Here is a 112,214-nt window from a genome sequence, read left to right on the forward strand (position 1 = left end):
GATCGCGGCGCACCGGGGGCGGTGCATCGTTCGGTCAAGAGCTACAACAACCATACCGGCGTCCCGCTGAGCCTCGCGCGGATGCCGCGCGACGCGCGCTTCGGCGTCTTCGAGATGGGGATGAACCACGCGGGTGAACTGGCCGCGCTGACGCAGATCGTCCGTCCGCATATCGCCGTGGTGACCGCGATCGCGCCGGCGCATACCGAATTCTTCCGCGACGAAAGCGCGATCGCCGATGCCAAGGGCGAGATCTTCGCCGGGCTCGAGCCGGACGGCATCGCGATCATCCCCTTCGACAGCCCGCATCGCGACCGGCTGACCGCGGCGGCGGCGCCGCATGCGTCGCGGATCGTGACCTTCGGTATCGCGAAGGGTGCCGATGTCCGCGCGATCGAGACGGTCCGGCTGGCGACCGGCGCGACGTTCGTCACGGTCCAGCAGGACGGCCGTGAGCTGAGCTTCACGATGGCGCAGCCGGGGATGCACTGGGTTTCGAACGCGCTGGCGGTGATCGCGTGCGTCGAGGCGGCGGGCGCGGATCTCGGGCTGGCGGGACTGGCGCTCGCCGAACTCGGCGGGCTGCAGGGACGCGGTGCGCGGTTCATGACGACGCTCGCGGACGGGCAGGCGCTCGTGATCGACGAAAGCTACAATGCGAACCCCGCCTCGATGCGTGCGACGCTCGCCGTGCTGGCCAAGGAGCCCGGGCGGCATGTCGCGCTGCTCGGCGAGATGCGCGAGCTGGGCGAGGCGTCGGCGGACTATCATGCCGGGCTTGCCGAGCCGATCCTCGCGGCAAACGTCGAAATGGCGCTGCTGGTCGGTGAAGCGATGGCGCCGCTCGCGCAAGCGCTTGAGGGGAAAGTCGAAACCGTCCATGTGGGCGACGCTGCGGCCGCGCTGACGTCGCTACGGACGATCCTGGCGCCGGGCGATGCGGTTCTCATCAAGGGATCGAACGGTGTAGGGCTCGCGCGGGTCGTGACGAGCCTCGGGGGCGGGAAGACGTAAATGCTGTACTGGATCGCCGCACATCTGGGTTTCCCGGGGATATTGAACCTGCTCCGCTACCAGTCGACGCGGACGGGCGGGGCGGTCGCGACTGCGCTGATCATCGGCCTGATCATCGGGCCACGCTTCATCGGCTGGCTGCGCGTGCGTCAGGGCAAGGGCCAGCCGATCCGCGCCGACGGCCCGCAGACGCATCTCGCCAAGCGCGGCACGCCGACGATGGGCGGGCTGATGATCCTCACCAGCATGACGCTGGCGATCCTGCTCTGGATGGACCTGAGCAATCCCTATGTCTGGTCGTGCCTGTTCGTGACGCTGGGGTTCGGCACGATCGGGTTCATGGATGATTACGACAAGGTGCGGAAGGCGAGCACCGCGGGCATTTCGGGTCGCACGCGGCTGTTGCTCGAATTCGCGATCGCCGGGATCGCCGCAACGATCATCATGTCGCAGAACGGGCCGCATCTGTACCTGCCGTTCACGTCGCGCATGTATATCGATCTCGGCTGGTTCTTCCCCGTCTTCGCCGCCTTCACGATCGTGTCGTTCGGCAATGCCGTGAACCTGACCGACGGGCTCGACGGACTGGCGACGATGCCGGTGATCATCGCGAGCGTGGCGTTCATGGTCATCGTCTATCTCGCGGGCAATGTGAAGTTCGCCGACTATCTCGGCATCCCGCACGTTCCCGGCGCGGGCGAGCTGGCCATTTTCTGCGGTGCGGTCGTCGGGGGCGGTCTGGCGTTCCTGTGGTTCAATGCGCCGCCCGCCGCGGTGTTCATGGGTGACACCGGCAGCCTCGCGCTCGGTGGCGCGCTCGGCACCATCGCCGTCGTCGCGCATCACGAGATCGTGCTCGGGATCATCGGCGGGCTGTTCGTCGCCGAGGCGATGAGCGTGATCATCCAGGTGTTCTTCTACAAGCGGACCGGCAAGCGGGTGTTCCGGATGGCGCCGATCCACCATCATTTCGAACAGCTCGGCTGGAGCGAGCCGACCGTCGTGATCCGCTTCTGGATCATCGCGCTGGTCCTAGCGCTGGTCGGCCTGTCGACGTTGAAGCTGCGGTGATCGTCGCCAAGGCCTGGCGCGGAAAACGCTTTGCGGTGCTGGGGCTGGCGCGGTCGGGTGCGGCGACCGTCCAGGCGCTGGTGGCCGGCGGCGCGAGCGTGGTCGCGTGGGACTCCGACGAAACGAAGCGCGAGGCTCTCGCCGAGAGCATTCAAGACCTGTCGGTCACCCTTGATGACGTGGATCTCCAGTTTGATCCGTTGGACGACCTAGCGGCGTTCGACGCGCTCGTCGTTTCGCCGGGGGTGCCGCTCAACACGCATCCGCTCGCCGCGGCCGCGCGTGCGGCGGGCGTTCCCGTCATCGGCGACATCGAACTCTTTGCGCAGGCCCGCGCCGACCTGCCGCGCCACAAGGTCGTCGGGATCACGGGCACGAACGGCAAGTCGACCACCACCGCGCTCGTGCATCATATCCTGCGGACCGCAGGCGTGCCGACGCTGATGGGCGGCAATATCGGGCTGCCGATCCTCGGGCAGGATCCGCTGCCCGAGGGCGGCGTCTATGTGCTCGAGCTGTCGAGCTATCAGATCGACCTGACGCAGACGCTCGACTGCGACGTCGCGGTGCTGCTCAACATCACCCCCGACCATCTCGATCGTTACGACGGATTTGCCGGCTATGCGGCGTCGAAGGCGCGGCTGTTCGCAATGCAGACGGTGCCGCATCTCGCGGTCGTCGATCACGGCGCAGAGGCGGAGCATCGTCTTCTGGGTGATGCGCCCGCTGCCCTTCCGGTCGAGTTCATCGACCGTATCGACATCGGCGACCAGGCCGGCTGGTCGTCGCTGCAGGGGCCGCACAATGCGCTGAACGCGCGTGCCGCCGTGGGGGTCGCGCGCGCGCTGGGCGTGAGCGAGGTCGATATCGACCGCGGGCTGGTGAGCTTTACCGGCCTGCCGCACCGCATGCAGCAGATCGCCTCCTATGACGGCGTCGCCTATGTCGACGACAGCAAGGCGACCAATCCGGAGAGCGCGGCGCCCGCGCTGGCGGCATTCGAGCGGGTCCACTGGATCGTCGGCGGGCGCGCCAAGGGGGATGACCTCGATGCGTGCAGGCCCGGCTTCGGCCATGTCGTTCACGCCTATACGATCGGCGAGGCCGGGCCGCGGTTCGCCGAGATCCTGGCCGGGTCGATGCCGGTCGATCATGTCGGCACGCTCGACGCGGCCGTCCGCAGCGCGGCGGCCAATGCCCGGCCCGGCGACACGATCCTGTTGTCCCCGGCCTGTGCGAGCTTCGACCAGTTCGCCGATTACGAAGCGCGCGGCGCGGCCTTCCGCTCGGCGGTCGAGTCGCTGGCATGAGCGATATGCGGACACCGATGATGAGCGCAGGGCAGAAGACCGGGATCGTCGCGAAGATGAAGCGGCGCGGCGGGCGTGGCGATCAATCGCCGCTCGGCACGTGGTTCTGGGATATCGACCGGATGCTGCTGTTGCTGACGCTGTTCCTGATCGCGATCGGGCTGATCGCGGTGGCCGCGGCGTCGCCCGCGACCGCAGTCCGCTATTCGGGCGAGCATCACAAGCTGACGCCGCTCTATTATTTCTGGCGCCAGCTGATGTGGGTCGGCGTCTCGATGCCGGTGCTGTTCGGGGTGTCGATGATGCCCGTCGCAATGGCGCGGCGCATGGCGCTGACCGCGGCGGCGGTGCTGCTGCTGATCCTCGCGGTGACGCCGTTCGTCGGATCCGAGGTCAACGGTGCGCGCCGCTGGATCGGCTATGGCTTCGCGCAGTTCCAGCCCTCCGAGTTCTTGAAGCCGGTCTTCATCGTCACCGTCGCCTGGCTCCTGTCGCTGCGCGCGAAGGATCCCGAACTGCCGACCGTGCTGATCACGGGCGGGCTGACCGGCACGATCGCGGTGATGCTGATGCTGCAGCCCGATTTCGGCCAGACGATCATCTACTGCACCGTGTGGATGGCGTTGCTGATGATCGCGGGAACGCCGATGCGCGTGATGGCGGGCTTGGTCGGCTGTGTGCCGGTCGGGCTGGTGGCCGCCTATATGTTCTACGGCACGGCGCGGTCGCGGATCGACGCGTTCCTGTTCCCGGGTATCGAGGGCGAGGGCGCGTCGGATCATTTCCAGACCAATGCCGCGCACAACACGCTGACCGCGGGCGGCTGGACCGGCACGGGGCCCGGCGGCGGCATCGCCAAGTTCGGACTGCCCGAGGCGCATACCGATTACATCTTCTCGGTGATCGGCGAGGAGTTCGGGCTGATCGCCTGTTCGGTGATCGCGGTGATCTTCCTTGCGATCGTCGTGCGCGTGTTCGTCAAGCTGCTGGACGAGCAGGATGAATTCAAGCTTCTCGCCTCGGCGGGGCTGGCGACGCAGTTCGGTGCGCAGGCGCTGGTCAGCATGGCGGTGAACACCGGGCTCGCACCGTCCAAGGGCATGACGCTGCCGTTCATCAGCTATGGCGGATCGTCGATGATCGCCTTGTCGGTCGGCATGGGGTTGCTGCTGGCGTTTACCCGGCGCAATCCGTTTCTCACGCGGAGCCCCTATGTCGTCCGCTGGAGTGGTGAATGACTGTGAATCAACGTCCCCGGCATTTCGTGCTCGCGGCAGGCGGGACCGGCGGTCACATGGTGCCGGCGGCGGCGCTGGCCGCTGAGCTGACGAGGCGTGGCCACCGCGTCGCGCTGGTCAGTGACGAGCGCGGCGTGCGCTTCCCCGGATTGTTCGAGGGAATCCAGACGCATGTCCTTCCCGCCGGGCGCTTTACCGGCGGACCGCTGGGCTGGGCCAAGGCGACGCGATCGATGTGGCGCGGGCGGATGATGGCACGTGAACTCTATCGCACGTTCAAGCCGGCGGCGGTGATCGGCTTTGGTGGCTATCCCGCGCTGCCCGCGCTGCTGGCGGCGTTTGCGAATCGGATCCCGACCGCGGTGCACGAGCAGAATGCGGTGCTGGGGCGGGTGAACCGGCTTGTGGCACGACGCGTCGACGCGATCGCGACCTCGTCCGAGCCGACCGAACGGCTCGCGTCCGGGCTCCTCGCCAAGACGCATCTCGTCGGCAATCCGGTGCGCGAGGCGGTGCTCGCATTGCGCGCCAGGCCCTATCCGCTGCTCGAGGAGGATGGCATCTTCCGTGTGCTGGTGACCGGCGGTAGCCAGGGCGCGAGCATCCTGTCTCAGGTCGTTCCGGATGGGCTCGCGATGCTGCCGGTGACGTTCCGGCGGCGTCTGCAGGTCACGCATCAGGCGCGGATCGAGGATATTGACGCCGTGCGCGCGCAATATGCCGAGCATCACATCCCGGCCGAACTCGCCACCTATCTGCCCGACATGCCCGAACAGCTCGCCTGGGCGCATCTGGTGATCGCGCGCGCGGGTGCCTCGACGATCGCGGAGCTGACCGCGGCGGGGCGGCCGGCGATCCTGGTGCCGCTGCCGGGCGCGACCGACGATCACCAGACGGTCAACGCCCGCGAGATCACCCGCGCCGGCGGCGCACGGACGATCCGGCAGGGCGACTTCACTGCGGTCGAACTCGCCAAGCAGATGCAGAAGCTCGGGCTCGATCCCGCCGCGCTGCAGAACGCCGCGGGACGCGCGCGCAGTTGCGGCCGCCCCAATGCCGCGAGCGATCTGGCCGATCTGGTCGAAAGCCTCGATGCGCCGGTGTCGCGACTGCCGGTCGGGCGCCCATCCAAGCCAAAGGTACAATTTGCATGAAGGGTGTAGCGACCGATATCGGCACGATCCATTTCGTCGGCATCGGCGGGATCGGCATGTCGGGCATCGCCGAGGTGATGAAGAATCTCGGCTACCGCGTGCAGGGGTCTGACGTGGCCGAGGGCTATGTCGTGCAGGGCCTGCGCGACAAGGGCATTCCGGTCGCGATCGGCCATGCCGCGGAGAATATCGGTGACGCGGCGGTCGTGGTCGTCTCGACCGCGATCGTCCGCTCGAATCCCGAGGTCGAGGCGGCGCTCAACGCGCGCGTTCCCGTGGTGCGGCGTGCGGAGATGCTCGCCGAACTAATGCGGCTGAAGTCGACCGTCGCGGTTGCAGGCACCCACGGCAAGACGACGACGACGTCGATGGTCGCCGCGCTGCTTGATGCGGGCGGGGTCGATCCGACCGTGATCAATGGCGGGATCATCAACAGCTACGGATCGAATGCGCGGCTGGGCGCGAGCGACTGGATGGTGGTCGAGGCGGACGAGAGCGACGGCAGCTTCCTGCGGCTCGACGGGACGATCGCGGTCGTCACCAACATCGATCCCGAGCATCTCGATCATTACGGATCGTTCGACGCGGTGAAGGATGCGTTCGTCGAGTTCGTCGAGAACGTGCCCTTTTACGGTGCGGCGCTGCTGTGCCTCGATCATCCCGAGGTGCAGGGGATCCTGCCGCGCGTGCGCGACCGGCGGATCGTGACCTATGGCTTCTCGGCGCAGGCGGATGTCCGCGGTGTCGAGGTGACGCCGATCCCGGGCGGCAACCGCTTCGACTGCGTGGTGCGGACGCGCGACGGCGCGACGCGGACGATTGCGGGGATCGAGATGCCGATGCCGGGCCGGCACAACGTCCAGAACGCGCTGGCCGCGATCGGCGTCGCGCTCGAGCTGGGCATCGAGGATGCGACGATCCAGCAGGGCTTTGCCAAGTTCGGCGGCGTGAAGCGGCGCTTCACCAAGGTGGGCGAGGTTCCGGTCGAGGGTGGCGGTGTCGCGATCATCGACGATTACGGGCATCACCCGGTCGAGATCCGCGCGGTGCTGGCCGCTGCGCGCGAGGGCGCGAAGGGGCGCGTGATCGCGGTCGTGCAGCCGCATCGCTATTCACGGCTCGGCAATCTGATGGAGGATTTCCAGACCGCGTTCAACGACGCGGACCGGGTGCTGGTGACGCCGGTCTATGCGGCGGGCGAGACGCCGGTCGAGGGCGTCGACGCGGCGGCTCTGGTCGAGGGGCTGAAGCGGCGCGGCCACCGGTTTGCGGGCGTGGTCGCGGATGCGAATGCACTGGCGGCCGAGCTGGCGGCGACGATCGAGGCGGATGACATGGTCGTCTGCCTCGGCGCGGGCGACATCACGAAATGGGCGGCCGGGCTGGCCGATGCGATCGCGGTCGAGCGTTCGAAGGTGCCGGCGTGAACGCTGCGACACCTTGCGTCCCCGCGAATGCGGCGACCCAGACTGGGTTCCCGCCTTCGCGGGAGACCATCAGGGGGAGCGTCGAGGCCGGTGGGTCGCTTGCGGACTTCATCTGGTTTCGGACCGGCGGGCCTGCCGAATGGCTTGTGCGGCCGGCGGATGTCGAGGATCTGGCCGGGTTGTTGAAGACCCTCGATCCGTCGACGCCGGTCCTGCCGGTGGGCGTCGGTTCCAACCTGATCGTCCGCGACGGGGGTGTGCCGGGGGTCGTGGTGCGGCTGCCCAAGGCAATGGCGAAGGTGTCGGTTGAGGACGGTCGCGTTCGCGCAGGGGCGGGGGCTATGGGGATTACCGTCGCCAGCGCGGCACGCGATGCGGGGATCGCCGGGCTTGAGTTTCTGCGCGGGATCCCGGGGACGGTGGGCGGCGCGGTGCGGATGAACGCGGGTGCCTATGGGCGCGACGTCAGCGATATCCTGATCGAGGCGACCGTCGTCACGCGCGACGGCGCGGTCGAGACATGGCCCGCGGCGCGGTTCGGTTATGTGTACCGGCATTCGGACCTGCCCGCGGGCGCGGTCGTGGTCGAGGCGGTGTTTTCGGGCACGCCCGGCGAACCGGCTGTCATCGGGGCTGAGATGGACCGGATCGCCGCGGAGCGCGAGGCGTCGCAGCCGTTGCGGTCGCGCACCGGCGGATCGACGTTCAAGAATCCCGAGGGGCACAAGGCCTGGGCGCTGATCGACGCGGCCGGGTGCCGAGGGCTGACGCGCGGCGACGCGCAGGTCAGCGAGAAGCATTGCAATTTCCTGCTGAACCTCGGGTCCGCGTCGAGCGCGGAGATCGAGGCGCTGGGCGAAGAGGTACGGACCAAGGTGAAGGCGCATTCTGGAGTGACGTTGGAATGGGAAATCCAGCGGGTCGGGGTGGCGAAATGAGCGGCGCTCTTCACATCGCCGTGCTGATGGGCGGCTGGTCGGCGGAGCGTGAGGTCTCGCTGATGTCGGGTAATGGCTGCGCCGATGCGCTCGAATCGCTTGGTCACCGCGTCACGCGGATCGACATGGGGCGCGACGTCGCCGCCCGGCTGGCCGACGCCAGCCCCGATCTCGTGTTCAACGCGCTGCACGGGACGCCCGGCGAGGATGGCTCGGTGCAGGGGCTGCTCGACCTGATGGGGTTGCGCTATACGCATTCGGGGCTTGCGACCTCGGTGATCGCGATCGACAAGGTGCTGACCAAGCTGCTGCTCGTCCCGGCGGGTGTGCCGATGCCGGGCGGACGGATCGTCCGGTCGGTCGACCTGTTCGAGGGGGATCCGATGGCACGCCCCTATGTGCTCAAGCCCGTCAACGAGGGGTCGTCGGTCGGCGTGGCGATCGTCACCGACAGCGGCAATTACGGCAATCCGATCGCGCGCGACGCGGTCGGGCCATGGATCGACTTCGACGAGCTGCTCGCCGAGCCCTATATCCGCGGGCGCGAGCTGACGACCGCGGTGCTGGGCGGTCGCGCGCTCGGCGTCACCGAACTCAAGCCCAAGAGCGGCTGGTATGATTACGACGCGAAATATACCGACGGGATGACCGAGCATGTCTGCCCGGCGGACATTCCCGACGAGATCGCCGACGCCTGCAAGAGCCTCGCGCTCGAGGCGCACCGGCTGCTCGGCTGCAACGGCGCATCGCGCTCCGATTTTCGATGGGACGACGAGCGCGGGGTGGACGGGTTGTTCCTGCTCGAGGTCAACACGCAGCCGGGCATGACCCCGCTCAGCCTCGTTCCCGAACAGGCGCGGCATATCGGCATGAGCTATGCCGAGCTCGTCCAGGCGATCGTCGACGAGGCGCTGTCGGATCACCCGCTGGCGCCGGGCGGGGCGCCATGAGCCGGACGATCAAGCGCGGCCCGCCCCCCAAGCGGCCCGCCCCGCGGCGCAAGGTCGCGGTCAAGAAGGTGTCGGTGCTCGATCGGCTGGTCGGGATGCTCCCGGTCAGCGAGGAGACGCTGAAGAAGATCGCGACCTGGTCGATCCTCGGTGCGGGCGGCGCGGTCGTGATCGCGGCGGCGACTTGGATCGGCATCCCCGGCATGATCGGCGGCGCGATGGCCGAAGGCGCCGGGCGCGCGGGGTTCAAGGTCGACCAGATCGAGGTCACCGGGCTGAAGCGGATGGACCGCATGTCGGTCTATGCGATCGCGCTCGACCAGCAGAGCCGCGCGATGCCGCTCGTCGATCTCGAAGCGGTGCGCCAGAAATTGCTGCGCTATGGCTGGATCGCGGACGCGCATGTGTCGCGGCGGCTGCCCGACACGTTGCTGGTCGACATCGTCGAGCGGACCCCCGCGGCGGTGTGGCAGGACAATGGCAATCTGACGCTGATCGATGCGTCGGGCGTGCTGCTCGAACCGGTGCAGCCCGATGCGATCCCGAACCTGCCGCTGGTGATCGGACCCGGCGCGGACCGGCAGGAGGCGTCCTATCAGGCGCTGCTCGCCGCCGCCCCTGCGCTCAAGCCGCGCGTGAAGGCGGCGACCTGGGTCGGCAACCGGCGCTGGGACCTGACCTTCGAGAGCGGCGAGACGCTGGCATTGCCCGAGGACGGGGCGCCGCGTGCGCTGGTGAAGTTTGCCGAGCTCGATGGCGCACGGCCGCTGCTCGGGCGTGGCTGGATCCGCTTCGACATGCGCGACCCGACCAAGCTGGTCGCGCGCAAGCCGGGGGCGAGCCTGGCGCACAGCGTCGACGTGCCCGCGCCGGTATCCAGCGAGCCACAGACGACTATACCGTCGCAGACGGCGGACGCGAATGTAACGGGCGGGGAGGGATGACATGGCGAAGGTGGCACCGGAAGGGCTGATCACGGCGCTCGATATCGGGTCGTCGAAGGTTTCGGCGATGATCGCGCAAAAGGGGGATGGCGGCGAGCTGATCGTGCTCGGCACCGGCCAGCGCGAGAGCCGTGGCGTCAAGCGCGGCTATATCGCCGACATGGCGACGACCGAGGCGGCGGTGCGCGAAGCGGTCGAGCAGGCCGAGCGGATCGCCGGGATCAACATCGAGAATGTCTGGGTCGGCTTCTCGGCCGGCGGGCTCGTGTCCGACGTCGCCGAGGTCGAGTTCGAACTAGGCGGCCACCGCGTCGAGCAGCAGGATATCGATGCGTTGCTCGCGGCGGGGCGCAACTCGATCGATCCGCAGGGGCGGATGGTGCTGCACGCGCAGCCTGCGCTCTACACGCTCGACGGGCTGACGGGGGTCAAGACGCCGCTCGGGCTGCATGCCGACCGGCTTGGCGTGCATATCCATGTCGTCGCGGCGGACGGATCGCCGGTCCGCAATCTCGATCTGTGCGTGCGTTCGGCGCATCTCGAGGTGAAGTCGATCATCGCCTCGCCGGTCGCGACTGGGCTGGCGTGTCTCAGCGACGAGGAGCGTGAGCTGGGCGTGGCGCTGGTCGAGATGGGGGCGGGGATCACCAATGTCTCGCTGTTCGCGGGCGGCATGCTCGTCGGACTGACCTCGATTCCGATCGGTGCGCAGGACATCACCGACGACATCGCCAGTGCGTTCGGCACGCGGCGGCAGAATGCCGAGCGGATGAAGTGCTTCCATGGTTCGGCCAATGCCTCCCCCCGCGACAATCACGACATGATCCCGGTCATGCCGATCTCAGCCGAGGACGGCGCGGGCGAGGGCGCGCAGATTACCAAGGCGCAGCTGATCAGCGTGATCCGCCAGCGCCTCGAACATCAGATGGGCGAGGTGCGCAATGCGCTGAGCACGCTCAAGTTCGAGGGCCCGGTGGGGCGCCAGGTCGTGCTGACCGGTGGCGGTGCGGAGCTGAAGGGCATTGCCGATTATGCGCAACAGGCGCTGGGGCGGTCGGTCCGGATCGGCCGACCGCGCGGATTGACCGCTCTGCCCGAGGCGCATGGCGGACCGGCCTTTGCGACGCTAGCGGGGTTGGCCTTCTATGCGGCGACCGATCCGATCGACCTGCGCGGTATTGCACCGCAGCGGACGATCGTTCACCGGCCGAAGGGAATCGGCATGGTCCGCAAGTTGATTCAGGCGGCACGCGCGAATTATTGAGAGTTTCGAAACGGCTGACGCTATTTCGGCTGGAACAGCCGGTAGCGTTGGTGCACACAGGTTAATCAGGGGCCCGGCCGTAGCGTATCACCGGGATGGGCGGAGAAGCAGGCGATGAGCATCGAATTTCTGAGTCCCGAAGTGGACGAGCTGGCCCCCCGCATCGCGGTGATCGGGGTCGGTGGCGCGGGCGGTAACGCGATCGCGAACATGATGAGGGCCGACGTCCAGGGCGTCGACTTCCTCGTCGCCAATACCGACGCGCAGGCGCTCAAGCAGTCGACCGCGCCGCAGCGGATTCAGCTGGGCACCAAGATCACGCAGGGCCTCGGTGCCGGCAGCCGTCCCGAGATCGGCCGCGCGGCCGCCGAGGAGACGATCGACCAGCTCGCCAAGATGCTCGAAGGCGCGCACATGTGCTTCATCACCGCTGGCATGGGCGGCGGCACCGGCACGGGTGCTGCCCCGGTCATCGCCAAGGCGGCGCGCGACATGGGCATCCTGACCGTCGGCGTGGTTACCAAGCCGTTCGCGTTCGAGGGCAATCGTCGCGCCAAGTCGGCCGATGGCGGCATCGAGGAACTGCAGAAGTACGTCGACACGCTGATCGTCATTCCGAACCAGAATCTGTTCCTGATCGCCAATGCGAACACGACCTTCAAGGAAGCGTTCTCGATGGCGGACGAGGTCCTCCAGCAGGGCGTCCGCAGCATCACCGACCTGATGGTCATGCCTGGCCTCATCAACCTCGATTTCGCCGACGTCCGTTCGGTGATGCAGGAAATGGGCAAGGCGATGATGGGCACCGGCGAGGCGAGCGGCGACAACCGCGCGCTCGAGGCTGCGCAGAAGGCGATCTCGAACCCGCTGCTCGACGGCGTCAGCATGCAGGGTGCCAAGGGCGTGATCATCTCGATCACCGGTGGCGACGACATGCGCCTGCTCGAGGTCGACGAAGCCGCGAATCACATCCGCGACCTGGTCGATCCCGATGCCAACATCATCTGGGGTTCGGCGTTCAACCAGGAGCTCGAGGGCAAGATCCGCGTCTCGGTCGTCGCGACCGGGATCGATGCGGACGCCAAGCCCGCCGTCGCGCCCGAGCCGACGCGCTCGTTCAGCTTCGGCATGGGCCGCAAGAACGACGAATCGACGTCGTTCCGTCCGAGCGAGCCCGCGGCACCGACCGGCACGACTGGCACGGGCGACGAGCCGCTCGACCTGTCGAGCGCGGACGCGGTACAGTCCGGCACCACCGACGAGGAACTCGTCCTGGGCCAGGACAAGATGGTCCCCGCCGCACCGGCCGCACCGCAGTCCTATGCCCCTGCGCCGACCCAGGCGGCGCCCGCACCCGCCCCGGTGCAGCCGCCGGTCCAGGCTCAGCCGGCACCGCAGCCGACCGCGCGCACGCCCCAGGCGCCTGCCTATCAGGCTCCGCCGCGCTCCTACGCGGACGATCGTTATGCCGCTCCCACGCCCGCGGCCCCGGCGCCGATGCCGGCTGCGGACGAGGGTGGTGCACGCCGTCGCTGGCTCGCTCCGGGTGCGGAAGCTGCGCCCGAAGCCGCCACGCCGGCGACGCCGCGCGTCAAGCTCGGTGGTACGCTGTTCGAGCGCATGTCGAATGCGGCGCGCGGCGCGGCCAAGGAAGACGGCGAGGCGGCTCCAACCGATCCGCTCGACATTCCGCGCTTCCTGCACCGCCAGAACAACCAGTAACGGCCTGCACAAAGGGGCGCGCCGGTTCGTCGCCGGCGCGCCCCGTCCTGGCGCGTAGCGTGCTGCGGCATGTTGCCCGTTCCCGCGCGCTCGGGTCTAGCTACGGGCACCCATGATCTTCCCGACCCATCATCTCCTGACCGCCGCGCTCGCGCTGGTTCTGGTCACCGCCCCGAGCGGCGCGCGGGCGCAGGAAGTCGTCCAGCCCCTGCCCGGAACGACCGACGCGGATCGTCTCGGCGATACGATGCGGCAACTTGCGTCAAACCCCCGCAACGTCGATGCACTGGTCCGCGCGGGGGATCTGTCCATCGGGCTCGGTGATCTGAGCGGTGCCGCGGCGCTGTTCGCGCGCGCCGAGAAGGTCGATCCGCGCAACGGCCGGGTGAAGGCCGGCATGGCCTCTATCCTGGTCCGCTCCGAGCGACCGGGCGAGGCGCTCCGCTATTTCGCGCAGGCCGAGGCGTTCGGGCTCCAGCCGCGCTATTATGCCGCGGATCGCGGGCTGGCCTATGACCTGATCGGCGAACAGGACCGGGCGCAGCGCGACTATCGTGTCGCGTTGCGCGATGCCCCCGATGACGAAACCGTCCGGCGTTACGCCCTGTCGCTCGGCATATCCGGCAAGCGTGATCTGGCACTGCAGCAGCTCGACCCGCTGGTCCTCAAGAAGGACCGCGGGGCGTGGCGTGCGCGTGCGTTCATCCTGGCGATGAACAATGACGTGCGCGGCGCCGAGACGATCGTCACGACGATGATGCCCGGGGCTGCGGCCCGCGGTCTGCAGCCCTTTTTCCAGCGTCTGCCATTGCTTGCGCCTGCAGACCGCGCCTTTGCGGTGCATTTCGGCGAAGTGCATGCGACTCCGCAACGGATCGCCGATGCGCGGATGACGCCCGTCCTGCCGCAACTGGGTGCAGATCCGACCGCGCCGGTGATGCTCGCGGCGGCCGAGCCGCAGCCAGCACCTCAGCCGACGGGCCGTGCGAAGGCAGCCGCTGATCGATCGGCCGCCCGCCGCGACAAGACCGCACGGTCGGGCCGCGTCGAAGTCGCTGCTGTGACGCCCACGCCCACGCCCACGCCCACGCCCACGCCCACGCCCACGCCCACGCCCACGCCGACCCCGGCGCCAACGCCAACGCCCGTCCGGCCGACTGCAACCGTGCAGGCGTCCGCGCCGATGGTCATGGTCCAGCCGCTACCCAAGCCGCCGGTGGTGCTGGCATCGGCGCAGCCGGTCCAGCGGCCGACCGGTCCTGCGGCCGCGACGACGCCCGTACCGTCCCCGTCACTGTCCACGCCGACATCGACCTTCGTCCAGCCCTTGCCGGCCCGGACGACGTCGGCTGCGGCGGCGGACGCGAACCGGGTCTCGCAGGCGAGCGTGGCCGCGTCTTCGCCGGCCCGCGCGCCCGATACGCCCGGTGCGCTGCCCTCCGCGATCGTCGCGCAAATGGCGGCGCTGCCGACCGCTCCGGCGACGACGGCTGGAACGACGCCGCCGGTAATCCCGCGCACCACGACGGCCCCGGTGTCGTCGGCTGTCCCGACCACGCCAGCGGCGGCGGGTGTTGCCGCTACAACGGTTCCGGCGACGCCCGCCGCCGTCGCGCCCGGCATCGGGTCGACCCCAACGCAGGTCGCGGTCGCCGCCACGCCTGCTGCGACCGGGCGGACCATCCCCGTCAGCGAGGATTCGATCCTCGCACGGATCATTGCCGGGCTGTCGATCCCGGCATCCGAACTCGGTGTCGCGCCGATCGCTCGGGCTGCACCCGTGGTGCCGGCGAGTCCTTCCGGGGTCGGTGCGGGCGACGACGCCGGCGCACGCGCCCTCGCCGACGCCAAGGCCAAGGCGGAGCGCGATACCGCAGCCGAGGCGGAGGCGCTGGCTGCGACCCGGCTCGCGGATACGAAGGCGGCACGCGCGAAGCTGGCGGCGGACAAGAAGATCGCCGACCGCAAGGCGATCGCCGACAAGAAGCTCGCCGCCGAGAAGAAGGCCGCCGCCGAGAAGAAGGCGATCGCCGACAAGGCAGCGGCAGAAGAGAAGCGGATCGCGCGCGCCAACCCCGAGCGCATCTGGGTCCAGGTGTCGACCGGCGCGACCGAGGGTGACCTGCCCAAGGCTTGGAAGGGCGTGAAGGCGAAGGCACCGACCGTTGTCGGAACGCGCGGCGGCTGGACGGCGCCGTGGGGCGCGACGAACCGCGTGCTGGCGGGGCCGTTCAAGACCGCCGCGGAGGCGCGGACCTTCGTCAATGCGCTCGCCAAGGAGGGGGTCTCGACCTTCTCCTTCACCAGTGATGCCGGTCAGGTCGTCACGAAGTTGCCCGCCAAGTGAGCGCGCGTGCGCCCTGGGCTTCGGACCCAGCGCGGAGCAAGGGTCGGCTTTACGAGGAACAGAACGGGACCGTCCGCGGCCCGCGTGACGCGTTCCAGCGTGATCGCGACCGGATCATCCACTCGATCAGCTTCCGCCGCCTGCGCCACAAGACGCAGGTCTTCATGGCGCCCGACGGCGATCATTTCCGCGTCAGGCTGACCCATAGTCTCGAGGTCGCGCAGATCGGCCGTGCGGTCGCCCGCACGCTCGCGCTCAACGAGGATCTGACCGAGGCGCTGTGCCTGGCGCATGACATTGGCCACCCGCCATTCGGACATGCCGGCGAGGATGCGCTGAAGATCGCGCTGACCGGGCAGGGCGGGTTCGACCATAATGGCCACACGCTGCGCACGCTTACAGAGATCGAGCGCCCCTATCCGCGATGGAACGGGCTGAACCTGACCTGGGAAACGCTCGAAGGGCTGGCCAAGCATAACGGCCCGGTCCGCCACCCCGGCTGGGCGCTGCGCGTGGCGGATTCGGCGTTCGATCTTGCGCTCACGAGCTTCTCGTCGCTCGAGGCACAGGTCGCGGCGATCGCCGACGACATCGCCTATGACAATCACGACATTGACGACGGGCTGCGCGCAGGATTGCTGACGCTCGATCAGTTGATGGCGGTCCCGCTGATCGCGCGCGGCTGGGACGATACCTGCGCGCGCTTCCCCGATGTCGAGCCGAAGCGACTGATGGGTGAACTGGTGCGCTCGCAGATCGGCACGATGGCCAACGACCTGATCGCCGAAACGCGTCGCCGGATCGCGGCGAGCGGCGTCACCAGCGTCGAGGACGTGCGCGACGCGGGCGAATGCCTTGTCGGATTTTCCGATGCGATGCGCGAGGAAGAGCGCGATCTGAAGCGGTTCATGTACGCGAACCTGTATCATCATCCGCGCCAGATCGCCGCGGCGGATGCCGCACACGGGATCGTGACCGGGCTGTTCGCGATCTATCGCGACGATCCCGGCACGATCCCCGAAGAATGGCGCGACCGCCTGCCCGAGGCGGATCCGGATCGCAGCCGGCACATCGCCGACTTCATCGCCGGCATGACCGATCGCTATGCCATCTCGCGCTACCGCGAACTGGTCGGGCCGATCGATCTGCCCGAGGGGTTCTGAAGCCCGGCCGATTTCGCGGGATCAATGTCCGCGCGAAATCGGCTGAGCCGCCAGTGTCTTAGCGTGCGACGGCGGCGATACCGCCAGCCGCGCCCGATGCTTCGGTCGTCGCGAAGGCGACCGGCACGCCGCCCGCCGTACCCGACACGCGGTCGCCGCGCACGATCAGGTGAAACGCCTGGCCCGACGGGAATCGGCGGCCGTTGATGACCTGGCGGCCGTTCTCGACGCTGCTGGTGTAGACATAGGTGCTGCCTTCATACTCGAAGGACTGCTTGGCTTCCTTGGCCATGCCGATCGTCGAGGTGAGGGCGGCCGCCGCGGCGGCGAGGATGTATACGGTCTTGCGCATGATATGTGCTCCGCAGTGAAAGATCGTACCGGGCGCAATCGGGTGGTCACCCAGCTTTGATGCCCTGAAGATATTGCGGTGCAGCATAAGCAGCAATTGCAAAGGAGTCCGTCGCACTTGCACGGCGTGCACGGAAACCGTCGGCGCCGCGATTGGCATAATCCTGCGACACTCCCGGCCTAGGACCAGACCGCAGGAGATGACGGATGACGCAGGCGAGCATCGCATTGAACCGGTTCGGAATTGGTGCGCGACCCGACGACGTGGTCGGTCACGGCAGGGACTGGCTATCGGCGCAGATGCCGGCGTTTGCGATCCGCCCGCCGGCGATTGCCGCCGCCCCTGACAGCGCGCGCGTTGCAACCGATCTCGCCAGTTATCAGCAAGCACAGCGGGCAGCTCGCGCGGCCGCACCGCCACCGGATGCCATCCGCACCGCGCCGGCGACACCGCCGGTGCGGAGCGACGCGGTGCGGGCCGCACGACAGGCGATGGGGAAGCAGGCGCGAGAGGATTACGGTGCTGCGGTCGCCGCCCGCGCGATCGCCGCGCTCACCACGCAGACCCCGTTCGTCGAGCGGCTCGTGCATTTCTGGGCGAATCACTTTGCGGTGTCGGCCGACCGGCTGACGGTGGTCGGGCTGGCGGGGACGCTCGAGTTCGAGGCAATCCGGCCGCACGTGCTGGGCCGGTTCGGTGACATGCTGGCGGCGGTCGAACGGCACCCGGCGATGCTGCTCTATCTCGACCAGGCGGTATCGGTCGGCCCGAGCAGCGCACTCGGCATGCGGGTCGCGGCGCGGGGCGGGCGCAAGGTCGGGCTGAACGAAAACCTCGCCCGCGAAATCCTCGAGCTGCACACACTGGGGGTGCGCACCGGCTATGGCCAGGGCGACGTCACCGAACTCGCTCGAGCGATGACGGGGTGGACGGTGGCGGGCCTGGGACGTGGCGGCGGGCGGGATCAGGGCCCGGCGGGGCGGTTCCGGTTCGCGGCGGCGGTCCACGAACCCGGCGTGCGAACCGTGCTCGGCAAACGTTATGCGGAGGATGGCGAGGATCAGGCGCGAGCGGTACTCCGCGACCTCGCGGTGAACCCGGCGACCGCGACGCATGTCGCGACCAAGCTCGCCCGGCATTTCGCCGGTGACGTGCCGCCGCCCGCAATGGTCGCGCGTTTGCGGGCGGTGTTCCTGGAGACCGGCGGCGACCTGCCAAGCGTGTACCGCGCGCTGATCGCATCGCCCGAGGCCTGGATCGAGACGCCGGTGAAATTCAAGACGCCCTGGGAATGGTCGATCGCGGCGATGCGCGCGCTGGGCATGACGACCGTCCAGCCGGGCGCGATCGCCGGTCTGCTGACGCAGCTTGGCCAGCCGGTGTGGAAGCCCGGACAGCCGGCCGGCTATGACGATATCGCCGCGAGCTGGGCGGGGCCGGATGCGGTGATGCGCCGGGTCGAGGCGGCGGAGCGGTTCGCGTCGCGCGCGGGCGGGGCGATCGATGCCCGCAGACTGGCGGCGACGCTGTTCCCCGGATCAGTGAGCGCCGCCACGACCGAGGCGCTGGCGCGCGCCGAAAGCCCCGGGCAGGCGCTCGCGCTGCTGCTCGTCGCACCCGAATCGATGCGGAGATAAGCCATGCTCGACCGTCGTCACTTCATCACCTCCGCCATGCTCGGCGGCGTCGCCGGCGCCTTTGCGCCGCGCATGGCCTTTGCCCGCGCCGCCACCGCGAAGCGGTTCGTCTTCATCATCCAGCGTGGCGCGGCCGACGGGCTGGGGACGATCGGTGCGATCGGCGACCCGGCCTTCGCGGGCGTCCGCGGCGATCTCGCGGTCGACTTCGCGTCCGGCACCAGGCTCGACGGCCTGTTCGCGTTGCATCCCGCGCTTGCGACGACCGCTGGCCTCTATGCGCGCAAGGAGGCGGTGTTCGCGCATGCGATCGCGTCCCCCTATCGCGACCGATCGCATTTCGATGGTCAGAATGTCCTCGAGACGGGCGGCGCCACCGCCTATCAGGTCAAGGACGGCTGGCTCAATCGCCTGCTCGACCTGCTGCCCGCCGATTCGGCGCGCGGCATCGCGGTCGCCGCGACCGTGCCGATGGCGCTGCGCGGCCGGCGGGAGGTCGCCTCCTATGCGCCGTCGAACCTGCCCGATGCGTCCGACGACCTGCTCCAGCGCGTCGCGATGCTGTATCAGGGCGACGCGCAGCTCCACGGCCTGTGGAGCGAGGCGATGGCGACGCGGAGCCTGACCAACGATCTCGCGCAGGCGAACGGCCAGAACGCGGCAGCGACGGGCACGCTCGCCGCGCGCTTGATCGCGCCGGCGAACGGCGCCCGCATCGCGATGATTGAGACCGGAGGCTGGGACACGCATGCCGGCCAGCGCGGGCGCCTCGCCGCACAGCTCAAGGGCCTCGATGCGATGATCGGCGCGTTGCAGACGGGGCTCGGGCCGCTGTGGGCGGAGACGATGGTGCTGGTCGCGACCGAGTTCGGGCGGACCGTCGCGGTCAACGGGACCGGCGGCACCGATCACGGGACGGGCGCGTCGGCGATGGTGCTGGGCGGCGGGGTCGCGGGCGGACGCGTGATCGCCGACTGGCCGGGGCTGGGGGCAGGGGCGCTCTACGACGGGCGCGACCTCAGACCGACCATGGCGCTCGACGCGTTCATCGGCGGTGCGGTCGCGGCGCATTTCGGCGTCGAGCCCGGGCTCGCGATGGCGACGCTGTTTCCGGCCAGCGCCCGGACCCTGGCGATCGAGGGGCTGGTCCGCACCTGACCGGGCCGGTGCGGGATGAATTGAGCCCGGCCCTGCTTTGGGCTAGAGCCCCCGCTTCCTTACGATACCGGAATTGTCATGACGCTCTATACCCGCTTCGCCGCGCATATCGATGCGGCGCTCGACACGCTGACCGAGGCGGGATTGTTGCCGGCCGGGCTCGACCGCAAGAACGTGACCGTCGAGCCGCCGCGCGATGCAAGCCACGGCGATCTCGCGACCAACGCGGCGATGGTGCTGGCCAAGCCCGCCAAGACCAACCCGCGCGTGCTGGCGGATGCGCTGGTCGTCGAACTCGGCAAGATCGAGTCCGTCGACAGCGCGAGCGTGGCGGGACCGGGCTTCATCAACATGAAGCTGACCGACGATGCCTGGCGCGGCGAGCTGGCCGCGGTGCCGGTCGCAGGCGCCAATTACGGGCGCTCGACGCTGGGCGACGGGATCACCGTCAACATCGAATATGTGTCGGCGAACCCGACCGGACCGATGCACATGGGGCATTGCCGGGGCGCAGTGGTCGGCGACGCGCTGGCCAGCCTGCTCGAATTTGCCGGGCACCGGGTGATCCGCGAATATTATGTCAATGATGCCGGCGGCCAGGTCGATGTGCTCGCGCGCTCGGTTCACCTGCGGTACCGCGAGGCGCTGGGCGAGACGGTGACGATCCCCGAGGGCCTGTATCCCGGCGATTACCTGGTGCCGATCGGGCAGGCGCTGGCGAGCGAATATGGCGATCGGTTCGTGGATGCGCCCGAAAGCGACTGGCTGGCGACGTTCCGGACGCGCGCGGTCGCGGCGATGATGGTGATGATCCGCGCCGATCTCGCGCTGCTCGGGATCGAGCATGAGGTGTTCTCCTCCGAGGCGGAACTGCAGGCGCTCGGCAAGCCCGAGGCCGCGGAGGCCGAGTTGCGGTCGCGCGATCTGGTCTATGACGGCGTGCTCGAGGCGCCCAAGGGCGAGATGGCGGACGACTGGGAGCCGGTCGAACTGCCGCTGTTCCGCTCGACGCAGTTCGGCGACGACCAGGATCGGCCGATCAAGAAGTCGAACGGGTCCTGGACCTATTTCGGTGCCGACCTCGCCTATCATTTCCAGAAGAGCCAGACCGCCGACCAGCTGATCGACATCTGGGGCGCGGATCACGGTGGCACGGTCAAGCGGATCGTCGCGGGTGTGGCCGCGCTGACCGGCGGCAAGACGCGGTTCGACGTGAAGCTGGTCCAGATGGTCCGGCTGCTGCGCAATGGCGAGCCGGTGAAGATGTCGAAGCGGTCGGGCAATTTCGTCACGCTGGCCGATGTCGTGAACGAGGTCGGCAAGGATGTCGTGCGCTTCACGATGCTGACGCGGCGGTCGGACGCGCAGATGGACTTCGACTTCGCCAAGGTGGTCGAGGCGTCGAAGGACAATCCGGTCTTCTACGTCCAATATGCGCATGCACGGATCGCGTCGCTGCACCGGCGCGCGGACGAGGCGGGAATCGCCGCGATCGAGGCGGACCTGTCCCGGCTTGATACGGACGAGCTCGCGCTGATGAAGCTCGCCAGCCAGTTCCCGCGGATCGTCGAAACCGCCGCTACGGCGCGCGAGCCGCACCGGATCGCGTTCTATCTCTACGACTTGGCCGCAGCGTTCCATGCGCTGTGGAATGTCGGCAACGATCGGCCCGAGCGGCGCTTCCTGGTGGTCGAGGATCCCGGCGCCACCGCTGCACGGCTTTTCTTGGCGGACGCAATCGGGCAGATCATCCGCAACGGCCTTGCCATCATGGGCGTCGAGGCGGTTTCGGAGTTGAACTGATGGCCGACGAGATGAACCTGCGCGAGGAAGATCGACTGCCCTGGCTGGAGACGATCGAGTCGGACGATCGTGACGGCCCGCCGATCGCGCGTGTCGTCGCGCTGGTCGTGCTGGGGCTGGGTCTGCTCGCGGCGATCATCTTCGGGGTCTACACGCTGCAGAACCGCGTGCCGTCGGGCGACGGCCAGCTGATCGCCGCGCCGGCGACGCCGTACAAGGTCAAGCCCGATGCGGTCGGCGGTCTGAAGGTCAATGGCGAGGGCGACAGCGCGATCGCGACCAGCGCGGGCAAGGGCGCGGGCAATGGTGCGATCGACCTGACGGGCGTGCCCGAGGCGCCGGTCGCCGGACGCCGTGCGGTGGCGACGTCGACGGGGGCGGACGATCCCGCCGGCCGCAACGCGGTGGCGCAGGTGCCCGCATCGGGTGGCCGGCTGGTCGCGGCACCCCCGCTTCAAGCGCGGCCGGCAGCGGCGGGCCCCGTCGCGAGTGGATCGCTCGTCCAGCTCGGCGCGTTTCCGAGCGCGGCGGTGGCCAATTCGGCATGGACCAACTTCGCCAAGCGCTTCAGCTATCTCGCGCCGCTGAACAAGTTCGTCGAGCCGGTCGCACGCGGTGGCAACACGCTGTACCGGTTGCGCGTCGATGCGGGCAGCGCGAACCAGGCCGCCGATATCTGCGGACGGTTGCGCGTCGCCGGTGAAACCTGCTTCGTCGCCAGCTGATCGACGCGCTGCGACAGGTTGAACGTGACGACGCAGGGGCGGTTCGCTAGGCGAGGCGCATGAAGCCCGTCATCTTCGGCCTGTCCGGCCCCGTGCTCACCCCCCAGGAACGCGCATTCTTTGCCGAGTGCGTACCGGCCGGATATATCCTGTTCAAACGCAACGTCGTCGATCGTGCCCAGCTGCGCGCGCTGACGGAGTCGCTCCGTGCGCTGGCGGGGCGCGACGACCTGGCGATCCTGATCGATCAGGAGGGCGGGCGCGTCGCCCGGATGGGGCCGCCCGAATGGCCGAGCTTTCCCGCCGGACCGGTGTTTGACGCGGCCTATGACCGCGCGCCGATGACCGCGATCCAGGCGGCGCGGGCGAATGCCCAGGCGCTCGGGCTGATGCTGAGCGAAGTCGGGATCACGGTCGACTGCCTGCCGCTGCTCGACGTCGCACAACCCGACACGACCGAGGCGGTCGCCTCGCGCGCGTTCGGGTCTGATCCGATGCGCGTCGCAGCGCTCGGGCGTGCCACGCTGGAGGGGCTGGCCGCGGGCGGGGTCGTCGGTGTCGTCAAGCACATGCCCGGCCATGGCCGCGCGCGCGTCGATACGCATCATCACCTGCCCACCGTCACCGCCACCGATGCCGAGCTCGAGGTCGATCTCGAACCCTTCCGGACGCTCAACCAGGCGCCGATGGGCATGACGTCGCATATCGTCTTCGACGCGTGGGACGCGGATCGCCCGGCGACGCTGTCGCCAATCGTCATCGACCGGATCATCCGCGACCGCATCGGCTTCGACGGGCTGCTGATGACGGACGACATCGACATGAAGGCGCTGTCGGGCACCGCGGGCGACAAGGCAGCCGGCGCGATCGCGGCAGGATGTGATCTGGTCCTCGACTGCTGGGCGCGCATGGACGAGATGGTCGAGATTGCCGGCCGGTTGGGTCCGATCTCCGCGGTGGCGCGCGCCCGTCTCGATCGCGCGATGGCGTCGGTGGGCCCTGCACAGGGACGGTTCGACGATCTGATCGCGACCCGGGATGCGCTGCTGGACCGGGCCATGCACGACCCGGCCGGAGACTGATCGCCTCGCGCGACGGCACGAGCGGGCTGCGACGGATGCGCGGATGCTGTACGCAGCGCGGATGGACGATGCACAGCTGACGCTGGATCTGGATGGATGGGAGGGACCGCTCGACCTGCTGCTGTCGCTCGCGCGGGCGCAGCGGGTCGATCTGCGGACGATCTCGATCCTGTCGCTGGTCGAGCAATATCTCGCCTATGTCGATGATGCGCACACGCTCAAACTCGAACTCGCCGCGGATTATCTCGTGATGGCGGCGTGGCTGGCCTATCTGAAGTCGGCATTGCTGTTGCCCCGAGACCCGTCGGTCGAGCCCGATCCGGATGACCTAGCACGGCGTCTCCAGCACCGGCTCGAGCGGCTCGATGCGATGCGCGAAGCGGGGGCGCGGTTGATGGCGTGCGACAGGACGGGGCGCGACGTCTTCGTGCGCGGCGCACCCGAGGGGCTGCGGACCGTCCGCAAGGCGGTCTGGACGGCGGAGATCTTCGACCTGATCGCGGCCTATGGGCGTGTATCGGGGCGCACCCGGCCGGTGATGCACGTGGTGGTGGACCGCGCGGTCATGACGCTGGAGGCGGCGCTCGAGCGCGTGTCGATGATGGTCGGCGAGCGGCTCGACTGGAGCAGGGTCGAGGCGTTCCTGCCTGCGTCCGCGGTCGTGCCCGGCGCGGAGCGGTTTCGTCGGTCGGCCCTGGCGTCAAGTTTCGTCGCAGCGCTCGAACTGGCGCGGCAGGGGCGCGTCGAGCTGCGGCAGGCGGCGCCCTTTGCCCCGCTCTATCTGCGCGCCACGCCGGCATGACGCGGCCCGATGCGCTCGTCCGCGCGGTCGAGGCGGTGCTGTTCGCCGCCGACGCGCCGCTGACGCTCGATGCGATCCGCGCGCATGTCGGGGCGATCGCGACGGCGCGCGACGTCCGCGCCGCGATCGAGGTGCTGGTCGAGGACTATGTCGGCCGCGGCTTCGGGATCGTCCGTCGCGGTGATCGCTGGCAGTTCCAGACCGCGCCCGATCTTGCCCATGTGCTGCGTCGCGAATCCGAAGAGCCACGGCGGCTGAGCAGAGCGGGGATCGAGACGCTGGCGATCATCGCCTATCACGAGCCCGTCACCCGCGCCGAGATCGAGGCGATCCGCGGCGTGCAGATCTCCAAGGGCGTGCTCGACGTGCTGATGGAGGCGGACTGGGTCCGGCCCGCGGGGCGGCGCGAGGTCCCGGGGCGACCCTTGCTGTATGCCACGACCGCCGCGTTCCTGGTGCATTTCGGGCTGAAGACCCGGCGCGACCTGCCGGGGATCGACGATCTGCGTGCTGCGGGGCTGCTCGATCCGGTCGATGTCGACGTCGAGGACCGTACAGATCGCGGCAGCCACGAAAGCACTGTGGCAAAGCGTGACGATGACGCCTAGATAGAGGCAGGTTTTCAGGAGAATTGTCATGGGCGGATTCAGCCCGATCCATCTGCTCGTTCTTGCGGTCGTCGCGATCCTCCTTCTGGGCGGCGGTCGGTTTTCCAGCCTGATGGGCGACGTTGCCAAGGGCGTTAAGAACTTCAAGAAGGGCATGGCCGAGCCTGACGACGAGACGCCGGCCAAGCCATCCGCGCGTATCGAAGCTCAGAAGACCGCCGATCCGGCGTTCGATCGCGACGGCAATCGCGTCCGCGAAGACCGCTGAGCCGCGCTTGACGTTCCCAGACTCGACGGGTCCAGATAGGCGCGCCTGAATGTTCGATATCGCTCCGTCCGAATTCCTGCTCGTGGCGTTCGTCGCGCTCGTCGTGATCGGTCCAAAGGACCTCCCCAAGGCGATGCGCGTCGTCGGCTATTGGGTCGGCAAGGCGCGCGGCGTCGCGCGGCAATTCCGGTCGGGGTTCGACTCGATGGTCCGCGAGGCGGAGCTCGAGGAAATGGAAAAGCGCTGGGCGTCGGAGAATGAGCGGATCATGCGTGAGCACCCGCCGACCGACACCGCGCAGATCGTCCATTCGCCCGAACCCGACATCCATCACGATCTGCCGTCGTCCGAACCCGTGATGGTCGAGAAGCCCGTCGTGCTCCCGGCATCCGGGCCCTCGGGTGATAAGCCGGCGCCGGCCGGCCTCGATATCGAAGCGCCGGCTCCGGATCACCGGGCAGGCGTCGACGCCGCACCCGGGCTTGATCGGCATGAACACGCCATACCGGCTGCCACGCCGTCCGACGCGCGGACGGGCAAGTCCGACGTAGCGTCGTCGTGACCGACTTCCAGACTGCCGAGAGCATAGCGTCATGAGTGAGATCGACGAGAGCCGGGCCCCCTTGCTCGACCATCTGATCGAGTTGCGGCGGCGGCTGCTCTATTGCATCGCCGCGCTGGTCGTGACGTTCGCCGTGGCGATGTATTTTGCCGAGGATATCTTCGGCTTCCTCGTCCACCCGCTGCTCGCGGCGGGGCAGGATACAGTGATCTACACCGAAGTGTTCGAGGCGTTCTTCGTCCAGGTGAAGGTTGCGTTCTTCGCGGCGATGATGCTGTCCTTCCCGGTCATAGCGAACCAGCTCTGGCAGTTCGTTGCCCCCGGTCTGTACAAGAAGGAGAAGAACGCGCTCCTGCCGTTCATCCTCGCGACCCCCGTGCTGTTCCTCACGGGCGCGGCCATGGCCTATTATGTCGCGATCCCGATGGCGCTCCACTTCCTGCTGGGGTTCGACGGCGTGGTCGGCGGCGTGAAGCGTGAGGCGCTGCCGGCGATCGGCAATTACCTGTCGTTCACGATGCAGTTCCTGTTCGGCTTCGGGATCGCTTTCCTGCTGCCCGTGCTGCTGATGCTGCTCGAGCGCGCCGGGATCGTCACGCGCAAGCAGCTCGTCGGCGCGCGGCGCTACGCCATCGTTGCGGCGTTCGCGATTGCCGCGGTCCTGACGCCCCCGGATATCGGGTCGCAGCTGCTGCTCGCGATCCCGCTGACCATCCTGTATGAATTCGCGCTGATCGGCATCTGGTTCACCGAGCGCAGCCGGGCAAAGGCCAAGGCGCAGGATGAGACGTCGGACTCCACCGATATCGCCGAAACGCACTGAGCGATCGGCGCCAGACGTAAAAACGGGGCCCGGTGCAGCTGCACCGGGCCCCGTTTTCGTATCTCAAGCGCAACGGCTTACTTGGCGTCGCTCGCGGTCTTCGCCACGGTGCGGCCGGCCGAGCTCACGTCCTTGCCGGCGCCTTCGACAGTGTTGCATGCCGACACGATGAGCGCGCTGGCCACAACGGCCAATCCAACCAACTTACGCATAATACTTCCTCCTAGAAGGGCTTGAATGCCACCGAGGGGAGAAATGTACGGGCGCGGGTTTCGTTCCGTTGGTGCAACCAGGCACGCATCTGATTTGGAATGATAAAGGCCCGGAAGCGTCACCGGGGGGGGGAGGGTGATGCTTCCGGGCCTGTCACTTGGATAGCGAGAGCGGGGGGCATAAAGTCGCTATCCGAACTATAGAACGGCGCTCGGGAAAGGTGGTTCCTGCCGTTTTCAAGTTTTTTTCGACGAGGTGTTTTGTCGTGCTCAATCGCGCCCGATGACGGCAAAGGCGATCTCATACGCGCCGACCAGCGGGTCATGATGGAGCGCCGAGCGCAACTGGCGTGAAAGGCCTTCCATTACACGGCCATAGCGTGTTGCTGCCTCGCGCAGCGCGTCGCTCTCGATCAGCGCCCGCGAGACGACGCGGAGCACTGCGCGGTCGGGCGTGGCGCCGGGCTGGATCGATACGCGGATCTGTGCCGAAGGATCGCAGGTCATCGCCAGCTCGATCGTTTCGGTCGCAAGAAACGCCACCGCGACGGCGACGTCCTGATTGACGAGGAACGGAGCGACGTCGAGCGTGATGCCGAGACCGTGCGAGCGATCGGGGGCGGTGGCGCGGATGTTGGCGGACAACTCGCCGAGCATCGTGCGCATGTTGAGACCGCGATTTTCCTCGAGCTCGGCAAAGTGATTGCGGTGAACGACCGCCAGCGCGTCGACCCGGCGCTGGATCGACGAATAGGCCTCGGTCGCGTCGGCGCTGCGTGCGCTGCGCGCATGGAAGTTGATCAGGCTGGAGATCACCTGGAGATTGTTCTTCACCCGGTGGTGCACTTCGCGCGTCAGCTTGGTCTGTCGCACGAGCCCGGCCGCCAGGCCCGCTTCGTGCGCCGCCACGGTCCGGCTGATGACCTGGAAGGTGTCGCCGAGCTCGCGGATCTCCTGCGCAGGCATGGTGCGGACGGTGCCCGTATCAATGACCTCACCCGGCGTGAACGCGGCGACCGCGGCGCGCAATTGCCGCAAGGGACGGATCAGCAGGCGATCGACGACGAACCAGCCGATCCCCGCCGCCGCCGCCCACATCAGTAGCGGCAGCAACAGCGCGATGATCAGCGACGAGGTGATCGGTGCGCTGCGGATGCTTGTGCGTAGCGCGAGGCCCGCAACGCCGAGATCGGTGCGCATCGTTTCCAGCCGGTCGAGCGGTGCCTCGTCGTCGATCGATTCAAGGAGCAGCGCATCCTGTCCGAGCATCAGCGCGCTGTTGAATTCCAAGGTCTGGTTGGACGGCCGGCCGATCCGTTCGAGGAAGGGCTGCGGGAAATAGGCGCGTGCCGATGTCTCCCCGCCGGGACCGGTGATCGCGAGGACCAGTCCGCGGTTCGGGACGATCGCGGCAGCAACGGGATTGCTTGTCGAATCCAGCGCGACGGCTTCGGGCAGCGCGCGCCCGCACAGCACGCGGCCGGCGCGGTCGGTGATGACAAATCGCGTACCCGAGGAGGCCTGCTGCGCGAACACGCCCTGCGCGCGGGCGCAGCTCGGCGCATCGGCGGGGTCGAAGCCCAGCGCGTTCACCGCAACGCGCAACGCGGTCATGTCGCCGATCAGTTCGATGGCGATCGATCGTGCGCTTTCTGCCGCAGCGACCCGCAACCGTGCACGGGCTTCCGCATCGGCGACACGCGTCGTCTGCAAGGTGGCGAAGATCGCGATCAGCGCGAGCGGCAGAAGCGCTGCGCTGAGGATCAGGAAAAGCTTGGCCCCGGTGGGGAGACGCCCGATCGCGGTGGCGATCTGCGACAGTGGACGAGCCGCTGTCGCATCGGCGTCAACGGAGCTGGTGTCGGTCGGGGTCTCTGTGGAGCCCGGGACGGCAGGTGACGGGGTGCCGGATTTGCTCACGGAACCGGTTGGCGAGGCCATGCGGCCCGCCCTCAGTCCAACTTGCCGAGCAGCGCCAGAAACTCGTCAGGAACGGCTTCCTCGACGGTCTGCTGATAGACCGACCGCAATGCCGTTCCCATCTGCCGATCGCGGGCCGTGTCGCGCGGCTTGCCGGTGCCCTTGCCGGCGGGAGTGCCGGCGGGAGTTTCGTTCTGCGTGTCGTGGCCCAAACTCAAAATTTCCCCCTGCACGACGCACGTAAGATGATGTTTACCATAGGCCGCGGGCGGCACATGACACAGCTAGACCTGCGTCATACACTCGCGGTGATTGTCCGTGAAACCAAATAGCCTCTCGTTAGTTCCCTGTTCGAGCGAAAAATCGATATTGTCGTGGGCGTCGGGCCAAAAGGTTCCGAGGGTCTGGCAATCGGTCGGTCGCGTCATATTCTAGTATCGTCGTCCTCACCGGGCCGGCGTAACGATCAGGGAGTTACCAATACCCATGTCGCTTGGACAGCAACTCGCACCGCATCTTCCCTTTCTGCGGCGCTACGGCCGGGCCCTGACCGGCAGCCAGAGTCATGGCGACAAATATGTTCGCGCGACGCTCGAGGCGATCGTCGCGGCGCCAGATGAATTCCCGAAGGATGTCGATCCGCGTCTCGGTCTCTATCGGATGTTCCAGGCAATCTGGTCGTCGGCGAATTATGACGAGATGGGCGACGAGGGTGTGGGCGATACCGACGGCCACGCCGCAGTTGCTCGCGCACGTATGTCGCGGATGACTCCGCTGTCGCGTCAGGCGCTGTTGCTGACCGCGATGGAAGGTTTCACGCCCGAGGACGCGGCCTATCTGATCGACGTCGATGCGAACGAGGTCGAAGAGCTCGTCGCCGCAGCACTGGCGGAAATCGAAGGTCAGACACGCGCTCGCGTTCTCATCATCGAGGACGAGCCGATCATCGCGATGGATATCGAGACGATCGTGCGCGACCTGGGCCACGACGTGACCGGTGTCGCAGTGACCCGCGACGAGGCCGTGGCCCTTGCGATGGAAGAGCGTCCGGGTCTCGTGCTCGCCGATATTCAGCTGGCAGACGACAGCTCGGGTATCGACGCGGTCAAGGACATCCTTGCCGAATTCGAGGTTCCCGTGATCTTCATCACCGCGTTCCCCGAACGTCTCCTGACCGGTGAACGTCCCGAGCCCACCTTCCTGATCACCAAGCCGTTCCAGCGTTCGACAGTGAAGGCGGCAATCAGCCAGGCACTGTTCTTCGATCAGACGACCGTTCCGGGCGCCTGATGCGCCGCTAGACTTGGGCCGGGGTTGCCGTCGACGATATCGTCAGCAACGCCGGCATCAAGTTTTGATAGTTACGGACCCAAAACGGCGTTCGGGGGTTTCAGTCTCATGGTTGACCCAAAAGAGCAGATCCACGTCGCCGGCGAAGACGCCCGCGCCGGCGCAACACCGCATATGACCCGCTATATCCTTGTGATATCACTGGTCCTGGTTATCGCCATTTTTGCATTTCTCGTCATTCGATAGCATATGCGTGGCGTGGCGGACCGGTTGATGCCGGTCCGTATGCTCAAGATTGCCGTCCTCTGGGCGGCGGTCGTCATTCGGGAACGATCGGAATTTCATGGTACAGCCCGCCCAGCGTGACGACGAAGTCGACGGCGCCGAGCCTCAGGTCGCGCCCGTTGAGCACGTCTCGCTTTCCGATGCCGAGTTCAAGGTCCAGCTTGCCCAGGTGATTCCGCACCTTCGTGCGTTCGGGCGTTCGCTGTCGGGCAGCCGCGACCTTGCGGATGACCTGGTGCAGGAGACACTGCTGAAGGCGTGGGCCGCACGGCTGCGCTTCCAGGCTGGCACGAACATGCGTGCCTGGACGTTCATCATCCTGCGCAACCTCTATCTGTCACAGATGCGCCGCGCCCGTTTCAAGGGTGAATGGGACGATCTGGTGGCGGATCGTATCCTTGCAGCCCCCGCGAGCCAGGACCGGCATGTCGAGCTGGGCGATATGCAGCGCGCATTGATGCACCTGCCGCAGCCTCAGCGTGAGGCGTTGATCCTCGTCGGCGCGGGCGGGTTTGCGTATGAAGAGGCAGCGGAAATCTGCAACGTGGCGGTCGGCACGATCAAGAGCCGGGTTGCGCGTGGCCGTGTTGCGCTCGAAACCATTCTGACGGATGGATCGCTGCCGTCGCGTCGCGATCATGAAACCGACACGACGAAGACGGCACTCGACTCGATCATGGGCGACGTCGAGGAACTGAGCCGCGGGCGTTGATATAGACGCTCGCCGCGGCTGGCGTTTGAATCAGTGGCGTCGCGAGGATACAGTGTCGAGCTCACGCAGCAACGATATGAACTCGTCAGGCATTCCGGAATCACGATCGAATGCACCGCGCAGCGACTGCCCGATCGCATCCGTCTTGCGGGGCGCGCGAACGACCAGATGATCGGTCTGGTCACGGCGGATGGTCGGGTGCAGATGGGTCATGCAGGGTCAACGAGCTTCAAGGCTTTTTGTTGCTACCCTGGCTTGACTTTATAAAAGAATTGTGGGGTGTGGCTTGGATAACGCGCATCGGGCGTCGGACATCATCGCCGCGACGCAGCGCGCGCGACGCTGGTCCCCCTTCCTCGCCATGCTCCTCGACCGCGAGCCTGTCCTTGCCGCCGCGCTGGCGGAGGGGCGGCTGGATCCCATCCCGGCGCCGCTCGATCTCGACATGCCGGTCGCACGACGCCTACGCCTCGAACGGCGTGCGCTCGCGCTGAGGGTCGCGATCGGTGATCTGGCCGGCGTGTTCGACCTAAGCGCCGTGACGCAGCAGCTCACCGGGTTTGCCGACCACGCGCTCGACACCGCGATCCGCACCGCGATCGAAGAACGCACACCCGGCGCCGAACCGCGCGGGTTCGCCGCGATCGCGCTCGGTAAACAGGGCAGCGGCGAACTCAACTATTCGTCGGATATCGATCCGATCCTGATCTACGATCCGGACACGCTGCCGCTCCGCCCGCGCGAGGAACCCGAAGCCGCCGCCGTGCGGATCGGCAAGCGCGTCGTTGAACTGCTCCAGGCACGTGACGGCGACGGCTATGTGCTGCGCGTCGACCTCCGCCTGCGGCCGTCTCCCGAGATCACGCCGATCGCGCTGCCGATCGATGCGGCGATCAGCTATTACGAGGCGCAGGCGCTCCCCTGGGAGCGTGCCGCCTTCATCCGCGCGCGCGCCGCAGCGGGCGATATCGCGCTTGGCAGGCAGTTCCTCGACACGGTCCGCCCGTTCGTCTGGCGGCGCGCGCTCGATTTCGGCGCGATCGGCGAGATTCGCGGCATCTCGCGACGGATCCGCGATCATCATGCGCAGGGTCAGGCCTTCGGGCCGGGTTACGACCTGAAGCGCGGCCGCGGCGGGATCCGCGAAGCCGAATTCTTCGCGCAGATCCATCAGTTGATCCATGGCGGTCGCGATCCCGTACTCCGCGCGCCGGCCACCCGCGTCGCGCTTGCGCGGCTGGCGGAGGCGGGGTGGATCGGCGGAGATGAGGCGCGCGCGCTGATCGAAAGCTACACGCTGCTGCGGACGATCGAGCACCGGGTGCAGATGATCGACGACCGGCAGACGCATGCCTTGCCGACCGGCGATGCGCTCGAGCGGGTGGCGTGGCTGCACGGGCTCGACGGCAGCGCCGCGTTGTTGGCGCTGCTCGCCCCACACGTGGCGGCGACCGGGCGGATCTACGACGCGCTCGACGATGGCGCGGCATCCGGGCTTTCGCATGATCCGACGCGGCTCGACGCCGAGCTGGCAGAGGCGGGGTTTGCCGAACCCGAACCCGCGCGCCAGCGGATCGCCGCGTGGCGGGCAGGGGCCTATCCCGCGCTGCGTAGCAGTGCCGCGCAGGCGGCGCTCGAGGCGGTCCTGCCGACGCTGGTCCCGGCGCTCGCCGCCGCGCCCGAGCCGCAGGCCGCGATGCTGAGACTCGATTCGATGCTCGAGCGTCTGCCGAGCGCGATCAACGTATTCCGACTGCTCGAAGCACGACCGGCGCTCGCCACGCTCCTTGCGGCGATCCTGAGCCACGCGCCGACGCTGGCGGAGGAACTGGCGCGGCGCCCCGCGCTGCTCGACGGGTTGATCGATGCGACGGCGCTCGCCCCGGTCGCGGCGGTCGACGCGCTGATCGACCGGATGCGCGCGGGCGAGGCGGGGCTCGATTATCAGGGGCGGCTCGATCACGTCCGGCGCGTGGTCGGCGAACTGCGCTTTGCGCTGGGTGCGCAGATCGTTGCGGGGACGTCGGATCCGCTCGACGTCGCGGCGGGCTATGCGCGCGTGGCAGAGGCGGCGATCGCGGTACTGGCGGAGGCGACGATTCGCAGCTTTGCCGACGTCCATGGCCGGGTGCCGGGCAGCGAACTCGTGATCCTGGCGCTCGGCCGGATGGGCGGGGCGATGCTGACGCATGCGTCCGATCTCGACCTCGTCTACCTCTTCACCGGCGATTTCACTGCCGAGTCGGATGGCGCCAAACCGCTTGGCGCGACGCTCTACTACAACCGGCTGGCGCAGCGGGTGACTGCGGCCTTGTCGGTCGCGACCGCGGCCGGGCCGCTCTATCAGATTGATACGCGGCTGCGGCCATCGGGGGCGCAGGGGCCGCTGGTCGTGACGCTCGACAGCTTCGCACGCTATCAGCATGAGGAGGCCTGGACGTGGGAGCATATGGCGCTGACCAGGGCGCGGCCCGTCTTCGGATCCGCGCCCGCCCGGGCGGCGCTGTCGGCGGTGATCGCCGATGTCCTGACCGGTGCGCGGACCGAGCGCGACGTGGTCGGCGATGCGACGCGGATGCGCGCCGACATGGCCGCGCACAAGCCCGCCAAGGGGCCGCTCGACGCAAAGCTTCTGCCGGGTGGTCTGGTCGATCTCGAATTCGCGACGCATGTCGTACAACTCGTTGAGCGCAGCGGCTTCGATGCCAATCTGGGGCGTGCGATCGCGCAGCTCGTCGCCGAAGGGCGGATGCCCGCGACGATGCTCGCCGCGCATGATATCCTGACGCGGCTGCTCGTGACGCTGCGGCTCGTCGCGCCCGACGCGGCGCCGCCCGGCCCGCCGACGCAAGCGTTGATCGCGCGCGCGCTCGGGCTGCATGACTGGCCTGCGGTTCTTGCGGGCCTTGCCGAGGTCCGGCAACAGGTGACCGCGTTCTGGCACGAACTGACAGGAGAGCAGGATGAATGACGGTGCGATGATCCCGGACGTCGCGGTGACGATGCCCGATGGCACGGTCGTCGCGCTGACGACGCTGGCGCGGCCGCTGGTCGTCTATTTCTATCCCAAGGACGATACCGCCGGCTGCACCCGCGAGGCGCAGGACTTTTCCGCGCTCGAGTCGGCCTTCGCGGAGATCGGGGTCGGCGTGCTCGGCGTGTCGAAGGACGGACCCGCCGCGCATGCCAAGTTCAGCGCCAAGCACGGGCTGACGGTCTCACTGGCGACCGACGTCGATGGCACGGTCTGCGAGGGTTTCGGGGTCTGGGTCGAGAAGGCGATGTACGGCCGCAAATATATGGGAATCGAGCGCGCGACCTTCCTGTTCGACGCGGACGGCCGACTGGCGACATCGTGGCGCAAGGTCCGGGTCCCCGGCCATGCCGAAGCCGTTCTTGCTGCCGCCAAGGCGCTGATCCCGCGATAAAGACCCTTCCACGGGGCAGGGCGCGGCGTCGCCTGGCGGGGCGATTCCTTTTTACCGGTACCATTTGGTTTCAACGGCTCAACGCACGCGCGTCCCGGTCCACCCCAAGTTAGCGGCGCGGCTCTTGCCGAAGTGGGTCAAATCGGCACACATCCTGACTTGTCTGGGACGCGGAGGGGCTGCGGTTCAGGACAGAGTCTTGGCGCCGGGCCCGTTTGCGATCCGGCTCCTGTTTTTTGTCGGGGACCAATGGTCGATATCACCGTTTCCGCTGCAGCCTTAGCCAACCGCGCAGCCTTTCGTATCAAGACGCTCTTCGCCGCGCGGGACCTGACGGTTCACGACGGCCACTCGGTCCGCCGGGTTCGCCTGGGCAGCCGCAAGCAGGCCGCGATGGCGGCACTCAGCGCCGTAACGCTCGGCTTTTCCGGCTATGGTGCCGCGCAGGCAGCCTATGGCGCCGCAGCCGCGACCGGCGTCGTTGCCGCACCCAATTCCGAACTCCAGGTCGCGCAGATGGAGCGCCGCATCGGTCAGATGCAAGCGCGCGTCGCGACCATTCGCGAGACCGCCGCAGCACACGCCGCGCGGGTCGAACAGCGCCAGCAGCTGATCACCGCCGCCCTGACCGGCAAGGGCGACGCCAAGGCGATGGCGCTGGCCACGCTGGCGATCGACCCCGCGCCCGATGCGCTGGCCGCCGATGTCGTCAAGCCGCTGGTCAAGGTCGAAGGCCGCCAGCGCGTTCTCGCTGACGCTGCCCAGACCATCCTTGATCAGCGCTATGCCGACACCACCGACACCGTGCGCAAGCTCGGCCTGCGCCCCGAACGCGTCGCTGCCGCCGCCAAGCGCACCCAGGCGAGCAAGCAGGCCGCCATGGGCGGACCGCTGGTCGCTGCCGACAGCCCCGAGGCGCTGGCCGATGTCCGCGCCGACGCCCAGTTCCGCACGCTGTTCCAGACCTGGAAGAAGCTCGATACGCTGCAGCAGGGGGTGATCGCGATCCCTTCGGTCCAGCCGGTTCATCTGCTGTCGTTCACCAGCAATTTCGGCATACGTTCGGATCCGTTCCGCGGAACCGCTGCGATGCATGCCGGCGTCGACATTCCGGGTCCGGTCGGAACGCCGATCTACGCCACGGCTGACGGCATCGTCTCGCATGCCGGTCGTCAGGGCGGCTATGGCAATCTCGTCGAGCTCAATCACGGCAAGGGCATCGCGACCCGGTACGGCCATCTCTCGAAGATCCTCGTCGGCGACAATGCCCGCGTGACGCGCGGCCAGCTGATCGCGCTGATGGGCTCGACCGGTCGCTCGACCGGCCCGCATCTTCATTATGAAGTCCGGATCGACGGTCATGCCGTGAACCCCATTCCGTTCCTCACGAGCGCCGACTACCTTCTCGCCGCGCAGGATCGCTCGGTCGGTGCCATCCCGGTCTCGACCGACGGTCCTGCGGCGCAGGACTGAGCCGTACGGTTTTCTATCAAGCCCTGTCCGCGGTCCTCCGCGGCAGGGCGAGGTTGCCGCGGATAGCGGGACCGCCTATCTCGGGACCATGGTAACCCTGGCTCCCGACATCATCCTGACCCCCTCCGCTGCGGCGCGCGTCGCCGCCATTGCTGCCCGACAGGGCAAGCCGGCGATCCTGCGCCTTTCGGTCGATGGCGGTGGCTGTTCTGGTTTCCAGTACAAGTTCGGGTTCGCCGATGCGGCCGAGGCGGATGACGTGGTTGCCGAACGCGACGGCGTCCGGCTGGTCGTCGACAGCGTCAGCATCGACCTCGTCCGGGGTTGCGCTGTCGACTATGTCGAGTCGCTCGCCGGCGCGGCGTTCCGCGTGGAGAACCCCAATGCAGCCTCGGGCTGCGGTTGCGGCTCGAGCTTTTCGGTCTGACGCCCGGTGAAGATCGTCACGTACAACATCAACGGGATCAAGGCTCGTCTCCCGCGGCTGCTCGAATATCTTGCCGAAGAGCAGCCCGAAATCGTCTGTCTGCAGGAACTCAAGACCAGCGACGAAACCTTTCCGGCCGCGGAGATCGAGGCGGCGGGGTACGGTGTTGTCTGGCATGGGCAAAAGGCCTGGAACGGCGTGGCGATCCTTGCCAAGGGGCAGACCCCCAGGGTCCGGCAACGCGGCCTTGAAGGCGAGCCGGAAGACGAGCACAGCCGCTATATCGAGGCCGAGGTCGACGGGCTGACGATCGCCGCGCTGTATCTGCCCAACGGCAATCCGCAGCCCGGCCCGAAATTCGACTATAAGCTGCGCTGGATGACGCGGCTTGCGGCGCGCGCGCGCGTGCTGCTGGCCGAGGAGGTACCCGCCATCCTCGCGGGCGATTACAACGTGATCGCGAATGACGACGACACGTTTTCGGTGTCGCGGATGCAGGACGATGCGCTGATGCAGCCCGAAAGCCGCAGCGCCTATCGCGCGTTGCTCGGGCAGGGCTGGACCGATGCCCTTCGAACGCAGTTTCCCAAGGGGGGCGTGTGGACCTTCTGGGACTATCAGGCGGGCGCGTGGCAGCGCGACGCGGGCTTCCGCATCGATCATCTGCTGCTCAGCCCGCAGGCGGCCGACCGGATGATCGATGCCGGTGTCGACAAGGCCTATCGCGGCCGCGAGAAGGCGAGCGATCATGCCCCGACCTGGGTCCGCCTGCGATGAATGCACCGGCGGGGCGGCTTGCTGCGGGTGTGCTAGCGACGCTGCTATTGGCCTGTTCGAGCCAGGTTTGCGCGCAGGAGCGGGACTATTGCCCTGAACGCCCGGGGATCGATACGCCCGCCTGCACCATGGAAAAAGGCCGCGTCTCGGTCGAAACCGCGCTCGCCGACTGGACGCGCGACGACGGGGCGGGGTCGCGCGAGGACAATGTCCTGATCGCCGATACGCTGGTCCGGGTCGGGGTTAGCGACACGGTCGAGGCACGGGTGGGATGGACACCGTTCGGCCATGACCGGACGCGCGACGAAACGGGCATCGACGTCGCGGACCGCATCGGCGACCTGTCACTGAGCATGAAGGCCAGCCTGAGCCATCCCGACGGCAAGGGCCTGTCGATTGCCGTCCTGCCGTTCGTGACGCTGCCCGTCGGCCGTTCGCCGGTCGGTGATGGCGACTGGGGCAGCGGGTTGCTGCTGCCGGTGACATTCGAAATGTCCGACACGGTGTCGCTCGACCTGACACCCGAAGTCGATGCCGCGGTCGACGATGACGGGCATGGCCGGCACCTGGCCTATAGCAGCGCGGTCGGCCTCGCCTTCACGCTCGACAAGGCGGTGACGCTGAATGCCGAGTTGCAGGCACTGCGCGACGATGACCCGTCCGGCCGCAGCACCCAGGCACTGGCTGCGCTGTCGCTCGCCTGGATGGCCCGCGACGATCTTCAGTTTGACATTTTCGGGGCGGCAGGCTTGACCCATGATACCCCCGACGCGCGACTATATGCGGGGGTGGCGCGGAGGTTCTAGATGATCGCGGTGCTGATCGGACTGCAGGCCGTCGCCGGCCCCCCGCTGCCGCGCGAACTTCGCCCCCCGGTCGCTCGGGCGGCGACCCCCTGTCCCGTAACGCCGCCCGGTGGCGAGATCGTCGTCTGTGGCCGGCCGACCGACCAGCGTCTTGCACGGCTTCCCACGCCGCCGGTAAGCGCACCCGATGCACCGATGACGTTCCGGCTGCCGGGCGGCGGGACGGGCAAGGTCCACGCAGTCCAGAGCACGCTGCCGGGGGCGACCGGATCCGGGGCGGTGGTCACGCTGCGCATCCCGTTCGGTCCGGGTCGCCGAGCGGCCGACCCCGCCCGTTAGGCTCAGGCCGGGTCGCGGGGCCGGGTCCGGAGCGCATCGCTGAGCGAGGCGGTGCCGCTGCCGCGTCGTGCCGGCTTGGGCTGTGACGGGGCAGGCGACCAGCCGGTCAGGAAGATGATCTCGAAACGCTCAGCAGTCCGCCCGCCCGCGTCGGCGAGCTCGGCAAAGGCCTGTGCGAGCCTCGCCAGCGCCTGCCGGCCAAGCGCGCTGCGCCCCGCGAGCACGTTCGTCGCCGCCATCCCGCGAAGATCGCCGAGCAGTCGCCCGACATCGCGGTAGCCGACGTTCAGCGTCTCGATGTCCGCCACCGGCAGCGCAAAGCCCGCGCGCATCAGCAGATCGCCCGCCGAACGGACGTCGATCTGCGGATGCAGCCGCGCGGCGGGTCGCTCCGCCTCCGCCACCCGCAACGCCTGGCGGAGCGACGGCAGGCTCCCCGCCCCGACGAACGCGCCGAGGAACAGTCCATCCGGGCGCAGCACGCGGCGGATCAGCGACAGCGCGCCGGGCAGGTCGTTGACCTGGTCGAGCACGCCCGCGCTGACGACGAGGTCGAACGATGCGTCGGCAAAGGGCAGCCGGTCCTCGTCGGCCTGAACCCCGCCTGCGTGCGCGGCAAAGCCGTGGCCCGCATCGCAGCGTACGACCCGTGCTCCCGGGGGCGCGACGAACGCGCCGTCGAAACATCCAAGGTCGAGAATGTCGGCAAAGTCCCGCGTCACCGCATCGAGCCGCTCGGCGATCCCGTCGAGCATCGTCGCGCGCACGAAATCCGCGTCGGCATAGGCGGCACGCGCGCGGTCGCGGCGCTGGCGGCGGGCGACCCGGTCGAAGATTTCCGGGGCGCTGCCTTGGCTGGGGTCTGGGATCTGCACGCCGCGCTTGTGCCGTCTGCATGCTTTGACGACAAGGGCGGATGCGGTTGCTCGATCCGATTGGCGCGGTGATCCGGCTAGCGCTGCCGCCGCGCTGCCCCGGCTGCGGCAGTCCGGTGGCGGCGGACCATCGGTTCTGCGCAAGCTGCTGGAACGGCCTGCACTTTCTCGGTCCGCCCTGGTGTGCCGCGTGCAACCTGCCCTTTGCGCATGATCGCGGCGACGGCGCATTGTGCGCCGCGTGCCTCACCCAGCCGCCGCGTCACGCGGGCGTCCGCGCCGCGGTCGCCTATGGACCGGTTGCGCGCGGCCTGGCGCTGCGGCTGAAATATGGCGGCCGAACCGCGTTCGCCGCGACGATGGCGCGTTCCATGCACCGGCTGATGCCCGAGCATGCGGCGCTGATCGTGCCGGTACCGCTACACCGCTGGCGCCTCTGGTCGCGCGGGTTCAACCAGGCGGCGCTCATCGCGACGACGCTCGCGAGCCTGTCGACCGTGCCCGCCGACCTGAATGTCCTCGTCCGGACGCGGCAGACGACCGTGCTGCGCGGGCTCGGCAGGCGTCAGCGCGGCAAGGCGGTGGCGGGCGCCTTCGCCGTCGCGGCGGGCGGGCGCGACCGGCTGCGCGGCAGGGCGGTCGTGCTGATCGACGACATCTATGCGAGCGGGGCGACGAGCGCGGCGTGCACCGGCGCGCTGCTCGCGGCGGGGGCGGAATCGGTGACGATCCTGTGCTGGGCGCGTGTTCTGGACGACACCGATTATTGACAAGCGCGCGGTCAGACCACACCTGAAAATAATGGCTAAAGTTGAAATCTACATCAAACAATTCTGCCCCTATTGCACGCGGGCGATGAAGCTCCTTGCCGCCAAGGGCGTCGAACCGGAAACGTTCGACGTGACGATGGGCGGGCCGAAGAAGAAGGAGATGGTCGAGCGCTCGGGTGGTCGCATGACCATGCCGCAGGTGTTCATCGACGGGAAGCATATCGGCGGGTCGGACGACCTTGCCGCGCTCGATGCCCGGGGTGGGCTCGACCCGCTCCTGGCCTGATGCCCCGCATCGCGCTTTTGCAGATGACCAGCGGGATCGATCCCGCGGTCAATGCTGCAACGCTGATCGCTGCGATCCGGTCGGCGGCAGGGCAGGGCGCGGTGATGCTGTTCACCCCGGAAATGTCGGGTCTGATCGACCGCGATCGCGCGCGGGCCGCCGCGTCGATCGTGGCCGAGGCCGACGATCCTGTGCTCGCTCGCGTCTGCGCCGCTGCGGCCGAGGCGGCGATCTGGGTGCATCTTGGCTCGCTCGCCGTCCGCCGGGCAGACGGCCGGTTTGCCAATCGCGGGTTCGTGATCGATCCGGCGGGCAGTATCCGCGCGCGCTACGACAAGCTCCACCTCTTCGATGTCGATCTGCCGACGGGAGAAAGCTGGCGTGAATCCGCGGCCTATGCCGCGGGCGACGCGGCGATCGTCACGCAGACGCCGATCGGCATGCTGGGCGCATCGATCTGTTATGACCTGCGCTTTCCCGACCTGTACCGCGCAATGAGCGATGCCGGCGCGACGGTCCTCTCGGTCCCGGCGGCGTTCACCAGGCCGACGGGGGCCGCGCATTGGCATGTCCTGCTCCGCGCCCGGGCGATCGAATCGGCCTCCTACGTCGTCGCCGCGGCGCAGACCGGCGTCCACGCCGATGGTCGCGCGACCTATGGCCATTCGCTGGTCATCGATCCCTGGGGCACGGTCGTGCTCGACATGGGTGAGGCGGCGGGTCTCGGCTATGCCGAGATCAGCTCGGACAGTGTGACGGATGTCCGCGCGCGAATTCCGGCGCTCGAACATCGGCGGCCGATCCCCTCGGTGGCCGTGATCCGGTGATCGTCTTCGACCTGAAATGCGGCACTGGGCATGTGTTCGAGGCGTGGTTCGGCTCGAGCGCGGCCTATGAGGCGCAGCGCGCAGCGCGACAGGTCGAATGCCCGCTCTGCGGCGATGCAGAGGTGGCGAAGGCGGTGATGGCGCCGGCCGTCTCGGGCAAGGGCAACCGCGTGGCCGACGCCCCGACGCCTGCGCGGATGAAGGCGATGATGACGATGCTGGCATCGAAACAGGCCGAACTGCTCGCGTCATCGCGGTGGGTCGGCGGCGCCTTTGCGGATCGCGCACGCGCGATGCATCTCGGCGACGAGGCCCCCGAACCGATCCACGGCCAGGCCAGCCTCGCCGAGGCCAGGGCGCTGGTCGAGGACGGTGTCGCCGTGCTGCCGCTGCCGCTCCCGGTCACGCCACCCGATACGATCAACTAAAGATCGCGTCGCTGCGGCCCAGCCATCCACAGGCGTGAGGCAACGCCGCTGAGTCAGCGACGTGGATTCAAGACACTCCATCGGGGGCTGGTCTATTCCGCTTTGCTCTGTGACGCGGCTATGCGATCATGGTCACTCTGGACCGACGGGAATGGGGCTAGTATGGACGTCGCGTGCGTGGCCCCGTAGCTCAGCCGGATAGAGCACCAGATTCCTAATCTGGGGGCCAGTGGTTCAAATCCACTCGGGGTCACCACCACCGACATTATCAAGCGATCCGCCGCCTGCGGGCATCGCGACACGCGTCAGGGATGTAGATTGGCCGGCGACCGGGGTTGTCGTCTGGCGCGGCCGGGTCGCGAGGGTTCAGGGGCAATCAGGCGACGTTGACCCCTCCGCGGAGGTGGCAACGTCGCCTGGCGTCCCGGTCAGGCTTAGGCCTTGACGTGCTGCGAGATGTACTTGTTCATCTCGAACATGGTGCACTTGTCACGGCCGAAGACCTTCTTCAGCTTCTCGTCGGCGAGGATCTCGCGCTTGTTCTCAGGGTTCTGCAGATTGTGGGCCTTGATATAGACCCAGACCTTGCTGATCACTTCGCTGCGCGGGAGCTTGTCGTTACCGACGATCTCGCCGAGCTCGGGAGAGGGCTGGACGGGGGCGTGGATGCCGCCGGTCTTGGGAGCTGTAGCCATAAGCATTCCTTCCTGTTCGCATGCGTGCGTTAGGCACTGCACGCGTGGTCACGCCTTGTTGAGCGCGCCCGCCTTGTGCGCTGCCTTGCCGCCATTGTCACTCTTTACGATGAATTGCGGCTCGTCCTTGGACGCGCGGACGGTGTGACCCTTGATCGTCGTGTCGCTGGTCTGCTTCTTTTCGACCGTGCCGTGCGCGGTGCCGCCGGGGGATTTCCAGGTGACCTCGTCGCCCTTTTTCGGATCCTTCATCACACCATCTCCTTGATATTCAACGATCAAGCGCAGAGGTGCGGGTTTTGTTGCATGATCCGCGGTTGCAGACCCAGGGGCTGCGGTTCATCTGATGCGCCACCAAGGAGACCCATGCATGAAGACCCGCGCCGCCGTAGCCTTCGAGGCGAAAAAACCGCTCGAGATCGTCGAGCTCGACCTCGAGGGACCCAAATCCGGCGAAGTTCTGGTCGAAATCATGGCCACGGGCATCTGTCACACCGATGCCTACACGCTCGACGGACTTGATTCGGAAGGCCTTTTCCCGAGCGTGCTGGGGCATGAAGGGGCGGGCATCGTCCGCGAGATCGGCGCGGGCGTCACCAGCGTCGCGGTCGGCGATCACGTCATCCCGCTCTACACCCCCGAATGCCGCCAGTGTAAGTCGTGCCTGAGCCAGAAGACCAATCTGTGCACCGCGATCCGCGCGACGCAGGGGAAAGGGCTGATGCCCGACGGCACGACGCGGTTCAGCTACAAGGGCCAGCCGATCTTCCATTACATGGGCTGCTCGACCTTTTCGAACTTCACCGTGCTGCCCGAGATCGCACTGGCCAAGATCCGCCCCGACGCGCCGTTCGACACCTCCTGCTATGTCGGTTGCGGCGTGACGACGGGTGTCGGCGCGGTCGTCCACACCGCGAAGGTCCAGCCCGGCGATACCGTCGTCGTGTTCGGGCTCGGCGGGATCGGGCTGAACGTGATCCAGGGCGCGCGACTGGCGGGCGCAGGGATGATCGTCGGCGTCGACATCAATCCCGACCGCGAGGAATGGGGTCGCCGCTTCGGCATGACGCATTTCGCCAACCCGAAGGATGTGGGCGACATCGTCCAGCATATTGTCGCCCTGACCGACGGCGGCGCGGATTATACGTTCGATGCGACGGGCAACACGACCGTCATGCGCCAGGCGCTCGAGGCCTGTCATCGCGGCTGGGGCACCTCGATCGTGATCGGCGTGGCCGAGGCGGGCAAGGAGATCAGCACGCGGCCGTTCCAGCTCGTCACCGGGCGCAACTGGCGCGGGACCGCGTTCGGCGGTGCGCGTGGACGTACGGACACGCCCAAGATCGTCGACTGGTATATGGACGGCAAGATCGAGATCGACCCGATGATCACGCACCGCCTGACGCTCGACGAGATCAACAAGGGGTTCGACCTGATGCACGCCGGCGAGAGCATTCGCTCCGTCGTGATCTATTGAGGGAGGGAAACATGTTCAGCCACATCATGTTGGGTGCCAATGATATCGCGGCGTCGAAGGCGTTCTACGACGCCGCACTGGGCGCACTCGGCGTGCCCGAAGGCGTAATCGATGAATGGGGCCGGATCGTGTACGCGCACGCCGGCGGCCGCTTCCTCGTCACGCCGCCGATCGACGGGCAGCCGGCCACGCACGGCAATGGCAGCACGATGGGGTTCGCCGCGGCCTCGCCCGAGGCGGCGGACGCCTGGCATGCCGCGGGGCTCGCGCATGGCGGCACCGCCTGCGAGGATCCGCCCGGCGTCCGGCACGGCACTGCGGGGCGCACCCTGTATCTGGCGTATCTGCGTGACCCGTCGGGTAACAAGCTCTGCGCCACTCACCGGGTCGCATGATGGAGACGTTATCGACCAGCACGGCGTTCGGCGGCACGCAGGGCGTCTACTGCCACGCCTCGACCGCGACCGGCACCGACATGACCTTTGCGGTCTATGTCCCGCCGCACGCGCCGGATGCGCGCTTGCCGGTGCTGTGGTTCCTGTCGGGCCTGACCTGCACGCATGCCAATGTCATGGACAAGGGCGAGTATCGCCGCGCCTGCGCCGAGCACGGCGTGATCCTGATCGCGCCCGACACGAGTCCGCGCGGAGAGGGGGTTCCCGACGACGACGCCTATGATTTCGGCCAGGGCGCGGGCTTCTACGTTGATGCGACCGAGCAGCCCTGGGCCGCGAACTTCACCATGAAGCGCTATGTCGAGGACGAACTCCCCGCGCTGATCGCCGCGGAGTTTCCTATGGCGGACATGACGCGGCAGGGGATCACCGGGCATTCGATGGGCGGGCACGGCGCGCTGACGATCGCGCTGCGCAATCCCGACCGGTTCCGCAGCGTGTCGGCCTTCGCGCCGATCGTCGCGCCGCTGCACTGCCCCTGGGGTGAAAAGGCACTGACGGGGTATCTGGGGCCCGACCGTGCCGACTGGCGTGCGTACGACGCCTGTGCGCTGATCGCCGATGGCGCGCGGGTCGCCGACATCCTGGTCGATCAGGGGGAGGCCGACGGCTTCCTCGACGAACAGCTGAAGCCGGCGCTGCTGGCGGACGCGTGCGCGGCGGCGGGGATCGAACTGACGGTGCGGATGCAGCCGGGGTACGACCATAGCTATAATTTCATATCGACCTTCATGCCGGATCATGTCGCCTGGCATGCGGAACGGCTGCGGCGCGCCTGACACGCCGTCGCGCAAGCGATATGATGCGGCCCTTGTGTTCGGGCCGCGGACGGCCGCATGGCGCGCGGCGGGCGGGAGTCCGCTGCGATATTGTTGATATTATTATACCTCGGTCGGGCTTTCGTACCGAGGACCTTGCACGCCGTCCTGCGGCGGAATGATGGAGCGCTGTGATGATCGCCGAAACGCCTTTTGCCGATGCCGAGCCAGCCGTCGGCCCGGATGGCAAGCTGATCGTTCCGCAGGAGGTCGAGGCGGCGATCCGGACGCTGATCCGCTGGACCGGCGACGATCCGACGCGCGAGGGGCTGGTCGATACCCCGCGTCGGGTCGCGCGCGCGTGGAAGGAATATTGCGCGGGCTATGGCGATGATCCGGCGAGGCATCTCGAACGCGTGTTCGAGGAGGTCGGCGGCTATGACGAGATCGTGTTGCTGAAGGATATCCCGTTCCAGTCGCACTGTGAGCATCACATGGCGCCGATCATCGGCAAGGCGCACATCGCCTATCTGCCGCGCAACCATGTCGTCGGCATCTCGAAGCTGGCGCGCGTGCTGCACGGCTTTGCCCGCCGGTTGCAGGTGCAGGAGCGGCTGACCGCGGAAGTGGCCGACTGCATCTGGGAGCAACTGCAGCCGCAGGGCGTCGCGGTCGTGATCGAGGCGACGCATGCCTGCATGGCCGCGCGCGGCGTGCGGACGCCGGGGGTGACGATGGTCACCAGCCGGATGATGGGCGTGTTCCGCGAGGATGAGCGTAGCCGCAAGGAGGTGCTGTCGCTGATGGGCGCGCGCGCATGATCCGAACCGTCCTGGTCACCGGCGGGGCGAAGCGCTTGGGCGCCGCGATCGTCCGGCGGCTGGCGGCGGACGGGCATGCGGTGGTCGTGCATCAGGGGCATTCGCCCGAGGAAGCCGATGCGCTGGTCGACGAGATTGTCGCGACCGGCGGCCGTGCGGCGGCGGTCGAGGGCGATCTGAGCGATCTGCACGGGGTCGGCGATCTGTTCGCGGCGGCGCGGGGCGCGATCGGCGGTCCGATCGACGGGCTGGTCAACTGCGCATCGAAGTTCGAATTCGATCGGCCGCCCGCGGTCGATCCTGCGCTGTTCGCCGAGCTGGCCGCGATCAACTGCGGCGCGCCGGTGCTGCTCGCCTCGGCGCTGGCGTCGCAGGAGGATGTCCGTGACGGCGCGATCGTCAATCTGCTCGACCAGAAGGTCGCGAACCTCAACCCCGACTTCTTCTCCTATAGCTGCGGCAAGATCGCGCTGGAGGGGGCGACGGTGATGCTGGCGCAGGCGCTGGGCCCCCGGATCAGCGTCAACGCGGTGTCGCCGGGGCTGACCCTGCCGAGCGGGGACCAGACTGACGCGGAATTCGAGGCAGTGGCGAGCGACAACCTGCTCCAGCGCCCGGTTGGGGCGAAGGCGGTCGCGGATGCGGTCGCATGGCTGCTGACGGCTAGGGGCGTGACCGGGCAGAATATGTTCGTCGATTGTGGCCAACGGTTTCTGGCGCGCGACGGCGACGTGATGTTCGACCGGCATCATGGGGAGCGCAATGGCTGAGTTCACGACGATCCTCGACGGGCTCGAGGTGATGATGCGGCTGGGCATTTATCCGCACGAGGTGGCGCCGCAACGCGTCGTCGTCTCGGTCGAGATGACGGTCGTGTATCCGGGGCCGCTCGGCGAGGATGCGATCGGCGAGGTGCTCGATTACGACTTCGTCCGCGCCGGGATCCTGGCGATGGCGGCGGAGCGTCCGTTCGCGTTGCAGGAGACGCTGTGCGAGGCGATTGCGGCGCTGTGCCTGGGTGACGCGCGGGTGCGGCGGGTCGAGGTCGAGACGATGAAGACCGACATCTACCCCGATGCCGCGATCGGGTGCCGGATCGTGCGCGAACGCGTGATCTAGTGGAGGCGATAGTCCCACGACCGGGCGCATTTGGCGCCCGTGAGCGGCGCCAATCCTGGAGCCGGCTCGTTCCCTGCCCATAACCCCCTCATTCGGAGACTTATGGTGAACATTCTCGTCGTCCTTACCTCGCATGCCGATCTCGGCGATACCGGCCGCAAGACCGGCTTCTGGCTCGAAGAGCTTGCCGCGCCCTATTACGTGTTCAAGGATGCCGGCGCGACCATCACGCTCGCCTCGCCGGCCGGTGGCCAGCCGCCGCTCGATCCGAGCAGCGCGAAGCCCGATGCGCAGACCGATGCGACGCGCCGGTTCGAGGACGATGCCGAGGCGACGGCTGCGCTCGCCGACACGCGGAAACTGTCCGAGATGAAGATCGCCGATTTCGACGCGGTGTTCTATCCCGGCGGACACGGCCCATTGTGGGATCTGGCCAACGACCAGGCGTCGATCGCGCTGATCGAGACGACCATCGGCGCGGGCAAGCCCGTCGCGCTGGTCTGTCACGCGCCCGGCGTGTTGCGCGACGTGAAGGCGGCCGATGGCTCTCCGCTGGTGAAGGGGAAGACGGTCACCGGCTTCACCAACAGCGAAGAGGCCGCGGTCGGGCTCAGCGATATCGTGCCGTTCCTCGTCGAGGACATGCTCGCGCAGCAGGGTGGAAATTATTCGAAGACCGCCGACTGGGGCGTGCATGTCGTCGAGGACGGCCTGCTGATCACCGGGCAGAACCCCGCATCGTCGGAAAAGGCGGCACAGGCGCTAATGGCGAAGCTCGGCTGAGCGAACGGCCACCGGCTTGACCGGTGGCCGCCCTTCTGGGTGTCAGGCGCGGTTGGCGGCGCTGAGGACGGCACGGACCGAGGCGGTGGCGATGTCGGTGTCCATGCCGACACCGAACACCGTCTTGCCCGCCGCGGTCCGGCATTCGACATAGGCCGCCGCCTGCGCGTCCGCGCCGTGGCCGATCGCATGCTCGTTATAATCCACCACATCGAGCGTCGGCCCGGTCGATTCCGCGATCGCCGCGATCACGCCCGAGATCAGCCCGTTACCGCGCCCCGAGATCGACCGTTCCTCGCCATCGATCGCGACGCGGCCGATGAAGACGCGCTGCCCCGCGGTGCCGCTTTCCTCATAGTCGCGCAACTCCACGCGATCGTCGGCGTGCGGGAGGTAGGTCCGCTCGAACAGCTGCCAGATATCCGCCGCATTCAGTTCGCGGCTCGTCTCGTCGGCATAGGCCTGCACGTGACGGCTGAAATCGGCCTGCAACCGCTTGGGCAGCTTCAGCCCCTTGTCCTGCTCGATCACCCAGGCGACGCCGCCCTTGCCCGACTGCGAGTTGACGCGGATCACCGCCTCGTAGCTGCGGCCCAGGTCGGCGGGGTCGATCGGGAGATAGGGGACCTCCCACAACGTATCGTTCTTCGCCTCCTGCGCAGCGAATCCCTTCTTGATCGCATCCTGATGGCTGCCCGAAAACGCGGTGAAGACGAGGTCGCCGGCGTAGGGCGTGCGCGGGTGGACTGGGATGTTGGTGCAGTAATTCACGGTGTTCACGACCGCGTCGATGTCCGACAGGTCGAGCTTCGGATCCACCCCCTGCGTGTACATGTTGAGCGCGACGGTCACGAGATCGCAATTGCCGGTGCGCTCGCCATTGCCGAGCAGGCAGCCCTCGACGCGGTCCGCGCCCGCCATCATGCCGAGTTCGGCGGCGGCGACGCCGGTGCCGCGGTCGTTGTGGGTGTGCAGCGAGATCGCCACCGAGTCACGGTTGCGGATATTGCGGCCGAACCATTCGATCTGGTCGGCATAGATGTTCGGCGTCGCGCATTCGACGGTGGCGGGCAGGTTGAAGATGATCGGGTTTTCGGGCGTCGGCATCAGGACGTCCATCACCGCCTCGCAGACCTCGAGGCTGAACTCGAGTTCGGCGGTCGAGAAGGTCTCAGGGGAATATTCGAACTGCCAGCGGACGTTCGGTTGCTTGGCGGCCTCGTCGCGCAGCACCTTGGCGCCGTCGATCGCGATCTGCTTCACCTGCGCGCGATCCATCCCGAACACGATCTTGCGCCATGCGGGCGATACGGCATTGTAGAGGTGGACGATCGCGGTCTTCGCGCCGACGAGGCTGGCAAAGCTCGTCTCGATCAGGTCGCGGCGCGACTGCGTTAGCACCTGGATCGACACGTCGTCGGGGATCCGGCCGGTCTTGACCAGGCCGGATATGAAATCGAATTCGGTCGCGCCCGCGCTCGGGAAGCCGACCTCGATTTCCTTCAGCCCGACCTTGCAGAGCAGGTCGAAGAAGCGGGTCTTCTTCTCGGCATCCATCGGGTCGATCAGCGCCTGGTTGCCGTCGCGGAGATCGGTCGACAGCCAGCGCGGCGGCTTGACGATCGTCTTCGACGGCCATTGGCGGTCGGGCAGGTCGATTTGCGGGAAGGGTCGGTATTTGGTCGATGGGTCGCGCAGCATGGCTCGTGTCTCTCGTGATCGGGAGCGTTCGGGTCAGCCCTTAGGCGCGAGGCGCGGGGGCTGGCCACCACGCAAACGATCGGCGCGCCTAAGGGCGCGTAAGTCGAAGCAGCAGGAGGCGACCGTGAGACATTGCGTCTTTCCTATCGCGCGGACACGGTAAATGTCCAGCGCGATAGGGTCGGCGTACGTATTATTGCGCAGCGAATGCCGCGTTGATCGTCAGGTCGACCTTGTCCGACACGACGGGGGCATAGGCGCCGATGTTGAAGTCGCTGCGTTTGATCGAGGTCGTCGCGCGGAAGCCGAAGTTCAGCTTCTTGTTCATCGGGTTCGCGCCCGCGCCGACGAACGTCGCCTGCAGCACGACCGGCTTGGTGACACCCTTGAGCGTGAGATCACCGGTGATGGTCGCCTTGTCGCCGGTCGCGACGACCTTGGTCGAGACGAACTTGGCGGTCGGGTAGGTCGCGGCGTCGAAAAAGTCCTTCGACTTCAGATGGCCCGCGAAGGGTGCGGACGTGACCGACAGCTGGTCGATCGCGAAATTGACCTCGACCTTGGTCGCGTTCGGCTTGGCCGGATCGATCGTAATGCTGCCACCCGACGCGCCGAGCTGCCCCTCGAGCATCGAGAAGCCCATATGGTTGAGCTGCCACGTCACCTGCGTGTGGTTGGCATCGACCGCATAGGTGCCAGCGGCGACGCGCGCCTTGACGGGGGCGCCGGGGACGGCGGCAGTCTGCGCCAATACGGGAGCGGCGGTGAGGGCGAGGATGGTGGCTAGGGCTAGGCGCATGCGGGGTCTCCTGTTGAACGCGCGATGCTGGCCGAGCGGAGGGAGCGCGTCAAATGACGTTATGCCAACGCTGTGTTTCGGATTTGGGTCGGTGGGGGGTGGGGGGAAGGCACGCTCGCTGTTGTTCCCCCGCGGACGCGGGGGCCCAGCTGAACCACGATCACCGCCCGAGACCCTGGACCCCCGCCTTCGCGGGGGAACGGGCGGCTGGGGGAGGGGTGCGCTTACTGCAAATGCCACCACCCCGGCGAAGGCCGGGGTCCAGCTGGGGGACGGTGCTGACGGAAGACGGCGCTTCGTTACTCCGGCCTTCCCAACTGGGCCCCGGCCTTCGCCGGGGTGGGGTAGGGGGTGTTGCGGCGAGCGACGCGCAATCCCCACGCCCGCCCGTCGGCCCCGGCGAAGCCGCGCCCTATGGGCGGGCCCCGTCGTGCCGGCCGCGCTCGCGCTTAGTTGCGCTCGCGATCCACCAGCGCATTCTTCCCGATCCACGGCATCATGCCGCGCAGTTCGCTGCCGATCTTTTCGATCGGATGCGCCAGCGCCTGCTTGCGCGCCGCTTTCAGTTCGGGCTGGCCCGCACGGTTGTCGAGGATAAAGTTCTTCACGAAACGGCCCGACTGGATGTCGGCCAGCACGCGCTTCATTTCCTTCTTCGTCTCGTCGGTGATGATCCGCGGACCCGTGGTAATGTCGCCATATTCGGCGGTGTTCGAGATCGAATAGCGCATGTTGGCGATGCCGCCCTCATAGAGCAGATCGACGATCAGCTTGGTCTCGTGCAGGCACTCGAAATAGGCCATTTCGGGGGCGTAGCCGGCTTCGGTCAGCGTCTCGAACCCGGCCTGGATCAGGTGGGTGATGCCGCCGCAGAGCACGGCCTGCTCGCCGAACAGATCGGTCTCGCATTCCTCGCGGAAATTGGTCTCGATGATGCCCGAGCGCCCGCCGCCGACGCCCGATGCATAGGCGAGCGCGATGTCGTGCGCGTTGCCCGACTTGTCCTGGTCGATCGCGATCAGGCAGGGGACGCCGCCGCCGCGGACATATTCGCTGCGCACGGTGTGGCCTGGGCCCTTGGGCGCGATCATGATGACGTCGAGATCGGCGCGCGGCTCGATCAGGCCGAAATGGACGTTCAGGCCGTGCGCGAACGCGATCGTCGCACCCTGCTTCAGATTGTCGTGCAGGTCGGTCGCGTAGATCGCGGCCTGATGCTCGTCGGGGGCGAGGATCATGACGATATCGGCCCAGGCCGCCGCCTCGGCGTTCGACTTGACCGCGAAACCCGCCTCGATCGCCTTCTTGGCGGTCGGCGAGCCCTCGCGCAGCGCGATCGCGACGTCCTTGACGCCCGAATCGCGCAGGTTCTGCGCATGCGCATGGCCCTGCGAGCCGTAACCGACGATCGCGATCTTCTTGTCGGTGATCAGGTTCAGGTCGGCGTCGCGATCGTAATAGACACGCATTATATTCTTCCTTCTTTCGTCGTTCCGGCGGACGCCGGAACCCAGGGTTCCAGGCGGCGCCGTTCGTGGCTCTGGGTCCTGGCGTTCGTCAGGATGACAGGTAAATTCAGGCCGGCTCTTTGCCGCGGGCGATCGCGACGATACCGGTGCGGGCGACTTCGATCAGACCGACTTCGCCCATCAGTTCGACGAACTTGTCGATCTTGTCGATCCCGCCGGTCACTTCGAACACGAAGCTCGACGTCGTCGCATCGACGACGCGCGCGCGGTAGACGTCGGCGAGGCGGAGCGCCTCGATCCGGTGGTCGCCGGTGCCGCGCACCTTGACCAGCGCCAGCTCGCGCTCGACGTGCGCGCCCTGCGCGGTCAGGTCGGTGACCTTGTGGACGGGGACGAGCCGGTCGAGCTGCGCGAGGATCTGCTCCATCGTCGCGGGCGACGCGCTGGTGACGATCGTGATGCGGCTGACCGCCTTGTCGGCGGTGATCTCCGACACGGTCAGGCTCTCGATATTATAGCCGCGCGCGGTGAACAGGCCGGCGATCCGGGCGAGGATCCCCGGCTCGTTGTCGACGATCACGGCGAGCGTGTGCCGCTCGGCCTTTTCCTGGGAAATATGCATCAAACCAGTGCCTTCGCTTCGTCGTCCATCGTGCCCGACACTTCGTTCGCCTGCAGGATCATGTCGGTATGCGCAGCACCGCTCGGGATCATCGGGAAGCAGTTGGTCAGCTGCGACACGCGGCAATCGACGATCACCGGGCCGTCATAAGCCAGCATCTCGGCAATCCCGCTGTCGAGCTGGTCGCGCGTCTCGATCAGGATGCCCTTCCAGCCGTATGCCTCGCCCAACCGGACGAAATCGGGCAGCGAATCCGAATAGCTCTCGGCGTAGCGGCTCTCATAGGTGAGCTCCTGCCACTGGCGGACCATGCCCATATACTGGTTGTTGAGGATGAAGATCTTCACCGGCAGCCGGTATTGGGTGGCGGTCGCCAGCTCCTGGATGTTCATCTGGATCGACGCCTCGCCCGCGATGTCGATCACCAGCGCGTTCGGATTGCCGAGCTGCGCGCCGATCGCGGCGGGCAGGCCGTAACCCATCGTGCCGAGACCACCGCTGGTCAGCCACTTGTTCGGCTTTTCGAACCCGAAATGCTGTGCGGCCCACATCTGGTGCTGGCCGACCTCGGTCGTGATGATCGGGTTGCGTGCCTTGGTCGCGTCGAACAGCGCCCGGATCGCGCGCTGCGGCATGATCTCGTTCGGGTCGTTCTCGGGAAAGTCGAGGCACTTGACCGCACGCCAGCCGGCGATCCGCCGCTGCCAGTCGGTGGTGTCGGGCTTGGGATGCCGGCGGCTCTTCCAGATCCGCACCATGTCCTCGAGCGCATGGCCGACGTCCGCGATGATGCCGAGATCGACGCGCACCGTCTTGTTCACCGACGAGCGATCGATGTCGATGTGCACCTTGCGCGAATTCGGGCTGAACGCGTCGAGCCGTCCGGTCACGCGGTCGTCGAACCGGCTGCCGAGCGCGACCACGAGGTCGGCCTGGTTCATCGCCATGTTGGCCTCGTACGTGCCGTGCATCCCGAGCATGCCGAGCCACTGCTCGCCGCTCGCGGGATAGGCGCCGAGGCCCATCAGCGTCGACGTCACCGGTGCGCCGGTGATGCGGACGAGTTCACACAGCAGCTGGCTCGCGGCCGGACCCGAATTGATGATGCCGCCGCCGGTGTACAGGATCGGGCGTTCGGCCGCCGCGAGCATGTCCACCAGCTGCTCGATCTGCGACTGGTCGGCCTTCACCTGCGGGCGATAGGTTTTGTGCTGGATCGGGCCGGGCTTCGTATAGCGCGCGGTGGCGACCTGCACGTCCTTGGGGATGTCGACGACCACCGGACCCGGACGCCCCGAGGTGGCGATGTGGAACGCCTCGTGGATCACCCCGCCGAGCTTGGCCGGGTCCTTCACGAGATAATTATGCTTCGAACAATGGCGCGTGATGCCGACGGTATCGGCCTCCTGGAACGCGTCGGTACCGATCAGCGCGGTCGGCACCTGGCCGGTGATCACCACCATCGGGATCGAATCCATCAGCGCATCGGTGATCCCGGTGACTGCATTGGTCGCGCCGGGCCCCGAGGTGACGAGCACCACGCCGGGCTTGCCGGTCGAGCGGGCATAGCCCTCTGCCGCATGCGTCGCGGCCTGTTCGTGGCGCACCAGGATGTGCTTGATCCGGCCGCTGCGAAACAGCGCGTCGTAGATCGGCAGCACGGCACCGCCCGGATAGCCGAACACGACCTCCACGCCGAGATCGCACAGCGCCTCGATCAGGATATCGGCTCCACTCTTCTCGGTCATCACGTCAAAATCCTTTCGAATGCGCCGCCTTTAGCGCCTCGTGGAGGGGGCGGCTACCGATATAAAAGATGCGTGTCAAACATCATTTTAGCAATATAGTTTCAAATTGCTGTGAGCGCGTTGGAAAATCGAGCGCGTCCGTGCGCGTCCAGGCGGCCGGCGGTTGGTGGCGAAGCCAAGTATATTGCCGCTTGGCATAGCGCCGCGTGGCAAGCGATCCGGCGGCGATCGCCTCGGCCAGCGAGTTTTCCCCGCGGACGAGCGCGGCGATCTCGGGAACGCCGATCGCGCGGCGGATCGGCGCGTCCTGCGGGATGTCGATGCGGGCGAGGAGTGCGGTAACTTCCGCTTGGCTGGTCTCGGCCATCTCGGCGAAGCGCTGGTCGATGCGCGCGTTCAGCCAGCCGCGGTCGGGGATCAGGATCAGCGCGCGGACGTCGAGCCGGTCGCCGATCCCGCCCAACCGTTCGGTCTGCCAGTCGGCGAGCGTGCGGCCGGTCCCGCGGACCACCTCCAGCGCGCGCGCGACGCGCGTGGTGTCGGCGGCGTTGAGCCGTGCGGCGGCGGGCGGATCGAGCAGAGCGAGGGCTGCATGCGCCTCGGCGACGGGGAGCGCGCGGACCTGCTTGCGCAGATCGGGGTCGATCGTGGGGACGGGGGCAATGCCGTCGAGCAGCGTGCGGATATAGAGCCCGGTGCCGCCGACCAGGATCGGCAGTCTGCGCTCCGCCACCACTTCGTCGATTGCGCGCGTCGCCTCGGCGGCCCAGCGTGCGGCGGAATAGGTCGCGTCGGCGGCGTCGACATGGCCGAACAGGCGGTGCGGGGCGCTGGCTTCCTCTTCGGCCGAAGGACGCGCGGTGAGGATCCGGAGATCGGCATAGACCTGCGCGGAATCGGCATTGATGACGACGCCGTCGTGGCGCGCGGCAATGGCAAGCGCGAGCGCGGACTTGCCGCTCGCGGTCGGCCCTGCGATGAGCGCGACCTTCGGGAGATGTTCTATGTTCACGGCAACGCTTATAGCCTCGGGCACGCTGACCGCAGGCGATATTTCGACCGCGATGGACCGGCTCCGCGACGCCGGCTGCGCGCCGGGTGCGAGCGGCTGGATCGACGAAGGTGACGCCGCCGACCTGATCTTCGGCATGGCGCCCGATGCGGCGCGGACCGCGCTCGAGGGGGCGTTCGGCAAAACCGATGTGGTCGTGCAGTCGAGCCTGACCCGCACCAAGGCGCTGCTGATCGCGGACATGGATTCGACGATGATCACCGTCGAGTGCATCGACGAGCTCGCCGATTATGCGGGAATAAAGCCGCAGATCGCCGAGATCACCGAGCGCGCGATGCGCGGTGAACTCGATTTCGAGGAGGCGCTCGATGCGCGCGTCGCGCTGCTCGAGGGGCTGGCGGAGAGCGACATCGAACGCTGCCTCGCCGATCGGGTAACGATCATGCCGGGTGCGCAGGCGCTGGTACGGACGATGCGCGCGCGCGGCGCGAAGGCGGTGCTCGTGTCGGGCGGCTTCACGCGCTTTGCCGAGCCGGTGGCGCGGACGATCGGGTTCGACGTCGCGATCGCGAACGTGCTGGAGATTGCGGACGGTACGCTGACGGGGCGGGTCGCTCGGCCGATCGTCGGGTCGCATACCAAGCTGGCGACGCTGCACGCCGCGCTAGCCGAGCACGGGATCACGGTCGAAGAGTCGCTCGCGGTCGGCGACGGCGCGAACGACCTCGCGATGATCAAGGCAGCGGGGCTGGGCGTCGCCTATCATGCCAAACCGATCGTCGCGGCAGCCGCGGCGGCACGGATCGACCATGGCGATCTGACCGCGCTGCTCTATGCCCAGGGCCTGCCGCGCGCCGCCTGGGTGACCGAATGAGCGCCGTCAAGCGCGTTTCCAGCCACCGAGTCCCTCTTTGGTAATCCAGGTTAAGCCACTGCGCCATATCCCGGCTTGCTAAGCTGTATCCAAAAATTAGGGGTCGATGCCAAAGACTTGCGATTGATTGGCTGAGACGAATGGATGCTGGCTGGGACTATGAGCGCTTCAAGGCGTTCACCTGTGCGGACGACGACGACATTGATACCTTCCGCCGGCTTGCCGGGCCAACGATCGGTTTGAAGCGTGGCGAGATCCTGCGGATGCAGGGGGCACCCGACCCACAGGTCTATATACTGCTGAGCGGCTGGGTTGCGTGCAGCATCATCGTCGGCGAGAGCGCGCGGCAGATCGTCAAGGTTCATCTGCCCGGCGATCTGGTCGGGATGCCGAGCCTTGCCGCCCCGACCGCGTGCGACACGATCGAAGCGGTCTCGGCGGCGAAGCTCGGCGTGATCGAGACCGCAGCGATCGGGCAGGTGTTCAGCAGCAACCCGCGGCTCGCGGCCTTGCTCTTCCTCGTCTCGCAGCAGGAGCGTGTCGTGCTGATGGAGCGGCTGGCGTCGATCGGGCGGACCAGCGCGGCGAGCCGGATCGCCGCGCTGATCCTCGAACTGCGCACCCGGCTGCGGCGCAACGATCCGACGATCGAAAATGTCGTGCCGGTGCCGCTGACGCAGGAGGATATCGGCGACATGACCGGGCTGACCCCGGTCTATGTCAACCGGACGCTGCGCCAGCTGCGGACCTCGGGGATCGCGACGTGGCGGCGCGGGGTCATCACGATCGACGACCGCGACGCGCTGGCGGTCCTCGCCGCGTTGCCGCAGAGTCCGGAACGCGACACGAGCTGGATCCCGAGCCGGCGCGGCTGAACGCCGGGCGTGTCGGGATGCGTCAGGGGGCGACGATGACGCAGGGCTGGCCTGACGCGGCGCAGGCGCGCGTCGCGTCCGCCCGGCTGGCGAATCCGCCCGCCTGCAGCCGCGTCACCGGTCCCGCCGCGACATAGCTGGGCTGCGCGCCGCCCAGCCTGCCCTTGACCTTGCCCCACAGCGTCTCGGCATTGCCGCGATCGCGGAACGCGCCAAGCTGGATCCGCCATTTCCCCGACCCGGCCACCGGCTTCGCTGCTGGCTTCGGCACGGGCTTCGGCGCCGGCTTGGGCGCGGACGCGAGCCGGGGCGGGGTGACCGGTGCGGGTCTGGTCGCGGCTTGCGAGGCAGCACGCTCCGGCGCAGCGCGCGGGGGCACCGGCGCGGGGGACACGGATGAGGCGGGGACCGTGGTGCGCGCGACCGGCGTCACCGGCCGGGGAGCGGGCTGGGGAGCGGGCCTGGCAGGGCCAGTGGCCGAGATCGGCGGCGGCGACGCAGGCGACAGTCCCGACCGCGCGATCTTTTCCTGCGCTGCATAGCGCTCGGCGAGCGCCGTGCCGCGCTGGCGGTCTTCGGGGGAGATATACTGGTCCATCTGCGCCAGCGTCTGCGAGGCCGACTGCAATCCCGACGTGCTCGCGCGCGACATCAGCGCATAGGCGCGCGGGTAATCGCGGGGCACCGCGTCGCCGTTGAACAACATCGTCCCGAGCACGAGCTGCGTCCGCGGTTCGCCGCGCGCCACCGACTTTTCGAGCCAGGGCAGCGCGTCCGCCTTCTTGTTGGCCTGGAACAGCGCGAGGCCGTAATTGTCCTGCGCCTGGACATGACCCTGCAGCGCCGCCTTGCGGAACCAGCTTTCGGCGAGCGCGGGGTCGAGCGTGACGCCGCGGCCGAGCTTATAGGCCTGGGCGAGATTGAACTGCGCATCGGCGTCGCCCGCGATCGCGAGCGGACGCCACTGGTCGATCGCGGTCGCATAGTCGCCGCGGCTCCAGGCATCGACGCCGGCCTTCACGTCCGCCGCGGCCGGCACCGCGCCCAGCGCCGCTACCGTCGCCGCCGCGCCCAGAATCAGGTTGCGCATCGAGTACCTCGTTAAAGCCAAATGATGATCGTCATGTCGCGATAGCCCGGCGAAGGCAAAGATCGGGTTAAGCCGTGCGCCGGTCGGGTGTGGGGGCGCGGCACGTTGTCGTAACGGCTTGGGAACCACGCGTTAACCGCTTCTTATCCGCTGGCATGGCATCGCGTGCCCTGGTTGACGAGACGTAAGGGGGCTTATGCGCGTTCTGGCGATGGCATCGCAGAAAGGCGGGTCGGGAAAGACGACTCTGTCCGGGCATCTCGCGGTCCAGGCGGAGCGCGCTGGGCAGGGGCCGGTCGTGCTGATCGATATCGATCCGCAAGCGTCGCTGACCGACTGGTGGAACGAGCGCGAGGCGGAGGCGCCGGCGCTGGCGCAGACCACGGTCGCGCGGCTCGCCGCCGATCTCGAAATTCTTCGCCAGCAGGGGTTCAAGCTGGCGGTGATCGACACGCCGCCGTCGATCACGGTCGCGATCCAGACGGTGATTCAGATCGCCGAGCTGATCGTCGTACCGACCCGGCCGAGCCCGCATGACCTGCGCGCGGTCGGCGCGACCGTCGATCTGTGCGATCGCGCGGGCAAGCCGCTGATCTTCGTCGTCAATGCAGCGACCCCCAAGGCGCGGATCACGGCCGAGGCGATCGTCGCGCTCTCTCAGCACGGCACCGTCGCGCCGATGACGATCCACCAGCGCACCGATTTCGCCGCCTCGATGATCGACGGCCGCACGGTCATGGAGGTCGATCCCAAGGGCAAGTCCGCGGCGGAGATCGAAGCGCTCTGGACCTATGTCACCGACCGGCTCGAAAAGAATTTCCGGCGCACGGTGTTCAGCGTGCCGAACGCTGGCGCGGGGTTCGGGCAGCGCGGGCCTGCGCCGGGCTTCGGCCGGCGGGTGGTCGGATGAGCGCGATGCCCGCCCGCCCGCCCGTTCCGCCGCATCCCGAATCGGCCGACGTGCCGAAGCCGCTGGGCTCGCTGTCGGCGTCGCTGCTGGCGCGCAAGGGCGACGCCCGCCCGGCGATGCGGCCGCTCGCGCTCGGTACGGCCACGGGCGTACCGGTCGAGGATGATGCCGCTCCTGTCGCGTCGGTGACGGTTGCGACCGCACGCCGGATCGCGCGCGAGAGCGCAACCAGAACGCGCAACGGCAAGGCCGCCTTCACGCTCCGCCTCGACAGCGACCGTCATGTCCGGCTGCGGCTGGCGAGTGCGATGACGCGGCATTCGTCGCAACACCTCGTGACGCTCGCGCTCGATGCCTTTCTTCAAAATCTGCCCGAGGTCGACGCGCTCGTTGCGCAGCTTCCCGTGACCAGGGCCCCGAAATGAACCGGTGGGATCATAGCCGATGACGACGCGAATCCTTCTTTCGATGGGGCTGTCGGCCCTTGTACTGGGCGGCACGATGGTCGGGTGCAGCGCGGGCAAGACCGGCCGCGGCCTCGCCTCGGCGAGCGATCGCAACGCCGATCTCGAGGCCAAGGCGGGCGCGGTGAACGCGCACCGTGCCGAGGTCGCGCTGGCCCGGCACGATGGCGGCGCCGCGGTCTATTTTGCCGAGGCGGCGGTGGCGATGATGCCGCAATCGGCGGCGTATCGGCTGCTGCTCGCACAGGGCTATCTCCAGGCGGGGCGGTTCACCTCGGCGCGGCAGGGGTTTGCCGATGTGTTGGCGCTGTCGCCGGCGGACGGGAAGGCGGCGCTCAACCTGGCGCTGACGCAGATCGCGGGTGGCGACACGCAGGGCGCGCGGCAGACGCTCGAACGCAACGCATCGATCATACCGCCGAGCGATCGTGGCCTCGCGCTGGCGCTGGCGGGCGATGCAGGCGGCGCGATCGGGCTGCTGACCGAGGTCGCACGCTCGTCCGAAAGCAATGCGAAGGCCCGGCAGAACCTGGCGCTCGCGCTCGCGCTGGCGGGCCAGTGGCAGGCCGCGCGCGTCGTCGCCGCCGCCGACCTCGCGCCGACCGAGGTCGATGCGAGGCTCGAACAATGGGCCCGTTTCGCTCAGCCGACGACGTCATATGAGCAGGTCGCCGGCCTGCTCGGCGTGCGCGCGATCGCCGATGCCGGCCAGCCCGCCGCACTCGCGCTCAACCGCGCACCGCTCATGCCGACGGTCTCGCCGATCGAGGCGCTGGCCGCGGTCGAACGCAGCGCGCGGCCCGTCACACTGGCCGAAGCGGGATCGACTTCAGCCCCGTCGAGGATCACCTTCGCCGCGCCGCGCGAGGTCGTCCAGGCCCTGCCCGGCGGCACGCCGACGATGCTCGCCAGCCGCAGCGAGGGCGCCGTGCTCGCCGCGCGTGCGCAACGCGGCGTGCGCGCGATCCCGGCGGGGACGGGCGACTGGTATGTCCAGATCGGCGCCTATGACAATGCCGGCGTCGCCAAGGCCGCCTGGAGCCAGGCGACGCGTCGTTTCGACGGCTTCTCCGGCCGCCAGCCCAACGGCATGGCGTTCAGGACGAATGGCGAGGCCTATTACCGCCTTTCAGTCGGCGGGTTCGGCCGCGACGAGGCGGATCGGGTCTGCCGGCGTTACCGCGCGACCGGCGGCGCGTGCTTCGTCCGGCAGGGGGCCGGCGACCAGATGGCGCAGTGGCTGCGCGGCGGCGGCGTCGAGGTCGCGACCCGCTGAACGACAGGCGAGATCCGGCGCGCGATGCCCGTCAGATCTCGCGGCCGCCTTTCCAGACGCGCAGCACCTTGCCCTGCACCGGCAGGCCGTCGAACGGCGTGTTGTTCGCGCTGGCGGCGAACGCGTCGCCGGTGATCTGCCACGGCGCCTGATCGTCGAACAGCAGCAGATCGGCGGGCTTGCCGACCTCGAGCGTCCCGGTGTCGAGCCCGAGCACCGCGGCCGGGTTGCGGCTCAGCAGCGCGAACAGCCGCGACAGCGTGACCCGTTCGTCGCGCACCAGCATCAGCGCGAGCGGCAGCAGCGTCTCGGCTCCCGCCATCCCCGCGCTCGAATCGGCGAAGGGCAGGCGCTTTTCCTCGGGCCCGCGCGGATCATGCGCGGAGCAGATCACGTCGATCGTGCCGTCGGCGACCGCCGCCAGCGCCGCCTGGCGATCCGATTCACTCCTGAGCGGCGGCGAGAGATGCGCGAAGCTGCGGAAATCACTGACCGCGATGTCGGACAGATGGAGATGCGCGGGCGTGATGCCGCAGGTCACTGCCACACCGCGGCGCTTCGCAGCACGGATCAGGTCGAAGCTGGCCGCGGTCGTCACCTGGCGGATGTGAAGCCGGGCACCGGTGTCCTCGGCCAGCATCAGGTCGCGCGCGATCGCCAGCGCCTCGGCGATCGCGGGGGCGGCGGGCAGGCCGAGCCGGGTCGCGGTCTCGCCCGCGGTCGCCACGGCGCCCGCGGTCAATCCGCCATCCTCGGCATGCGTGACGACCGCGATGTCGAGGTCGCGCGCATAGGCGAGCACGCGGTGCATGACGCCGCTGTCGGCGATCCAGCCCTTGCCGGTGCCGACCGCGCGCGCGCCCGCCGACAGGCAGACCGCCATCTCGGCAAGGTCATGCCCGGCCAGCGCCTGAGTCGCGGCGGCGATCGGGTGGATCCACAGGTCGGGTTTGCCGATCAGCGCGGCGCGCTGGACGATGCCGGGATCGTCGAGCACCGGCGACTGGTCGGGCATCAGCCCGACGCGGACGATGCCGCCCGCGCGGAACGCGGCCCGGTCGATCTTCGCCACGCCCAGATCGACGATGCCGGGGGCGAGCGTCTTGCCCGCGCAGTCGATTGTCTGCGCATCGGCGGGGATCTCGACCAGCCCGGTCGCGACGACGACGCCGTCGCGGATCAGGAGATTGCCCTTGGTGATCCCGCCGATCGGGCAGACGAGCGTCGCATTGGTGAGCGCGAGGATCATGCCCAGCCCTCCACACCGCGCGCCCGGCGGGTCAGCACGTCGAGGCACGCCATGCGGACCGCGACGCCCATCTCGACCTGCTCGGTGATCGCCGATCGGGCATGGTCGGCGACCGCCGAATCGATCTCGACGCCGCGGTTCATCGGCCCGGGGTGCATCACCAGCGCATCGGGCGCCGCGCGAGCGAGTCGTTCGAGCGTCAGCCCGTAACGCATCCGGTATTCACGCGTGGAGGGCACGTACGCACCGTCCATCCGCTCGTTCTGCAGGCGCAGCATCATGACCACGTCGGCGCCCTCCAGCGCGGCATCGAAATCGGTGAACGGGGTGACCCCCATCTTGTGGATCGCCGCGGGCATCAGCGTCGAGGGCGCGCAGACGCGGACCTCGGCGGCCAGCGCGGTGAGTGCGAGGATGTTCGAGCGCGCGACGCGGCTGTGCAGCACGTCGCCGCAGATCACGACACGCTGCCCCGCGATCGACCCGCGCCGGCGGCGGATCGTCAGCGCGTCGAGCAGCGCCTGGGTCGGATGTTCGTGGCGGCCGTCGCCTGCGTTCAGGACGGGGCAGTCGACCTTGTCCGCGATCAGCCGCACCGCACCGCTCGCCATGTGGCGGATGACGATGACGTCGGCGCGCATCGCGTTCAGCGTCATCGCGGTGTCGATCAGCGTCTCGCCCTTCTTCACGCTCGACTGCGCGGCGTGCATGTTAACGACGTCGGCGCCGAGCCGCTTGCCCGCGATCTCGAACGACAGCAGCGTGCGCGTGCTGTTCTCGAAAAACGCGTTGATCTGTGTCAGGCCCGCGAGCCTTTTGTCGGGGGTCGCGTGGGTGCGGTTCGCCTCGACCCAGGTTTCCGCCTCGTCGAGCAGGAACGCGATCTCGTGCGGCTGGAGCCCGTCGATCCCGGTAAGGTGCCGGTGCGGGAAGACGGCGCCGCCCTCGATGAGGGTGGCGGGGCGGTGATCTGAACGTTGCATCAAGCGCGCTGGGTAGTGCGGTGCAGCGGCGGGGGCAAGGTTTGGCTTTGCGGTTAGCGTGGCGGATGCCCTCGATCCGACGCTATTCGGCTGCGCGGTGGACAACCCGGTACAAGGCGCCGCGATCGGTCGACCATACCAGGCGCAGCCGGGCGTCGGTCGGCCATTTCACGCGGGGCGTATCGATCAGCCAGACGAGGTCGAATGCGGCGTACGGAATCGTTGCCAGCGCGCGTTGCAGATCATAGCCTTCGTCATAACGGCAGCCGGGGGCAAAGAGCGCCTGACTGCCGGCATAAACGAAGCCGCCGGCCTCTGGCCGATGGATGCGCAACTGCGAGGACGGGATGTCCCAGAGCCCGTTGACGAACGCATCGCGGCGGACGATCGCCATCATCCCCAGATGATCCATGCGGCGACTGGTCCATTGCGTCTCGCACGGCAGATCAGCCAGCGCGACGACCCGGCTGCCGCGCGGGATATGGTCGATCGCGGCAAGCTGGTCCTGGAGGCGTTCCTCGAGGCGCGCCCAGCTGACGGTCTGAACCGCCAGCCGGGTGCCGAGAAAGGCGAGCGCTGCAAGCGCCACCATCGTTAGGTGCCGGTGGTTCGTCGTGGTCGGCGACAGCGACAGGATCGCGAGGGCCAGCGCACAGGGCAGCAGCCGCATGTCGGTGAACGACGATCCCATGACCATTCCCGGCATCAGCAGGAACACGCAGAACAACAGCCCCGAGGCGCAGGCCAGGCGCGCTTCCATCCGAAACCCGGCGCCCCGCAACCCGCAGAGCACGAGGCCATAGAGTAGCATCACGCTGGCGATGTCGAAGCCGAGATGCTGGTCGCGCAATATAGCGGCGACAAAGAACAGCTTGAGCAACCAGGAAAACCACTGGGCGACACCTGCCGATGCCGTGCCGGACTGCGCCAGCATGATGACGATCGGGACGGCGAGCGGCAGGCACGCAAGCCCGGCGCTCCAGATCGCGCGCGGCCAGCCTCGACCGTCGCGACGCGCGGTCACCAGCTCGATCGCGAACACCGCGACGCAGAATGCACCCCAGCCGGCGACGTGCGTCACCCACAGGAGCAGCCCAAGCGGCAGGAATACCGCCGTGCGCAGGCGATAGCGGCGGCCGCGACCCAGCCGCATCCACAGCGCGATCAGCGGAAAGGCGAAGGCGATCGAGAGCGTGTAGTTGAGAAAGCCATATTGGAACGGCATGCCAAAGGTCAGCGGAAGCGCGAAGAACGCGCTGGGCGGAATCCTCCCATGCGCTTCCTTCGCGACGGCAAGCATACCCGCCGCGGTCAGCACCGCCGCCGCGATCAAGGCGATCTTCGTCGTCTCGACCACGTCAAGCAAGGGTTCGGCCGCAGCGACGAGCAGGTCCATGCCGAGATTGCCCGACAGGCGCCACTGAACTGCGAACCATTGATGAAAATAGGGCGAGCTATCGATCCGGGCGTCGATGGCGAAGCGCGCCAGATGCCCGTAAATGTCGATCAATGGCGCAACCGCGGGCCGGAGCAGCGGCACCGCGAGCGTCAGGCTGATCAGAACGGCGAACCACGGCGTCGACCACCATGATCCGGGAGGCGGGGCGTCCTGTCGCGTGATCGTCGACCTTGGCATCGGCCCGCTTTTCCACGGAACCTCCAAAGACACGGTTAACGCGCTAGATCTGCGCGGTCACCAGCGCGTCGATCGCGCCCTGGAGGATGTACGCCGCCGCCATCTTGTCGACCAGCTCGGCGCGCTTGGCGCGGCTGGCGTCCTGTTCGATCAGCGTGCGCGTGACCGCGACCGTCGACCAGCGTTCGTCCTGAAGCAGGATCGGCAGCCCCATGTCCTTCAGATTCTGCGCGAACGCCCGCGTCGATTGCGAGCGCGGACTTTCGCTGCCGTCGAGGTTGATCGGCAGGCCGATGACGAGCCCGACGACCTTCTGCGCCGTGATCATCTCGGCGAGCGCGGCCTTGTCCTTCTGGAACTTGGTGCGGCGGATCAGCAAGGCGGGGCTCGCGAACGACCAGCCGGCATCGCACAGCGCGGTGCCGATCGTCTTGGTGCCGACGTCGAGACCGATCAGCCGCCCGCCATTCGGCAGCGCATCACGGAACTGCGCGGGGGAGAGCGTGATCATCGCGTGAACGCCGCAAGACGGCGGTTGGCGTCCGCGCGCACATTCGCCCAGAACAGCGGATAGTCGTACACGTGGTAGTTGTTCCCGGGGAGCACGTAAGGCCCGAGATCGGGGCCCTCGCCGATCAGCAGGATACCCCGGTCGCCGCAGCGCGCGGGCACGTTGCCGATCGACAGCGTCGCGCTCGACAGGTCGGCGGACGGGACCAGCGTGCCGAGATTGGCGGTCGCGGGCGCGCCGGCATCGGCGGTCCCGGTCAGCGGGTTGGTGCAGATCATCGGCGTGCCCTTGCGCGGTTGCCCGTCGAACCCGGTGGTCCGGTCATAGGTTTCGACGACGAGCGACGGATCGGCGGGCTCGGCGAAGCTTTCCCATGACAGGATGCAGCCGGTCTGATCGTCGCTGCGGCATTCGGCCAGACCCATCCGCGGCAGGTCGGTGACGCGCGAGACCGGCCAGCCGACGACATAGGCGGCGACGATCCGCGCCTTCAGTTTCGGGTCGGTCGCGATCCGGTCACGCAGCAGCCGGGTGAGGTGGAGCGCGCCCTGGCTGTGTCCGGCGAGGATGATCGGGCGGGTCGGGCCGGCTTCCTTGAGGAACCGGTCGAACGCGGCGGTGACGTCGCCGTATGCGAGCGCGAGCGCGCGTTCGCTGTCGGCCTCGCTGGTCAGGAACGCGCCGAAGGTCGCCTGGCGATAGCGCGGCGCCCAGATGTCGCCCGCGCCGTTGAACGCGCTCGCCTGGCCGCGCAGGAACAGTTCGGCACGGGCATTGGTCTCGGGGTCGTCGATCGGCGCGTTCCAGTGGTCGCGGCTGATGTACGAGGTCGGGTGGATGAAGAAGATCGCCGCGCCCGTTCCCGGGGTGCCGGGTGCATAGCCTTCGGGTGTCCAGAGCGCGGGGTTACCGGGACGATCCGGACGCGCGAGCCACAGGATCTTGCGCGCATAGATGTTCGCCGGCGCCTTGCGCTGCGCCTGGAACGTCTCGCTCGGGACCATCGCGATCCGCATCAGCTCGGTCCCGTACAGGCGATAGGCGAGCAGCGCGGCGATCGCGAGGACGATCATCGCGGTAACGAAATAGAGAAACTTGCGGGCCAAGCGGGACCTTCCGTGCAGGCGGTGGCGTCCCCGTGCCGCATGCGCGGCGCGGTTGCAACGGGTGCGTTTCCGCGGGGGAACACGAAGGGTGTTGCGCGCTCGCGCCGCGCGGTGCTAGCCGAGCGCCATGTCCGTAGATACTGCAACCGTGAAGCGGATCGCGAGCCTTGCGCGCATCGCGATCACCGACGAGGACGCCGCGCGTATCGCGCCCGAACTCGGAAACATCCTTGGCTGGATCGAGATGCTGGGCGAGGTCGATACGACCGGCGTCGAGCCGATGACCGCCGTCATCCCCAACACGCTGCGGCTGCGCGACGACGTCGTCAACGCCGATCCGCTGACCGGCGGCAATATCCGCGAGCAGGTGCTGGCGAACGCGCCCGTAGCTGAACACGGCTTCTTCGCCGTGCCCAAGGTGATCGAATAATGACCGACCTTACCGATCTCGGCATCGCCGGCATCCGCGACGGCGTGCGCGACGGCAGCTTTTCGGCGCGCGACGTCGCCGACGCGTTCATCGTCAAGGTGAGCCAGGCCAAGGCGCTCAACGCGTTCCTGGTCGAGACGCCCGACCATGCGATCGCCGCCGCCACCGCCGCCGATACCGCGCGCGCCGCCGGCGAGACGCTCAAGCCGCTGGCCGGCGTCCCGATCGGCATGAAGGACCTGTTCTGCACCAAGGGCGTCACGACGACCGCGGCGAGCCATATCCTCGAAGGCTTCACGCCGACCTATGAGTCGACCGTCTCGCAGAATCTGTGGGATGCGGGTGCGGGGATGCTCGGCAAGCTGAACATGGACCAGTTCGCGATGGGGTCGTCGAACGAGACCTCCGCGTTCGGCAACGTGATCAGCCCCTGGAAGCGCAACGACGGCAATGGAGTGGGGGGCAACGCCGCGCTCGCACCCGGCGGGTCGTCGGGTGGCTCCTCGTCGGCGGTCGCCGCGCGGCTGTGCCCCGGCGCGACCGGCACCGATACCGGCGGCTCGATCCGCCAGCCTGCCGCCTTTACCGGTATTTCGGGCATCAAGCCGACCTATGGCCGCTGCTCGCGCTGGGGGACGATCGCGTTCGCCTCGTCGCTTGACCAGGCGGGGCCGATGGCGCGTGACGTCCGCGACTGCGCGATCCTGCTCGAGGCGATGGCCGGGTTCGATTCGAAGGACGGCACCTCGCTCCAGCTCGACGTGCCCAAGTGGGAAGCGGGCCTGTCGGCCAGCCTCGCGGGCCTGCGCGTCGGTATCCCCAAGGAATACCGCGTCGACGGCATGCCCGAGGAGATCGAGGCGCTCTGGCAGAAGGGCATCGACTGGCTGAAGGATGCCGGCGCGACGATCGTCGAGGTCTCGCTCCCGCACACCAAATACGCGCTGCCCGCCTATTACATCATCGCGCCCGCGGAAGCCTCGTCGAACCTCGCGCGCTATGACGGCGTGCGCTACGGCATCCGCGACCTGCCGGCCGGATCGGGCCTGCAGGACATGTACGCCGCGACGCGCGCCGACGGCTTCGGCCCCGAGGTGAAGCGCCGCATCATGATCGGCACCTATGTGCTGTCGGCCGGCTATTACGACGCGTATTATACGCAGGCGCAGAAGATCCGGACGCTGATCGCGCGCGATTTCGAAAAGGCGTGGGAGACGTGCGACGTCCTGCTCACCCCGACCGCCCCATCGGCGGCGTTCGCGCTTGGTGAAAAGTCGGCCGATCCGATCGCGATGTATCTGAACGACGTCTTCACCGTGCCGTCGTCACTCGCGGGTCTGCCGGCGATGTCGGTGCCGGGCGGTCTCGACAAGCAGGGCCTGCCGCTTGGGCTTCAGATCATCGGCAAGCCGCTCGACGAGCAGGGCGTGCTGAACGCCGGGCTCGCGATCGAGCAGCGGGCGGGGTTCACCGCCCGGCCCGAGGCGTGGTGGTAACCGATCGCGCCTTCGTCACGCGCAACGTCGCCGTGCTGCGCGAGGCGCAGAACGCGCTCAACGTTGCGTTCGGGGCGATCCTCAGCGCCTATGTCGGCGTGTCGCTGACCGAGATCGACAACCGGCCGTTCGATCACGCCGTACTCGCACGCTTCTTTCTCGGGCTCGCGGTGTTCATCCTGTGCCTGTGCGTCGGCAACAGCGTGATTTTGCGCGGCGATTACCGGCTGGGCGCGGTGTTCCTCGTGCTGGCCGGCGGTGCCGCCGCGGCCGCGCATCACGAGGCGCTGGTGCTCGGTTTCGAGGGCGCGATCCTGCGTATTCTTTCGGCGTGCTGGGTGGTCGGCCTGCTCGGCAGCAACGCGGCACTGACCGCGATCAACTATATTCATCATCGGAACCGGATATGAGCGACTATCGCATTCAGGGCGACACGGGCGAGTGGGAGGTCGTGATCGGCCTCGAAGTCCATGCGCAGGTGACGTCGAACGCCAAGCTGTTCTCGGGCGCGGCGACCGCGTTCGGGGCCGAGCCCAACACACAGGTCAGCCTCGTCGACGCGGCGATGCCCGGCATGCTGCCGGTGCCGAACCGCGAGTGCATCCGCCAGGCGGTCCGCACCGGCATGGCGATCGAAGCGCAGATCAACAAATGGTCGCGGTTCGACCGGAAGAACTATTTCTATGCCGATCTGCCGCAGGGCTATCAGATCAGCCAGCTCTATCATCCGATCGTCGGCGAAGGCGCGATCGACATCAGCCTCGACGAGAAGAACCCCGATGCCGCGGGCAAGCGGATCGGCGTCGAGCGCATCCATGTCGAGCAGGATGCGGGCAAGCTGATGCACGACCAGCATCCGACCCAGTCCTATGTCGATCTCAATCGCTCGGGCGTCGCGCTGATGGAGATCGTGTCGAAGCCCGATCTCGCATCGCCCGCGGAAACGGGCGCGTATCTGCGCAAGTTGCGGTCGATCCTGCGCTATGTCGGATCGTGCGACGGCAATATGGAAGAGGGCTCGATGCGCGCCGACGTCAATGTCAGCGTGCGCAAGCCCGGCGACGAACTCGGCACGCGGACCGAGACGAAGAACGTCAATTCGGTGCGCTTCGTGATGGCGGTGGTCGAGCAGGAGGCCAAGCGCCAGGTCGAGGTGCTCGAGGCCGGCGGCAAGATCGTGCAGGAGACGCGGCTCTACGATCCCGATCGCAACGAGACGCGGTCGATGCGGTCGAAGGAAGATGCGCATGATTACCGCTACTTTCCCGATCCGGATCTGTTGCCGCTCGTGCTCGACGATGCGTTCCTCGAGGAATGCCGGGCGTCGCTGCCCGAACTGCCCGACGCGAAGCGCGCGCGCTATGAGGCGCTCGGCATCACCGCCTATCAGGCGACGGTGCTGACCGCCGAAGTCGAGGCGGCGCGCTGGTTCGATGCGTTGCTCGATGCGGGCGTGAAGCCGGCGGCGGCGGCGAACTGGACGACGTCGGAGCTGTTCGGTGCGCTCAACCGGACGGGCAGGGACATCGCCAACTCGCCGGTATCGCCGGCACAGGCGGCGGAACTGCTCGGGCTGATCGCCGACGGCACGCTGTCGGGAAGTCTTGCCAAGCAGGTGTTCGAGGTGATGCTCGAGACAGGCGACGGCGCGGCGAAGGTCGTCGAGGATCGCGGGCTGAAGCAGACCAGCGACACGGGCGCGATCGAGAAGGTCATCGCCGAGGTGATGGCCGCGAACGCGGACAAGGTCGCGGATTACCGCGGCGGCAAGGACAAGCTGTTCGGGTTCTTCGTCGGCCAGACGATGAAGGCGATGGGCGGCAAGGCGAACCCGGCGGTGGTGAACGAAGTGCTGAAGAGCGCGCTCGGGGAGTCGGTGGCGCCGTAAGCCCTGTTCTCCCGCGAACGCGGGAGCCCAGGGTGACGGGGCGCAGCGCTACTGGAACTCTGGGCCCCCGCCTTCGCGGGGGAACGGTCGGGGGCGGGTGTCCAGAACATCATCACCCCGGCGCAGGCCGGGGTCCAGTTGGGGGACGTTGCCGATCAAGCGCTGTGCATCGTTACTACGACCTCTCCAACTGGACCCCGGCCTTCGCCGGGGTGGTGGTAATTGCGAGGCTAGGCACGAAAGCCGGAGCCCAACTTTGGCATTAAGCCGCCACCTTCTGCGGATGGTGCGGCACCAGGATCAGCACATTCTCCTCGACCCGCCACGATGCGAGTCGCGACAGGAAGTTCATCCCCAGCACGTTGGTGTCGCCGAACGCCGGCGACACCACGACCTGAAGGTCGCGCGCGACGATCGCGCCGAGCTTCAGCTCGCCGATCCGGCCCGACTGCGCGGGAATCGCACCATTGGCGGTCTGGAGGACGATCGGCACCACGCTAGTCCGCGCATCGATTCCCGCCGCGTCGGCCGTCTTCGTCGAAATCGCGGTGATCGTCGCGCCGCTGTCGATCAGCAACCGGCGCTCGACCCCGTCGATCCGCGCCCGCGCCCAGAAATGGCCGTCGGGCGACATGCGGATTCGCACCTCGCCACCGACGACCGTCTGGTCCTCTATCCGCAGCAGTTTGGCGATCTTGCCGAGATAGGGATCGAACTGGCTGCGCTGGCCGATCGCGACGAACAGCAGACCGACCAGCGCGAGCGTCATCACGAGATTGACGAGCGTCCGCAGGATCGGGATCCGCTGCGCAAGGACGAAGACCAGCACCGCGACTCCGAGTGCCACGTACAGCGTCTGATGCTGGGCCAGGTCGGGAAGCAGCCCGAAAAGCGGGGTGCTGGCGGGCGTGGAAATGTGCGGTTCCTGCAAGAAGGGGGTGGACAGCCTGTGCTATCCACCCCCGCATTTATGGTTGCTGACCGGTGCGGCTTATTGCGCGTCCGAATCCTGGTTCTTGATCACGCCGCCGGTGCCGCCGACGCCGTCGGGCATGCACGTCTTGGTGAACGTCTCGGGCTCGTCGCCGCCTTCGCCGCGTTCGACCGCGTCGGAGCGCGACTGCACCGCCTGCTCGATGTCGCTGCGCGTGTCCGCGTCACGGTCCTCGGGGCGGGTTTCGGGATTGGTGCCCGCATGGGGATCGGCCATGATCAGAACTCTGGCTGGATGGGGGCGGGATCGGTCGAGGGTGCGCCCGGATCGGGAACGTCGATGTCCGGCGCGGGTGGATTGAACTCCGGCGGCGGCGTCGTCGGCTCGGCAGGCGACGAGGGCGTCGGGAATTCCGCTGGGGGTTGGGTAGCCATGATGCTCTCTCCTTCTTCTGCATCAACGCGCACGATCGTATCGAGTTGCCCACCGACTTACCTTGCGTGCTTGCCCCGGGATACAACGTTGGTATAGACGCGCCCGCTACGGCGATGTCCTGTGCGGGCGTGGCGGAACTGGTAGACGCAGCAGGTTTAGGTCCTGCCATCGCAAGATGTGGGGGTTCGAGTCCCTTCGCCCGCACCACTCCGCCGCACTGGCGGGGCGACCGCCAGATGAATTTTTCCCGAATGCTCTTTTAGACAAAGGCCGGACATGCAGACTGTCGAGACGTTGAACGAGGGCCTCAAGCGCGCCTACACCCTCACCATCACTGCGAAGGATATCGACTCGAAGGTCGATGTCGAGCTGAAGCGCCTCGCGCCGCAGATGAAGATGCCGGGCTTCCGTCCGGGCAAGGTGCCGGCAAACCTCATCCGCAAGATGCACGGCCCCGCGCTGACGCAGGACGCGCTGAACGCCGCGATCCAGGAAGGCGTGCAGAGCCTAGTCGCCGAAAAGCAGCTGCGTCCCGCGATGCAGCCCTCGGTCGAGCTGGAAGACGGCTATGACCTCGGCAAGGACGCGGTCGTCAAGGTCGAGATGGAGGTCCTGCCGCAGGTCCCCGCACCGGCGATCGACGGCCTGAAGCTCGAGCGCCTGACCGTGCCCGTCGCCGACGAGGCGGTCACCGAGCAGCTCCAGAAGTTCGCCGACCAGCAGAAGAAGTGGGACGACGCCGCTGACGATTATGCCGCGGCGATGGGCGATCTCGTCACCGTCGATTTCGTCGGCAAGACCGCCGATGGCGTCGCGTTCGACGGCGGCACCGGCACCGACATGGGCGTCGAGCTCGGTGCAGGACGTCTGATCCCCGGCTTCGAGGATCAGCTCGTCGGCGTGAAGACCGGCGAGGAGAAGGTCCTGAACGTGACCTTCCCCGAGGAGTATCAGGAGAAGTCGCTCGCGGGTCAGCCGGCCACGTTCGACATCACCGTCAAGTCGGTCAAGACCGCGGGCGAGAGCAAGATCGACGAGGATCTTGCCAAGTCGCTGGGTCTCGAGAGCCTCGAGCAGCTTTCGGGCCTGCTCAAGGGTCAGATCGAGCAGGAGCATAACGGGCTCACGCGCACGCACATGAAGCGCAAGCTGCTCGACCAGCTCGCCGAGGGTCATGACTTCGAGGTTCCGCCGTCGATGGTGGAAGCCGAGTTCAACCAGATCTGGTCGCAGCTCCAGCACGAAGCCACGCACGAAGCCGATCCCGAGGCCGCGATGGCCGAGATGGAAGGCGAGCGCGACGATTACCGCAAGATCGCCGAGCGTCGCGTGCGCCTCGGCCTGCTCCTGTCCGAGATCGGCCAGGCAAACGGCGTCGAGGTGTCCAACCAGGAAATGCAGCGTCTGCTCGCCCAGGCGGCCCAGCAGTATCCCGCCGAGCAGCGCCAGCAGTTCATGCAGTATGTCCAGTCCGAGCCGATGGCCGCTGCCCAGCTGCGCGCCCCGCTGTACGAGGACAAGGTCGTCGACTTCCTGTTCGAGAAGGCCGAGATCACCGACCGCGAAGCCACCCGCGAGGAGCTGGAAGCTGCGATCGAGAGCGAGGACGGTTTCGCCAGCGGCACGCACGTGCATGACCATGACAACCACAAGCCGAAGAAGAAGGCTGCCGCCAAGAAGAAGGCAGCACCTGCCGACGACGCAGCGGTGACCGACGAGGCGCCCGCTTCGGACGCCGCGGACGAGGCCAAGCCTGCCAAGAAGGCTCCCGCCAAGAAGAAGGCGGCTCCGGTCGAGGCTGAGACGGCGGTAACGGAATCGTCGCCGGTCGCGGCTGAAAATGCCGAGGGCACCGAAGCTGCCGACGCGCCGGCCAAGAAGCCGCGCGCCAAGAAGGCTGCGACCAAGACCGAGGCGTAAGCCGATCGGAGTGCCTCTTCGCTGAGGCACTCCCCCCGTTTTCGGGCCACTTCCCCGGCGGAGGCCGGGGTCCAGTTGGAAAGGTTGCTGTGACGGCGCGCAAAGCTTCGTTATGGACCTTCCCCAACTGGGCCCCTGCCGCCGCCGGGGATTTGCGTTGATTGGAAGACGCGTTGATCGTTACGCCGTCTTCGACTGTACAGGGCAGGGCATGACCGAACCGAGAATCGCCGTCCTGCTGCCCTGCTACAACGAAGAGGCCGCGATCGCGCAGACGGTGGCGGGATTCCGCGCCGCGCTGCCCGGCGCGACGATCTACGTCTACGACAACAACAGCGCCGACCGCACGGTCGCGGTCGCCCGCGCGGCGGGGGCCGTCGTCCGGACCGAACGGATCCAGGGCAAGGGCGCGGTCGTCCGGCGGATGTTCGCGGACATCGATGCCGATATCTACGTCATGGCGGACGGCGACGCGACCTATGACGCGGCATCCGCGCCGGCTTTGGTCGCGCGCGTGCTCGACGAGCAGCTCGACATGGTCGTCGGATCGCGGATCAGCCAGGTCCAGGAAAGCTATCGCCGCGGGCACCGGTTCGGCAACGCGCTGCTCACGGGCATGCTCGCGCGGCTCTTCGGGCGCAGCTTCACCGATATCCTGTCTGGCTACCGCGTCTTCTCGCGGCGGTTCGTGAAGAGCTTCCCGTCACTGTCGGCGGGGTTCGAGATCGAAACCGAGATCAGCGTCCACGCGCTCGAACTCAAGATGCCGATCGGCGAGGTCGAGACGCCCTATTTCGCGCGGCCCGAGGGGTCCGAATCGAAGCTGAGCACCTACGCCGACGGCTGGCGGATCCTGCGGACGATCATGACGCTGTACCGGATCGAGCGGCCCTTGTGGTTCTTCGGCGCGATCGGCGGGGCGTTCGCGCTGCTCGCACTGCTGCTCGGCATCCCGCTGGTGCTCACCTATCTCGAAATCCATCAGGTGCCGCGTTTCCCGACCGCGATCCTGATCACCGGGCTCGGCATCTTCGCGGCTTTGAACGTGTTCACGGGGCTGATCCTCGACACCGTCGTTCGCGGCCGTCGCGAGGTACGGCGGCTGGCCTACCTGGCCTACCCCGCGCCTGGCGTCTGACTCCCGCTCTCGGAAGGGGCGGGGGGTAGGTGGTTCTCCTGACGGGTAGCAGGGCTTGAACTCCCCCGTGCGAGCGCCGATGTTGGCGGTTCACTGGGGCATAAGAGAGATTTCCATGCACAATCCGTTCGAGACCGGCGATTTCGCGAGCCCGTTGGCCAGCGCCGGGCTCGGCCTGCAGCAGACGCAAGCAGGCCTTGTTCCCATCGTTATCGAGCAGTCGAATCGCGGTGAGCGCTCGTTCGACATCTTCTCGCGCCTGCTCCGCGAGCGCATCATCTTCGTGACGGGCGGCGTCGAGGACGGCATGGCCTCGCTGATCACCGCCCAGCTCCTCTTCCTCGAGTCCGAGAACCCGAAGAAGGACATCTTCATGTATATCAACTCGCCGGGCGGTGTCGTCACGGCGGGCATGGCGATCCATGATACGATGCGGTATATCCGTCCGCGCGTCGGCACGGTGTGCATCGGCCAGGCCGCCTCGATGGGCAGCTTCCTGCTCGCGAGCGGTGAACCCGGCATGCGCGTCGCGATGACCAACGCACGGATCATGATCCATCAGCCATCGGGCGGTGCACAGGGCATGGCGAGCGACATCGAGATCCAGGCGCGCGAGATCCTGCGCATCCGCAAGCGGATGAACGAGCTCTATTCGCAGTATACCGGTCAGCCGATCGAGGAGATCGAACGCCGGATGGATCGCGACACGTTCCTCGAAGCGAATGAAGCGAAGGATTTCGGTCTGGTCGACGAGGTTTTCGACAAGCGTCCCGCCCCCGCGGACGACGCGGCGAAGCCTGCATAAGGCGAATCGTAAGCCTGGCGGGTTTATTTGATTGTAGGATATCCGGGGTGCGTTACGATGACCGCCCCGGAAACGGCACGCGCACCGACATGCGCGAGAGGTGATTGAATGACGAAGCTGAGCGGTGGCGACTCGAAGAGCACCCTCTATTGCTCGTTCTGCGGCAAGTCGCAGCACGAGGTGCGCAAGCTGATCGCCGGGCCGACGGTCTTCATCTGCGACGAGTGCGTCGAGCTATGCAACGACATCATCCGTGAGGAGACGAAGTCGGCGCTGGTGTCCAAGAAGGACGGCGGCGTACCGACTCCGCAGGAGATCTGCGACGTCCTCGACGATTATGTGATCGGCCAGAAGCGCGCCAAGCGCGTCCTGTCGGTGGCGGTGCACAATCACTACAAGCGGCTCAACCACGGCGCCAAGGGTGCCGATGTCGAGCTGTCCAAGTCGAACATTCTGCTCGTCGGGCCGACCGGTTGCGGCAAGACGCTGCTCGCACAGACGCTTGCCCGCATCCTCGACGTGCCGTTCACGATGGCCGATGCGACGACGCTGACCGAGGCCGGCTATGTCGGCGAGGATGTCGAGAACATCATCCTCAAGCTGCTCCAGGCCTCCGACTACAACGTCGAGCGGGCGCAGCGCGGGATCGTCTATATCGACGAGATCGACAAGATCAGCCGCAAGGCCGAGAACCCGTCGATCACGCGCGACGTGAGCGGAGAGGGCGTTCAGCAGGCACTGCTCAAGCTGATGGAAGGCACGACAGCGTCGGTGCCGCCACAGGGTGGTCGCAAGCATCCGCAGCAGGAATTCCTGCAGGTCGACACGACGAACATCCTGTTCATCTGCGGCGGTGCGTTCTCGGGTCTCGAGAAGATCATCGGCGATCGTCTGCAGGGCAAGTCGATCGGCTTCGGCGCCTATGTCGCCGGACCGGACGAGCGCAAGACCGGCGAGACGCTGAAGTCGGTCGAGCCTGAGGATCTTCTCAAGTTCGGGCTCATCCCCGAGTTCGTCGGTCGTCTGCCGGTGATCGCGACGCTCGAGGATCTCGACGTCGACGCGCTGGTGAAGATCCTGAAGGAGCCGAAGAACGCGCTGGTCAAGCAGTATCAGAAGCTGTTCGAGATGGAGGACGTCGCGCTCGGCTTCACCGACGACGCGCTGGTCTCGGTCGCCAAGAAGGGCATCGAACGCAAGACGGGTGCGCGCGGGCTTCGCTCGATCCTCGAGAGCATCCTGCTCGACACGATGTTCGACCTGCCCGGCATGGACGGCGTCGACGAGGTGATGATCGACAAGGACGTGATCGAGGGCCGCAAGGAACCGATCCGCGTCTATGCCGAAAAGAAGAAGGCCGGCGACGCGGCCTGATCCGCGGCGACACTGGTGAGGAAGGGGCGTCGAGCGATCGGCGCCCTTTTTTTGGTCCGGGAAGGCGCTGCATTGTCCGTCATCCTGAGGAACGTCAGGACCCAGAGTCGCTGAGCGTCGCGTTTGGTATCCTGGGTCCTGACTTTCGTCAGGATGACGGGGTGCGCGGCCGCGTGGGCGGTGGATCGACAGCGGGACGGACCCTTATCGGGGCGTCGGGCATTCGTTGTTCTAGTGCAACGAGGGAGACCGCATGACGATCGAAGTGGCCGAACAACCGAAGGTAACGGTGGTGGAGACGATGCCGGACCGGCTGGCATTGCCGGTGTGGACGCTAATCGCACCCGGCCTGGGGCTTGTCGCGGTGCTCTTCGGCCTCGCCAAGATGGGGTCGATCGGCACGGCGGCGGCGATCGTGGTGCTGATCGCCAGCGTGCTCGCCGCGGTCCATCATGCCGAGGTCATCGCGCACAAGGTCGGCGAGCCGTTCGGCACGCTCGTGCTCGCGATCGCCGTGACGGTGATCGAGGTGTCGCTGATCGTGTCGCTGATGCTGTCGGATGCCGGCGACGCCGCGGCGCTCGCGCGCGACACGGTGTTCGCCGCGATCATGATCATCCTCAACTTCATCATCGGGCTCTGCCTGCTCGCGGGCGCGGTGCGGCATCACGAACAGCGCTTCACGTTGAAGGGGATGAGCGCGGCGCTGGGCGTGCTGGCGGCGATGTCGGTGCTGTCGCTCATCCTCCCCAATTACACCTCGTCGACGACCGGGCCGACCTATGCGCCGTCGCAGCTGGTGTTCGTCGCGATCGTCTCGCTGGTGCTCTACGGTACGTTCGTGCTGGTCCAGACGGTCCGGCATCGCGACTATTTCCTGCCCTCGGCTGACGACATGGAGACGCACGCGCACGCCGCCCCGCCATCGCAGCGCGCGACGGGAATCGCGTTCGGGATGCTGCTCGCCGCATTGGTCTCGGTCGTCCTGCTTGCCAAGACGCTGTCGCCGACGATCGAGGCCGCCGTGCTCGGCGCGGGCCTGCCGCTCGCGGTCGTCGGGGTGGTGATCGCCGCGCTGGTGCTCGCGCCCGAGAGCCTGGCCGCGTACAAGGCGGCCAGGCGCAACCGGTTGCAGACCAGCCTCAACCTTGCATTGGGCTCTGCGCTGGCGACGATCGGGCTGACGATCCCGAGCGTTGCGATCGTCTCGCTCGTGCTCGACCTGCCGCTTGCACTGGGGATCGACGCCAAGGGGATGACGCTGCTCGCACTGTCGCTGTTCGTGGCGACGCTGTCGCTCGGCACCGGACGCACGACCGTGCTGCAGGGCGTCCTCCACCTCGTGATCTTCGCCGCCTATCTGTTCACGACGGTCGTGCCCTAGGGGAGCTTATCCGTCACCCACTCCGTCATCCTGACTTTCTTCAGGATGACGGCTGGGGTGGTATCCGCGAGTGACTTGCATTAGCATCACTTCAGCGGGTTTCGACCCAAGAAGCGGGAGAGCGGATGTGAAGACGGCATGGATGGGCGCGGCGATGCTCGCGCTGATGGCGGCAGGCGCGGCGGATGCGCATGAGGTCTGGGTCGAGCGCGACGGGGCAGGACCCGCGCGCATCTATCTCGGCGAGCCCGCCGAACCGATGCCCGCGGGCGGCGATCCCGAATTCGCCAATCTGAAGACGCCGCGAATCGTCGCGCCGGCCGCGACTGCGCTGGTTCGCAAGGCCGGGTTCCTCGAGGCGCAGCTGCCCGCGGGCGACGTGCATGTCTGGGACGACGACGTCTTCGCGCCCTGGGGTGATCCGGGCAAGCGCGAGGGCATCATCTACTACGCGCGCGCCGGTCGTGCCGATCCGCGCACCAAATTGCCGTTCGAGATCGCACCCGCGACCGCGAACGGGACGCGCTTCGTCCTGACGCGCGAGGGGAAGCCGGTCGCGGGCGCGAAGGTCACGCTGATCTCGCCGACGCGCGTCTCGACCGAGCTGGTCACCGACGCCGCGGGTGCGATCACGCCGCCGCTCGTCGAGAAGGGCCGCTATCTCCTGTCCGCCGCCGCCAAGGATATGACCGAGCACAGCCTGCCGCGCGGGCCCGTGACGACGCTCCACCGGATCACGACGACCAGCTTCACGCTCCCCTGAGACCGCGCGCCGGCTTCGCCGCCGGTCGCGTCAGCGCGCGCGTTGCCGGGCGGCGAGCGCGATGCCCGCCGCGATCTGGACGACGGCATAGAGACGGCGGCGGCCCGGGCGGTCGACGAACGGCTGGACCAGCGCCTCGGTGCCGAGCGCGTCGTCCTTCCACAGATCGACGTGGCGCCGCGGCTGGAGCAGCCCGAGCAGTCCGTCGCCGACCATGAAGATCGCCGCCATCTCCGCGGCGCGGGCGGGCCAGGGGTTCTCCTGCGTAGGCAGAATTCCAGAGTCAGGCGCGGCGACGCTCGTGGCTGCTGGGCCGCCGCCTTCAAGGGGGAACGGATCGGTCATTGCGGTTTCGCCTTCGCTGCCTGTGCGGATTTCCATGCGGCCACCGCCTCTAGCGCGATGCTCCGGCGCAGGACCAGCGCATCGGGGTCGATCACGACATGCGCGCCCTTCGGCACGGCAAGCGTCGCGGTGCCCGTCGTCATCGGCAGCGTCCGCGTCTTGCCGTCGATCTGCACCTCGACCGGCAGCGGGAACCGGCCATTGCCCGGCACCTTCCACGCCAGCGTCAGCGTGGTGCCGGTGCGTGTCTCGATCAGCTCGGGCAGTGCCGCCTGGCGGAGATAGACGTCGAAGAACCAGCCATAATCCTTCCCGGTAACGCGGCGGACGATCGCCTCGTACTCCTTTGTGGAGCCGAAGCGGGGGGTGAAGTTGCCGGGCTTCGGATCGGGACGGCCATAGACTGCGCGGCGCGTCACGTCGAAAAAGGCGGTGTCACCGATCAGGTTGCGCAGCGTGTGCAGCATCCACGACCCCTTGTTGTAGATGTCCTGCCCGGCGCCGCCCTTGTCGAGCTCGTACACCTCCTCCTCGGTGGTAATTCGCTGCTGGGTCATCGGCATGCGGTTCATGATCGCCCCGCGCTCACCCTGCAGCATCGTCGCATAGCGCGCGCGCCCCTCGCGCCACTGACCGTAGAGCGGTTGCATATAGGTGCCATAGCCCTCGTGCAGCCAGTAATCGTCCCAGTTGGCGGCGGTCAGCTGGTTGCCGAACCATTCATGCGCGAACTCGTGCTGGAACAGCCAGTCGAACCCCTCGGGCGCCTTGGCATAGTCGTTGCCGTAGGCGTTGATGGTCTGGTGCTCCATGCCCTTGTGCGGGGTCTCGACGACGCCGAGCTTCTCGTCGCCGAACGGGTAGGGGCCGATCATGCTCTCGAAAAAGTCGAGCGTCGGGGCGAATTCGGCGAACAGCTTTTCCGCCTGCGGCTTCTCGCCGGGCAGATACCAGTAGAACATCGGAATGCTGTTGCCGAAGCGGCTCTTATAGGTGCCGCGGACCTCCTCATACGGCCCGACGTTGAGCGCGATGCCGTAGGTGTTGGGGTGCTTGGCGCGCCAGTTCCAGGTGGTGCGGCCGTCGGCGAACGTGTCGACGCCGACCAGCACGCCGTTCGACGGCGCCTTCAGCCCCTTGGGCACGGTGATGTGGAGATCGACCAGCGCAGGCTCGCCGGTCGGAAAATCGAGGCACGGCCAGAACAGGTCGCAGCCATAGCCCTCCGCCGTGGTCGCGAACCAGGTGCGCCCGTCGGGGGTCTTCGACCAGACCATGCCGTCGTCCCACGGCGCCTTTACCGCGACATGCGGCGTGCCCCCATAGGTGATCGTCGCGGTCACCTTCCCGCCCGCCGGCACCGGCCGGGGCAGCGTGATGGTCAGCCGCCCCTCCGGATTGGTCCAGGCGGAGGCGGGTAGCGCGACGCCGTCGATCGCGATGGCGGTCACCGGCAGGTTGCGGTCGAGATCGATCGGCAGCCGCGCGACCGGCGCACGCGCGGTGAAGCGCAGCGTCGCGACGCCGTTCAGCCGCTGCGCATCGGGCAGCACTTCGAAGGCGAGATCGGCATGGTCGAACTGCAGCGCGGTCTGTTCGGGGGTGAGCGCGCCCCCCGAACGCTGCGTCTGCGCGGTGATCGCGGGTTCGCCCTTGCGCGGCAGCTGCGCTGAGACCGGGGGGATGGCGAGCAGCGCGGTGCAGCTGGCGGCGAGGAGGAGGCGCAGGATCATGCGGCGCGTTCTCGCGCGGTGGTCGGATCGATACAAGAGCGATAGGCGCACCCGTGATAGGACGGCACGGTGTGACGGAGTCCCGGACCGTGTGTGGGGGCGCTTCGGCGATTACGTAGCCCGGCGATTGATGGATCCGCCATCCTCACCATATAATGAGCTGACGCCGACCTTGTTCGGTCCGGTACCGGAGCTTGCATGACCCACTATCCCGTTCTTCCGCTACGCGACATCGTCGTGTTTCCGCACATGATCGTTCCGCTGTTCGTCGGCCGCGAGAAATCGGTCGCGGCGCTCGAGGCGGCGATGGCGGCAGAAAAGGAGATCTTCCTGGTCGCGCAGCTCGACCCGGCCGAGGACGATCCCGCGCGCGACGATCTCTACACGATGGGCGTGACCGCGACCGTGCTCCAGCTGCTCAAGCTGCCCGACGGCACGGTGCGCGTGCTGGTCGAAGGCAAGGTTCGCGCGACGCTCGAGACGCTCGACGAGAGTGGTGACTTCCTAACCGCCGAAGTCGCGACGGTCGCCGATGCCGAGGTCGAGGGTCCCGAGATCGCGGCGCTGATGCGCTCGGTCGTTGACCAGTTCGAGAATTACGCGAAGCTCAACCGCAAGCTGCCCGCCGAGACCGCGACCCAGCTGTCCGAGATCACCGAGGCCGCCCGGCTGTCCGATGCCGTAGTCGCCAACATCCAGATCAAGGTCGCCGACAAGCAGGCGATGCTGATGCAGACCGACCCCGCCAAGCGCCTCGAAATGGCGTTTGCGGCGATGGAGGGCGAGCTCGGCGTCCTGCAGGTCGAGAAGAAGATCAAGAGCCGCGTCAAGCGCCAGATGGAGAAGACGCAGCGCGAATATTACCTCAACGAGCAGTTGAAGGCGATCCAGCGCGAGCTCGGCAATGAGGGTGACGAGGGCGAAGGCGACGAGATCGCCGAGCTGACGCAGAAGATCGCGACGCTCAAGATGAGCAAGGAAGCGCGCTCCAAGGCGACCGCCGAGCTCAAGAAGCTGAAGACGATGGCGCCGATGAGCGCCGAGGCGACGGTCGTGCGCAACTATCTCGACGTGCTGCTGGGGCTTCCCTGGGGCAAGAAGTCGAAGATCAAGAAGGACATCTCGGCGGCCCAGGCGGTGCTCGACGAGGATCATTATGCGCTCGAGAAGGTCAAGGACCGGATCATCGAATATCTCGCGGTCCAGGCGCGCACCAACAAGCTGAAGGGGCCGATCCTGTGCCTCGTCGGCCCGCCGGGCGTCGGCAAGACCTCACTCGGCAAATCGATCGCCAAGGCGACGGGTCGCGAGTTCATCCGCCAGTCGCTGGGTGGCGTGCGTGACGAAGCCGAGATCCGCGGTCATCGTCGCACCTATATCGGCTCGCTGCCGGGCAAGATCGTCACCAACCTGAAAAAGGCGGGGGCGTCGAACCCGCTGTTCCTGCTCGACGAGATCGACAAGCTCGGCCAGGATTTCCGCGGCGATCCGGCGTCGGCACTGCTCGAGGTGCTTGACCCGGAGCAGAACGGCAAGTTCCAGGATCATTATCTCGAGATCGACCTCGATCTGTCGGACGTGATGTTCGTGACGACCGCGAACACGCTCAACCTCCCCCAGGCACTGCTCGACCGGATGGAGATCATCCGGCTCGAGGGCTATACCGAGGACGAGAAGGTCGAAATCGCCGAGCGGCATCTGATCGCCAAGCAGATCGAAGCGCACGGCCTGAAGGACGGCGAGTTCATCCTGACGCAGGAGGGCCTGCGCACGCTGATCCAGCAGTACACCCGCGAGGCGGGCGTGCGTACGCTCGAGCGCGAGATCGCCAAGCTCGCGCGCAAGGCGCTGCGCCGGATCCTAGAGGGCAAGGCGACGAGCGTGACGATCACGCCCGACAACATCGCCGAGTTCGCGGGCGTGCAGAAATATCGCCACGGCCTGTCCGAGACGGAGAACCAGATCGGCGCGGTCACCGGGCTTGCCTGGACCGAGGTCGGCGGCGAGTTGCTGACGATCGAAAGCGTCACCGTGTCGGGCAAGGGCGCGGCCAAGCTGACGGGCACGCTCGGCGACGTGATGAAGGAGTCGATCGAGACCGCGTTCAGCTACGTCAAGGCGCGTGCACCGAGCTATGGCATCAAGCCATCGCTGTTCAACCGCAAGGACATCCACATCCATCTGCCCGAAGGCGCGACGCCCAAGGACGGTCCGTCGGCAGGTGTCGGGATCGTCACGTCGATCGTCTCGACGATGACCGGCGTGCCGGTCCGGCGCGAGGTGGCGATGACCGGCGAGGTGACGCTGCGCGGTCGCGTGCTGCCGATCGGCGGGCTGAAGGAGAAGCTGCTCGCGGCGCTGCGCGGCGGGATCACCACCGTGCTCATCCCGCACGAGAACGAGAAGGACCTCGCGGACATTCCGGCGAACATCAAGGAGGGGCTGAAGATCATCCCCGTCAGCCATGTCGACGAGGTGTTGCGGCTTGCGCTGACCGAACCGCTCGAGGCGATCGAGTGGACCGACGCGGACGAACTGGCGGCCTTGCCGCCCGCGCCGATCCCGCCGGTCGGGGGCGGTCTTCACCACTGAGCGCATCCGGCGCGGTATTTCGCCGCGTCACGATGGCCGATACCGAACCGCGCGGTTAAAGCATCGCGCGGCGGTTTCGTTTGACAGCAGACGATACCGCCGCGTTACTGCCTGGAGATTGGCGCCGCGATTCCATCGCTGCCGATTCGGTATTTGTTTGGGGGATTAACTGTATGAACAAGCAGGAACTGATCGCGACGGTCGCGGACACGTCGGGGCTGGTCAAGGGCGATGCGGTCAAGGCCGTCGAAGCCGTTTTCGACGCGATTTCGGCTGCGCTGAAAAAGGGCGAGGAAGTCCGGCTGGTCGGGTTCGGCACCTTCTCGGTCTCGAAGCGCAAGGCCTCGACGGGACGCAACCCGCGCACCGGCGAGCCGATGACGATCAAGGCGTCGACCCAGCCCAAGTTCAAGGCGGGCAAGGGGCTGAAGGATTCGGTCAACTGATCGACCGATCATGACCAACAGGGCTGGACAGCGCGGCATGCCGCGCTTAAAGGCCCGCTTCCGAACCAGTTTCGGGCGCGTAGCTCAGCGGTAGAGCACACCCTTCACACGGGTGGGGTCACAGGTTCAATCCCTGTCGCGCCCACCAGATTTACGCCGGTCCTCTCCATCGCGAGCGGGCCGGCGTTTCTGTTTTCGGGGTTTTTTCAGTGCCTTAGTCGATCTTTGGCGCCTCTGTGATCGACTGCGTGAATGTACTAGATCGGCATTCTGCATTTCACGCTGCGCCGCAGCATCCCATATATGATGCGTCGCACAATTCTAAGGAGCTACCCCATGTCGATCATCGGCACCCAGCTGAAGCCGTTCTCCACCCAGGCCTATCGCCAGGGCAAGTTCATCGAGGTGTCGGACGCCGACGTCACGGGCAAGTGGGCGGTCTTCTTCTTCTACCCAGCCGATTTCACGTTCGTCTGCCCGACCGAGCTCGAGGATCTGGCCGACAATTATGCCGCGTTCCAGAAGATGGGCGTCGAGGTCTACAGCGTGTCGACCGACACCCATTTCTCGCACAAGGCCTGGCACGACACGTCGCCGGCGATCGGCAAGATCGATTACACGATGCTGGGCGATCCGTCGGGCACCATCACGCGCAACTTCGACGTGATGCGCGAAGGCCAGGGCCTGGCCGATCGCGGCACCTTCGTCGTCGATCCGCAGGGCGTGATCCAGCTGATGGAGATTACCTCGGAAGGCGTCGGCCGCAACGCGATGGAGCTGCTGCGCAAGGTCAAGGCCGCACAGTATATCGCAGCCCACCCCGGCGAGGTCTGCCCCGCCAAGTGGGAAGAGGGTGAGACCACGCTCGCCCCGTCGCTCGATCTCGTCGGCAAGATCTGAGCCACTGACGGAGCCGGTCGCCCGGCTTCGTTACCAAAGGGGGAGGGGTTCGCTCCTTCCCCGGCCTGCCGGACTTCGGTCTGGCAGCCACCCTGCCGCATGACGCCCCGATGTCGTGCGGCACGGTGGACCCCGGACCCGGTCCGGGGTGACGATTTTCGCGACGGCAGCCCGCCGCGCGTCCCTTTCATCAGACAGGAGAGCGTCCGTGCTCGATGTGAACCTTACCGCGCAGCTCAAGACCTATCTGGCGAACATCGTCCAGCCGATCGAACTCGTCGCCTCGCTCGACGACGGCGCCAAGTCGCGCGAGCTCGAGGGCCTGCTGACCGAGATCGCGGCGCTGTCCGATTCGGTGACGATGGTCCGCAAGGATGACGACAAGCGCCGCCCGTCGTTCATGATCCGCCGTGCCGGCACCGATATCGGCGTGCGCTTCGCCGGCATCCCGATGGGACATGAGTTCACTTCGCTGGTGCTCGCACTGCTCCAGGTCGGCGGGCATCCGTCGAAGCTGACGCAGGAGGTGATCGAGCAGGTACGCGGGCTCGACGGCGATTTCGCGTTCGAGACCTATTTCTCACTCAGCTGCCAGAACTGCCCCGAGGTGGTGCAGGCGCTGAACCTGATGAGCGTGATCAACCCGCGGATCAGCCATGTCGCGATCGAGGGCGGCGTGTTCCAGGACGAGGTCACGAACCGCAACATCCTGTCGGTGCCGGCGATCTTCCTCAACGGCGAGCCGTTCGCGCAAGGCCGGATGAGCGTCGAGCAGGTCGTCGCGAAGCTCGACACGGGCAGCACCGCGCGCGCGGCCGAGAAGATCGCGGGCAAGGATCCGTTCGACGTGCTCGTCGTCGGTGGCGGCCCCGCCGGCGCGGCAGCGGCGATCTACGCCGCGCGCAAGGGCATCCGCACCGGCATCGCGGCCGAGCGCTTCGGCGGTCAGGTGCTCGACACCATGTCGATCGAGAATTTCATCTCGGTCGCCCATACCGAGGGGCCCAAGCTCGTCGCGCACATGGAGCAGCATGTCGCCGAATATGGCGTCGACGTGATGAACCTGCAGACCGCGAGCAAGTTGATCCCCGCGACGCAGGTCGGCGGCCTGCACGAGGTGCAGCTTGCGAGCGGCGCGTCGCTGAAGGCGCGGACCGTGATCCTGTCGACCGGTGCGCGCTGGCGTCAGATGAACGTGCCGGGCGAGGAGGCGTATCGCAACAAGGGCGTGACCTATTGCCCGCATTGCGACGGCCCGCTGTTCAAGGGCAAGCGCGTCGCGGTGATCGGCGGCGGCAATAGCGGCGTCGAGGCGGCGATCGACCTGGCGGGCCTCGTCGCGCACGTCACGCTGATCGAGTTCGACAGCGACCTGCGCGCGGATGCGGTGCTCCAGCGCAAGCTCGCCAGCCTGCCCAACGTCAAGGTCGTCACCTCGGCGATGACCACCGAGGTGCTCGGCGACGGCAAGCAGGTGACGGGGCTCAGCTACAAGGATCGCAACCACGACACGCTGCATCAGGTCGAGCTGGAGGGGATCTTCGTCCAGATCGGGCTCGTGCCGAACACCGAATGGCTGACCGACACGGTCGCGCTGACGATGCGCGGCGAGATCGAGGTCGATCACCGCGGCGAGACGTCGATCCCCGGCGTGTTCGCGGGCGGCGACGTGACGACGGTGCCGTTCAAGCAGATCGTGATCGCGATGGGCGAAGGCTCGAAGGCGGCACTGGCGGCGTTCGACTACATGATCCGCCTCGCCCCCGAAGAGCAGGACGCGCTCGCGGCCTGAGGGCGGGGGGCTTCTCCCCCGTCCGTCATCCCGGACCCAGGGTAACGCGCGCTGGCGTCCGTGGCTCTGGATCCTGACTTTCGTCAGGACGACGATGTGTGTGGGGTAAGCGTCACTCGCCTCCGTCATCCTGGACTTGATCCAGGATCCAAAGTTGCGGGCGTTGGTGCTTGTGGCTCTGGGTCCTGACGTTCGTCAGGATGACGGTGTGGCGAAGCGCCGACCGAAAATCCCGGCGGCACAAAAGAAAAAGGCCGGGGAAATTCCCGGCCGTTTCCTCACTTCTTCTTGGCTTTGCGCGCCGCATATTTGGCGTCGCGGAGTGCCTTCTTGTCGGCGTCGGACATTTGCGACTTGGCTTCGGCCTCGAGCGCGCGGGCTGCGGCTTCGGCGGCGGCGGCCTTCTTGGCGGCCTTGGCCTCCTCTTCGGCATCGCGCTTGGCCTGGCGCTTGGCGCGCTCGGCCTCCTCCTTGGCGGCGCGGGCGGCGGCGCGCTCGGCGGCGACCGCCGGATCGATCGCAGGCTTGGCGCGCAGTTTCTCGAGCGCCTTCAGCTTCGCGTCGTTCGCAGAGGCGGTACGTTCCTGAAAACCGGGGTCCTTGAAAGAGGCCATACTCGTCGAAAATTCCTGTAATCGCGGTGAAATCCGCGGGATTGCCCGGATAAGGGCCTTGCTAGCGTCCGTGCCCCTTAAATCATTGTGCCGCGCAGCGAAAGCGGGGTGATGCACCCCGGGTCCCCGTGATACCGTCCGTCGTCGTCCCGCCCCGGCTCAGCGCGTACCTCGCCGCCCCGTTGTCACATTGCTGAAACACCACCGTCATCCGGCCGTCATCGAAACCGCATCGCACTGTCATCTGTGCCGCCTAACCGCCGTTGAGAGATCGGCAGGGGGACCCGAGTCGATCCACGCAATCAATGATCGACCGGGAGTTCCGTGAATGACCAGCTTCAAGCGCATCGGCCTTATCCTGCTGACCAGCACCGCCTGTGCGGCGCTGTCGGCATGCGGAGGCGCGGACAGCGTCGCGTCGCCGGGTGCGGGCACCATCGTGATCCCGCCGGCAACGCCGACCCCGACGCCGACCCCCACGCCGACGCCGACGCCCAGCGCGATCACCGCGGCACAGTTCGCCGCCCCGACCACGGTCAACACCATCACGATCACGCCTGACGAGCAGCTCGCGGTCGTCAACGCCGGCACGAACAACAATGTCAGCGGCGTCAGCACCGGCCTGAACGGCCTGTATCCGACCTCGGCGACGTCGCTCACCACGCCGATGGATCCGTCGACGCTCAACAGCTTCTTCACCAGCACGAACTTCGTCGGCGCGCTCAACGGCCCGACCGACACCGCGTTCCAGGGCTGGACCTGCAACTCGACCTCGGCCGAATTCGGCGGCTCGGGCGCACGCTGCACCGCGGTGCCTTCGGTCGGCGCGGTCACCGCGACGAGCGTCTGCCCGACCGGCACGACCGATGACGGCCTGGTCGCGACGTTCCGCGCCTGCCGCCTGCCGACCGTGATCAGCGGCACGCTGACGCTGCCGAAGATCGCCGGCGTCTTCTACCGCCTGCGCGGCCAGACCGAGATCGGCACCGATGTCGGCACGACCGGTGTGGACAATGGCGCGGTCCTAAACATCGAGGCCGGCGTCGTGATCGCCGCGGATTCGAGCGAAACGACCAACGACCTGCTGATCGTCAACCGCGGGTCGAAGATCAACGCGGTCGGCACCGCCACCGCCCCGATCGTCTTCACCTCGCAGCAGAACCTGGCGTCGAACGGCGTCAGCGACGCGACGCAGGGCCAGTGGGGCGGGATCGTCATGCTCGGCCGCGCACCGGTCGCGGTCTGCGCCACCGGCACCGGCCCGAACAATGCCGCCGGCAGCAGCACGACCTGCCAGCAGGCGATCGAGGGTGTCACCGGGCGCTTCTATGGTGGCCCGACGGCCGCCGACAGCAGCGGCACGATGCAGTACGTCCAGATCCGCTACAGCGGCATCGCGATCAGCGACGGCAACGAGCTCCAGGGCCTGACGCTCGGCGGCACCGGCTCGGGCACCACGCTCAACCACATCCAGAGCCACAATTCGGCGGATGACGGCATCGAGATCTTCGGCGGCACGAGCAACCTGAAGTATATCGCGATCACCGGCGCGGATGATGACGGCTTCGATATCGACAATGGCTATCGCGGCTTCATCCAGTTCATGATCGCCGCCCAGCGCACGCTCGGTGCGACCGCCGACTCCTTCTCGACCGAGATCGATTCGAACAATGCCGAAGACCTGCTGCCGCGCACGTTCGGCCGCTACGCCAACTTCACCTTCATCCAGACCGCGCTGGCCCCGGCCGCGATCCGCCTGCGTGGTGGTGCGGACATGACCTTCGTCAACGGCGTGGTGAAGACCCCGGCGAACGTCGCCTGCGTCAACATGATCGCGGGCGAACAGACGACGGGCGGCCGCACCACGGTCCGGCCGGCGGATGCCGCGCTGCAGGACGTCGGACCGCCGGCGTTCAGCTCGGTCTACTTCGCCTGCCAGGGCCGCTGAGGCGGGCGCGATCTGAATGCGCCGTGATGCCGGGGCGGTCCTTGGGGGACCGTCCCGGCATTCGCCTATGACTTTACGAATCGGGATTACAGGCCATGTCCAAGCGCCGCGCCTACGGAACACTGCTCCTCCTCACCTCGACGCTGGTCGCGCCCGCCGCGCTCGCGCAGACCGCGCCCGCGCCGGCCGCACCGCCCCGGCCCGCCGCGACGCCGCAGGCCGAGGCGGACCAGACCAATGCCGCGACGCCGGGCACGTCGGCCCAAGAGCAGACCACACAGCAGGCCACACCGCAGGCCGCCCCCGAAGCCGGCGTCGAGGTCTCGAGCCCCGGCTATGACGCCGCGGCGGGCGAGGACATCGTCGTCGTCGGGCGCAACATCCCGAACACCGTGCGCGCGACCGCACAGATCGTCTCGGTGCTGTCGAGCGCGGACATTGCGCGGACCGGCGAGGGCGACATCGCCGGCGCACTGACGCGCGTCACCGGCCTCAGCGTCGTCGGCGGCGGCTTCGTCTATGTCCGCGGCCTCGGCGATCGCTATTCGTCGTCGCTGCTCAACGGTTCGCCCTTGCCGAGCCCCGAGCCGCTGCGCCGGTCGGTTCCGCTCGACATCTTCCCGACCGCGATCGTCGGCTCGGCGCTGGTCCAGAAGACCTATTCGGTGAACTATCCCGGCGAATTCGGCGGCGGCGTGATCAACCTCACGACCAAGGCGATCCCGGAGAAGAACTTCCTGAGCATCGGCGGGTCGATCTCCGCCGACACCGTGACGACCAGCGAGCTCGGCTATACCTATTATGGCGGCGATGCGGACTGGATCGGCTTCGACGACGGCGCGCGCAAGGTGCCAGCCTTCATCAAGAACGCGCCTGGCGGCACCGGGATCATCCCGACCGACCAGGTCGCGCAGCTCACCAATGCGAACACGACGCTGCTCCAGCGCAACAACCAGCTGCCGGCCAACTGGTCGGGCGAGCTGAGCGGCGGATCGGTGTTCGACTTCGGCTCCGACCGGCTGGGCATCATCGCATCGCTCAGCGCGAGCAACACCTTCCGCACGCGCTCGTCGACGCAGCAGGATTCGGTGTCGACCGACGGCACGCTGCGCAATGATTTCCAGACGCTGCTGACCGACAACCGGATCGTCACCAACGCGCTGATCGGGCTGGGGTACGAATTCGGCCCGAACACGATCCGCTCGACCACCGTCTATATCCACGACACGCTGAAGCAGGCGCGCGGATCGTCGGCGACCGTCTACAACAATTCGAGCGGGCTGCGTTTCCAGCAGAACACCAACTGGTTCGAACGCCAGCTGTTCGAGAGCCAGCTCGTTGGCGAATTCAAGCTGACCGACGCGCTGAAATTCGACGCGCGCGGCGCCTATGCCAATTCGAAGCGCAACGCGCCGTACGAGCGGCAGTTCGACTATCTGTGCTCGGCGACCACCACGACCGGCCTGCCGATCAGCGTCGAGGCGCCCAATGGCTCGGACGGCGCGCAGTGCAACGGCGCGTACCAGGTGACCCAGCGCTTCACGCCGTTCGCATCGATCATCTTCAGCGAACTGAACGAGGATCTCTACACCGGGCAGGGCGACCTGTCGTACAAGCTCGACACCGAGCGGCCGATGACGCTGTCGACCGGCTATTTCTACTCGGACACGAAGCGCAATTCGACGCGCCTCCAGTTCAACTATCAGACCGCCGCGGGCGGCGGCACCGCGCCGGGCTATCCGTACAACCTGCTGCGTCCCGACTATCTGCTCGGGATCGATTCGCTCAACGCGAACCAGATCCAGCTGCAGTTCAGCACACCGCTCGGCGCCTATGCCTATGACGCGTCGCTGCGCATCCATGCGGGCTATGTCCAGGCCGAGGCCGAGGCGACCGACGGCGTCCGCGCGACGATCGGCGTCCGCTACGAGACCGCCGCGGAGCAGGTGACGCCGATCGGCACGACGACGACGCGGCTGAAGAACGATTATTTCCTGCCCGCCGCGACGCTCACCTACAACTTCGCGAACAACATGCAGCTGCGCGCAAGCGCGTCGAAGACGATCTCGCGCCCGCAGTTCCGCGAACTCGCGCCGCAGCAGTTCCGCGATCCCGAATCGGATCGTCTGTTCTTCGGCAACCCGCTGCTGAAGGATTCGGAGCTCTACAATCTCGAGGGCCGCTATGAGTGGTTCTTCGCGCGCGACCAGCGCTTCACGCTCGGCGGCTTCTACAAGGAGATCAAGAACCCGGTCGAGCAGGTCGGCTTCTACACCGGCGCGGACGACCGGTTGCAGACCGGCTTCACCAACCTGCCCGAGGCGACGCTCTATGGCGCGGAGGTCGAGCTCCAGAAATATTTCGACCTCGATTTCCTCAATTCGGACTTCTTCGCGACGCGGCGCGCGCTGTTCATCGCCAACTACACCTATTCGAAGTCGTCGATCACCGCGGACAATAGCTGCGTCCCGAACGTGCTCAACCAGACGCTCGGCGGGTGCCAGGCGGGCTTCGGTCCGGCCTCGCTCCAGTTCCGCGACGGCGCGTCGCTGACCGGCCAATCGGACCATCTGGTCAATGTCCAGGTCGGGCTCGAGGATACGGCGTCGCTCTCGGCGATCACCTTGCTGTTCAACTATGCCAGCAACCGCGTGACCAACCGCGGCCCGTCGAACCTCAGCGGCGTCGGCTTCCAGCCCGACATCATCGAAAAGCCCGGCATCCGCCTCGACCTGGTCGCACGGCAGGGCTTCGAGCTCGTCGGCGGAAAATGGGAGCTGAAGGCCGAAGCGCGCAACCTGACCGGCACGCGGTTCCAGGAAGGCCAGACCTTCGACAATGGCGCGCAGGTGTTCATCAACCGCTACAATCTTGGCCGGGTGTTCACGCTGGGGCTGAGCACGACGTTCTGAGGTCGGGCGGTGGCGGGCTGCCCGGGGGGGCTAGCACCGCCCCGTCATCCCGGCGAAGGCTGGGATCCAGTGTTGCCGGGGACGGCGCTGCTCGGCTCTGGATCCTGGGTCGAGCCCAGGATGACGGGGTGGGGGTGAACGGGGCGCCTGCCACCCGCCCGTCATCCCGGCGGACGCCGGGACCCAGGGTCACGGGCGGACCGCTGCGTGGCTCTGCATCCCGGGTCGCGCCCGCATGCCGCGGTAGGGGCGGTTACCCCCAGGGGCGCTCGCGGTACCATTTCGTGATGACGTATTTGACGCCGCTGCGGACCTTCATGCCGTGGTGGAGCGTCGCGGGGTTGGGCGTTCCGTCGGGCCGGCGGTTGTTCCAGGCGAGCAGCTTGCCCGTCTCGGGCTGGACGATCTTGTCGATCGCCTTGAACCGCGTCGCGCCGCCCGCCTCGGGCTGGTTGAGATAGACCATCACGGTCCAGGTACGATTGCCCGCGACGCTGCAATAGCGGTCATAGTCGACACCGGTCGGCTCGAAATAATCGGTGTGTCCCTTGAACTCCTGCCCGACCGCATAGCGCTGCCCCTGGAGCGGTTCGCCATAGATGCCGTCGAGCCCGGTCAGCGCGGCGATCCGCGCCTCGACATCGATCACCACGGGATCGGCGGGGTCGAGGTCGCCCGTCTCGCTCGTACGATAGCTCGCATCGCCGTTCGAATCAGAAATCGTCGATGGGCGGCGGACGGTGTCGATTCGCTCGAGCAGCGCGGTGCATAGCGCGGGCGGCAGGAAGCCGCGGTTGAGGAAGAGCGTTAGCTTGGGGCTCGGCACGCGCTGGACGCCCGGGGCCGCGGTCAGCCGCGCGACGACCGGCTCGGCGGGCAGGCCGCTGCCGAGCGAGACCGGAGAGGGGGCGGGAGGCGTGTCGGCGGAGGTAATGACCATGATGCTGTTTTGCCGGGCAATCCGCGCTTGCGCCAGCGCGGCATAAATCTATCGCCAGATTGACGCGTAACTGTAACATGGCATGCCTAGCGCCATTGGGGGCGCCAATGGCGGCGGCACCGCGTCGGGAGGGGGTTCGCTCATGCGATTGACGATCGACGCACGTGCGCGCCGTATCCTGCGGCGGCTGCCCGTGATCACGGTATATTCCGCCGCCGAGCTCGCGCTGATGGCGGGGCTGGCGGTGCAATGCGCGCGGTTGATCTGGGTCGCGGTGGCGCCGGTGACGCCGCTCGGCGCGTGGCGCCCGGCGGCGATCGCGCCGGCGGGGGCGAATGGCGACATCCTGCGCAGCTTCGATCCGTTCTTCCGGCTGGGTGCGCCCGCCGGTGCCGGGCCCGCGACCGTCACCGCGCTGCAGCTGACGCTGTTCGGGACGCGGATCGACGATGCGACGGGCCGGAGCTCGGCGATCATCGCGGGCGCGGACAATGTCCAGACCAGCATCGTCGTCGGCGAGGAGATCCAGCCCGGCGTCCGGCTGAAGGCGGTCGCGTTCGACCATGTCACGATCGATCGCGGCGGCGTCGACGAGGATCTGTTCCTCGACCAGTCCGACGCGGTCGCGCCGGTGTCGCCGACCGGCGCAGCGCCGGGAGCGGCGCCACCGCCGGGCGGCGCGGGCATCGCGATCGGCCAGTTGCGCAGCGAGATCGGCTTCATCCCGCGGATCGACGGCGGCCGCGTCAGCGGGCTGACGGTCCGGTCGCAGGGCTCGGGTAACGCCTTCCGCCAGGCGGGGCTGCGCGATGGCGACATCGTCACCTCGATCGGCGGGCGTCCCGTCACCGGGCCGGGCGATCTCGACCGCATCGCCGCGGATTTCGCGCAGGGCGGCAACGTGCCCATCACCGTCGAACGCGGCAAGGACACGCTGCCGCTCGCTATCACGATCGCACCCCCGCAATGATCTCCGCCCTGATTCCTACCATGCCGTTCACCGCTTTTCATCCTGACCCCAAGACCAAGGCCGCAATGAAGAAACTAGTTCTCGCCTCGGTCCTCGCGCCCGTCCTCGCGCTGGCGCTCGTCGGCGAAGTCCATGCGCAGACGACGCTCAACGTCCGCGACGCCGATATCCGCGCGTTCATCGCCGATGCCGCCAAGGTCACGGGGCGCACCTTCATCATCGACAACCGGGTGTCGGGCAAGGTGACCGTCGTCACCGACCGGCCGCTCAGCCGGTCCGAATATTTCGAGGTGTTCCTCTCCACGCTGCGCGCCAACGGGCTGGTCGCGGTACCGACCTCGAACGGGGCGTTCCGCGTTCAGCCGCTCGACAATGCGGCGTCGCAGCCGAGCCGGATCGGCGTCGCTGGGGCGGCGCGCAACAGCTATGTCACCGAGATCATCCGGCTGCGCGCAACCGACGCGGCGAGCGCGGTCGACACCGTCCGCCCGCTGGTCAGCGCGCAGGGGTCGGTCACCGCGAACCGCGGCGGCAACAGCCTGGTGGTGGTCGATTTCGCCGACAATATCCGCCGCATCCGCGAGGTTATCCGCCGGGTCGACACCGACACCTCGTCGACGCGCGTCGTCGCGCTCAAGAATGCGAGCGCGCGCGACATCGCGACCGCGCTGCAGGGCCTGATCGGCACCGGCGGGGCCGCGGGTGGCGCGCAGGGCGGCGGCGCGGGATCGGGACCGACCGCGTCGGTGGTCGCGGTCGAGGGATCGAACGCGGTCGCGCTGCGCGGTGATCCGACCACGGTCGCGCGGCTGGCACAGGTCGCCGCCGACCTCGACCAGAAGGCGCGCAACGGCACCGAGATCAAGGTCGTGTTCCTCGAAAACGCCGACGCCGAGCAATTGCTGCCGGTGCTGCAGGAACTGGTCGGCCAGACCCCGACCCAGCCGAGCAGCCAGCCGCTGTCACGCTCCAATTTCGGCGCGAACAGCAGCGGCGGCGGCAGCAATGGCGGCGGATCGGGCTTTGGCGGCACCCAGCAGGTGCAGGTCAGCCAGCCGGTCCAGTCGAGCGGCGGATCGTCGGGATCGGGCTCTGGCCAGCCCGCGATCACCGCCGCGGGGGGCCGCACCGCCGCGGTCGTCACGCGCTTCATCGGCGCCAACGCGATCGTCATCGCCGCGCCCGCCGAGATCCAGCGTCAGCTCGCCGAGGTGGTCCGCCAGCTCGATACGCGCCGCGAACAGGTGCTCGTCGAGGCGATCGTCGCCGAGGTGTCGGACACCACCGCACGGACGCTGGGTGCGCAGTTCATCGTCGGCGATCCCAGCGGTGGTGCGTTCGGCGCGTCGACCTTCTCCAATTCCGCGCCGAACATCCTGCAGATCGCGGGTGCGATCGGCGCGACACAGCTCAACACGTCGACCACGACGACGACGAACACCGACGGCAGCACGACGGTGACGAAGAACACCAGCAGCGCGGCCGACACGCTTCAGCAATCGGCGATCAGCTCGATCCTCGCCGCGACCGGCGGGTTCGGCGGCTTCGGCGGCAAGATCGGCAGCACCTTCTTCGGTGCGATCATCAACGCGGTGAAGAGCGACACGACGTCGAACCTGCTCCAGGTCCCGCACCTCGTCACGCTCGACAACCAGGAGGCGCACAGCCTGGTCGGGCAGGAGATTCCGATCACCACGGGGCAGGCGCTGTCGAACAATTTCGACAACGCGTTCCGCACCACGCAGCGGCAGAATGTCGGCATCGAGCTGACCGTCCGCCCGCAGGTGAATTCGAGCGGGACGGTCAAGCTCAACCTCCGGCTCGAGGTCAGCTCGATCGCCGGGCCGGTGTCGAGCGACAATAGCGACCTGATCCTCAACAAGCGCGAGGTCGAGACCGTGCGCACCGTCGACGACGGCCAGATCGCGGTGATCAGCGGCCTGCTCGACGACAACGAGCGCCGGACGATCGAGAAGATCCCGCTGCTCGGCGATCTGCCGGTGCTCGGGCACCTGTTCACGTCGAAGGCGAAGCAGCGGTCGAAGACCAATCTGATGATCTTCATCCGGCCGACGATCCTTCGCACCGCGGGCGACAGCCGGCGGATCACCGAACAGCGTTACGGCTATCTGCGCTTGCAGCAGGGGCTCGCCGAGCCCGAGCGCGAGCCGTCGATCGACCAGCTGGTGCGCGACTACATGGGCGCGGCGCCGCCGATCCCGTCGGGGCCGATCCCCGGCAGCATCGAGGATCCGCGGATCGCGGTACCGGTGCGCAGCACGAGCACGGTCTTCCGGCCGGTGAAGAAATGATCATCCGCGAGGGGCATGAACTGGGCGCCCTCAGCCCCTCCCCTTCAGGGGAGGGGTTGGAGGTGGGGCCTATCCCAGCAATCGCGGCGCTTGTGGCATCGCCCCACCCCAACCCCTCCCCTGAAGGGGAGGGGCTTGACGTCGCACTCCCCCAGATCACGATCCCCTATGCCTTCGCACGCAAGTTCGGCGTCGTCGTCGACCACACCGACCCCGATTCGCCGCTGACGATCGCGATGCGCGCGGGCGCAGACCCCAAGGTGCTGCTCGAACTGCGCCGCTATCTCGGCCGGCCGTTCGCGATCGGCACGGTCGAGGCGCCCGCGTTCGACCGGCTGCTGTCCAACGTCTATGCGATGGACGGCCAGGCCAACGCGCTCGCCGCGGTCGGGATGGGTGACGAGCTCGATCTGCTCGCAGGCGACATGCCGACAGCGGAGGATCTGCTCGACACCGCCGACGATGCGCCCGCGATCCGGCTGATCAACGGGATCATCGCCGACGCCGCACGCAACGGCGTGTCGGACATCCATATCGAGCCGTACGAGACCGGGCTCGTCGTCCGGATGCGCATCGACGGCGTGCTGCGCGAGACGTTGCGTATGCCGCCCAACGTCGCGCCGGTCGTCGTCAGCCGGATCAAGGTGATGGCGCGGCTCGACATCGCCGAGCGCCGCGTGCCGCAGGATGGCCGCATGGGGCTGACGCTGGGCGGCAAGCTGCTCGACGTCCGCGTCTCGACGCTGCCGAGCCGGGCTGGCGAACGCGTGGTGCTGCGTATCCTCGACAAGGAGAATGCCGGCATCGACCTCGAGGCGCTCGGCCTGCCGCCCGCTTTGTTCGCGCTGCTCAACGAAGCGCTGAGCGAGCCGAACGGGATCATCCTCGTCACCGGGCCGACCGGTTCGGGCAAGACCACCTCGCTCTACGCCGCGCTGCGCCTGCTCAACGACGGCAGCCGCAACATCCTGACGGTCGAGGATCCGGTCGAGTACGCGGTCGACGGGGTAGGACAAACCCAGGTCAATCCGAAGGTCGGGCTGACCTTTGCGGCGGGGCTGCGCGCGATCCTGCGTCAGGATCCCGACGTGGTGATGGTCGGCGAAATCCGCGACCGCGAAACCGCCGAGATCGCGGTGCAGGCGTCGCTGACCGGGCATCTCGTGCTGTCAACCGTTCATACTAACGACGCGATCGGCGCGATCACGCGAATGCGCGACATGAAGGTCGAAAGCTTCCTGCTCGCCTCGACGCTCCGCGCGGTGATCGCGCAGCGGCTAGTGCGGCGGCTGTGCCCGACCTGTCGCAAGGCGGTACCCGCATCGGACACGGTCGTGCCATTGCTCGGCATCGCGCCGGACGCGGTCGTGTACGTCGCGCAAGGGTGCGACGACTGCAACCAGACGGGCTATAAGGGCCGGATCGGCGTGTTCGAGGCGGTCCGCATCGACGATACGATCCGTCGGCTGATCAACACCGACGGCGCCGAATCCGACATCACCGCGCATGCCTTTGCCAAGTCGCCGAACCTGGCGCAGTCGGCGCGCGAGCTGGTGCTGTCGGGACAGACCACGGCGGAGGAAGCGGTCCGCGTCTCGCGCCGCGACACGACCGAAGTCGTCGAGGTGGCGGCGGCATGACGTCGCGCCAATCCTCGGTTCGTTTCGAGCGCAGTCGAGAAACGCCTGTCCACGCGCGCGGCGACGGTTTCTCGACTTCGCTCGAAACGAACGGAAGCGTTAAGCAACCGGGCAACCCGCATGGCTGATTTCGACTATGTCGCGATCGACACCAAGGGCGCCGAGCGCCGCGGCCATATCGCCGCGGCGGACATCGACCTCGCGCGCGCGACGCTCGACGCGCGCAAATTCTACGTCGTCAAGATCGGCCCGGGCGCGCCGCCGCAGGCGACCAAGGGGCGGCCGCTGTTCGGGTTGCAGCTCGGCAAGCCCAAGATGTCGGGCAAGAATCTGACGCTGTTCACGCGCCAGCTCGCCACGCTCAACCGCGTGTCGCCGCTGGAGGAATCGCTGCGCACGATCACGCGCCAGACCGAGCAGGACAGCGTCCGCGCCATCGTCCAGCACGTTCATGCGGGCGTCGTCGAGGGCCGGCGGCTGGCGGATGCGATGGCGCGCGAGCCGAAAAGCTTCCCGCCGCTCTACCGCGCGATGGTTGCGGCGGGCGAGAGTTCGGGGTCGCTGCCGACGATCCTCGACCGCCTCGCCGCGCTGCTCGAACGCCAGGCGGAGATCCGCGGCAAGCTGATCACCGCGCTCGCCTACCCCTCGATCCTCGCGCTCGTCGCGATGGGGGTGGTCACCGCGCTGATGATGTTCGTCGTGCCGCAGGTGGTCGAACAGTTCGACACGGTCGGGCAGGAGCTGCCGCTGCTGACGCGGATCGTGATGGCGTTCTCGGCCTTCCTCGTCGGATACTGGTGGGTGATCGCGCTGGTCCTGCTGCTGTCGGGGCTGATCCTGTGGCGCGCGCTGAAGGATCCGGGCTTCCGGCTCGCCTTCGACAGCTGGCTGCTCAGGATCCCGATGCTCGGGCGACTGCTGCGCGACCTTCATGCGGCGCGGATGGCGCGGACGCTGGGGACGATGGTCGCGAGCCGCTTGCCGCTGCTCGACGGGCTCAACCTGACCGCGAGCACGATCCACAACCGTCGGCTGCGCCTTGCATCGGACCAGATCGTCGACGCGATCCGCGGCGGCGGCAGCCTGTCCGCGGCGATGCGGCGCGCGGGCGTGTTCCCGCCGCTGCTGACCTATCTCGCCGCGTCGGGCGAGGCGGCGGGGCGGCTCGACGAGATGCTCGAGCGCGCCGCCGACTATCTCGAACGCGAATTCGACCGCTTCACCGCCACCGCTCTGTCGCTGCTCGAACCGCTGATCATCGTCGTGATGGGCGGCATCGTCGCGACGATCGTGCTATCCATCCTGCTCCCGATCCTCCAGCTCAACACGCTGGCAGGCCAATGAGGTTTTGTATGCGTCCGGAAGAGAAGAAGAAGCGTCGTGAAGCGGGTTTCACGCCCCTGAGGCGTTCCGCCGAAAACGGTTTCACGCTCGTCGAGCTGATGGTGGTCATCGTCATCATCGGCCTGCTGGCGACGATCGTCGCGCTCAACGTGCTGCCCTCGGGCGATACCGCGCGGATCCAGAAGGCGAAGGCCGACATCGCGCAGATCGAGGGCGGGCTTGAACTGTACAAGCTCCAGAACATGACCTTCCCCAACACGTCGCAGGGGCTGAATGCACTCGTCACCGCGCCCGCCGGGCTGACCGATCCGTCGCGCTATCAGCGCGGTGGCTATCTCAAGAAGCTGCCGAACGATCCCTGGGGTCGCCCGTATCTCTATGCCTCGCCCGGCATGCATGGCGAGGCCGACGTCTGGACCTTCGGCGCCGATGGCAAGGAAGGCGGCGAGGGGATCGATGCCGATATTGGCAGCTGGCAATAGGTCCCGGCTTCACGCCGACGCTGGCTTTACCCTGGTAGAGCTGATGGTCGTGGTGACGATCATCGGGCTCGCATCGGCGGTGGCGGTCTTCGTGATGCCCGATCCGCGCGGCCGCGTGTTCGACGAGGCGACGCGGTTCGCGGCGCGGACGCGTGCGGCGCATGATTCGGCGATCGTCGAGGCACGCCCGGTCAGCGTCTGGATCACCGGCGGCGGCTATGGCTTCGACCAGCGGCTTGCGGGCGGCTGGACGCCGATCAGCGAGAAACCGATGCGCGTCGAACGCTGGAACGACGGCACGCGCGCGGTGATCGGCGACATGAGCGGCCGCGTCCGCGTGACCTTCGACCCGACCGGGCTGGTCGACCGGCCCGCCATCGTGACGCTCAGCCGCGGCGGGGCGAACGCGACCGTGACGATCGACGCCGATGGCACCGTGCGCGCCGATGCGCGCTGAATTGCCGCGCGCATCGATGCCTGCTGAAACCGATCGTGGGTTCACGCTCATTGAGATCATGGTCGCACTGGCCGTGTTCAGCCTCGCGGCAATGGCGCTCGTCCGTCTGGAGAGCGCGACGATTCGCGGCGCGTCGATCCTCGACGACACGCTGGTCGCGCAGATGGTCGCGCGCAACGTCGCGATCGACGCGGTGACGCAGGCGCAGCCGCCGACCGCCGGAACCGTCACCGGCGCCGAGACCAATGGTGGCCGCCGCTGGGCCTGGACGCGCTCGGTGCGCGCGATGGGCGGATCGTCCGTCTTGCGAATCGACGTGGCGGTCGCGGATCGCGGCGGCGCGGTGCTCGGCCGCCTGACGATGATCCGCCCCGCCCCGCGCCAGAGCGCGACGACGGTGACGACGTCATGACCGCGCGGCGCGCTGTCAGGCTCGGGGTCGCGGGTCGAGTGGCACATGACGGGCTGGGCGGGCGCGTCATCTCTCTTGCCGTCATCCCGGCGGACGCCGGGACCCACGGTCGCGGGCGCGGCGCTGCTGGGCGCTGGGTCCCGGGTCAAGCCCGGGATGACGGGGTGGGTGGGGGGGTGATCTCTCTTGCCGTCATCCCGGCGAACGCCGGGACCCAGGGTTGCGGGCGCGGCGCTGCTGGGCGCTGGGTCCCGGGTCAAGCCCGGGATGACGGAGTGGGCAGGCGCTCCGCCGAACACGGCTTTACTTTGGTCGAGGTGATGGTCTCGCTGCTGATCTTCGGGATGATCGCGGCGGCGGGGGTGGCGATCCTGTCGTTCAGCGTGAAGGCGCAGATTGCGACGGGGACGAAGCTCGACGATCTCGGCGCGCTGACGCGGACGATGTCGATCCTGTCCGCCGATCTCGGCCAGGCGGCGCTGCGTGGTACGCGCGATGAATCCGGCGCGCCCTTGCCCGCGTTCGTCGGCGAGAGCGGGTCGGACGTCGCACCGATGCTCCGCCTCGTCCGCGGTGGCTGGACCAATATCGACGGCGCAGCCCGATCGAGCACGCAGAAGGTGGCGTACCGCGTCGCGGACGGCGCGCTGCAGCGGATCGCCTATCCGATGGTCGACGGCGCGCCGCCGCTGCCGCCCGCCATGCTGCTGCCCAATGTCCGCCAGGTCCGGCTGCGCTACCGGCTCGGCGGCGCGTGGAGCGATCGCTGGGACGGCGTGCAGGGCGTGCCCTTGCCCGAGGCGATGGAGCTGAGCGTCCAGCGCACCGACGGCCTGGTCTATCGCCAGCTGTTCCTCGTCGGATCGGGCTATGCGCCGCCCGCGCGGGAGGTCCAGAATGAAGCCCCCTGAACACGAGCGGGGCGCCGCGCTGCTGACCGTCCTCATGCTCGTCGCGATCGTCGCGGTGATGGCCGGGGCGGCGCTCGAGAAGCTGCGGCTGTCGACGCGGCTGGCGGGCAATGCCGCGGCGGGGGAGCAGGCGCGCGCCTATGCGCTGGCCGCCGAGACGCTGGCGCTGACGCGGATCGACGCGATGCTGGGCCCCAATGTCAAACGCGTGACGCTGCAGGGCGACTGGAGCGGCAAGCCGTTCGGGATGCCGCTGCCCGGCGGCGGCTTTGCGACCGCGCGCGTGCGCGATGGGGGAAACTGCTTCAATCTCAACAGCCTGGTGAGCGGGCGCGCCGGCGCCTATGTCACCGACCCGCTGATGCGGCCGCAATTCGTCCGGCTGATGCGGCTGCTCGACATCCCCGCGCAGGTCGGCGAACAGATCGCCGCGGGCGCCGCCGACTGGATCGACAGCGACCAGGACCAGCAGGCGATGGGCGCGGAGGACGGCGCCTATCTGAACCGCGAGACGCCCTATCGCACCGCGGGCACGCTGATGACCGACCCGAGCGAACTCCGCGCGGTGGTCGGCATGACGCCGCAAATCTATGCGACGCTCAGGCCGTGGATCTGTACATTGCCGGTCGCGCAGGCCGCGCCGATCAACGTCAACACGCTGCTCCCCGAACAGGCACCGATCCTGGCGATGCTGTTTCCCGACACGATGTCGATCGCGGGTGCGCGCCAGATGATCCTGCAACGCCCGCCGCAAGGGGTCGCGACCACCGACGTGTTCTTCAAGAGCGCGGCGTTGCAGGGCAATTCCAATGCGGACGGCGAACGGGGGACGGCAGTGGTGTCGAAATGGTTCACGCTCGATATCGACGTGACGGTGGGGACGACGGTTTTGCAGGAACAGGCACTGATGGACGCGACGACGCTTCCCGCGCGGCTCGTATCGCGGCAATGGGGCGAGCCATCATGACCACGCTCCTGTTCCTTCCCTCCGGCGTGACCGGCTTTCGCTGGATGCGGATCGCCGACCAGCGCATCGTCGCGCAGGGCGAGGGGATCCCGACCGCCGATGATGGCGGCGACCTGAACGCGGACCACGGCGTCATCGCGGTGGCGCCGGCAGAGGCGGTGACCTTGCACTGGGCCGAGCTGCCGTCGCGCAGCGCTGCGCAGGCGACCGCCGCCGCCCGGCTGCTCGCGGCAGAGGCGAGCGCGGCGCCGCTCGGTGAACTCCATGTCGCGGTCGGGGACGAGGGGCAGGGCGACCGGCCGATCGGCGTGGTCGGGATCGAGGCGATGCAGGGCTGGCTGCGGATGCTCGCGGCGGCCGGCGTCGATCCGGTCGCGATGCTCCCCGCGCCGATGCTGCTGCCGCGCCCGGACGAGGGCTATGTCCGCGCCGCGCTTGCCGGCGACACGGTCGTGCGCGGAACGTCGACCGGATTTGCCGACGAGCCGGGGCTGACCGCGCTGGTGACGGGCGACACGCCGCCCGTGGCCGTCGAGCCCGCCGCGCTCGAGGCGGCGCTGGCGGCGGCGGTCGCGACATGGCCGCTCGACCTGCGGCAGGGGATGTTCGCGCGGCGGCGGCGGTTCGCGCTCGACTGGGCGCTGATCCGGCGGCTGGCGGTGCTGTCGGGGCTGATCCTCGCGGTGACGCTGGCGATCACGCTGGTCCGGATCGCGAAATACAGCTTCGGCGCGGACATGATCGAGGCGCAGACCGAACAGGTCGCCCGCTCCGGCTTGCCACGCGGCGAGACGGTGAACGATGCCGGGCGCCAGCTTGGCGAACGGCTGTCGCGCGTGCGCGGGCCGGGGCTAGGCTTCAGCACGACCACCGCCACGATCTTCGCCGTGGTCCAGGCGACGCCGGGCAGCGAGATCACCGCGCTCGACTTCCAGCCGAACGGGACCGTCCGGCTGGGCGTCGCGGTCGAGCGCGAGGCGCTGGCGACCGATCTCAGGAGTGCGCTCGAGCGTGCCGGCTTTGCGGTACAGGCGGGCGTCTTCCAAGCGGCGGCGGGGCGCGTGTCGGGCGAATTCACGATCACGGCGGGCCGTGCAGGCGGGAGCGAGGGCGCATGACCGGGTTGCGGCACTGGTTCGAGGGGCGATCGCTGCGCGAGAAGCGGCTGTTGCTGGTGATGGCGGCGCTCGCGGTGCTGACCCTGCTCTGGGGCGCGGTGATCCGCCCGGTCGGCGACGGCCTGTCGAGCGCGCGCGAACGCCATGCCAACGCCGTGACCCGGCTCGGCGAGACGCAGGCGATGGTCGCGCTGCTCCGCGACGCGCAGCGATCGCGTCCCACGCCGCTGACCGGATCGCTCGATGCGATCGTGCGGACCCAGGCGGACCTGGCGGGGTTCGCGATCACCAGCCTCGACCAGGAAGGCGCGGACCGGGTGCGGATCGTGATGCCGTCGGCGCGGCCCGGCGCGCTGACCGCGTGGCTGGCGCGGCTCGAGCGCGCGGGCATCCTGGTCGACGCGCTGACCATGACCGACAAGGGTGACCGTACGGTGAGCGTGACGATGACGTTGAAGGCGCGCGCCGCATGAGCGACAGCGCACGTTTCGTGGGCGTCGGCGCACGCCGCGTCACGCGGATCCGGTTGCGGACCGGCCCGACCGCGATGTTCGGCGGCATGCTGCTGCTCGCGCTGATCGTGTTCCTGCCGATGCGCGCTGCGCTTGGCTGGGTCGGGATCGAGGATGCGGGCCTCGTCGCGCGCCGGGTGACGGGCACGATCTGGGGCGCGACGCTGACCGATGCGCGGTTCGGCGAACTGTCGCTCGGCGACCTCCATGCCCGGCTCGCGCCCTTGCCGCTGCTGGCGGGTCGCGCGCGGATCGTGCTGGCCGGGCCCGAGACGGAGCCGCGGCCGCTGCGCGGGTCGGCCAGCGTCAGCCGGCACGGGTTCGGCGTCGATGATCTGACCGCGACGATCCCGACCGGCGCGGTGTTCGCACCGGTGCCGGTCACCACGCTCGATCTCGACGGCGTGACCGTGCGGTTCGCCGACGGCCAGTGCGAGCGCGCCGAGGGGCGGGTGCGTGCGACGCTGGGCGGCGAGGTCGCGGGGATCACGCTGCCCCAGTCCGTCAGCGGTACGCCCAAATGCGAGGGCGACGCGCTCATCGTGCCGCTCGCCAGCCAGGCGGGGACCGAGGGGATCACGCTGCGGATCGACGGCACGGGCCGCTACCGCGCGATGCTGACGCTGCAGCCCACCGACCCGATCGTCCAGCAGCGGCTCGAATCGATCGGCTTCGTGCGCGGGGCCGGCGGCTATAGCCAGGCAATCGAAGGCAGTTTTTGACGACATTCGACGCCGCGCATGATCGCGGCGCTTGACGGACCCGAACAGCCCGCTTAGGGGCACGGGCCTTCGCGGCGATCGTAGTTCAATTGGTTAGAGCGTCGGCTTGTGATGCCGGATGTTGCGGGTTCAAGTCCCGTCGGTCGCCCCATTATTTTCCCAACTGCTTGGCCTTGCGCCGCTTTGTGCTGGTAAAACCGGCCGGAAAATAATATTTCAGGTTTAAGCAATTTTCTTCTTCCTGATGGAGCCGGCGATGACAGCGGTTTGGGACCTTCCCGATTTCGACGACCATGAGGGCGTTCACGTCTTCACCGATCCGGTTTCGGGTCTCCGCGCCGTCATCGCGCTGCATTCGACCAAGCTCGGCCCCGCGGCGGGCGGCACGCGCTTCTGGCATTATGCGGACAATGGCCGCGCGGTGACCGACGCGCTGCGCCTGTCGCGCGGCATGAGCTTCAAGAACGCGATGGCCGGGCTCGAGCTCGGCGGCGGCAAGGGCGTCGTCCTCGCGGCCAAGCCCGGCGACGTGATCACCACCGAACAGCTCGAGGCGTTCGGCCGCGCGGTCGAATCGCTCGGCGGTCGCTACGTGACCGCCGAAGACGTCGGCATGTCCGAAGAGCGCATGAAGGTGATCGCGACGCAGACGCGCTACGTCTCGGGCCTGCCCGTCGCGAGTGGTGCGGCGGGCGGCGATCCGGGGCCGTACACGGCGCTCGGCATCTATCTGGGCGTCAAGGCGGCGGCGCAGCGCGGGCTCGGCGCGACCGACATGAAGGGCGTGCGCGTCGCGATCCAGGGCGTCGGCTCGGTCGGCGGCGGGCTCGCCCGGCTGCTTGCCAGGGACGGCGCGGTGCTGACGCTGGCGGACGTCGACGAGGGCCGCGCGCAGGCGCTGGCGGGCGAGCTCGGCGCGACCGCAGTCCCCGCCGAGGCGATCCTGACGACCGACACCGACATCTTCAGCCCGAACGCGCTGGGTGCCATCCTGACCGAAATGTCGATCGCCGCGCTGAAGGCCAAGGTCGTCGCGGGCGGCGCGAACAACCAGCTCAGCGTCCGCGAGGACGGCGCGCGACTGCACGCACGCGGCATCCTCTATGCGCCGGATTACGTGATCAACGCGGGCGGCATCATCAATGTCGGCCTCGAATATCTCGGCCAGGGTGACGAAGCCGAAGTGAAGTCGCGGATCGCACGCATCCCCGAGCGGCTGATCCAGGTCTGGGACGAGAGCGACCGCAGCGGCGAACCGTCGTCCGACGTCGCCGATTCGATCGCAAAGCGCCTGATCGGCCGTTAAATCCTTCTCCCCTCCGGGGAGAAGGTGGCGCAAAGCGCCGGATGAGGGGGCGTGGCGCGCGCGACCACATACCCCTCATCCGCCCGCCCTCTCCCACGTGGGGAGAGGGGCTTTAAGTCCGTCACGACTTGCCATAGTGGTAACACCCAGTGGCCACCCTGCACGCCCTTGCCAATCCCGCGCGCTTCCTGAAGATCGCCAGGCCGCTGACGCCTGCGTTGTTCTGGGCGGGCGTCGCGCTGATCGCGCTGGGCTGCTGGGCGGGACTGACCCAGACCCCGCCCGACTATTTGCAGGGCGAGACGGTGCGGATCCTCTACATTCATGTCCCCGCCGCCTGGCTCGGCATGGGCGGCTGGAGCGGGATTGCGATTTCCAGCATCATGCTGCTCGTCTGGCGTCACCCGCTGGCCGGCATCGCCGCGCGCGCGATCGCGCTGCCGGGTGCCGTATTCGCGGCGCTGTGCCTGATGACCGGGTCGATCTGGGGGCGGCCGACCTGGGGGACGTGGTGGCAATGGGACGGGCGGCTGACCTCGATGCTGCTGCTGTTCTTCGTCTATCTCGGTTATATGGCGCTGGCGAAGGCGGATGCGGACCGCGGCGGCGACGGGCGCGTGCCTGCGCTCTACGGTCTGGCCGGATCGGTGCTGCTGCCGATCATCCGCTATTCGGTGATCTGGTGGAACACGCTGCACCAAGGGCCGAGCATAGGGCTGACCAAGTCGACGATCGACGGCGCGATCCTCTGGCCGCTGCCGATCATGCTCGCGGGCTTCACCTTCGTCTTCGCGGGAATCGTGCTGATGCGGATGCGGACCCTGCTCGCCACCGCCAAGGCCGAGGCGCGGATGCGTCGGATGGCCAGAGCGTGAAGGTGCGCGCATGACCGCCTGGCCGTTCGTGATTGCCGCCTATGCCGTGACGCTGGGCGGCGGCGCCGTCGTCGCACTGCTCAGCTATCTGGCGATGCGGAAGGCGGAGCGATGAAGGCCAAGCATCAGCGGCTCACCCTCGCGCTGTTGGCGCTCGGCGCGGTCGTCGTCGCGGGGCTGCTCGCTCTGTCCGCGCTGAAGGACCAGGCGTCGTTCTTCTATGCACCGTCCGACGTGAAGCGCGACGGGCTGCCGCTCGGTCGCGCGGTCCGGCTCGGCGGCATGGTCGCGGACGGATCGGTCAAGCGCGCCGCGGACGGCGTCACCGTCCACTTCACCGTCACCGACGGCGCCGCAACTACGCCTGTTGTCTTCGCCGGGATCGTCCCGAACCTGTTCCGCGAGAAATCGGGGGTCGTCGCCGAGGGGCAGTTCCAGGCGGACGGCCGCTTCGTCGCGTCAAACCTGCTCGCCAAGCATGACGAGAAATACATGCCGCCTGAAATGGCGGGCAAGATGCACGAGACCAAGACGCTGGCACCGGATCGCGGCTCATGATCGCCGAAGCCGGACTCGCGGCGCTCTGGCTGGCCGGCGCGCTGGCGGCGCTGCAGCTGGCGATGGCGGTGATCGGGATCGCGCGCGGCCGCGACGACGTTGCCGCGGCGGTGCGGCCGGTGGCGATCGTCCAGGGCGTGCTCGCCGCGCTGGCGATGGCGCTGCTGATCAACCTGTTCCTCAACTCAGACATGTCGGTGAAGCTGGTCGTCGAGAACAGCCATTCGGCGAAACCCTGGCTTTACAAGTTCGCCGGTGCCTGGGGCAATCACGAGGGGTCGATGCTGCTCTGGGTGACGATCCTGGGGCTGGCGGGCGGCGCGGTCGCGATCTTCGAACGCTCGCTTCCCGAACGCACCCTAGTCGCGACGCTCGGTGCGCAGGCGACGATCGCGCTCGGCTTTTATGCGTTCCTGCTCTTCTCCTCCAACCCGTTCGCACGGCTGACCCCGGCGGCACCCGACGGGCTGGGGCTCAACCCGCTGCTCCAGGACCCCGGCTTGGCGTTCCACCCGCCGACGCTCTACACCGGCTATGTCGGGCTTTCGGTCGCCTTCTCGTTCGCGGTCGGTGCGCTGGTCACGCGTGACGTCGGACCGGGCTTCGCCAAAGCGATGCGCCCTTGGGTGCTGATCGCGTGGATCTTCCTGACGCTCGGCATCACTGCTGGCAGCTACTGGGCCTATTACGAGCTCGGCTGGGGCGGCTGGTGGTTCTGGGATCCGGTCGAGAATGCGTCGCTGATGCCGTGGCTCGCGGCGACCGCGCTGCTCCATTCGGTGACGGTGCTGGCGACGCGCGACGGGCTGCGTGCGTGGACGATCATGCTCGCGGTGGTCGCCTTCTCGATGTCGATGATCGGCACGTTCCTGGTGCGCTCGGGCATCCTGACCAGCGTCCACGCCTTTGCGGTCGATCCGGAGCGCGGCGCGTTCATCCTCGCGCTGCTCGCCATCTATATCGGCGGCGCGCTCGCTCTGTTCGCCGCGCGGATCGGGACCGTGCGCGCGGGCACGACCTTCGATCCGGTCAGCCGCGAGGGCGGGCTGGTCGCGAACAATCTGCTGCTGTCGGTGATCCTCGGCATCGTCCTGATCGGCACGCTCTACCCGATCGTCGCCGCCAGCTTCGGCGTGCAGCTGTCGGTCGGACCACCCTTCTTCAACAAGGCGGCGGGGCCGATCGCGCTGGCGCTGGTCGCGGTGATGGCGGTCGGGCCGCTGCTGCGCTGGCGTCGCGACGAGGCGAGGGCGGTCGTCGGCCGGGTCGCGCTGCCGATCGCGGCGACCGTGGTGGCGGCGGTCGCGCTGCTGTTCGTCTGGCCGGGCGTGCTGCCCTGGGCCGGGCTCAGCCTCGCGGCAGGCCTCGCAGTCGCCAGCGTCGCGCCCCTGTGGAAGCGCAATCTCCGGCGCACGCCGATGTTTACCTATGGCATGGTCCTCGCGCATCTCGGCATCGCGGTCAGCCTGGCCGGCATGGCGTCGGACAGCGCGTTCACCAGGGAAACGCTGGTCGCGGTGCGCGCGGGCGAAGCGGCGCGCGTGGGGCCCTATAGCGTCACGCTCGACGGGATCTCGCCGGTGATCGGCGAGAACTGGTCCGCGCTCGAGGCGCAGCTGACCGCGACGCGTGGCGATGACAGCACGCGGCTCCACCCGCAGCTCCGCTTCTTCGCCAACCCGCCGACCAGCACCAATGAATCGGCGATCCTGACCGCGCTCGACGGCCAGCTCTATACCGTGCTCGGCCAGCCCGACGGGCAGGGGCGGTGGCAGCTGCGGCTGTGGTGGAAGCCGTTCGTGACGCTGATCTGGTTCGGTGGCGTGCTGATCGCGCTGGGCGGGGCGCTGTCGCTGGTCGGGCGGCTGCGTCGCGAACGGCGCAGCGCGGTCCGGGCGGCCTGGGCATGAAGCGGTTCGCGCTCTGGGCGCCGCTGGCGATCTTCGCCTTGCTGTTCGCGGTGGTGGCGAGCGGGCTGTTCCGGCCGGCGGACAAGGTCGTGCGCTCGGCGATGGTCGGCAAGCCGCTGCCCGACTTCGCGCTGCCCGCGATGGTGCCGGGCAAGCCGGGGCTGACCAGCGCCTCGTTCAAGGGCGGTCAGCCGCGGCTGCTCAACGTGTTCGCCAGCTGGTGCGTGCCCTGCATCGCCGAGGCCCCGCATCTGATGCGGCTGAAGACGATGGGTATCCCGATCGACGCGATCGCGATCCGCGACACCACGCCCGCGATCGCCGGCTTCCTGCGCCGCAACGGCGATCCCTATGCGCGGATCGGCAGCGACACCGCGAGCCGGGTCCAGCTCGCGCTCGGCTCGTCGGGCGTGCCCGAGACCTTCGTGGTCGATGGCCGCGGGATCGTCGTCAAGCAGATCATCGGCGACATCCGCGAGGACAATATCGGCGAGATCGTTCAGGCCGTGAGGGAAGCCCGATGAGCGGGCGGTTGAGCTTGGCGCTGGCGGCAGGCGCGACGGTCGCGACGCTGCTGTTCTGCACCGCGCCCGCCGCCGCGCAGCCCGTCACGCCGCCTGCGCATTACGCCAATGTCCAGCTCGCCGACCCCGCCAAGGAAGCCTCCGCCAAGGCGCTGATGGAGACGCTGCGCTGTCTCGTCTGCCAGGGCCAGTCGATCGCGGACAGCGATGCCGACATGGCCGCCGACATGCGTGCGCTGGTCCGCGAACGGATTGCACGCGGCGAGACGCCCGCCTCGGTCCGCGACTGGCTGGTGTCGCGCTATGGCGACTATGTCACCTATGACCCGCCGCTGTCGGGGCTGACCTGGCCGCTATGGCTGGCGCCGATCGCGCTGCTGGCGATCGGCGCGTGGATCGCGCGGTCGAGTTTCCGCCGGAGGACGCGCTGATGGGCTGGCTCTGGCTCGGGATCATCGCGGTCGGGGCGTTCGCGCTGCTGGCGGTGCTGAGGGTCGACCGGCTGCTCTGGTCGATGGTCGCCGCCGCGCTGATGCTCGGTGCGGCGGGCTATGCGCTGCAGGGCGAGCCCGGGCTCGCCGGGCATCCGGTCGTGACGGGCACGACGATCACGCCTGATGACGGGTCGATGATCGAGCTGCGCGACAAGATGCTCGAACGCTATACCGGTGCCGCCGCCTATCTGGTCGCGGCGGATGCGATGACGCGGATCGGCGAGCGTCGCGCGGCGGTGAAGGTCCTGCTCGGCGGGATCCGCGTCGCGCCGAAAAGCCTCGTCCTGTGGACCGGGCTCGCCAATGCGCTGGCCGCGCATGACGGCGATCAGGTCTCGCCGCCGGCGCTGTTCGCGTTCCAGCAGGCGATGCGGATCGCACCGCGCCACCCGGCGCCGCCCTTCTTCCTTGGCCTCGCCTATGTCCGGTCGGGCAATTTCGCGGCGGGACGACCCTATTGGGCCCGCGCGCTCGCGCTGACCCCGAAAAGCGTGTCCTATCACGACGAGATCGCGGTCCGCCTCGCGCTGCTCGATCAGGTGATGGCCGCACAGGACGCCGCTCCGGCGAGCTAGTCACCGACGCAAAACGGGACCCGGATCGTCCGGCGCGATGCCGGGGATCCTGGGTCCCGTTCCGTGCCGAAAAGGGCTTACTGGCCGCGACCGGTCTTGCCCTGAAGCTCGTCGATCTTGAGCGAGGCATCGGCCTTCGACAGCGATTCGTCGAATTCCTCATGCGCCTCTTCGGACAGCGTCTTCAGATAGCTGGCCTGTGCACCGGTCATCTTCTCGTCGCCGGTCGTCCAGTCGTGCGGATCCTTCTCGGCGTTCGAAAAGGGCTCGGACTTGGGGTTCGGGGTGTCGGACATGCGTGAAATTCCTTCCGCCTGTCCAACCCCCGTGTTCCGCATCCGTTCCCGCTTAATTCGACCAAGCTTCGTAAGGTAAACCCAGATCATCCGCGACCGCCTTGTACGCGATCTTGCCCTTGTAGACGTTGAGCCCGTTGGCGAGGTGCGGGTCGTCCTTCATCGCGGTCTCCGCACCCAGATTGGCGAGCTTCAGCGCAAACGGCAGCGTCGCGTTGTTGAGCGCGAAGGCCGAGGTGCGCGCGACCGCGCCGGGCATGTTGGCGACGCAGTAATGGATCACGCCGTCGACCTCGAACACCGGATCCTCATGCGTGGTCGCATGGCTCGTCTCGAAACAGCCACCCTGGTCGATCGCGATGTCGACCAGCACCGAACCGCGCTTCATCGTCTTGAGCATCTCGCGCGTGACCAGCTTGGGGGCCGCCGCGCCGGGGACGAGCACCGCGCCGATCACGAGATGCGCGTTCTTCACCGCCGCCGCGATCGCGGCCTTCGACGCATAGGCGGTCTTGATCTGGCTCGAGAAGAACATGTCGAGCTCGGCGAGGCGGTCGTTCGAGATGTCGTAGATCGTCACGTCGGCACGCATGCCGACCGCCATCTGCGCGGCGTTGACGCCCGAGACGCCGCCGCCGAGGATCGCGACCTTGGCAGGCGCGACACCGGGGACGCCGCCGAGCAGGACGCCGCGTCCGCCCTGTTCCTTCTCGAGATAATGCGCGCCGACCTGCACCGACATGCGGCCCGCGACCTCGGACATCGGCTTCAGCAGCGGCAGGCCGCGGCGATGGTCGGTGACGGTCTCGTACGCGATGCACGTCGCGCCCGACTTCATCAGGCCTTCGGCCTGCGGCTTGTCTGCGGCGAGGTGGAGATAGGTGAAGAGCAGGTGGCGCGGTTCGAGCATCGCGATCTCGACCGGCTGCGGCTCCTTGACCTTCACGATCATGTCGGCGGCGGCGAACACCGCGGCGGCGGTCGGCAGGATCGTCGCGCCCGCGTCGACATAATCCTGGTCCTCGAAGTCGATGCCCGAGCCTGCCTGAGTCTCGACGACGACCTCATGGCCCGCGGCGACCAGCTCGGCGACCGACGGCGGGGTCAGGCCGACGCGATATTCGTGATTCTTGATTTCCTTGGGAACACCGACGCGCATCATTTCCACTCCATTATCTTTGACCGCAGTGTAGCGCGCATCGACCGGGAAGGGTTCGCAAAGCCGTCCCGCTGCCCTATCATATTCGGGAGAATATTGCACTCAGACATGACGAAGCGGGAAATTTGTGAGTATCGCGATCGAGCGCAGGATCCTGGACCTGCTGGCGGCCAACTCCGACCTGACGAGCGCCGAGCTGGGCGAGGCGGTGGGGCTGTCGCCAAGCGC

112 protein-coding genes, 4 tRNA genes and 1 pseudogene (2 of these 117 running past the window's edge) are annotated in these 112,214 nt (G+C 67.8%); 88 read left to right on the top strand and 29 right to left on the bottom strand.

Annotated features, from left to right (window positions below; translation table 11 throughout):
- The 13 genes from C8J24_RS10800 to C8J24_RS10860 all read left to right on the top strand — a co-directional run.
- Positions 1-1,014, top strand: the 3' portion of a protein-coding gene (locus tag C8J24_RS10800; protein WP_107932268.1) for a UDP-N-acetylmuramoyl-tripeptide--D-alanyl-D-alanine ligase. 369 nt of this gene lie to the left of the window's left edge; the window shows 1,014 of its 1,383 coding nt (coding positions 370-1,383); its start codon lies beyond the left edge, outside the window; it ends in the stop codon at positions 1,012-1,014.
- A complete protein-coding gene (mraY, locus tag C8J24_RS10805; RefSeq protein WP_031395401.1) occupies positions 1,015-2,085 on the top strand; it encodes a phospho-N-acetylmuramoyl-pentapeptide-transferase in 1,071 nt (356 codons plus the stop codon).
- The gene (gene murD / locus C8J24_RS10810) at positions 2,082-3,395 is read left to right on the top strand and encodes a UDP-N-acetylmuramoyl-L-alanine--D-glutamate ligase (protein ID WP_107932270.1); all 1,314 of its coding nucleotides are present in this window, start codon (positions 2,082-2,084) and stop codon (positions 3,393-3,395) included. Before mraY ends, murD begins: the two co-directional genes overlap by 4 nt.
- A 5-nt stretch (positions 3,396-3,400) precedes the next feature.
- Positions 3,401-4,633 (top strand): FtsW/RodA/SpoVE family cell cycle protein, encoded by a 1,233-nt coding sequence (locus tag C8J24_RS10815; protein WP_234387761.1) that lies wholly within the window; start codon positions 3,401-3,403, stop codon positions 4,631-4,633.
- On the top strand, positions 4,630-5,787 hold the full coding sequence (murG, locus tag C8J24_RS10820) for an undecaprenyldiphospho-muramoylpentapeptide beta-N-acetylglucosaminyltransferase (protein WP_031395403.1): 1,158 nt from the start codon (positions 4,630-4,632) through the stop codon (positions 5,785-5,787). Before C8J24_RS10815 ends, murG begins: the two co-directional genes overlap by 4 nt.
- The gene (gene murC / locus C8J24_RS10825) at positions 5,784-7,214 is read left to right on the top strand and encodes a UDP-N-acetylmuramate--L-alanine ligase (protein ID WP_037528407.1); all 1,431 of its coding nucleotides are present in this window, start codon (positions 5,784-5,786) and stop codon (positions 7,212-7,214) included. Before murG ends, murC begins: the two co-directional genes overlap by 4 nt.
- Positions 7,157-8,152: a UDP-N-acetylmuramate dehydrogenase gene (gene murB, locus C8J24_RS10830; protein ID WP_107932272.1), complete on the top strand. Its 996-nt coding sequence runs from the start codon at positions 7,157-7,159 to the stop codon at positions 8,150-8,152. Before murC ends, murB begins: the two co-directional genes overlap by 58 nt.
- Positions 8,149-9,102 (top strand): D-alanine--D-alanine ligase, encoded by a 954-nt coding sequence (locus tag C8J24_RS10835; RefSeq protein ID WP_107932274.1) that lies wholly within the window; start codon positions 8,149-8,151, stop codon positions 9,100-9,102. Before murB ends, C8J24_RS10835 begins: the two co-directional genes overlap by 4 nt.
- Positions 9,099-10,046: a cell division protein FtsQ/DivIB gene (locus C8J24_RS10840; protein ID WP_107932276.1), complete on the top strand. Its 948-nt coding sequence runs from the start codon at positions 9,099-9,101 to the stop codon at positions 10,044-10,046. Before C8J24_RS10835 ends, C8J24_RS10840 begins: the two co-directional genes overlap by 4 nt.
- Position 10,047: 1 nt before the next feature.
- Entirely contained in the window at positions 10,048-11,310 is a 1,263-nt protein-coding gene (gene ftsA / locus C8J24_RS10845) for a cell division protein FtsA (RefSeq protein ID WP_031393123.1), read from the top strand.
- Between the two features lie 114 nt (positions 11,311-11,424).
- The gene (ftsZ, locus tag C8J24_RS10850) at positions 11,425-13,032 is read left to right on the top strand and encodes a cell division protein FtsZ (RefSeq protein ID WP_107932278.1); all 1,608 of its coding nucleotides are present in this window, start codon (positions 11,425-11,427) and stop codon (positions 13,030-13,032) included.
- Positions 13,033-13,144: 112 nt separating this feature from the next.
- Positions 13,145-15,379 (top strand): SPOR domain-containing protein, encoded by a 2,235-nt coding sequence (locus C8J24_RS10855; protein ID WP_107932280.1) that lies wholly within the window; start codon positions 13,145-13,147, stop codon positions 15,377-15,379.
- Complete coding sequence (locus tag C8J24_RS10860; protein ID WP_107932282.1) at positions 15,376-16,542, top strand: deoxyguanosinetriphosphate triphosphohydrolase; 1,167 nt, start codon at positions 15,376-15,378, stop codon at positions 16,540-16,542. The genes C8J24_RS10855 and C8J24_RS10860 overlap by 4 nt, the downstream gene beginning before the upstream one ends.
- A gap of 58 nt (positions 16,543-16,600) precedes the next feature.
- On the opposite strand, the gene C8J24_RS10865 is transcribed toward C8J24_RS10860, so the two are convergent.
- Positions 16,601-16,894 carry a hypothetical protein gene (locus tag C8J24_RS10865; protein ID WP_031394322.1) on the bottom strand — a complete coding sequence of 98 codons (294 nt, stop codon included), beginning with the start codon at positions 16,892-16,894 and terminating at the stop codon, positions 16,601-16,603.
- Between the two features lie 206 nt (positions 16,895-17,100).
- Between C8J24_RS10865 and C8J24_RS10870 the strand changes: the two genes are divergently transcribed.
- From C8J24_RS10870 to tatC, 10 genes and pseudogenes are all read left to right on the top strand, one after another.
- Positions 17,101-18,531 carry a DUF1800 domain-containing protein gene (locus C8J24_RS10870; RefSeq protein ID WP_208620948.1) on the top strand — a complete coding sequence of 477 codons (1,431 nt, stop codon included), beginning with the start codon at positions 17,101-17,103 and terminating at the stop codon, positions 18,529-18,531.
- Positions 18,532-18,534: 3 nt separating this feature from the next.
- The gene (locus C8J24_RS10875; RefSeq protein WP_107932284.1) at positions 18,535-19,689 is read left to right on the top strand and encodes a DUF1501 domain-containing protein; all 1,155 of its coding nucleotides are present in this window, start codon (positions 18,535-18,537) and stop codon (positions 19,687-19,689) included.
- A gap of 78 nt (positions 19,690-19,767) precedes the next feature.
- Complete coding sequence (gene argS / locus C8J24_RS10880; RefSeq protein ID WP_107932286.1) at positions 19,768-21,492, top strand: arginine--tRNA ligase; 1,725 nt, start codon at positions 19,768-19,770, stop codon at positions 21,490-21,492.
- Positions 21,492-22,217: an SPOR domain-containing protein gene (locus tag C8J24_RS10885; protein ID WP_107045989.1), complete on the top strand. Its 726-nt coding sequence runs from the start codon at positions 21,492-21,494 to the stop codon at positions 22,215-22,217. Before argS ends, C8J24_RS10885 begins: the two co-directional genes overlap by 1 nt.
- Before the next feature lie 59 nt (positions 22,218-22,276).
- A complete protein-coding gene (locus C8J24_RS10890; protein WP_107932288.1) occupies positions 22,277-23,299 on the top strand; it encodes a glycoside hydrolase family 3 N-terminal domain-containing protein in 1,023 nt (340 codons plus the stop codon).
- A 43-nt stretch (positions 23,300-23,342) separates the two neighbouring features.
- Positions 23,343-24,101 (top strand): segregation and condensation protein A, encoded by a 759-nt coding sequence (locus C8J24_RS10895; protein WP_244180623.1) that lies wholly within the window; start codon positions 23,343-23,345, stop codon positions 24,099-24,101.
- Positions 24,098-24,709 carry an SMC-Scp complex subunit ScpB gene (gene scpB / locus C8J24_RS10900; RefSeq protein WP_107932290.1) on the top strand — a complete coding sequence of 204 codons (612 nt, stop codon included), beginning with the start codon at positions 24,098-24,100 and terminating at the stop codon, positions 24,707-24,709. Before C8J24_RS10895 ends, scpB begins: the two co-directional genes overlap by 4 nt.
- Positions 24,710-24,737: 28 nt before the next feature.
- The gene (locus C8J24_RS10905) at positions 24,738-24,977 is read left to right on the top strand and encodes a twin-arginine translocase TatA/TatE family subunit (RefSeq protein ID WP_031394888.1); all 240 of its coding nucleotides are present in this window, start codon (positions 24,738-24,740) and stop codon (positions 24,975-24,977) included.
- 49 nt (positions 24,978-25,026) lie between these two features.
- Positions 25,027-25,395: pseudogene (gene tatB, locus C8J24_RS10910) on the top strand (Sec-independent protein translocase protein TatB); the annotation flags it as partial.
- Between the two features lie 175 nt (positions 25,396-25,570).
- Complete coding sequence (tatC, locus tag C8J24_RS10915; RefSeq protein ID WP_031394886.1) at positions 25,571-26,362, top strand: twin-arginine translocase subunit TatC; 792 nt, start codon at positions 25,571-25,573, stop codon at positions 26,360-26,362.
- A gap of 77 nt (positions 26,363-26,439) precedes the next feature.
- Here the strand turns inward: tatC and C8J24_RS10920 are convergent, their stop codons facing one another.
- The 3 genes from C8J24_RS10920 to C8J24_RS17870 form a co-directional block, all read right to left on the bottom strand.
- Entirely contained in the window at positions 26,440-26,574 is a 135-nt protein-coding gene (locus C8J24_RS10920) for an entericidin A/B family lipoprotein (protein ID WP_031394885.1), read from the bottom strand.
- A gap of 270 nt (positions 26,575-26,844) precedes the next feature.
- Positions 26,845-28,515 carry a sensor histidine kinase gene (locus C8J24_RS10925; protein ID WP_107932293.1) on the bottom strand — a complete coding sequence of 557 codons (1,671 nt, stop codon included), beginning with the start codon at positions 28,513-28,515 and terminating at the stop codon, positions 26,845-26,847.
- An 11-nt stretch (positions 28,516-28,526) separates the two neighbouring features.
- On the bottom strand, positions 28,527-28,712 hold the full coding sequence (locus C8J24_RS17870; RefSeq protein WP_146163677.1) for a NepR family anti-sigma factor: 186 nt from the start codon (positions 28,710-28,712) through the stop codon (positions 28,527-28,529).
- A gap of 268 nt (positions 28,713-28,980) precedes the next feature.
- Between C8J24_RS17870 and C8J24_RS10935 the strand changes: the two genes are divergently transcribed.
- Positions 28,981-29,784 carry a response regulator gene (locus C8J24_RS10935; protein WP_031394883.1) on the top strand — a complete coding sequence of 268 codons (804 nt, stop codon included), beginning with the start codon at positions 28,981-28,983 and terminating at the stop codon, positions 29,782-29,784.
- Positions 29,785-30,127: 343 nt separating this feature from the next.
- Positions 30,128-30,781, top strand: a complete 654-nt coding sequence (locus C8J24_RS10940) for a sigma-70 family RNA polymerase sigma factor (protein WP_031439350.1) — start codon at positions 30,128-30,130, stop codon at positions 30,779-30,781.
- Between the two features lie 30 nt (positions 30,782-30,811).
- Here C8J24_RS10940 and C8J24_RS10945 read toward each other — a convergent pair whose 3' ends face one another.
- Entirely contained in the window at positions 30,812-30,994 is a 183-nt protein-coding gene (locus C8J24_RS10945; RefSeq protein ID WP_107932295.1) for a hypothetical protein, read from the bottom strand.
- Between the two features lie 148 nt (positions 30,995-31,142).
- Here C8J24_RS10945 and C8J24_RS10950 point away from each other — a divergent pair, with 148 nt between their 5' ends.
- The 7 genes from C8J24_RS10950 to C8J24_RS10980 all read left to right on the top strand — a co-directional run bounded on the left by C8J24_RS10950 (position 31,143) and on the right by C8J24_RS10980 (position 38,031).
- Complete coding sequence (locus tag C8J24_RS10950; RefSeq protein ID WP_107932821.1) at positions 31,143-33,752, top strand: bifunctional [glutamine synthetase] adenylyltransferase/[glutamine synthetase]-adenylyl-L-tyrosine phosphorylase; 2,610 nt, start codon at positions 31,143-31,145, stop codon at positions 33,750-33,752.
- Positions 33,745-34,209, top strand: coding sequence for a peroxiredoxin (locus C8J24_RS10955; RefSeq protein WP_107932297.1), 465 nt, complete (start codon positions 33,745-33,747; stop codon positions 34,207-34,209). Before C8J24_RS10950 ends, C8J24_RS10955 begins: the two co-directional genes overlap by 8 nt.
- Before the next feature lie 249 nt (positions 34,210-34,458).
- Positions 34,459-35,682, top strand: coding sequence for a M23 family metallopeptidase (locus C8J24_RS10960; RefSeq protein ID WP_107932300.1), 1,224 nt, complete (start codon positions 34,459-34,461; stop codon positions 35,680-35,682).
- Positions 35,683-35,770: 88 nt separating this feature from the next.
- Positions 35,771-36,109, top strand: coding sequence for an iron-sulfur cluster insertion protein ErpA (gene erpA, locus C8J24_RS10965; RefSeq protein ID WP_107932301.1), 339 nt, complete (start codon positions 35,771-35,773; stop codon positions 36,107-36,109).
- A gap of 6 nt (positions 36,110-36,115) precedes the next feature.
- Entirely contained in the window at positions 36,116-36,886 is a 771-nt protein-coding gene (xth, locus tag C8J24_RS10970; protein ID WP_107932303.1) for an exodeoxyribonuclease III, read from the top strand.
- Positions 36,883-37,692 (top strand): transporter, encoded by an 810-nt coding sequence (locus tag C8J24_RS10975; protein WP_107932305.1) that lies wholly within the window; start codon positions 36,883-36,885, stop codon positions 37,690-37,692. Before xth ends, C8J24_RS10975 begins: the two co-directional genes overlap by 4 nt.
- Positions 37,693-38,031, top strand: a complete 339-nt coding sequence (locus C8J24_RS10980; RefSeq protein WP_107932307.1) for a hypothetical protein — start codon at positions 37,693-37,695, stop codon at positions 38,029-38,031.
- Positions 38,032-38,033: 2 nt separating this feature from the next.
- Here the strand turns inward: C8J24_RS10980 and C8J24_RS10985 are convergent, their stop codons facing one another.
- On the bottom strand, positions 38,034-38,906 hold the full coding sequence (locus C8J24_RS10985) for a class I SAM-dependent methyltransferase (RefSeq protein WP_244180624.1): 873 nt from the start codon (positions 38,904-38,906) through the stop codon (positions 38,034-38,036).
- Positions 38,907-38,947: 41 nt separating this feature from the next.
- Here C8J24_RS10985 and C8J24_RS10990 point away from each other — a divergent pair, with 41 nt between their 5' ends.
- The 5 genes from C8J24_RS10990 (at position 38,948) to C8J24_RS11010 (ending at position 41,473) form a co-directional block, all read left to right on the top strand.
- Positions 38,948-39,676, top strand: coding sequence for a ComF family protein (locus C8J24_RS10990; RefSeq protein WP_244180626.1), 729 nt, complete (start codon positions 38,948-38,950; stop codon positions 39,674-39,676).
- A gap of 31 nt (positions 39,677-39,707) precedes the next feature.
- Positions 39,708-39,962: a glutaredoxin 3 gene (gene grxC / locus C8J24_RS10995; protein ID WP_031396302.1), complete on the top strand. Its 255-nt coding sequence runs from the start codon at positions 39,708-39,710 to the stop codon at positions 39,960-39,962.
- Positions 39,962-40,789 carry a carbon-nitrogen hydrolase family protein gene (locus C8J24_RS11000; RefSeq protein WP_107932313.1) on the top strand — a complete coding sequence of 276 codons (828 nt, stop codon included), beginning with the start codon at positions 39,962-39,964 and terminating at the stop codon, positions 40,787-40,789. The genes grxC and C8J24_RS11000 overlap by 1 nt, the downstream gene beginning before the upstream one ends.
- Positions 40,786-41,217 carry a DUF1178 family protein gene (locus C8J24_RS11005; protein WP_107932315.1) on the top strand — a complete coding sequence of 144 codons (432 nt, stop codon included), beginning with the start codon at positions 40,786-40,788 and terminating at the stop codon, positions 41,215-41,217. The genes C8J24_RS11000 and C8J24_RS11005 overlap by 4 nt, the downstream gene beginning before the upstream one ends.
- 179 nt (positions 41,218-41,396) lie before the next feature.
- Positions 41,397-41,473 (top strand) — tRNA-Arg (locus C8J24_RS11010).
- Between the two features lie 178 nt (positions 41,474-41,651).
- On the opposite strand, the gene C8J24_RS11015 is transcribed toward C8J24_RS11010, so the two are convergent.
- Positions 41,652-41,912 (bottom strand): SWIB/MDM2 domain-containing protein, encoded by a 261-nt coding sequence (locus C8J24_RS11015; RefSeq protein ID WP_031394799.1) that lies wholly within the window; start codon positions 41,910-41,912, stop codon positions 41,652-41,654.
- Positions 41,913-41,960: 48 nt separating this feature from the next.
- Positions 41,961-42,164, bottom strand: coding sequence for a hypervirulence associated TUDOR domain-containing protein (locus C8J24_RS11020; RefSeq protein WP_031394798.1), 204 nt, complete (start codon positions 42,162-42,164; stop codon positions 41,961-41,963).
- A 118-nt stretch (positions 42,165-42,282) separates the two neighbouring features.
- Between C8J24_RS11020 and C8J24_RS11025 the strand changes: the two genes are divergently transcribed.
- From C8J24_RS11025 to C8J24_RS11055, 7 genes are all read left to right on the top strand, one after another.
- The gene (locus C8J24_RS11025; protein WP_031439099.1) at positions 42,283-43,389 is read left to right on the top strand and encodes an S-(hydroxymethyl)glutathione dehydrogenase/class III alcohol dehydrogenase; all 1,107 of its coding nucleotides are present in this window, start codon (positions 42,283-42,285) and stop codon (positions 43,387-43,389) included.
- Between the two features lie 11 nt (positions 43,390-43,400).
- Entirely contained in the window at positions 43,401-43,784 is a 384-nt protein-coding gene (locus C8J24_RS11030) for a VOC family protein (RefSeq protein ID WP_107932317.1), read from the top strand.
- The gene (fghA, locus tag C8J24_RS11035; RefSeq protein ID WP_107932319.1) at positions 43,784-44,623 is read left to right on the top strand and encodes an S-formylglutathione hydrolase; all 840 of its coding nucleotides are present in this window, start codon (positions 43,784-43,786) and stop codon (positions 44,621-44,623) included. The genes C8J24_RS11030 and fghA overlap by 1 nt, the downstream gene beginning before the upstream one ends.
- Before the next feature lie 173 nt (positions 44,624-44,796).
- Positions 44,797-45,423, top strand: a complete 627-nt coding sequence (gene folE, locus C8J24_RS11040; RefSeq protein WP_107932321.1) for a GTP cyclohydrolase I FolE — start codon at positions 44,797-44,799, stop codon at positions 45,421-45,423.
- Positions 45,420-46,193, top strand: coding sequence for an SDR family NAD(P)-dependent oxidoreductase (locus C8J24_RS11045; RefSeq protein WP_107932323.1), 774 nt, complete (start codon positions 45,420-45,422; stop codon positions 46,191-46,193). The genes folE and C8J24_RS11045 overlap by 4 nt, the downstream gene beginning before the upstream one ends.
- Positions 46,186-46,542: a dihydroneopterin aldolase gene (locus C8J24_RS11050; RefSeq protein WP_031439104.1), complete on the top strand. Its 357-nt coding sequence runs from the start codon at positions 46,186-46,188 to the stop codon at positions 46,540-46,542. Before C8J24_RS11045 ends, C8J24_RS11050 begins: the two co-directional genes overlap by 8 nt.
- 105 nt (positions 46,543-46,647) lie before the next feature.
- Complete coding sequence (locus tag C8J24_RS11055; protein ID WP_107932823.1) at positions 46,648-47,325, top strand: type 1 glutamine amidotransferase domain-containing protein; 678 nt, start codon at positions 46,648-46,650, stop codon at positions 47,323-47,325.
- Positions 47,326-47,367: 42 nt separating this feature from the next.
- On the opposite strand, the gene leuA is transcribed toward C8J24_RS11055, so the two are convergent.
- From leuA to miaA, 6 genes are all read right to left on the bottom strand, one after another.
- On the bottom strand, positions 47,368-49,026 hold the full coding sequence (leuA, locus tag C8J24_RS11060) for a 2-isopropylmalate synthase (RefSeq protein WP_107932325.1): 1,659 nt from the start codon (positions 49,024-49,026) through the stop codon (positions 47,368-47,370).
- A 193-nt stretch (positions 49,027-49,219) separates the two neighbouring features.
- Complete coding sequence (locus C8J24_RS11065; protein WP_056405452.1) at positions 49,220-49,825, bottom strand: YceI family protein; 606 nt, start codon at positions 49,823-49,825, stop codon at positions 49,220-49,222.
- Between the two features lie 449 nt (positions 49,826-50,274).
- Entirely contained in the window at positions 50,275-51,294 is a 1,020-nt protein-coding gene (ilvC, locus tag C8J24_RS11070; RefSeq protein ID WP_107932328.1) for a ketol-acid reductoisomerase, read from the bottom strand.
- Positions 51,295-51,400: 106 nt separating this feature from the next.
- Complete coding sequence (gene ilvN, locus C8J24_RS11075) at positions 51,401-51,916, bottom strand: acetolactate synthase small subunit (RefSeq protein WP_031395186.1); 516 nt, start codon at positions 51,914-51,916, stop codon at positions 51,401-51,403.
- Positions 51,916-53,664 (bottom strand): acetolactate synthase 3 large subunit, encoded by a 1,749-nt coding sequence (locus tag C8J24_RS11080; RefSeq protein WP_107932330.1) that lies wholly within the window; start codon positions 53,662-53,664, stop codon positions 51,916-51,918. The genes ilvN and C8J24_RS11080 overlap by 1 nt, the downstream gene beginning before the upstream one ends.
- A gap of 82 nt (positions 53,665-53,746) precedes the next feature.
- On the bottom strand, positions 53,747-54,676 hold the full coding sequence (miaA, locus tag C8J24_RS11085; protein WP_107932332.1) for a tRNA (adenosine(37)-N6)-dimethylallyltransferase MiaA: 930 nt from the start codon (positions 54,674-54,676) through the stop codon (positions 53,747-53,749).
- Between miaA and serB the strand changes: the two genes are divergently transcribed.
- Both serB and C8J24_RS11095 read left to right on the top strand, forming a co-directional pair.
- Positions 54,669-55,550, top strand: coding sequence for a phosphoserine phosphatase SerB (gene serB, locus C8J24_RS11090; protein WP_107932825.1), 882 nt, complete (start codon positions 54,669-54,671; stop codon positions 55,548-55,550). The two genes, miaA and serB, sit on opposite strands and share 8 nt — an antisense overlap.
- 140 nt (positions 55,551-55,690) lie before the next feature.
- Complete coding sequence (locus C8J24_RS11095) at positions 55,691-56,425, top strand: Crp/Fnr family transcriptional regulator (RefSeq protein ID WP_107932334.1); 735 nt, start codon at positions 55,691-55,693, stop codon at positions 56,423-56,425.
- A gap of 22 nt (positions 56,426-56,447) precedes the next feature.
- Here C8J24_RS11095 and C8J24_RS11100 read toward each other — a convergent pair whose 3' ends face one another.
- Positions 56,448-57,515, bottom strand: coding sequence for an SPOR domain-containing protein (locus C8J24_RS11100; RefSeq protein WP_056405462.1), 1,068 nt, complete (start codon positions 57,513-57,515; stop codon positions 56,448-56,450).
- Positions 57,516-57,711: 196 nt separating this feature from the next.
- Here C8J24_RS11100 and C8J24_RS11105 point away from each other — a divergent pair, with 196 nt between their 5' ends.
- The 3 genes from C8J24_RS11105 to C8J24_RS11115 are packed head-to-tail and all read left to right on the top strand — an operon-like array spanning position 57,712 to position 60,165.
- A complete protein-coding gene (locus C8J24_RS11105) occupies positions 57,712-58,425 on the top strand; it encodes a ParA family protein (protein WP_031441008.1) in 714 nt (237 codons plus the stop codon).
- Positions 58,422-58,850, top strand: a complete 429-nt coding sequence (locus C8J24_RS11110; protein WP_420894107.1) for a hypothetical protein — start codon at positions 58,422-58,424, stop codon at positions 58,848-58,850. The genes C8J24_RS11105 and C8J24_RS11110 overlap by 4 nt, the downstream gene beginning before the upstream one ends.
- Before the next feature lie 19 nt (positions 58,851-58,869).
- The gene (locus C8J24_RS11115) at positions 58,870-60,165 is read left to right on the top strand and encodes an SPOR domain-containing protein (protein WP_107932336.1); all 1,296 of its coding nucleotides are present in this window, start codon (positions 58,870-58,872) and stop codon (positions 60,163-60,165) included.
- Between the two features lie 31 nt (positions 60,166-60,196).
- On the opposite strand, the gene C8J24_RS11120 is transcribed toward C8J24_RS11115, so the two are convergent.
- From C8J24_RS11120 to C8J24_RS11140, 5 genes are all read right to left on the bottom strand, one after another.
- Positions 60,197-61,414: a dihydroorotase gene (locus tag C8J24_RS11120; protein WP_107932338.1), complete on the bottom strand. Its 1,218-nt coding sequence runs from the start codon at positions 61,412-61,414 to the stop codon at positions 60,197-60,199.
- On the bottom strand, positions 61,411-62,397 hold the full coding sequence (locus tag C8J24_RS11125; protein WP_056680280.1) for an aspartate carbamoyltransferase catalytic subunit: 987 nt from the start codon (positions 62,395-62,397) through the stop codon (positions 61,411-61,413). Before C8J24_RS11125 ends, C8J24_RS11120 begins: the two co-directional genes overlap by 4 nt.
- Positions 62,398-62,479: 82 nt before the next feature.
- A complete protein-coding gene (locus C8J24_RS11130) occupies positions 62,480-64,033 on the bottom strand; it encodes a hypothetical protein (RefSeq protein ID WP_107932340.1) in 1,554 nt (517 codons plus the stop codon).
- Positions 64,034-64,076: 43 nt separating this feature from the next.
- On the bottom strand, positions 64,077-64,544 hold the full coding sequence (gene ruvX, locus C8J24_RS11135; RefSeq protein ID WP_107932342.1) for a Holliday junction resolvase RuvX: 468 nt from the start codon (positions 64,542-64,544) through the stop codon (positions 64,077-64,079).
- Entirely contained in the window at positions 64,541-65,650 is a 1,110-nt protein-coding gene (locus C8J24_RS11140) for a DUF3089 domain-containing protein (RefSeq protein ID WP_107932344.1), read from the bottom strand. The genes ruvX and C8J24_RS11140 overlap by 4 nt, the downstream gene beginning before the upstream one ends.
- A gap of 127 nt (positions 65,651-65,777) precedes the next feature.
- Between C8J24_RS11140 and gatC the strand changes: the two genes are divergently transcribed.
- Genes gatC through gatB form a run of 4 tightly spaced genes read left to right on the top strand, consistent with a single transcriptional unit; the run spans position 65,778 to position 69,464 of the window.
- Positions 65,778-66,080, top strand: a complete 303-nt coding sequence (gene gatC / locus C8J24_RS11145; protein WP_031438976.1) for an Asp-tRNA(Asn)/Glu-tRNA(Gln) amidotransferase subunit GatC — start codon at positions 65,778-65,780, stop codon at positions 66,078-66,080.
- A complete protein-coding gene (gatA, locus tag C8J24_RS11150; RefSeq protein WP_107932346.1) occupies positions 66,080-67,576 on the top strand; it encodes an Asp-tRNA(Asn)/Glu-tRNA(Gln) amidotransferase subunit GatA in 1,497 nt (498 codons plus the stop codon). The genes gatC and gatA overlap by 1 nt, the downstream gene beginning before the upstream one ends.
- On the top strand, positions 67,570-67,986 hold the full coding sequence (locus tag C8J24_RS11155) for a hypothetical protein (protein ID WP_235188237.1): 417 nt from the start codon (positions 67,570-67,572) through the stop codon (positions 67,984-67,986). The genes gatA and C8J24_RS11155 overlap by 7 nt, the downstream gene beginning before the upstream one ends.
- Positions 67,983-69,464: an Asp-tRNA(Asn)/Glu-tRNA(Gln) amidotransferase subunit GatB gene (gene gatB, locus C8J24_RS11160; RefSeq protein WP_107932348.1), complete on the top strand. Its 1,482-nt coding sequence runs from the start codon at positions 67,983-67,985 to the stop codon at positions 69,462-69,464. The genes C8J24_RS11155 and gatB overlap by 4 nt, the downstream gene beginning before the upstream one ends.
- A 262-nt stretch (positions 69,465-69,726) precedes the next feature.
- Here gatB and C8J24_RS11165 read toward each other — a convergent pair whose 3' ends face one another.
- From C8J24_RS11165 to C8J24_RS17570, 3 genes are all read right to left on the bottom strand, one after another.
- A complete protein-coding gene (locus C8J24_RS11165) occupies positions 69,727-70,311 on the bottom strand; it encodes a retropepsin-like aspartic protease family protein (RefSeq protein WP_244180628.1) in 585 nt (194 codons plus the stop codon).
- A 144-nt stretch (positions 70,312-70,455) separates the two neighbouring features.
- Entirely contained in the window at positions 70,456-70,674 is a 219-nt protein-coding gene (locus C8J24_RS11170) for a hypothetical protein (RefSeq protein ID WP_107932350.1), read from the bottom strand.
- A 2-nt stretch (positions 70,675-70,676) separates the two neighbouring features.
- Complete coding sequence (locus tag C8J24_RS17570) at positions 70,677-70,832, bottom strand: hypothetical protein (RefSeq protein WP_166747620.1); 156 nt, start codon at positions 70,830-70,832, stop codon at positions 70,677-70,679.
- Positions 70,833-70,955: 123 nt separating this feature from the next.
- Here C8J24_RS17570 and C8J24_RS11175 point away from each other — a divergent pair.
- From C8J24_RS11175 to C8J24_RS11205, 7 genes are all read left to right on the top strand, one after another.
- Positions 70,956-71,040 (top strand) — tRNA-Leu (locus C8J24_RS11175).
- A 69-nt stretch (positions 71,041-71,109) separates the two neighbouring features.
- Complete coding sequence (gene tig / locus C8J24_RS11180; protein ID WP_031438970.1) at positions 71,110-72,753, top strand: trigger factor; 1,644 nt, start codon at positions 71,110-71,112, stop codon at positions 72,751-72,753.
- Between the two features lie 211 nt (positions 72,754-72,964).
- Positions 72,965-73,891, top strand: a complete 927-nt coding sequence (locus C8J24_RS11185) for a glycosyltransferase family 2 protein (protein WP_107932352.1) — start codon at positions 72,965-72,967, stop codon at positions 73,889-73,891.
- Between the two features lie 115 nt (positions 73,892-74,006).
- Entirely contained in the window at positions 74,007-74,696 is a 690-nt protein-coding gene (locus C8J24_RS11190; RefSeq protein ID WP_031396413.1) for an ATP-dependent Clp protease proteolytic subunit, read from the top strand.
- Between the two features lie 108 nt (positions 74,697-74,804).
- Positions 74,805-76,070, top strand: a complete 1,266-nt coding sequence (gene clpX, locus C8J24_RS11195) for an ATP-dependent Clp protease ATP-binding subunit ClpX (RefSeq protein ID WP_031396414.1) — start codon at positions 74,805-74,807, stop codon at positions 76,068-76,070.
- A gap of 253 nt (positions 76,071-76,323) precedes the next feature.
- Positions 76,324-77,454: a calcium:cation antiporter gene (locus C8J24_RS11200; protein ID WP_197977813.1), complete on the top strand. Its 1,131-nt coding sequence runs from the start codon at positions 76,324-76,326 to the stop codon at positions 77,452-77,454.
- A 127-nt stretch (positions 77,455-77,581) separates the two neighbouring features.
- Positions 77,582-78,217, top strand: a complete 636-nt coding sequence (locus C8J24_RS11205; protein WP_244180630.1) for a DUF4198 domain-containing protein — start codon at positions 77,582-77,584, stop codon at positions 78,215-78,217.
- 30 nt (positions 78,218-78,247) lie between these two features.
- Here C8J24_RS11205 and C8J24_RS17875 read toward each other — a convergent pair whose 3' ends face one another.
- Together C8J24_RS17875 and C8J24_RS11215 are read right to left on the bottom strand one after the other, a co-directional pair.
- Positions 78,248-78,562, bottom strand: coding sequence for a hypothetical protein (locus C8J24_RS17875; RefSeq protein ID WP_244180632.1), 315 nt, complete (start codon positions 78,560-78,562; stop codon positions 78,248-78,250).
- Entirely contained in the window at positions 78,559-80,295 is a 1,737-nt protein-coding gene (locus C8J24_RS11215) for a M1 family metallopeptidase (protein WP_107932356.1), read from the bottom strand. The genes C8J24_RS17875 and C8J24_RS11215 overlap by 4 nt, the downstream gene beginning before the upstream one ends.
- A 198-nt stretch (positions 80,296-80,493) precedes the next feature.
- Between C8J24_RS11215 and lon the strand changes: the two genes are divergently transcribed.
- The 5 genes from lon to ahpF all read left to right on the top strand — a co-directional run bounded on the left by lon (position 80,494) and on the right by ahpF (position 86,025).
- The gene (lon, locus tag C8J24_RS11220) at positions 80,494-82,887 is read left to right on the top strand and encodes an endopeptidase La (RefSeq protein ID WP_107932358.1); all 2,394 of its coding nucleotides are present in this window, start codon (positions 80,494-80,496) and stop codon (positions 82,885-82,887) included.
- Between the two features lie 173 nt (positions 82,888-83,060).
- Positions 83,061-83,333 (top strand): HU family DNA-binding protein, encoded by a 273-nt coding sequence (locus C8J24_RS11225; RefSeq protein ID WP_031438963.1) that lies wholly within the window; start codon positions 83,061-83,063, stop codon positions 83,331-83,333.
- Between the two features lie 73 nt (positions 83,334-83,406).
- Positions 83,407-83,481, top strand: a tRNA-Val gene (locus C8J24_RS11230).
- A 188-nt stretch (positions 83,482-83,669) separates the two neighbouring features.
- Positions 83,670-84,233: an alkyl hydroperoxide reductase subunit C gene (gene ahpC, locus C8J24_RS11235; RefSeq protein ID WP_107932360.1), complete on the top strand. Its 564-nt coding sequence runs from the start codon at positions 83,670-83,672 to the stop codon at positions 84,231-84,233.
- A gap of 208 nt (positions 84,234-84,441) precedes the next feature.
- Positions 84,442-86,025 carry an alkyl hydroperoxide reductase subunit F gene (gene ahpF / locus C8J24_RS11240; protein WP_107932362.1) on the top strand — a complete coding sequence of 528 codons (1,584 nt, stop codon included), beginning with the start codon at positions 84,442-84,444 and terminating at the stop codon, positions 86,023-86,025.
- A 278-nt stretch (positions 86,026-86,303) separates the two neighbouring features.
- On the opposite strand, the gene C8J24_RS11245 is transcribed toward ahpF, so the two are convergent.
- Positions 86,304-86,639 carry a DUF6481 family protein gene (locus C8J24_RS11245; RefSeq protein WP_031396424.1) on the bottom strand — a complete coding sequence of 112 codons (336 nt, stop codon included), beginning with the start codon at positions 86,637-86,639 and terminating at the stop codon, positions 86,304-86,306.
- A gap of 328 nt (positions 86,640-86,967) precedes the next feature.
- On the opposite strand from C8J24_RS11245, the gene C8J24_RS11250 reads away from it, so the two are divergent.
- Both C8J24_RS11250 and C8J24_RS11255 read left to right on the top strand, forming a co-directional pair.
- The gene (locus tag C8J24_RS11250; protein WP_107932364.1) at positions 86,968-88,587 is read left to right on the top strand and encodes a hypothetical protein; all 1,620 of its coding nucleotides are present in this window, start codon (positions 86,968-86,970) and stop codon (positions 88,585-88,587) included.
- 95 nt (positions 88,588-88,682) lie between these two features.
- Positions 88,683-91,499 (top strand): TonB-dependent receptor domain-containing protein, encoded by a 2,817-nt coding sequence (locus C8J24_RS11255; RefSeq protein ID WP_107932366.1) that lies wholly within the window; start codon positions 88,683-88,685, stop codon positions 91,497-91,499.
- A 253-nt stretch (positions 91,500-91,752) separates the two neighbouring features.
- Here C8J24_RS11255 and C8J24_RS11260 read toward each other — a convergent pair whose 3' ends face one another.
- A complete protein-coding gene (locus C8J24_RS11260; RefSeq protein WP_107932368.1) occupies positions 91,753-92,439 on the bottom strand; it encodes a prolyl hydroxylase family protein in 687 nt (228 codons plus the stop codon).
- Positions 92,440-92,581: 142 nt separating this feature from the next.
- On the opposite strand from C8J24_RS11260, the gene C8J24_RS11265 reads away from it, so the two are divergent.
- The 20 genes from C8J24_RS11265 (at position 92,582) to C8J24_RS11360 (ending at position 110,531) form a co-directional block, all read left to right on the top strand.
- On the top strand, positions 92,582-93,409 hold the full coding sequence (locus C8J24_RS11265; protein WP_107046005.1) for a type II secretion system protein N: 828 nt from the start codon (positions 92,582-92,584) through the stop codon (positions 93,407-93,409).
- A gap of 65 nt (positions 93,410-93,474) precedes the next feature.
- Complete coding sequence (gspD, locus tag C8J24_RS11270; RefSeq protein ID WP_107932834.1) at positions 93,475-95,721, top strand: type II secretion system secretin GspD; 2,247 nt, start codon at positions 93,475-93,477, stop codon at positions 95,719-95,721.
- Positions 95,718-97,361: a GspE/PulE family protein gene (locus C8J24_RS11275; protein ID WP_107932371.1), complete on the top strand. Its 1,644-nt coding sequence runs from the start codon at positions 95,718-95,720 to the stop codon at positions 97,359-97,361. The genes gspD and C8J24_RS11275 overlap by 4 nt, the downstream gene beginning before the upstream one ends.
- 120 nt (positions 97,362-97,481) lie before the next feature.
- Positions 97,482-98,708 (top strand): type II secretion system inner membrane protein GspF, encoded by a 1,227-nt coding sequence (gene gspF / locus C8J24_RS11280; RefSeq protein ID WP_107932373.1) that lies wholly within the window; start codon positions 97,482-97,484, stop codon positions 98,706-98,708.
- An 8-nt stretch (positions 98,709-98,716) separates the two neighbouring features.
- Positions 98,717-99,190 (top strand): type II secretion system major pseudopilin GspG, encoded by a 474-nt coding sequence (gspG, locus tag C8J24_RS11285; protein WP_107932375.1) that lies wholly within the window; start codon positions 98,717-98,719, stop codon positions 99,188-99,190.
- Complete coding sequence (locus tag C8J24_RS11290; protein ID WP_107932377.1) at positions 99,165-99,647, top strand: GspH/FimT family pseudopilin; 483 nt, start codon at positions 99,165-99,167, stop codon at positions 99,645-99,647. The genes gspG and C8J24_RS11290 overlap by 26 nt, the downstream gene beginning before the upstream one ends.
- Before the next feature lie 16 nt (positions 99,648-99,663).
- Positions 99,664-100,059, top strand: a complete 396-nt coding sequence (gspI, locus tag C8J24_RS11295; RefSeq protein WP_031440015.1) for a type II secretion system minor pseudopilin GspI — start codon at positions 99,664-99,666, stop codon at positions 100,057-100,059.
- 275 nt (positions 100,060-100,334) lie between these two features.
- Positions 100,335-100,970, top strand: a complete 636-nt coding sequence (gspJ, locus tag C8J24_RS11300; RefSeq protein ID WP_167396745.1) for a type II secretion system minor pseudopilin GspJ — start codon at positions 100,335-100,337, stop codon at positions 100,968-100,970.
- Positions 100,957-101,937 carry a type II secretion system minor pseudopilin GspK gene (gspK, locus tag C8J24_RS11305; protein ID WP_037532276.1) on the top strand — a complete coding sequence of 327 codons (981 nt, stop codon included), beginning with the start codon at positions 100,957-100,959 and terminating at the stop codon, positions 101,935-101,937. Before gspJ ends, gspK begins: the two co-directional genes overlap by 14 nt.
- Positions 101,934-103,055: a type II secretion system protein GspL gene (gspL, locus tag C8J24_RS11310; RefSeq protein ID WP_107932381.1), complete on the top strand. Its 1,122-nt coding sequence runs from the start codon at positions 101,934-101,936 to the stop codon at positions 103,053-103,055. The genes gspK and gspL overlap by 4 nt, the downstream gene beginning before the upstream one ends.
- Positions 103,052-103,528, top strand: coding sequence for a type II secretion system protein GspM (gene gspM, locus C8J24_RS11315; RefSeq protein ID WP_037532937.1), 477 nt, complete (start codon positions 103,052-103,054; stop codon positions 103,526-103,528). Before gspL ends, gspM begins: the two co-directional genes overlap by 4 nt.
- The gene (gene gspN, locus C8J24_RS11320) at positions 103,525-104,289 is read left to right on the top strand and encodes a type II secretion system protein N (protein WP_107932383.1); all 765 of its coding nucleotides are present in this window, start codon (positions 103,525-103,527) and stop codon (positions 104,287-104,289) included. Before gspM ends, gspN begins: the two co-directional genes overlap by 4 nt.
- Positions 104,290-104,363: 74 nt before the next feature.
- Positions 104,364-104,440, top strand: a tRNA-His gene (locus C8J24_RS11325).
- A gap of 105 nt (positions 104,441-104,545) precedes the next feature.
- The gene (locus tag C8J24_RS11330; protein WP_208620949.1) at positions 104,546-105,595 is read left to right on the top strand and encodes a Leu/Phe/Val dehydrogenase; all 1,050 of its coding nucleotides are present in this window, start codon (positions 104,546-104,548) and stop codon (positions 105,593-105,595) included.
- Positions 105,596-105,744: 149 nt separating this feature from the next.
- Positions 105,745-106,470 carry a heme ABC transporter permease CcmC gene (ccmC, locus tag C8J24_RS11335; RefSeq protein ID WP_107932387.1) on the top strand — a complete coding sequence of 242 codons (726 nt, stop codon included), beginning with the start codon at positions 105,745-105,747 and terminating at the stop codon, positions 106,468-106,470.
- A gap of 111 nt (positions 106,471-106,581) precedes the next feature.
- Positions 106,582-107,028 (top strand): cytochrome c maturation protein CcmE, encoded by a 447-nt coding sequence (gene ccmE, locus C8J24_RS11340; protein WP_107932389.1) that lies wholly within the window; start codon positions 106,582-106,584, stop codon positions 107,026-107,028.
- The gene (locus C8J24_RS11345; protein WP_107932391.1) at positions 107,025-108,938 is read left to right on the top strand and encodes a heme lyase CcmF/NrfE family subunit; all 1,914 of its coding nucleotides are present in this window, start codon (positions 107,025-107,027) and stop codon (positions 108,936-108,938) included. The genes ccmE and C8J24_RS11345 overlap by 4 nt, the downstream gene beginning before the upstream one ends.
- Positions 108,935-109,462: a redoxin family protein gene (locus C8J24_RS11350; RefSeq protein WP_031440727.1), complete on the top strand. Its 528-nt coding sequence runs from the start codon at positions 108,935-108,937 to the stop codon at positions 109,460-109,462. Before C8J24_RS11345 ends, C8J24_RS11350 begins: the two co-directional genes overlap by 4 nt.
- Positions 109,459-109,893 (top strand): cytochrome c-type biogenesis protein, encoded by a 435-nt coding sequence (locus tag C8J24_RS11355; protein WP_107932393.1) that lies wholly within the window; start codon positions 109,459-109,461, stop codon positions 109,891-109,893. The genes C8J24_RS11350 and C8J24_RS11355 overlap by 4 nt, the downstream gene beginning before the upstream one ends.
- Positions 109,893-110,531 (top strand): tetratricopeptide repeat protein, encoded by a 639-nt coding sequence (locus tag C8J24_RS11360; protein ID WP_031440729.1) that lies wholly within the window; start codon positions 109,893-109,895, stop codon positions 110,529-110,531. Before C8J24_RS11355 ends, C8J24_RS11360 begins: the two co-directional genes overlap by 1 nt.
- Before the next feature lie 77 nt (positions 110,532-110,608).
- On the opposite strand, the gene C8J24_RS11365 is transcribed toward C8J24_RS11360, so the two are convergent.
- Positions 110,609-110,827: a DUF3072 domain-containing protein gene (locus C8J24_RS11365; protein WP_031440730.1), complete on the bottom strand. Its 219-nt coding sequence runs from the start codon at positions 110,825-110,827 to the stop codon at positions 110,609-110,611.
- A gap of 52 nt (positions 110,828-110,879) precedes the next feature.
- Entirely contained in the window at positions 110,880-111,986 is a 1,107-nt protein-coding gene (ald, locus tag C8J24_RS11370) for an alanine dehydrogenase (protein ID WP_107932836.1), read from the bottom strand.
- 127 nt (positions 111,987-112,113) lie between these two features.
- Here ald and C8J24_RS11375 point away from each other — a divergent pair, with 127 nt between their 5' ends.
- A protein-coding gene (locus tag C8J24_RS11375; protein ID WP_107932395.1) for an Lrp/AsnC family transcriptional regulator crosses the window boundary here: on the top strand, positions 112,114-112,214 show its 5' end (the start). It continues 340 nt past the right edge of the window; only the first 101 of its 441 coding nucleotides appear in the window; the start codon lies at positions 112,114-112,116; its stop codon lies off the right edge, out of view.

The organism is Sphingomonas aerolata (genome assembly GCF_003046295.1).
In the GTDB taxonomy this organism is placed as follows: Bacteria; Pseudomonadota; Alphaproteobacteria; order Sphingomonadales; family Sphingomonadaceae; genus Sphingomonas; species Sphingomonas aerolata.

Bases quoted from the DNA above. Each gene is read 5' to 3' on its own strand.
- mraY (WP_031395401.1), top strand. From the start codon at position 1,015: ATGCTGTACTGGATCGCCGCACATCTGGGTTTCCCGGGGATATTGAAC.
- C8J24_RS10815 (WP_234387761.1), top strand. From the start codon at position 3,401: ATGCGGACACCGATGATGAGCGCAGGGCAGAAGACCGGGATCGTCGCG.
- murG (WP_031395403.1), top strand. From the start codon at position 4,630: ATGACTGTGAATCAACGTCCCCGGCATTTCGTGCTCGCGGCAGGCGGG.
- murC (WP_037528407.1), top strand. From the start codon at position 5,784: ATGAAGGGTGTAGCGACCGATATCGGCACGATCCATTTCGTCGGCATC.
- murB (WP_107932272.1), top strand. From the start codon at position 7,157: ATGGGCGGCCGGGCTGGCCGATGCGATCGCGGTCGAGCGTTCGAAGGT.
- C8J24_RS10835 (WP_107932274.1), top strand. From the start codon at position 8,149: ATGAGCGGCGCTCTTCACATCGCCGTGCTGATGGGCGGCTGGTCGGCG.
- C8J24_RS10840 (WP_107932276.1), top strand. From the start codon at position 9,099: ATGAGCCGGACGATCAAGCGCGGCCCGCCCCCCAAGCGGCCCGCCCCG.
- ftsA (WP_031393123.1), top strand. From the start codon at position 10,048: ATGGCGAAGGTGGCACCGGAAGGGCTGATCACGGCGCTCGATATCGGG.
- ftsZ (WP_107932278.1), top strand. From the start codon at position 11,425: ATGAGCATCGAATTTCTGAGTCCCGAAGTGGACGAGCTGGCCCCCCGC.
- C8J24_RS10855 (WP_107932280.1), top strand. From the start codon at position 13,145: ATGATCTTCCCGACCCATCATCTCCTGACCGCCGCGCTCGCGCTGGTT.
- C8J24_RS10865 (WP_031394322.1), bottom strand. From the start codon at position 16,894: ATGCGCAAGACCGTATACATCCTCGCCGCCGCGGCGGCCGCCCTCACC.
- C8J24_RS10870 (WP_208620948.1), top strand. From the start codon at position 17,101: ATGACGCAGGCGAGCATCGCATTGAACCGGTTCGGAATTGGTGCGCGA.
- C8J24_RS10875 (WP_107932284.1), top strand. From the start codon at position 18,535: ATGCTCGACCGTCGTCACTTCATCACCTCCGCCATGCTCGGCGGCGTC.
- argS (WP_107932286.1), top strand. From the start codon at position 19,768: ATGACGCTCTATACCCGCTTCGCCGCGCATATCGATGCGGCGCTCGAC.
- C8J24_RS10885 (WP_107045989.1), top strand. From the start codon at position 21,492: ATGGCCGACGAGATGAACCTGCGCGAGGAAGATCGACTGCCCTGGCTG.
- C8J24_RS10890 (WP_107932288.1), top strand. From the start codon at position 22,277: ATGAAGCCCGTCATCTTCGGCCTGTCCGGCCCCGTGCTCACCCCCCAG.
- C8J24_RS10895 (WP_244180623.1), top strand. From the start codon at position 23,343: ATGCTGTACGCAGCGCGGATGGACGATGCACAGCTGACGCTGGATCTG.
- scpB (WP_107932290.1), top strand. From the start codon at position 24,098: ATGACGCGGCCCGATGCGCTCGTCCGCGCGGTCGAGGCGGTGCTGTTC.
- C8J24_RS10905 (WP_031394888.1), top strand. From the start codon at position 24,738: ATGGGCGGATTCAGCCCGATCCATCTGCTCGTTCTTGCGGTCGTCGCG.
- tatC (WP_031394886.1), top strand. From the start codon at position 25,571: ATGAGTGAGATCGACGAGAGCCGGGCCCCCTTGCTCGACCATCTGATC.
- C8J24_RS10920 (WP_031394885.1), bottom strand. From the start codon at position 26,574: ATGCGTAAGTTGGTTGGATTGGCCGTTGTGGCCAGCGCGCTCATCGTG.
- C8J24_RS10925 (WP_107932293.1), bottom strand. From the start codon at position 28,515: ATGGCCTCGCCAACCGGTTCCGTGAGCAAATCCGGCACCCCGTCACCT.
- C8J24_RS10935 (WP_031394883.1), top strand. From the start codon at position 28,981: ATGTCGCTTGGACAGCAACTCGCACCGCATCTTCCCTTTCTGCGGCGC.
- C8J24_RS10940 (WP_031439350.1), top strand. From the start codon at position 30,128: ATGGTACAGCCCGCCCAGCGTGACGACGAAGTCGACGGCGCCGAGCCT.
- C8J24_RS10945 (WP_107932295.1), bottom strand. From the start codon at position 30,994: ATGACCCATCTGCACCCGACCATCCGCCGTGACCAGACCGATCATCTG.
- C8J24_RS10950 (WP_107932821.1), top strand. From the start codon at position 31,143: ATGCTCCTCGACCGCGAGCCTGTCCTTGCCGCCGCGCTGGCGGAGGGG.
- C8J24_RS10955 (WP_107932297.1), top strand. From the start codon at position 33,745: ATGAATGACGGTGCGATGATCCCGGACGTCGCGGTGACGATGCCCGAT.
- C8J24_RS10960 (WP_107932300.1), top strand. From the start codon at position 34,459: ATGGTCGATATCACCGTTTCCGCTGCAGCCTTAGCCAACCGCGCAGCC.
- erpA (WP_107932301.1), top strand. From the start codon at position 35,771: ATGGTAACCCTGGCTCCCGACATCATCCTGACCCCCTCCGCTGCGGCG.
- C8J24_RS10975 (WP_107932305.1), top strand. From the start codon at position 36,883: ATGAATGCACCGGCGGGGCGGCTTGCTGCGGGTGTGCTAGCGACGCTG.
- C8J24_RS10980 (WP_107932307.1), top strand. From the start codon at position 37,693: ATGATCGCGGTGCTGATCGGACTGCAGGCCGTCGCCGGCCCCCCGCTG.
- C8J24_RS10990 (WP_244180626.1), top strand. From the start codon at position 38,948: ATGCGGTTGCTCGATCCGATTGGCGCGGTGATCCGGCTAGCGCTGCCG.
- grxC (WP_031396302.1), top strand. From the start codon at position 39,708: ATGGCTAAAGTTGAAATCTACATCAAACAATTCTGCCCCTATTGCACG.
- C8J24_RS11000 (WP_107932313.1), top strand. From the start codon at position 39,962: ATGCCCCGCATCGCGCTTTTGCAGATGACCAGCGGGATCGATCCCGCG.
- C8J24_RS11015 (WP_031394799.1), bottom strand. From the start codon at position 41,912: ATGGCTACAGCTCCCAAGACCGGCGGCATCCACGCCCCCGTCCAGCCC.
- C8J24_RS11020 (WP_031394798.1), bottom strand. From the start codon at position 42,164: ATGAAGGATCCGAAAAAGGGCGACGAGGTCACCTGGAAATCCCCCGGC.
- C8J24_RS11025 (WP_031439099.1), top strand. From the start codon at position 42,283: ATGAAGACCCGCGCCGCCGTAGCCTTCGAGGCGAAAAAACCGCTCGAG.
- C8J24_RS11030 (WP_107932317.1), top strand. From the start codon at position 43,401: ATGTTCAGCCACATCATGTTGGGTGCCAATGATATCGCGGCGTCGAAG.
- fghA (WP_107932319.1), top strand. From the start codon at position 43,784: ATGGAGACGTTATCGACCAGCACGGCGTTCGGCGGCACGCAGGGCGTC.
- folE (WP_107932321.1), top strand. From the start codon at position 44,797: ATGATCGCCGAAACGCCTTTTGCCGATGCCGAGCCAGCCGTCGGCCCG.
- C8J24_RS11045 (WP_107932323.1), top strand. From the start codon at position 45,420: ATGATCCGAACCGTCCTGGTCACCGGCGGGGCGAAGCGCTTGGGCGCC.
- C8J24_RS11050 (WP_031439104.1), top strand. From the start codon at position 46,186: ATGGCTGAGTTCACGACGATCCTCGACGGGCTCGAGGTGATGATGCGG.
- leuA (WP_107932325.1), bottom strand. From the start codon at position 49,026: ATGCTGCGCGACCCATCGACCAAATACCGACCCTTCCCGCAAATCGAC.
- C8J24_RS11065 (WP_056405452.1), bottom strand. From the start codon at position 49,825: ATGCGCCTAGCCCTAGCCACCATCCTCGCCCTCACCGCCGCTCCCGTA.
- ilvC (WP_107932328.1), bottom strand. From the start codon at position 51,294: ATGCGTGTCTATTACGATCGCGACGCCGACCTGAACCTGATCACCGAC.
- ilvN (WP_031395186.1), bottom strand. From the start codon at position 51,916: ATGCATATTTCCCAGGAAAAGGCCGAGCGGCACACGCTCGCCGTGATC.
- C8J24_RS11080 (WP_107932330.1), bottom strand. From the start codon at position 53,664: ATGACCGAGAAGAGTGGAGCCGATATCCTGATCGAGGCGCTGTGCGAT.
- serB (WP_107932825.1), top strand. From the start codon at position 54,669: ATGTTCACGGCAACGCTTATAGCCTCGGGCACGCTGACCGCAGGCGAT.
- C8J24_RS11095 (WP_107932334.1), top strand. From the start codon at position 55,691: ATGGATGCTGGCTGGGACTATGAGCGCTTCAAGGCGTTCACCTGTGCG.
- C8J24_RS11100 (WP_056405462.1), bottom strand. From the start codon at position 57,515: ATGCGCAACCTGATTCTGGGCGCGGCGGCGACGGTAGCGGCGCTGGGC.
- C8J24_RS11105 (WP_031441008.1), top strand. From the start codon at position 57,712: ATGCGCGTTCTGGCGATGGCATCGCAGAAAGGCGGGTCGGGAAAGACG.
- C8J24_RS11110 (WP_420894107.1), top strand. From the start codon at position 58,422: ATGAGCGCGATGCCCGCCCGCCCGCCCGTTCCGCCGCATCCCGAATCG.
- C8J24_RS11115 (WP_107932336.1), top strand. From the start codon at position 58,870: ATGACGACGCGAATCCTTCTTTCGATGGGGCTGTCGGCCCTTGTACTG.
- C8J24_RS11120 (WP_107932338.1), bottom strand. From the start codon at position 61,414: ATGATCCTCGCGCTCACCAATGCGACGCTCGTCTGCCCGATCGGCGGG.
- C8J24_RS11125 (WP_056680280.1), bottom strand. From the start codon at position 62,397: ATGCAACGTTCAGATCACCGCCCCGCCACCCTCATCGAGGGCGGCGCC.
- C8J24_RS11130 (WP_107932340.1), bottom strand. From the start codon at position 64,033: ATGCCAAGGTCGACGATCACGCGACAGGACGCCCCGCCTCCCGGATCA.
- ruvX (WP_107932342.1), bottom strand. From the start codon at position 64,544: ATGATCACGCTCTCCCCCGCGCAGTTCCGTGATGCGCTGCCGAATGGC.
- gatC (WP_031438976.1), top strand. From the start codon at position 65,778: ATGTCCGTAGATACTGCAACCGTGAAGCGGATCGCGAGCCTTGCGCGC.
- gatA (WP_107932346.1), top strand. From the start codon at position 66,080: ATGACCGACCTTACCGATCTCGGCATCGCCGGCATCCGCGACGGCGTG.
- gatB (WP_107932348.1), top strand. From the start codon at position 67,983: ATGAGCGACTATCGCATTCAGGGCGACACGGGCGAGTGGGAGGTCGTG.
- C8J24_RS11170 (WP_107932350.1), bottom strand. From the start codon at position 70,674: ATGGCCGATCCCCATGCGGGCACCAATCCCGAAACCCGCCCCGAGGAC.
- C8J24_RS17570 (WP_166747620.1), bottom strand. From the start codon at position 70,832: ATGGCTACCCAACCCCCAGCGGAATTCCCGACGCCCTCGTCGCCTGCC.
- tig (WP_031438970.1), top strand. From the start codon at position 71,110: ATGCAGACTGTCGAGACGTTGAACGAGGGCCTCAAGCGCGCCTACACC.
- C8J24_RS11185 (WP_107932352.1), top strand. From the start codon at position 72,965: ATGACCGAACCGAGAATCGCCGTCCTGCTGCCCTGCTACAACGAAGAG.
- C8J24_RS11190 (WP_031396413.1), top strand. From the start codon at position 74,007: ATGCACAATCCGTTCGAGACCGGCGATTTCGCGAGCCCGTTGGCCAGC.
- clpX (WP_031396414.1), top strand. From the start codon at position 74,805: ATGACGAAGCTGAGCGGTGGCGACTCGAAGAGCACCCTCTATTGCTCG.
- C8J24_RS11200 (WP_197977813.1), top strand. From the start codon at position 76,324: ATGACGATCGAAGTGGCCGAACAACCGAAGGTAACGGTGGTGGAGACG.
- C8J24_RS17875 (WP_244180632.1), bottom strand. From the start codon at position 78,562: ATGACCGATCCGTTCCCCCTTGAAGGCGGCGGCCCAGCAGCCACGAGC.
- C8J24_RS11215 (WP_107932356.1), bottom strand. From the start codon at position 80,295: ATGATCCTGCGCCTCCTCCTCGCCGCCAGCTGCACCGCGCTGCTCGCC.
- lon (WP_107932358.1), top strand. From the start codon at position 80,494: ATGACCCACTATCCCGTTCTTCCGCTACGCGACATCGTCGTGTTTCCG.
- C8J24_RS11225 (WP_031438963.1), top strand. From the start codon at position 83,061: ATGAACAAGCAGGAACTGATCGCGACGGTCGCGGACACGTCGGGGCTG.
- ahpC (WP_107932360.1), top strand. From the start codon at position 83,670: ATGTCGATCATCGGCACCCAGCTGAAGCCGTTCTCCACCCAGGCCTAT.
- C8J24_RS11245 (WP_031396424.1), bottom strand. From the start codon at position 86,639: ATGGCCTCTTTCAAGGACCCCGGTTTTCAGGAACGTACCGCCTCTGCG.
- C8J24_RS11250 (WP_107932364.1), top strand. From the start codon at position 86,968: ATGACCAGCTTCAAGCGCATCGGCCTTATCCTGCTGACCAGCACCGCC.
- C8J24_RS11255 (WP_107932366.1), top strand. From the start codon at position 88,683: ATGTCCAAGCGCCGCGCCTACGGAACACTGCTCCTCCTCACCTCGACG.
- C8J24_RS11260 (WP_107932368.1), bottom strand. From the start codon at position 92,439: ATGGTCATTACCTCCGCCGACACGCCTCCCGCCCCCTCTCCGGTCTCG.
- C8J24_RS11265 (WP_107046005.1), top strand. From the start codon at position 92,582: ATGCGATTGACGATCGACGCACGTGCGCGCCGTATCCTGCGGCGGCTG.
- gspD (WP_107932834.1), top strand. From the start codon at position 93,475: ATGAAGAAACTAGTTCTCGCCTCGGTCCTCGCGCCCGTCCTCGCGCTG.
- C8J24_RS11275 (WP_107932371.1), top strand. From the start codon at position 95,718: ATGATCATCCGCGAGGGGCATGAACTGGGCGCCCTCAGCCCCTCCCCT.
- gspF (WP_107932373.1), top strand. From the start codon at position 97,482: ATGGCTGATTTCGACTATGTCGCGATCGACACCAAGGGCGCCGAGCGC.
- gspG (WP_107932375.1), top strand. From the start codon at position 98,717: ATGCGTCCGGAAGAGAAGAAGAAGCGTCGTGAAGCGGGTTTCACGCCC.
- C8J24_RS11290 (WP_107932377.1), top strand. From the start codon at position 99,165: ATGCCGATATTGGCAGCTGGCAATAGGTCCCGGCTTCACGCCGACGCT.
- gspI (WP_031440015.1), top strand. From the start codon at position 99,664: ATGCCTGCTGAAACCGATCGTGGGTTCACGCTCATTGAGATCATGGTC.
- gspK (WP_037532276.1), top strand. From the start codon at position 100,957: ATGAAGCCCCCTGAACACGAGCGGGGCGCCGCGCTGCTGACCGTCCTC.
- gspL (WP_107932381.1), top strand. From the start codon at position 101,934: ATGACCACGCTCCTGTTCCTTCCCTCCGGCGTGACCGGCTTTCGCTGG.
- gspM (WP_037532937.1), top strand. From the start codon at position 103,052: ATGACCGGGTTGCGGCACTGGTTCGAGGGGCGATCGCTGCGCGAGAAG.
- gspN (WP_107932383.1), top strand. From the start codon at position 103,525: ATGAGCGACAGCGCACGTTTCGTGGGCGTCGGCGCACGCCGCGTCACG.
- C8J24_RS11330 (WP_208620949.1), top strand. From the start codon at position 104,546: ATGACAGCGGTTTGGGACCTTCCCGATTTCGACGACCATGAGGGCGTT.
- ccmE (WP_107932389.1), top strand. From the start codon at position 106,582: ATGAAGGCCAAGCATCAGCGGCTCACCCTCGCGCTGTTGGCGCTCGGC.
- C8J24_RS11345 (WP_107932391.1), top strand. From the start codon at position 107,025: ATGATCGCCGAAGCCGGACTCGCGGCGCTCTGGCTGGCCGGCGCGCTG.
- C8J24_RS11350 (WP_031440727.1), top strand. From the start codon at position 108,935: ATGAAGCGGTTCGCGCTCTGGGCGCCGCTGGCGATCTTCGCCTTGCTG.
- C8J24_RS11355 (WP_107932393.1), top strand. From the start codon at position 109,459: ATGAGCGGGCGGTTGAGCTTGGCGCTGGCGGCAGGCGCGACGGTCGCG.
- C8J24_RS11360 (WP_031440729.1), top strand. From the start codon at position 109,893: ATGGGCTGGCTCTGGCTCGGGATCATCGCGGTCGGGGCGTTCGCGCTG.
- C8J24_RS11365 (WP_031440730.1), bottom strand. From the start codon at position 110,827: ATGTCCGACACCCCGAACCCCAAGTCCGAGCCCTTTTCGAACGCCGAG.
- ald (WP_107932836.1), bottom strand. From the start codon at position 111,986: ATGCGCGTCGGTGTTCCCAAGGAAATCAAGAATCACGAATATCGCGTC.